The 95787-nt window shown below is 68.4% G+C and carries 92 protein-coding genes and 4 pseudogenes; 45 read left to right on the top strand and 51 right to left on the bottom strand.

The window, feature by feature from the left end; genetic code table 11:
* On the bottom strand, nucleotides 1-178 hold a 178-nt coding region (locus GVY64_RS30750), incomplete at its 3' end, for a Clp protease N-terminal domain-containing protein (RefSeq protein WP_159846037.1).
* Nucleotides 179-481: 303 nt separating this feature from the next.
* On the opposite strand from GVY64_RS30750, the gene GVY64_RS30755 reads away from it, so the two are divergent.
* Nucleotides 482-1201, top strand: a complete 720-nt coding sequence (locus GVY64_RS30755) for an alpha/beta hydrolase (RefSeq protein WP_159849185.1) — start codon at nucleotides 482-484, stop codon at nucleotides 1199-1201.
* 165 nt (nucleotides 1202-1366) lie between these two features.
* The gene (locus GVY64_RS30760) at nucleotides 1367-1987 is read left to right on the top strand and encodes a hypothetical protein (protein WP_159849187.1); all 621 of its coding nucleotides are present in this window, start codon (nucleotides 1367-1369) and stop codon (nucleotides 1985-1987) included.
* A 116-nt stretch (nucleotides 1988-2103) separates the two neighbouring features.
* Here the strand turns inward: GVY64_RS30760 and GVY64_RS38935 are convergent, their stop codons facing one another.
* The 8 genes and pseudogenes from GVY64_RS38935 to GVY64_RS30795 form a co-directional block, all read right to left on the bottom strand.
* Nucleotides 2104-2493, bottom strand: a complete 390-nt coding sequence (locus GVY64_RS38935; RefSeq protein ID WP_328821032.1) for a recombinase family protein — start codon at nucleotides 2491-2493, stop codon at nucleotides 2104-2106.
* A gap of 208 nt (nucleotides 2494-2701) precedes the next feature.
* The gene (locus GVY64_RS30770) at nucleotides 2702-3181 is read right to left on the bottom strand and encodes a MarR family winged helix-turn-helix transcriptional regulator (protein ID WP_159849189.1); all 480 of its coding nucleotides are present in this window, start codon (nucleotides 3179-3181) and stop codon (nucleotides 2702-2704) included.
* Complete coding sequence (locus GVY64_RS30775; protein WP_159849191.1) at nucleotides 3181-3918, bottom strand: alpha/beta fold hydrolase; 738 nt, start codon at nucleotides 3916-3918, stop codon at nucleotides 3181-3183. Before GVY64_RS30775 ends, GVY64_RS30770 begins: the two co-directional genes overlap by 1 nt.
* 79 nt (nucleotides 3919-3997) lie before the next feature.
* Nucleotides 3998-4489 carry a transposase gene (locus GVY64_RS38155; protein WP_236567396.1) on the bottom strand — a complete coding sequence of 164 codons (492 nt, stop codon included), beginning with the start codon at nucleotides 4487-4489 and terminating at the stop codon, nucleotides 3998-4000.
* Nucleotides 4478-4856, bottom strand: a pseudogene (locus GVY64_RS39235) (Tn3 family transposase); the annotation flags it as partial. The gene GVY64_RS38155 and the pseudogene GVY64_RS39235, both read right to left, overlap by 12 nt.
* 150 nt (nucleotides 4857-5006) lie before the next feature.
* On the bottom strand, nucleotides 5007-5633 hold the full coding sequence (locus GVY64_RS30785; protein WP_159849193.1) for a DUF2267 domain-containing protein: 627 nt from the start codon (nucleotides 5631-5633) through the stop codon (nucleotides 5007-5009).
* A gap of 66 nt (nucleotides 5634-5699) precedes the next feature.
* Entirely contained in the window at nucleotides 5700-6299 is a 600-nt protein-coding gene (locus GVY64_RS30790) for a flavodoxin domain-containing protein (RefSeq protein WP_159849195.1), read from the bottom strand.
* Between the two features lie 430 nt (nucleotides 6300-6729).
* Nucleotides 6730-7308 carry a CBS domain-containing protein gene (locus GVY64_RS30795; protein WP_159849197.1) on the bottom strand — a complete coding sequence of 193 codons (579 nt, stop codon included), beginning with the start codon at nucleotides 7306-7308 and terminating at the stop codon, nucleotides 6730-6732.
* A 257-nt stretch (nucleotides 7309-7565) separates the two neighbouring features.
* On the opposite strand from GVY64_RS30795, the gene GVY64_RS30800 reads away from it, so the two are divergent.
* Together GVY64_RS30800 and GVY64_RS30805 are read left to right on the top strand one after the other, a co-directional pair.
* Nucleotides 7566-8324: a hypothetical protein gene (locus tag GVY64_RS30800; RefSeq protein ID WP_159849199.1), complete on the top strand. Its 759-nt coding sequence runs from the start codon at nucleotides 7566-7568 to the stop codon at nucleotides 8322-8324.
* A complete protein-coding gene (locus GVY64_RS30805) occupies nucleotides 8324-8599 on the top strand; it encodes a hypothetical protein (RefSeq protein ID WP_159849201.1) in 276 nt (91 codons plus the stop codon). Before GVY64_RS30800 ends, GVY64_RS30805 begins: the two co-directional genes overlap by 1 nt.
* A 139-nt stretch (nucleotides 8600-8738) precedes the next feature.
* On the opposite strand, the gene GVY64_RS30810 is transcribed toward GVY64_RS30805, so the two are convergent.
* Nucleotides 8739-10142, bottom strand: a complete 1404-nt coding sequence (locus tag GVY64_RS30810) for a wax ester/triacylglycerol synthase domain-containing protein (RefSeq protein ID WP_159849203.1) — start codon at nucleotides 10140-10142, stop codon at nucleotides 8739-8741.
* 53 nt (nucleotides 10143-10195) lie between these two features.
* On the bottom strand, nucleotides 10196-10453 hold the full coding sequence (locus tag GVY64_RS30815; RefSeq protein WP_442939653.1) for an SHOCT domain-containing protein: 258 nt from the start codon (nucleotides 10451-10453) through the stop codon (nucleotides 10196-10198).
* 418 nt (nucleotides 10454-10871) lie between these two features.
* Between GVY64_RS30815 and GVY64_RS30820 the strand changes: the two genes are divergently transcribed.
* From GVY64_RS30820 to GVY64_RS30845, 6 genes are all read left to right on the top strand, one after another.
* Entirely contained in the window at nucleotides 10872-11021 is a 150-nt protein-coding gene (locus tag GVY64_RS30820) for a hypothetical protein (protein ID WP_159849207.1), read from the top strand.
* A gap of 98 nt (nucleotides 11022-11119) precedes the next feature.
* Nucleotides 11120-13747, top strand: coding sequence for a cation-translocating P-type ATPase (locus tag GVY64_RS30825; RefSeq protein ID WP_159849209.1), 2628 nt, complete (start codon nucleotides 11120-11122; stop codon nucleotides 13745-13747).
* Between the two features lie 134 nt (nucleotides 13748-13881).
* Nucleotides 13882-14331 carry an Hsp20/alpha crystallin family protein gene (locus GVY64_RS30830; protein WP_159849211.1) on the top strand — a complete coding sequence of 150 codons (450 nt, stop codon included), beginning with the start codon at nucleotides 13882-13884 and terminating at the stop codon, nucleotides 14329-14331.
* Between the two features lie 363 nt (nucleotides 14332-14694).
* Nucleotides 14695-16146 carry a GNAT family N-acetyltransferase gene (locus GVY64_RS30835; RefSeq protein ID WP_159849213.1) on the top strand — a complete coding sequence of 484 codons (1452 nt, stop codon included), beginning with the start codon at nucleotides 14695-14697 and terminating at the stop codon, nucleotides 16144-16146.
* Nucleotides 16147-16267: 121 nt separating this feature from the next.
* Nucleotides 16268-18106, top strand: a complete 1839-nt coding sequence (locus GVY64_RS30840; protein WP_159849215.1) for an AMP-dependent synthetase/ligase — start codon at nucleotides 16268-16270, stop codon at nucleotides 18104-18106.
* A 448-nt stretch (nucleotides 18107-18554) separates the two neighbouring features.
* Nucleotides 18555-22682, top strand: a complete 4128-nt coding sequence (locus tag GVY64_RS30845) for a cation-translocating P-type ATPase (protein WP_159849217.1) — start codon at nucleotides 18555-18557, stop codon at nucleotides 22680-22682.
* A gap of 9 nt (nucleotides 22683-22691) precedes the next feature.
* Here the strand turns inward: GVY64_RS30845 and GVY64_RS30850 are convergent, their stop codons facing one another.
* Nucleotides 22692-23648, bottom strand: a complete 957-nt coding sequence (locus GVY64_RS30850; protein ID WP_236567390.1) for a magnesium transporter — start codon at nucleotides 23646-23648, stop codon at nucleotides 22692-22694.
* Between the two features lie 488 nt (nucleotides 23649-24136).
* Between GVY64_RS30850 and GVY64_RS30855 the strand changes: the two genes are divergently transcribed.
* Nucleotides 24137-24469, top strand: coding sequence for a hypothetical protein (locus GVY64_RS30855; RefSeq protein ID WP_159849219.1), 333 nt, complete (start codon nucleotides 24137-24139; stop codon nucleotides 24467-24469).
* A gap of 43 nt (nucleotides 24470-24512) precedes the next feature.
* On the opposite strand, the gene GVY64_RS30860 is transcribed toward GVY64_RS30855, so the two are convergent.
* A complete protein-coding gene (locus GVY64_RS30860; protein WP_159849221.1) occupies nucleotides 24513-25901 on the bottom strand; it encodes a wax ester/triacylglycerol synthase family O-acyltransferase in 1389 nt (462 codons plus the stop codon).
* Nucleotides 25898-26605, bottom strand: a complete 708-nt coding sequence (locus GVY64_RS30865) for a hypothetical protein (protein ID WP_236567391.1) — start codon at nucleotides 26603-26605, stop codon at nucleotides 25898-25900. Before GVY64_RS30865 ends, GVY64_RS30860 begins: the two co-directional genes overlap by 4 nt.
* Nucleotides 26606-26904: 299 nt before the next feature.
* Between GVY64_RS30865 and GVY64_RS38165 the strand changes: the two genes are divergently transcribed.
* Entirely contained in the window at nucleotides 26905-27195 is a 291-nt protein-coding gene (locus GVY64_RS38165; protein WP_236567392.1) for a hypothetical protein, read from the top strand.
* Nucleotides 27196-27529: 334 nt separating this feature from the next.
* On the opposite strand, the gene GVY64_RS30875 is transcribed toward GVY64_RS38165, so the two are convergent.
* The 6 genes from GVY64_RS30875 to GVY64_RS30895 form a co-directional block, all read right to left on the bottom strand.
* Nucleotides 27530-27757, bottom strand: a complete 228-nt coding sequence (locus GVY64_RS30875; protein ID WP_159849223.1) for a hypothetical protein — start codon at nucleotides 27755-27757, stop codon at nucleotides 27530-27532.
* A 286-nt stretch (nucleotides 27758-28043) separates the two neighbouring features.
* Entirely contained in the window at nucleotides 28044-28730 is a 687-nt protein-coding gene (locus GVY64_RS30880; RefSeq protein ID WP_201298231.1) for a hypothetical protein, read from the bottom strand.
* Nucleotides 28731-28898: 168 nt separating this feature from the next.
* Nucleotides 28899-29234: a sporulation protein gene (locus GVY64_RS30885; RefSeq protein WP_159849225.1), complete on the bottom strand. Its 336-nt coding sequence runs from the start codon at nucleotides 29232-29234 to the stop codon at nucleotides 28899-28901.
* Nucleotides 29235-29497: 263 nt separating this feature from the next.
* On the bottom strand, nucleotides 29498-29731 hold the full coding sequence (locus GVY64_RS37420) for a hypothetical protein (RefSeq protein ID WP_201298232.1): 234 nt from the start codon (nucleotides 29729-29731) through the stop codon (nucleotides 29498-29500).
* Nucleotides 29732-29807: 76 nt separating this feature from the next.
* A complete protein-coding gene (locus tag GVY64_RS37425) occupies nucleotides 29808-29969 on the bottom strand; it encodes a hypothetical protein (protein ID WP_201298233.1) in 162 nt (53 codons plus the stop codon).
* 192 nt (nucleotides 29970-30161) lie between these two features.
* Nucleotides 30162-30902, bottom strand: a complete 741-nt coding sequence (locus tag GVY64_RS30895) for a universal stress protein (protein ID WP_159849227.1) — start codon at nucleotides 30900-30902, stop codon at nucleotides 30162-30164.
* A 10-nt stretch (nucleotides 30903-30912) separates the two neighbouring features.
* On the opposite strand from GVY64_RS30895, the pseudogene GVY64_RS30900 reads away from it, so the two are divergent.
* Nucleotides 30913-31542 (top strand): annotated as a pseudogene (locus GVY64_RS30900) (alpha/beta hydrolase); the annotation flags it as partial.
* A gap of 43 nt (nucleotides 31543-31585) precedes the next feature.
* A complete protein-coding gene (locus GVY64_RS30905; protein ID WP_159849229.1) occupies nucleotides 31586-32416 on the top strand; it encodes an aminoglycoside adenylyltransferase domain-containing protein in 831 nt (276 codons plus the stop codon).
* Nucleotides 32417-32560: 144 nt separating this feature from the next.
* Here the strand turns inward: GVY64_RS30905 and GVY64_RS30910 are convergent, their stop codons facing one another.
* Complete coding sequence (locus GVY64_RS30910) at nucleotides 32561-34297, bottom strand: DUF3556 domain-containing protein (RefSeq protein ID WP_159849231.1); 1737 nt, start codon at nucleotides 34295-34297, stop codon at nucleotides 32561-32563.
* 136 nt (nucleotides 34298-34433) lie between these two features.
* Between GVY64_RS30910 and GVY64_RS30915 the strand changes: the two genes are divergently transcribed.
* The 7 genes from GVY64_RS30915 to GVY64_RS30945 all read left to right on the top strand — a co-directional run bounded on the left by GVY64_RS30915 (nucleotide 34434) and on the right by GVY64_RS30945 (nucleotide 40745).
* Entirely contained in the window at nucleotides 34434-35132 is a 699-nt protein-coding gene (locus GVY64_RS30915) for an NUDIX hydrolase (protein WP_159849233.1), read from the top strand.
* 124 nt (nucleotides 35133-35256) lie between these two features.
* Complete coding sequence (locus GVY64_RS30920; RefSeq protein WP_201298234.1) at nucleotides 35257-35841, top strand: biotin transporter BioY; 585 nt, start codon at nucleotides 35257-35259, stop codon at nucleotides 35839-35841.
* Nucleotides 35834-36955 (top strand): class I adenylate-forming enzyme family protein, encoded by a 1122-nt coding sequence (locus tag GVY64_RS30925; RefSeq protein WP_159849235.1) that lies wholly within the window; start codon nucleotides 35834-35836, stop codon nucleotides 36953-36955. Before GVY64_RS30920 ends, GVY64_RS30925 begins: the two co-directional genes overlap by 8 nt.
* On the top strand, nucleotides 36952-38079 hold the full coding sequence (locus GVY64_RS30930; protein WP_159849237.1) for a thiolase family protein: 1128 nt from the start codon (nucleotides 36952-36954) through the stop codon (nucleotides 38077-38079). Before GVY64_RS30925 ends, GVY64_RS30930 begins: the two co-directional genes overlap by 4 nt.
* Complete coding sequence (locus tag GVY64_RS30935; RefSeq protein ID WP_159849239.1) at nucleotides 38076-38756, top strand: energy-coupling factor ABC transporter ATP-binding protein; 681 nt, start codon at nucleotides 38076-38078, stop codon at nucleotides 38754-38756. Before GVY64_RS30930 ends, GVY64_RS30935 begins: the two co-directional genes overlap by 4 nt.
* On the top strand, nucleotides 38753-39355 hold the full coding sequence (locus GVY64_RS30940; protein ID WP_159849241.1) for an energy-coupling factor transporter transmembrane component T family protein: 603 nt from the start codon (nucleotides 38753-38755) through the stop codon (nucleotides 39353-39355). The genes GVY64_RS30935 and GVY64_RS30940 overlap by 4 nt, the downstream gene beginning before the upstream one ends.
* Nucleotides 39348-40745 (top strand): AMP-binding protein, encoded by a 1398-nt coding sequence (locus tag GVY64_RS30945; RefSeq protein ID WP_159849243.1) that lies wholly within the window; start codon nucleotides 39348-39350, stop codon nucleotides 40743-40745. The genes GVY64_RS30940 and GVY64_RS30945 overlap by 8 nt, the downstream gene beginning before the upstream one ends.
* Before the next feature lie 77 nt (nucleotides 40746-40822).
* Here the strand turns inward: GVY64_RS30945 and GVY64_RS30950 are convergent, their stop codons facing one another.
* From GVY64_RS30950 to GVY64_RS30960, 3 genes are all read right to left on the bottom strand, one after another.
* Nucleotides 40823-42187 (bottom strand): DUF5933 domain-containing protein, encoded by a 1365-nt coding sequence (locus GVY64_RS30950; RefSeq protein WP_442939654.1) that lies wholly within the window; start codon nucleotides 42185-42187, stop codon nucleotides 40823-40825.
* Between the two features lie 267 nt (nucleotides 42188-42454).
* Nucleotides 42455-43825: an amidase gene (locus tag GVY64_RS30955; RefSeq protein ID WP_159849245.1), complete on the bottom strand. Its 1371-nt coding sequence runs from the start codon at nucleotides 43823-43825 to the stop codon at nucleotides 42455-42457.
* Between the two features lie 192 nt (nucleotides 43826-44017).
* Nucleotides 44018-45238 carry a PucR family transcriptional regulator gene (locus tag GVY64_RS30960; protein ID WP_159849247.1) on the bottom strand — a complete coding sequence of 407 codons (1221 nt, stop codon included), beginning with the start codon at nucleotides 45236-45238 and terminating at the stop codon, nucleotides 44018-44020.
* Nucleotides 45239-45621: 383 nt separating this feature from the next.
* On the opposite strand from GVY64_RS30960, the gene GVY64_RS30965 reads away from it, so the two are divergent.
* The gene (locus GVY64_RS30965) at nucleotides 45622-46098 is read left to right on the top strand and encodes an HAD-IIIC family phosphatase (protein ID WP_159849249.1); all 477 of its coding nucleotides are present in this window, start codon (nucleotides 45622-45624) and stop codon (nucleotides 46096-46098) included.
* 160 nt (nucleotides 46099-46258) lie between these two features.
* A complete protein-coding gene (locus tag GVY64_RS30970) occupies nucleotides 46259-47224 on the top strand; it encodes an AraC family transcriptional regulator (RefSeq protein ID WP_159849251.1) in 966 nt (321 codons plus the stop codon).
* Between the two features lie 15 nt (nucleotides 47225-47239).
* Here the strand turns inward: GVY64_RS30970 and GVY64_RS30975 are convergent, their stop codons facing one another.
* The gene (locus GVY64_RS30975; RefSeq protein WP_159849253.1) at nucleotides 47240-48118 is read right to left on the bottom strand and encodes a sigma-70 family RNA polymerase sigma factor; all 879 of its coding nucleotides are present in this window, start codon (nucleotides 48116-48118) and stop codon (nucleotides 47240-47242) included.
* 105 nt (nucleotides 48119-48223) lie between these two features.
* On the opposite strand from GVY64_RS30975, the gene GVY64_RS30980 reads away from it, so the two are divergent.
* The gene (locus tag GVY64_RS30980) at nucleotides 48224-48571 is read left to right on the top strand and encodes a DoxX family protein (RefSeq protein WP_159849255.1); all 348 of its coding nucleotides are present in this window, start codon (nucleotides 48224-48226) and stop codon (nucleotides 48569-48571) included.
* A gap of 349 nt (nucleotides 48572-48920) precedes the next feature.
* Here the strand turns inward: GVY64_RS30980 and GVY64_RS30985 are convergent, their stop codons facing one another.
* The 7 genes from GVY64_RS30985 to GVY64_RS31015 all read right to left on the bottom strand — a co-directional run bounded on the left by GVY64_RS30985 (nucleotide 48921) and on the right by GVY64_RS31015 (nucleotide 56237).
* On the bottom strand, nucleotides 48921-50507 hold the full coding sequence (locus tag GVY64_RS30985; protein WP_159849257.1) for a GMC family oxidoreductase: 1587 nt from the start codon (nucleotides 50505-50507) through the stop codon (nucleotides 48921-48923).
* Between the two features lie 105 nt (nucleotides 50508-50612).
* Entirely contained in the window at nucleotides 50613-51191 is a 579-nt protein-coding gene (locus tag GVY64_RS30990; RefSeq protein ID WP_159849259.1) for a TetR/AcrR family transcriptional regulator, read from the bottom strand.
* Nucleotides 51192-51224: 33 nt separating this feature from the next.
* Nucleotides 51225-52694 carry an FAD-dependent oxidoreductase gene (locus GVY64_RS30995; RefSeq protein WP_159849261.1) on the bottom strand — a complete coding sequence of 490 codons (1470 nt, stop codon included), beginning with the start codon at nucleotides 52692-52694 and terminating at the stop codon, nucleotides 51225-51227.
* A 14-nt stretch (nucleotides 52695-52708) separates the two neighbouring features.
* Nucleotides 52709-53113 carry a carboxymuconolactone decarboxylase family protein gene (locus GVY64_RS31000; protein WP_159849263.1) on the bottom strand — a complete coding sequence of 135 codons (405 nt, stop codon included), beginning with the start codon at nucleotides 53111-53113 and terminating at the stop codon, nucleotides 52709-52711.
* Nucleotides 53110-53988 carry an NAD(P)-dependent oxidoreductase gene (locus GVY64_RS31005; RefSeq protein ID WP_159849265.1) on the bottom strand — a complete coding sequence of 293 codons (879 nt, stop codon included), beginning with the start codon at nucleotides 53986-53988 and terminating at the stop codon, nucleotides 53110-53112. The genes GVY64_RS31000 and GVY64_RS31005 overlap by 4 nt, the downstream gene beginning before the upstream one ends.
* On the bottom strand, nucleotides 53985-54737 hold the full coding sequence (locus tag GVY64_RS31010; RefSeq protein ID WP_159849267.1) for an SDR family oxidoreductase: 753 nt from the start codon (nucleotides 54735-54737) through the stop codon (nucleotides 53985-53987). The genes GVY64_RS31005 and GVY64_RS31010 overlap by 4 nt, the downstream gene beginning before the upstream one ends.
* A gap of 33 nt (nucleotides 54738-54770) precedes the next feature.
* The gene (locus GVY64_RS31015; RefSeq protein WP_159849269.1) at nucleotides 54771-56237 is read right to left on the bottom strand and encodes an aldehyde dehydrogenase; all 1467 of its coding nucleotides are present in this window, start codon (nucleotides 56235-56237) and stop codon (nucleotides 54771-54773) included.
* Between the two features lie 325 nt (nucleotides 56238-56562).
* Here GVY64_RS31015 and GVY64_RS31020 point away from each other — a divergent pair, with 325 nt between their 5' ends.
* The 4 genes from GVY64_RS31020 (at nucleotide 56563) to GVY64_RS31035 (ending at nucleotide 59887) form a co-directional block, all read left to right on the top strand.
* On the top strand, nucleotides 56563-57369 hold the full coding sequence (locus tag GVY64_RS31020; protein ID WP_159849270.1) for an SDR family oxidoreductase: 807 nt from the start codon (nucleotides 56563-56565) through the stop codon (nucleotides 57367-57369).
* A gap of 9 nt (nucleotides 57370-57378) precedes the next feature.
* Nucleotides 57379-57576, top strand: coding sequence for a ferredoxin (locus GVY64_RS31025; RefSeq protein WP_159849272.1), 198 nt, complete (start codon nucleotides 57379-57381; stop codon nucleotides 57574-57576).
* Between the two features lie 135 nt (nucleotides 57577-57711).
* Nucleotides 57712-59304, top strand: coding sequence for a succinic semialdehyde dehydrogenase (locus GVY64_RS31030; RefSeq protein WP_159849274.1), 1593 nt, complete (start codon nucleotides 57712-57714; stop codon nucleotides 59302-59304).
* Between the two features lie 97 nt (nucleotides 59305-59401).
* The gene (locus GVY64_RS31035; RefSeq protein WP_159849276.1) at nucleotides 59402-59887 is read left to right on the top strand and encodes a glutathione peroxidase; all 486 of its coding nucleotides are present in this window, start codon (nucleotides 59402-59404) and stop codon (nucleotides 59885-59887) included.
* A gap of 168 nt (nucleotides 59888-60055) precedes the next feature.
* Here GVY64_RS31035 and GVY64_RS31040 read toward each other — a convergent pair whose 3' ends face one another.
* The 3 genes from GVY64_RS31040 to GVY64_RS31050 form a co-directional block, all read right to left on the bottom strand.
* Nucleotides 60056-61429 carry an NtaA/DmoA family FMN-dependent monooxygenase gene (locus GVY64_RS31040; RefSeq protein ID WP_201298235.1) on the bottom strand — a complete coding sequence of 458 codons (1374 nt, stop codon included), beginning with the start codon at nucleotides 61427-61429 and terminating at the stop codon, nucleotides 60056-60058.
* A gap of 10 nt (nucleotides 61430-61439) precedes the next feature.
* Nucleotides 61440-62486: an LLM class flavin-dependent oxidoreductase gene (locus tag GVY64_RS31045; RefSeq protein ID WP_159849278.1), complete on the bottom strand. Its 1047-nt coding sequence runs from the start codon at nucleotides 62484-62486 to the stop codon at nucleotides 61440-61442.
* Nucleotides 62487-62654: 168 nt separating this feature from the next.
* On the bottom strand, nucleotides 62655-64106 hold the full coding sequence (locus GVY64_RS31050) for an MFS transporter (protein ID WP_159849280.1): 1452 nt from the start codon (nucleotides 64104-64106) through the stop codon (nucleotides 62655-62657).
* Nucleotides 64107-64330: 224 nt separating this feature from the next.
* Between GVY64_RS31050 and car the strand changes: the two genes are divergently transcribed.
* A complete protein-coding gene (gene car, locus GVY64_RS31055; RefSeq protein ID WP_159849282.1) occupies nucleotides 64331-67834 on the top strand; it encodes a carboxylic acid reductase in 3504 nt (1167 codons plus the stop codon).
* Nucleotides 67835-67837: 3 nt separating this feature from the next.
* Here the strand turns inward: car and GVY64_RS31060 are convergent, their stop codons facing one another.
* Both GVY64_RS31060 and GVY64_RS31065 read right to left on the bottom strand, forming a co-directional pair.
* The gene (locus GVY64_RS31060) at nucleotides 67838-69502 is read right to left on the bottom strand and encodes a sulfatase-like hydrolase/transferase (protein WP_159849284.1); all 1665 of its coding nucleotides are present in this window, start codon (nucleotides 69500-69502) and stop codon (nucleotides 67838-67840) included.
* A gap of 165 nt (nucleotides 69503-69667) precedes the next feature.
* A complete protein-coding gene (locus GVY64_RS31065) occupies nucleotides 69668-70354 on the bottom strand; it encodes a TetR/AcrR family transcriptional regulator (protein WP_159849286.1) in 687 nt (228 codons plus the stop codon).
* 148 nt (nucleotides 70355-70502) lie between these two features.
* Here GVY64_RS31065 and GVY64_RS31070 point away from each other — a divergent pair, with 148 nt between their 5' ends.
* Nucleotides 70503-71447: an NAD-dependent epimerase/dehydratase family protein gene (locus GVY64_RS31070; protein WP_159849288.1), complete on the top strand. Its 945-nt coding sequence runs from the start codon at nucleotides 70503-70505 to the stop codon at nucleotides 71445-71447.
* A gap of 247 nt (nucleotides 71448-71694) precedes the next feature.
* On the opposite strand, the gene GVY64_RS31075 is transcribed toward GVY64_RS31070, so the two are convergent.
* The 4 genes from GVY64_RS31075 to qcrB all read right to left on the bottom strand — a co-directional run bounded on the left by GVY64_RS31075 (nucleotide 71695) and on the right by qcrB (nucleotide 75746).
* Nucleotides 71695-72009, bottom strand: coding sequence for a hypothetical protein (locus GVY64_RS31075; RefSeq protein WP_159849290.1), 315 nt, complete (start codon nucleotides 72007-72009; stop codon nucleotides 71695-71697).
* A gap of 317 nt (nucleotides 72010-72326) precedes the next feature.
* Nucleotides 72327-72617 (bottom strand): hypothetical protein, encoded by a 291-nt coding sequence (locus GVY64_RS31080; protein WP_159849292.1) that lies wholly within the window; start codon nucleotides 72615-72617, stop codon nucleotides 72327-72329.
* Between the two features lie 287 nt (nucleotides 72618-72904).
* Nucleotides 72905-73669: a potassium channel family protein gene (locus GVY64_RS31085; protein WP_159849294.1), complete on the bottom strand. Its 765-nt coding sequence runs from the start codon at nucleotides 73667-73669 to the stop codon at nucleotides 72905-72907.
* A 460-nt stretch (nucleotides 73670-74129) separates the two neighbouring features.
* On the bottom strand, nucleotides 74130-75746 hold the full coding sequence (gene qcrB / locus GVY64_RS31090) for a cytochrome bc1 complex cytochrome b subunit (RefSeq protein ID WP_159849296.1): 1617 nt from the start codon (nucleotides 75744-75746) through the stop codon (nucleotides 74130-74132).
* A gap of 281 nt (nucleotides 75747-76027) precedes the next feature.
* Between qcrB and GVY64_RS31095 the strand changes: the two genes are divergently transcribed.
* The gene (locus GVY64_RS31095) at nucleotides 76028-77224 is read left to right on the top strand and encodes a L,D-transpeptidase (protein WP_159849298.1); all 1197 of its coding nucleotides are present in this window, start codon (nucleotides 76028-76030) and stop codon (nucleotides 77222-77224) included.
* On the opposite strand, the gene sigJ is transcribed toward GVY64_RS31095, so the two are convergent.
* Entirely contained in the window at nucleotides 77201-78097 is an 897-nt protein-coding gene (sigJ, locus tag GVY64_RS31100; protein WP_159849300.1) for an RNA polymerase sigma factor SigJ, read from the bottom strand. The two genes, GVY64_RS31095 and sigJ, sit on opposite strands and share 24 nt — an antisense overlap.
* Before the next feature lie 134 nt (nucleotides 78098-78231).
* Here sigJ and GVY64_RS31105 point away from each other — a divergent pair, with 134 nt between their 5' ends.
* The 5 genes from GVY64_RS31105 (at nucleotide 78232) to GVY64_RS31125 (ending at nucleotide 81568) form a co-directional block, all read left to right on the top strand.
* Nucleotides 78232-78816 (top strand): NADPH-dependent FMN reductase, encoded by a 585-nt coding sequence (locus GVY64_RS31105; RefSeq protein WP_159849302.1) that lies wholly within the window; start codon nucleotides 78232-78234, stop codon nucleotides 78814-78816.
* A gap of 10 nt (nucleotides 78817-78826) precedes the next feature.
* Nucleotides 78827-79294, top strand: a complete 468-nt coding sequence (locus tag GVY64_RS31110) for a YybH family protein (protein ID WP_159849304.1) — start codon at nucleotides 78827-78829, stop codon at nucleotides 79292-79294.
* Nucleotides 79295-79471: 177 nt separating this feature from the next.
* Nucleotides 79472-79909 carry a Zn-ribbon domain-containing OB-fold protein gene (locus GVY64_RS31115; RefSeq protein ID WP_159849306.1) on the top strand — a complete coding sequence of 146 codons (438 nt, stop codon included), beginning with the start codon at nucleotides 79472-79474 and terminating at the stop codon, nucleotides 79907-79909.
* Between the two features lie 251 nt (nucleotides 79910-80160).
* Nucleotides 80161-81084: a phosphotransferase family protein gene (locus tag GVY64_RS31120; RefSeq protein ID WP_159849308.1), complete on the top strand. Its 924-nt coding sequence runs from the start codon at nucleotides 80161-80163 to the stop codon at nucleotides 81082-81084.
* A 94-nt stretch (nucleotides 81085-81178) separates the two neighbouring features.
* Nucleotides 81179-81568 carry a nitroreductase family deazaflavin-dependent oxidoreductase gene (locus GVY64_RS31125; RefSeq protein WP_159849310.1) on the top strand — a complete coding sequence of 130 codons (390 nt, stop codon included), beginning with the start codon at nucleotides 81179-81181 and terminating at the stop codon, nucleotides 81566-81568.
* 248 nt (nucleotides 81569-81816) lie between these two features.
* On the opposite strand, the gene GVY64_RS31130 is transcribed toward GVY64_RS31125, so the two are convergent.
* A complete protein-coding gene (locus GVY64_RS31130) occupies nucleotides 81817-82305 on the bottom strand; it encodes a hypothetical protein (protein ID WP_159849312.1) in 489 nt (162 codons plus the stop codon).
* Between the two features lie 157 nt (nucleotides 82306-82462).
* On the opposite strand from GVY64_RS31130, the gene GVY64_RS31135 reads away from it, so the two are divergent.
* The 4 genes from GVY64_RS31135 to GVY64_RS31150 all read left to right on the top strand — a co-directional run bounded on the left by GVY64_RS31135 (nucleotide 82463) and on the right by GVY64_RS31150 (nucleotide 85372).
* Nucleotides 82463-82654 carry a hypothetical protein gene (locus GVY64_RS31135; protein ID WP_159849314.1) on the top strand — a complete coding sequence of 64 codons (192 nt, stop codon included), beginning with the start codon at nucleotides 82463-82465 and terminating at the stop codon, nucleotides 82652-82654.
* A gap of 274 nt (nucleotides 82655-82928) precedes the next feature.
* Nucleotides 82929-83843, top strand: a complete 915-nt coding sequence (locus GVY64_RS31140; protein WP_159849316.1) for a D-alanyl-D-alanine carboxypeptidase family protein — start codon at nucleotides 82929-82931, stop codon at nucleotides 83841-83843.
* Between the two features lie 380 nt (nucleotides 83844-84223).
* Entirely contained in the window at nucleotides 84224-84451 is a 228-nt protein-coding gene (locus tag GVY64_RS31145) for a hypothetical protein (RefSeq protein WP_159849318.1), read from the top strand.
* Between the two features lie 105 nt (nucleotides 84452-84556).
* Nucleotides 84557-85372 carry an NAD(P)H-binding protein gene (locus GVY64_RS31150; protein ID WP_159849320.1) on the top strand — a complete coding sequence of 272 codons (816 nt, stop codon included), beginning with the start codon at nucleotides 84557-84559 and terminating at the stop codon, nucleotides 85370-85372.
* Nucleotides 85373-85484: 112 nt separating this feature from the next.
* On the opposite strand, the gene GVY64_RS31155 is transcribed toward GVY64_RS31150, so the two are convergent.
* Complete coding sequence (locus tag GVY64_RS31155; protein ID WP_159849322.1) at nucleotides 85485-86294, bottom strand: hypothetical protein; 810 nt, start codon at nucleotides 86292-86294, stop codon at nucleotides 85485-85487.
* Nucleotides 86295-86468: 174 nt separating this feature from the next.
* On the opposite strand from GVY64_RS31155, the gene GVY64_RS31160 reads away from it, so the two are divergent.
* Entirely contained in the window at nucleotides 86469-88142 is a 1674-nt protein-coding gene (locus GVY64_RS31160) for an alpha-L-fucosidase (RefSeq protein WP_159849324.1), read from the top strand.
* Nucleotides 88143-88190: 48 nt separating this feature from the next.
* Entirely contained in the window at nucleotides 88191-88790 is a 600-nt protein-coding gene (locus tag GVY64_RS31165; RefSeq protein WP_159849326.1) for a TetR/AcrR family transcriptional regulator, read from the top strand.
* A gap of 59 nt (nucleotides 88791-88849) precedes the next feature.
* Here GVY64_RS31165 and GVY64_RS31170 read toward each other — a convergent pair whose 3' ends face one another.
* Nucleotides 88850-89524, bottom strand: a complete 675-nt coding sequence (locus GVY64_RS31170; RefSeq protein ID WP_159849345.1) for a PAS and ANTAR domain-containing protein — start codon at nucleotides 89522-89524, stop codon at nucleotides 88850-88852.
* Nucleotides 89525-89744: 220 nt separating this feature from the next.
* Here GVY64_RS31170 and GVY64_RS31175 point away from each other — a divergent pair, with 220 nt between their 5' ends.
* Nucleotides 89745-90440 (top strand): type 1 glutamine amidotransferase domain-containing protein, encoded by a 696-nt coding sequence (locus GVY64_RS31175; protein WP_159849328.1) that lies wholly within the window; start codon nucleotides 89745-89747, stop codon nucleotides 90438-90440.
* 96 nt (nucleotides 90441-90536) lie between these two features.
* On the opposite strand, the gene GVY64_RS31180 is transcribed toward GVY64_RS31175, so the two are convergent.
* From GVY64_RS31180 to GVY64_RS38940, 3 genes are all read right to left on the bottom strand, one after another.
* Nucleotides 90537-91598 carry a glycerophosphodiester phosphodiesterase family protein gene (locus GVY64_RS31180; protein WP_236567395.1) on the bottom strand — a complete coding sequence of 354 codons (1062 nt, stop codon included), beginning with the start codon at nucleotides 91596-91598 and terminating at the stop codon, nucleotides 90537-90539.
* Between the two features lie 92 nt (nucleotides 91599-91690).
* Nucleotides 91691-92119 (bottom strand): hypothetical protein, encoded by a 429-nt coding sequence (locus GVY64_RS31185; protein WP_328821034.1) that lies wholly within the window; start codon nucleotides 92117-92119, stop codon nucleotides 91691-91693.
* Nucleotides 92120-92160: 41 nt separating this feature from the next.
* Complete coding sequence (locus GVY64_RS38940; protein ID WP_328821036.1) at nucleotides 92161-92310, bottom strand: hypothetical protein; 150 nt, start codon at nucleotides 92308-92310, stop codon at nucleotides 92161-92163.
* A gap of 187 nt (nucleotides 92311-92497) precedes the next feature.
* On the opposite strand from GVY64_RS38940, the gene GVY64_RS38945 reads away from it, so the two are divergent.
* The gene (locus tag GVY64_RS38945; protein WP_328821037.1) at nucleotides 92498-92674 is read left to right on the top strand and encodes a hypothetical protein; all 177 of its coding nucleotides are present in this window, start codon (nucleotides 92498-92500) and stop codon (nucleotides 92672-92674) included.
* Here GVY64_RS38945 and GVY64_RS38950 read toward each other — a convergent pair.
* The 3 genes and pseudogenes from GVY64_RS38950 to GVY64_RS31200 form a co-directional block, all read right to left on the bottom strand.
* A pseudogene (locus GVY64_RS38950) lies at nucleotides 92608-92778 on the bottom strand (hypothetical protein); the annotation flags it as partial. The gene GVY64_RS38945 and the pseudogene GVY64_RS38950 sit on opposite strands and share 67 nt — an antisense overlap.
* Nucleotides 92775-93245 (bottom strand): MarR family winged helix-turn-helix transcriptional regulator, encoded by a 471-nt coding sequence (locus GVY64_RS31195; RefSeq protein ID WP_159849332.1) that lies wholly within the window; start codon nucleotides 93243-93245, stop codon nucleotides 92775-92777. The pseudogene GVY64_RS38950 and the gene GVY64_RS31195, both read right to left, overlap by 4 nt.
* Before the next feature lie 497 nt (nucleotides 93246-93742).
* Nucleotides 93743-93964, bottom strand: a pseudogene (locus GVY64_RS31200) (recombinase family protein); the annotation flags it as partial.
* Nucleotides 93965-94270: 306 nt separating this feature from the next.
* On the opposite strand from GVY64_RS31200, the gene GVY64_RS31205 reads away from it, so the two are divergent.
* Nucleotides 94271-95227 (top strand): alpha/beta fold hydrolase, encoded by a 957-nt coding sequence (locus tag GVY64_RS31205; RefSeq protein WP_159849334.1) that lies wholly within the window; start codon nucleotides 94271-94273, stop codon nucleotides 95225-95227.
* Nucleotides 95228-95787: the final 560 nt, after the last annotated feature.

A 95787-nucleotide genomic window follows, 5' to 3' on the forward strand; every position in this document is an offset into this window, starting at 1 on the left:
CGGTCGCCGGATCCGTTCCGACGGCCTTCAGCAAGGGCGCGGCGATGCCGTCGGTCTGGTCCAGCAACGCCACCAGCAAGTGCGCCGGACGAATCTCCGGGTTGCCCGCGGCGGAGGCCGCCTGCAGAGCGGCAGTCAGCGCCGCCTGGGTCTTGGTGGTGGGATTGAACGAGTCCATGCCCCCATTACTATTCCCGGAACGGGATGGTCGAAAAGAGCATTCGGTCGAGGAAACCGGCGACCAACGCCACTGACGGCGCACCCGTGCCGGGCGAAAACCGGATCGGGAGTGAGTAAGCTGCCGGCTGAAGTGTTCTCGCCAGGCAGGGCCGCCATGATGGAACGTCACGATTCGTCGCCCATGCGGGCCGACAGAGATGGAAGGCGGGTCCGTACCCGCGATCTGACACTTCGAGGCAAGCAGGGGGAGATACCCGTCCGAGACTATTTCCCGCAACACCCGCGTGCGGGTGCCGCAGCCGTGCTGTGGCTGCACGGCGGCGGCTTCGTGTGGGGAAACTTGGATCAGGTCGAATCCCACCTCGTCGCACTGCGATTGGCGGAATCCGGGCGCAGGGTGCGGACGGTCGACTACCGGCTCGCGCCCCGCCTGCCCTGGAGCCGCTCCTCCACGGTCAACCACTATCCCGCCGGGCTGGACGACGTGGTCGACGCGGGGCGCGCGCTGGCGTCCGAATGTGGCGCGATCGTGGTCGGCGGCGCAAGCGCGGGCGCCTGCCTCGCCGTCACGGCCGCGCAGCGGCTTCCCGGTGTGGCCGGACTGCTGCTGTGCTACGGCATCTTTCACGCCGAGCTGCCGCCGCTGCCGGAGTCGGTGCGCGTGGCCGTGCGCGGGCTGGCCGGATACCGGAAGTTGTCCCCGCCCGCCGTCCACCGGATGAACCTCGATTACGTCGGCAACGAGGACCTGTTGACCAGCGGCGCGTTCCCCGGCGGCCGCGACCTGAGCGGCTTGCCGCCCGCTCTGATGCTCGACGCCGACCATGACACTATTCGCGCCTCGGGAGATCGCTTCGCCGCCGAACTCGCCGCCGCCGGTGTCCCGGTGTCGTACACGGTTGTACCGCATTCCTGGCACGGATATCTCAATCGCGCTCAGCTCAACGGATTCCGACTCGCGCTCGACGCGATGACAACGTGGCTGGCCGCGCGGGACTCGGGCGGGCAATGGCCACGCTAGCTCGGCCGATTCAGGCTCGCGCGGAGTCGAACGGCGGCGACGTCAGGTGACCTTGTTCTCTGGCCTGGTCCGCATACGCCTGATGGACTCGATAAGCGCGGACACACACGGCAGAGAAGGTGCGATGACGGCTGATTCGCAAGCGCCGGACGGAACCGGAGCACCATGAACCCGGCGCTGTACTACCTGGCATTCATCGCGGTGATTTTCGCGGTGAACCTCATGCCCGCATTCGGTCCGCCCGGCGCGCTGGTTGTGGCGCTCCTCGGGTTGAACTGGCACCTGGAGCCGGTCGCCGTGGTCATCCTCGGCGCCTTCTCCTCCGGAGCCGGTCGCTACCTGCTGGCAGTCGCCACAAACCGCATCCGCGACCACCTCGGCGACCGCCGCAAGGCCTCTCTCGAGGCCGCCACCCGGTACGTCACCAGCCACACCGCGTGTTCCCTCACCGGACTCGCCGTATTCGTGGTGTCACCGTTGCCGTCCGCGCAGATGTTCGAAGCGGCCGGCCTGATGGGCGTGCGATTGCTCCCGATAACCCTCGCGCACATCGCGGGCAGACTCGTCAGCTATTCGTTCTATGTCGCGGCGACCACCGTCGCAGAGCAAGAACTCAGCGACACATTCCTCGATGCGCTCACTTCACCTTTCGGAATAGCAATTCAGGTCGCGCTTCTCGCCGCCGTCGTCCTGTTCGCCCGAGTCGACTGGCTCGAGTATCTGCCGAAGGCGGTAGAACGCGGTCGGGAACCGCGAATCGAGGAGGCGGCTGAACCGCACCGATGAAGTTTCCCGAAGCAGCATCCGCGGCGGGCGTGCGCGCCGGGGTTCGACTCGCGGCCCGGCCGCCGGTTCCACAATCCAGCGACGCCCGGGCCGCTGTGGCGTTGCCCGGAATCGCGCTAGCGATCACGGTCGCGGAACGTTGTGGGCCACAGTCGGTCCACGTAATTTCGCCGCAGCCGCAGCCGCAGCCGCAGCCGCAGCCGCAGCCGCAGCCGCAGCCGCAGCCGCAGCCGCAGCACGGTACGGGATAGCACCTCAGAGATCGCCCTCGGGAGCCGTGAAGGGGTAGGCCCTGGTAGGGGCGGCGAATTCAGGGGTGACTGCGGCGGTGACCAGCGCGTGCAGCAGGCCGGCCGCTCGATGAGGTGCTCGAGGGAGCGTCCGAGCCGGTCGAGCTTGGTGACCACCAGTTGATCTTTGGGCCGGTTGGCAACCAGCACGGCTTTGCTCAGCTCCGGCCGGGAGGCCAGTTTGCCGGAGGCTTTGCGATGAAGATCTGTTCGCACCCGGCCGCAGCGAGCGCGTCGTGCTGGGCTTGGGGTGCTGGTCGCAGGTGGAGACCCGCCCGTAGCCGATTCGCATGGCGCGCAGTGTATTCCGAACCCCCGACAGGTTGACGTTGGCGCGTGCACGGCAACCGTTACAGATCCGGCCTGCGGATACTTGCTGCGGCCGAGAGTGTCTCGTGAACGATCGTTTACGATACTCGCTGGTTTACGTGTCGGGGTGAGCTTTCGGTGAGGTTGTGGCCCGGCGGGCCAGGGCTTGGCCGGCGGGGGTGCTACCGACAAATGACCATAGGAACCCCGTGATCTGGTCTGTGTCGTATCGGTCGCTGGCGTGGTCGATGCTCTCGTACAGGTGTTCTTCGATCTCGGTGATCAGCGCCGCCAAGCGGGCGCCTTCGACGGTAAGTGACAGTTCGATGTGGCGGCGGTCGTATTCGGAGGGTTGCCGTCGGACGATGCCGGCGGTGGCAAGCCGGTCGACCAAGCGGCTGGGACTGTTCCCGCTTTCGCAGACCAGCAGATCACCGAGACCGTTGAGGGTCAGCGGCTGCCGCTCGTGTAGGACCCGGACGACCTCGGCTTGGGAAGGGGTCAGGCCGAGCGGTCGCAACGCCTGACCCAGCATCCGGTTGCCCTCTCGTTGAGCGGCCAGGATCAGGTAACGCAGTTCCTCGGCCCTGCGCATCAGATCGTCTCCTTCGCGCCGATCGCATCCATCAGAAAGTCTCCGACCGCACGGGCATAGGTGTGCGGGTGCGAGAAGCGGAACATGTGGCCGGTGCGGTCCAAGACGATCTCCCGGGCATCGGGGATACCTTCGCGCAGTACCGTGGCGGCATCTTCGCCAATCAGCACATCATGGGAGGGCGTGAGAATCAGCGTGGGCACCGTGATGTCGCGCAACCGGCCGGTGTAGTCGGCATTCAACGCCGCGACCACACGAGCGCCGAACGACGCGGCCGGGGTGTTGTCCAGAAAGAGCCGACGGCTATCGGCTTCCGACCACGGCACCTGGCCTTCTCCGTCATGTGGGGAGGCCAGGCGGTGGGCATGGGCGCGAAGCACCGCCTGACGGTAGATTCCGCCACGCATCTTCCCCATCAACCGCATGGCGGCCCGCCAGGGCGCCGATGAGATCGGATTTGCGGCGAAACCACCCGACAGCACCAGCGCCCGCAGGCCGGCAGGGCGCCGGACCGCGACCGCCAGTGCGATGTTGGCGCCGAAAGAGTCACCGACCAGTACGTAGTCCTTGAGATCGGCGACCTGCTCGGCCACTGCATCGGCATAGCGCTCGATATCGTCCACACCCTCCGGCAGCCGCATGGTCCGCAAGGGGTGGCCGGCCAACGGGGTGAGTTGCTCGAGATCCCAGGGTGCGCCGGAGAAGCAGGGGATGAAAACCAGGGTTGGAGTGCTCATGCCATTAGATTACACGACATATATGTCGTGTAATCTAATGGCATCTGTGATATGCGCCACTGGATGACGGATGTGGAAGTCATGTCCCGGCATCGGGCCACAAAATACGAGGCCGCGGTCGCAGGATCTCGAGGTCAGAAGAGCGCGTCGCGGACCTCAGCGGGCGGTAGCCGGTCGGGCCGAGCTGGGCAAGCTCGGCGTCGATATCGACCTCGATCGCACCGGAGAAGTTGATGTTCTCGCTGTGCGCGGGCGAGATGTGGGCCAGCACATCGGCGTAGATGCGGCGGCCGTGACGGCGCATCTGATCCACCGCCAGCCCGTAATACTCTGTGGTCCAGACAATTACCGCGTTCGTGGCCAAGGTCGAACACCAGGCTGGTTCGGTCTGGGCTTCGAGGTGACGGGCCCGGAGGGCGCCTTCCTGGGTGTAGATGAGGCCGCGTTCGAGGGCGTAGATGGATTCGCCCTTGTTGAGCTGGCGCGAGATCTTGCGCCGGTAGTCGGTGCGCGGCGCCGGCCGGTACAAGGTGATCTTGCCCAGGTCCCGGATGCGTGGGGACAGCTGCATCCCGAGCAAATCGAACAGCGCGAAATTCACCAGAGTGACCCCATGCGTGTCGGTCGCGTGCTCAGTGATCGGCACATCCGTTGCGTTGCACAAGATTTCACCAGAACGTAATGGGCTTCGCGGCGGGTGGTGACGATCACCTTGATGCCGTAGGTTGTGCTGGTCGGTGACGTGGGTATAGGTCGACAGGCCCTTCTTCTGCGATGAAGTGATTCACCGCGCGAGCAGTGGTGGACTTGCCGCGCGTGGGGAGCCGCTGTCCGTCCGAGGACGACAAGGTGCCGGTGCCGAACACCGTGGTCAGCGGCAGTCTCTGGTGGTAGCCGGTGATTGCCAGGTTCGCGGCGCGCAGGGTCTCCTCCCTCACATACCATTCCGAGGTCCAGGCCAGGATGTCGTCGATGGTCGATGTTGCTGTGTGGGCCGTGTCGAGGCCCTTGTGCGCGTCGTCGCCGCTGGTTCGAGCCGACTGGTGGTGACAGTGAGGGTGGTATGAACCGCGCTGTGTTTCGGATGGTCACGAGACACCTTTGCGATGACTGGGCCGATCAGCGGTGGGTGGCCTCGAATCGGTCAATCCTTGGGCGACGAGGATCCGTTGTGCCTGCTGGGCGGCGGATACCCGCGCCGCCTTGTGCGATTGACCGCCGGCCTGCTTCTCCAACCCTCGGACGAGCACCCCGACAGCGTCGGACAGTGCGCGCAGCCGGTTGTCGATTTCGTCGATGCGAGATGGCTCCGGCTGGGTGATGAGGTCCGCTTCCAACGTGCCTGCGAGTTCGCTGCCGAGCAGGATGCGCCGCAGATCCTCCGGCAGCAGCGCGAAGACGTGGTCGAGCTGTCCCGCGGAGACAAGCCGGCGAGCGTGTCGGTGACCGCACCGGCGAGCGCTGCCGCCTCGTCCCGCGAAACACCCGCCTCCTGGGCGAACTGGGCGAGGAATGAGGGCACGTCGTGCGGTGACCGGGACGTCGGCGGGAACCCAGCCCTCATAGAAGATGCCACGCAGCAGTTCGGGCAATTGAGCGCTCAGGTGGGCCGCCTCGTTGATACCGATGCGGTCACGGACCGTGTGCAGCCAGGCGCGCAGCGCACGGGTGTGCGAATGCCCGGTCCTCGGTGGCGAGTCCGTCAGCAATGGCACGCAGCCACTCGTGTGGTGTGAACCGCTGGTGCCAGGGGATCGCGGTGATAGCTCATGGGTGAGCCGTCACGGGTGGATCGTCGTGGAGCGGGGCTGCGGCAGCCGCAGACTCTGGGCGATGGTGTCCGTCCACGCGCGGATCGCCGCCCAGTCACGCAAGTCCCCGTAGTGGCCGCCGCCCATAAGCCGGTAGAGGATACGGGCGCGCAGGGAGATGCCCGTGCGTTCGTAACGTCCTGCGAACGCGCGGTAGTCGTGTGCCGCGATGGAATCGCGCAGGGTAGCGATCTTCTTCGGTACGATCCGGCCGGCGAGGCGGCCGATCGGCCCGCGCAGGGCGGGGCCGAGTCCCACACTGAAGAGCCAGACGTCGCGGCGGGAGAGCTCGTCACGGTGGTTGCGTACGTAGTCCGTGGCAGCGGGCAGAAAGTCCATATTGTGCACGGCGCTGCCCAGTACGAGTGTGTCGAAACGGGACAAGTCGGGGGCATGGTCGATATCGGCGAGTTCGACTGTCGCGTCGCGGCCCGCCAGTTCGTCGCTGATGAACTCGGCGATGTCGCGGGTCGAACCCTGTTCGGTCGCGTAGACGATCGCGATGCGGGGCTTTTCTGGTTCATGTCGAGAAGCCTCCTCGAACGCTTCGCGCTCGGTGGGAGGCCTCATGCCCGGGCCGACGGACCATGGTCACCGTCTGTTCCGCGGTAGGACGTGTCGTGGGGCAGGTTTGCGCTGCACAGGACGAAGCTTCCGACATGGGGGCACCGACCGTCCTCGCCAGGAGACGACGGAGGTCACTATTGGGGATGGCCGCTGCTTCTTCGGCGGCAACGCGATCGTCGGCGGCGGGCTGCCGTTGGCGGGTCGGGCTCGCTCTGGCGGACGGCCTACGGGACCGCTCGGTGGAGACGGTGCCTGTTCGGTGACGGTGCAGCAGGCAGCAGGCAGCTGGCAGCTGGCCGAAGGCTGTCCGCAACCCCGGCGCCGGGCAAGGCGAAGGTGGGCAGCGCCGGTCGAGTCGGTCGGCCACCTCGCGGCGATGATGAGCGGAGGCTGGGGCCGCGCCTTCCGGAGGATCTGGCCGTAGCGCGGCCGTTCAGCGGTCGGGCGCGATCCTCGCGTCGTCTATCACCTCGACGTCGTGTACACCGTCGACGGTGTCGGCGAGGGCGGCGATAACGTGTTGTTCGCTCGGGTCGGCGAAGATGCCGCGAATGGTGACCGCTCCCTCGGCCACGTCGATGGACCACTGCCGACGGCTGCCGGCGTATTCGTCCAGTAGCACTCGGATCTTCGCCTCGAGGGTGGCGTCGTCACTGATCAGAGCGCGCAGCAGGTCGCGACGGGACACGATCCCGACGAGCAGGCCGGCCTCGACGACCGGCATCGACCGCAGATGTCCGGCGAGCAGGCGGGAAGCGATCGTCGAGGTATCGGTGCCGGGCGTGATCACCTCGGCCGGGACCGACATCACCGCTTCGACGGTGGCGCTCGCCATGCTGGGACCGACTCCCAGCGCGTCGGATTCGGAGAGCATGCCGATCACCCGGCCCTGCTCGTCGACGACCGGCAGCGCGGCGAAACCATGTGCGGTCAGCAGCGCGGTCGCCTCGCGCAGCGGTGTCTCCGGCCGCACCGTCACCACGGGCCTGCTGAGTACGTCGCGTGCGTACATCGGTATCACCTCACGGATGCGAGGATGTTGGACGGCGAACCGGACTTTCCCGAGGACATGTGCCCAGCCTGACGGGGTGCGCGCGGATCCGGGAGAGGCGTCCTACCTTCGGCACGCGGGACCAACGTCCTCTTCCAGGGTCTTGCGGAGATCACGGAACGGCCGCCGGATGGTGACTTTCGCTTCTGTGGGAGCGCGCGTGCGGCGCAAAGAATCGAGGTAGGGAATTCAAAAGCCGGTGCGCCGGGGAGGTATTTGTGACGACCACCAGGTACGAGAGACCAGGACTGGGCGCATCGGCGCTGTTGACGGCATTGCGGCTGCCGGTCGGGTTACAGCAGACGATCGGCGAGTTGCGGTACCGAGGGCGAGCATCCGGGCGGCATATCGCCCTGCCGGTGTCGTATGTGCGGGTGGGCGACAGCGTAGTCGTCCGAGTGGCGAACGCCGCCACGAAGACATGGTGGCGGAACTTCCGGTCACCGCATCCGGCGTCGATCCGGATCAACGGTGTCTGGTTGACAGGTATAGGACACGTTGTGGCGCCGGGATCGCTGGAACACGAAAAGGCGGACGCGGTGTACCAGAACGCGCATCCACGGCACCGGATCGACGTGGATGATCCGTACGTGGTGATCGATGTAGGTGCGGAGAAGACGACGCCGTCGCGCCGGGAGCTGAGTCGTCGCTGGCTCGTCGCGGTCACCGCTGGTGAAACTCTCGGCTTCGCCGCACCGGCTGCGGCGGGTGCGCTGACCGTCGACTCGGCGCCTGGGGTGATCGCGGCCGCACTGCTGATCGCGGCCGCGATCGAAGGCGGCGTGCTCGCCATTTTCCAGAGTCGCGTACTGCGCTGGTGGTTGCACGAATTCTCAACCCGCGACTGGGCATGGCCACGGTGGCCGGTGCGCTCGCCGCGTGGACCGTGGGGCTGGTGCCGGTACTCTACGGAGAGCGATTGGGCAATTGGCCGGCCGCTGTCCAGGTGCCGGCGGTCGCCGCGGGGGCGCTTGTGATGGTGTTCGCGATCGGCGTCGCGCAGTGGTATGTGTTACGGCGCTGGTCGGATCGTGCAGTGCTGTGGATCTGGGGCAACGCGGTCGGCTGGATCGCGGGGCTGGCCGCCTTCACCACGGTCACGACCCCGTTGTGGCGGGCAGGGCAGTCGACGACGGTCACGGCCGTGATCGGAGCACTGGGAGGCGTTGTGATGGCCGCGGTAGTGGCGGTGACGACCGGGACGTTCCTCGTGCGCATCCTTGTGCCCGGGCATCCACGGGCTTCCGTGTGACCGCGGCGGCGGCACTCACCTCGGCGGAGACGGCGGGGCCGCCAGACCTCGAACCAGATCGCTCCGGTCCGCACTCCTGTCACACTGGTCAGAACGGCCAGGTGGAAGAGTGCGACCGCCGCGGTCCGTGCACAACCGATCACACGGGTGTCGAGCGAGGTGCTTCGGCGGGGAGGTCGGCGCCGTCCTCTGCTGCGCCCTCGGCGCCGAGACGAAGCACGGTGGTGAAACCGGCGGCGAGGCAGTCGGTCAAGATCGCGATGTCGGGGATCGCGGCGGTATCGGCGTTGATCGCGACGTAGCAGGTTCCGGCATGCGAGGTCAGGGTGACGTTGACGGCCGTGCCGATGGTGGGACCGAAGGCGTACATCCGGTCGATCCGCGCCCCGGCGATATAGAGCGGCACCGGGGAACCCGGGACGTTGGACGCGAGGAAGTCGATATGTTTGAGCATCTCGGTGAGCAGTCCGGCAGGCAGCCGGTTGAACGCCGCGGCGACGGCGCCGGACAGCGGTATCGCCGGCTCGCGCCGCCAACCGGCGACCGCGGCGTCCACGGCGCGCATCAAGTCCGCGGTGTCCGGGATGTCGGCCGGCAACGCGAAACGAGCGAGAGTGATCCGATTGCCGCCGAGCGGATCATCGGCTGTGCGAAGGCTGATCGGCATGGTCACCCGCAGCTGGTCGACTCTCGCCCCGTGCCGATCGTGATACATACGTAGCCCGATGACCAACGCGGTCAGGAACGCATCGTTCATGGTGCAGCCGACCACCCGCGCGGCACGGCGTAGCTGCTCGACGGGAGCGTCCAGTACTGCCAGCCGGCGACGGAGGCTGCGCTCGGTCATCACCGGCGACAGCGTCGCGGTGACGGGCTGGGCCAAGCGAATCAACGAGGTCGCCAGCGCGGCACCATCGCGCGCCGCCCGGGCGGGATGAGTGACAGCCCGCCACGCGGTCCGCGGCGTGACCCGCACACCGCCGCGAAGAAGATCCGAGCCGACCGACCAGTTCCACGCCAGGATGTCGCGGAACGCGCCGTCACGGTCCTGCGGCGGCTCGGGCGGATGGCCGCGATCGGTGCCCGTCCGATCGAAATCGAGCAGCGCTGTGGCGATCTGAATACCACCGATGCCATCGGTGAGGCTGTGATGCACCGTCATCACCAGCGCGCATCCCGCGCCGTCCAAGCCGCTGAGCAACGTCGAGCGCCAGAGTGGCCGGGCCGGGTCGAACGCGGTCATCGCTTCGGTTCGGGCGAACTCGAGCACCGCGGAGAGGTCCGCCGGTGCCGGCAACGCGGAACGGCGCAGGTGCCAGGACAGGTCGAAATCCGAATCGAGTACCCACCGCGGCGGGGCGAGACCGAACGGCACGGTGGCCAGCCGATGCCGCAACCTCGGCACGATGCGGGTGCCGCGATCGATCGTGTCCACCAAACGTTCCCAGTTCGGATCGGTGTCGAGAATCAGGACCGAGACGATTGTCGACCGTAGCGCCGGATCACGTTCCATGTTCCAGGAGAACAGGTCCGATTGGGACATGTGGGATTCGCGAGTGGCCATCGCCTGCTGCCTTCGAACCATGCCGGTACGCCTCAGGTGGATGTGGCGCTGTTGAGGGTTTTCAATCGCCGGGTGTATTCCTCGTCGTCGATCTCGCCACGGGCGTAACGGTCGGCGAGCACCTGCTGCGGAGTGGGGCCATATGGCACCGTGCGCTGCCCCTGCGAGGGGGCCGCGGTGTAGCGGACCAGTGCCACGATGCCGACGATGACCAGGACCCAGAAGATCACCATGCTGATGGCCATCAGGCCATATCCCCATCCGGTCATTCCGTTGCCGTACCAGAACATCACCGCAGTCTCTCCTTCACTTCGGGTGTTCGGTTCTTTCACTGTGCGCGCCGTACACCGATCGGGATACGGCCGAACAGCACTATTCGGGCGGGACGAGAGTCATCTGTCACCAGTCGTGGCCGAGAACGCGACCCGGTCGAGCCGGACATGCCGGCGGCTATCAGCCCGAGGTCATCCGGGTACGCCAGAATATGGGTCTCGCGTCGGCTGGGCGGAAATGCGAAGAGGGCGCCATGGGCGCCGGATTCGACGCTGCCGAGACGCTGTCTCACGCCAGACGCCGAAGGGGCAAAGGTCCTGGTGTTCTCCTGCTTTTGCCCCGCGCGACGGCACGCGGGGTGGGGCAGACTCGGATCGGAGGACCGCCACACGCGCTGGTGGTCGACGCTGTCGCGGCACGAAGGATGTAACAGGTATGGCTGCCGGTGAAGTGATCGCGGTCGTAGTCGTCGGCATTGTGGTCGCCGCGGCGTTGTGTGTGGTCGCGCTCCTGATCGCGGTCTGGTGGACGCGCCGCCATCCCGATCACCGTCACCGGAAGACCCATCGCAGGATCGGTGCGTAGATGATCACCCAGTGGGTGTGCTCATGAGCGAGCGAGCGAACGACAGGCACGGCCGCGATCGCGGTCTTGTCGGAGCCGCGCGCCGGCAAGGCACGGGCATGAGCGCCGTCGACCTGGTTACCGGACGGCACGGCCTGACCGCCGCCGAAGTGGCCCGCCGACAGGAGCTGGAGGGTCTCAATGCGCTGCCCGTGCGGCGCGCGACTCCGGCTTGGCGGCGGTTCGCGGGTGAGATGGTGCATTTCTTCGCCCTGCTGTTCTGGGTGGCCGGCGCGCTGGCATTCGTAGCCGGGATGCCGCAGCTGGGCATCGCGGTGTTCGTCGTGGTGGTGCTGAACGGGCTTTTCGCATTTGTGCAAGAGCAGCGGGCCGAGCATGCCGCCGAGCGGTTGCGCAACCTGCTGCCTCGCAAAGTGACCGTGGTGCGCGACGCGGCCGTCGTTCAGGTGCCCGCCGATCAGCTCGTCACCGACGACGTGGTCTTGCTCGCCGAGGGCGACCGCGTCTCGGCGGACCTGCGCCTGGATCGGGCACATGCGCTGGCAGTGGACACCTCGGCGCTCACCGGTGAAAGCGTGCCTGAACATCCCGGCACGGGCGATGGGGTGTACGCGGGCTGTTTCATCGTCGAAGGCGAAGCCCAGGCAATTGTGGTGGCGATCGGGGAGCGGACCCGGCTGGCCGGTATCGCGAAACTCACCCAGGCGCAGCGACCGGCGCTCACGCCACTGCGGCGGGAACTAGATCGGATCTCGCGGATCATCGCCGCCGTCGCGATCGTCGTGGGTGTCGTCTTCTTCTCGCTGGCGCTGCTGGTCGGTACCCCCGCCTCCGACGGGTTCCTGTTCGCCGTCGGCGTCACCGTGGCCGTCGTGCCCTGCGGGCTGCTGCCGACCGTCACGCTGTCGTTGGCCATGGGAGCGCAGCGGATGGCCGAACGACATGCGCTGGTTCGTCATCTCGAGGCGGTGGAGACGCTCGGCTCCACCACGCTGATCTGCACCGACAAGACCGGAACCCTCACCCAGAACGAGATGTCGGTGGTCGAGGTCTGGATGCCGGGCGGGGCGGCGACGATCTCCGGAGACGGCTACGAACCGACCGGCGAGGTGACCTGCACGCCGACGGACGGGCTGGCTTCGCTGCGGGAGCTGGCTCGGGCCGCCCGCCGCTGCTCCTCGGGGCGAGCGGCGCACCGAGATGGGGAGTGGGTCGCGCAGGGCGATCCGATGGAGGCGGCATTGGACGTCCTCGCCCGTCGAGCCGGTATCGACGAGGACGCCGGTACGCGTCCCGAACGCGCCCGATTCCCGTTCGACGCGCGGCGACGACGAATGTCGGTCGTCGTCGACGACCGCGTACTCGTCAAAGGCGCACCTGATGCGATCTTCTCCCGCTGCATGCCGCAACCGCGGGCGACCGACGCGCTGCACCGGCTGGCCGGGCGCGGGTTGCGGGTGATCGCGGTGGCTGCCCGGCAGCTAACCGGCCCCCTGCCCACGACGGCGGACGAGGCGGAAGCCGAACTGACTCTGCTGGGGCTGGTCGCATTGGAGGATCCGCCGCGCCGGGGAGCGGCCGCCGCGCTGGCCGCATGCCGCCGCGCCGGCATCCAGGTCGTCATGATCACCGGCGACCATCCGGAGACTGCCCGCGCGATCGCCCGTGAGGTTGGTCTGGGCGGCCTTGGAACCCCGGTGTACACCGGTCACGAGCTGCCCAGTGCACCAGCGGAGTTGGGGGAGTTGCTGGACCGGGACGCTGCCGTCGTCGCACGGGTGACACCGGAGGACAAACTCCGCATCGCGCGAGCCCTGCAGGCGCGCGGTCACGTCGTCGCGATGACCGGTGACGGCGTCAACGACGCACCCGCGCTACGCGAAGCCGCCATCGGCGTCGCCATGGGCAAGTCCGGAACCGATGTGGCGCGTGAGGCGTCGGATCTGGTGTTGCTCGACGACGACTTCGGCACCATCGTGGCCGCCGTCGAACAGGGAAGAGCCACGTTCGCCAACATCCGCCGGTTCCTCACCTACCATCTCACCGACAACGTCGCCGAACTGGCTCCGTTCGTGGCCTGGGCATTGTCCGGTGGCACATTCCCGCTCGCCATCGGTGTGCTGCAGGTGCTGGCCCTCGACATCGGCACCGATGTGCTGCCCGCACTGGCGCTCGGCGCCGAACCGCCGGCACCGCACGTGCTCGAACGGCCGCCGGCGCGCGGCCATCTGCTCGACCGCAAGCTGTTCGCCCGGGCGTTCGGCGTCCTGGGCCCGGTGGAGGCGGCGATCGGTCTGGCGGTGTTCGTCGTCTCGTTCCTGGCCGCCGGCTGGCGACCAGGCGAATCCTTCCCTACCGGGCCCGTGTTGGCGGCGAGCTCCGGCGCTGCCTTCACCGAGATCGTCTTCGGGCAGGTGGCGAACGCTTTCGCCTGCCGCAGCACGATCCGGCCGGTGTGGCGGATACCGCTGAGCACCAATCGGCTGCTGCTGTCGGCCGTCGTCGCCGAGATCAGCATGCTCGCCGCATTCCTGTACATACCACCGCTCGCCCACCTGCTCGACCAGTCCGGCCCGACCGGAACCGGCGCGCTGGTCGCACTGTCCGCTATACCCGCAGTTGTGGCGGCCGACGCTCTACAGAAGCACTTCTCGCGCCGACCCCGCGGCCGCATGAGCTACTCTTTACCCGGTAAGGCGACGAAGTTGCCTGATCCCGCCACATGATCTCATCTCTTCGAAGCGAGATTCCTGTTCAGGGACCGGAGTCCTCGGAGGAAGGACCGTAGGCCCTACTGCTCGGTGCGGGCGCCGCGTGGAATCGAAGAGTCATCAACCACTCTCTTGGCTGGAGTCGCGCTATGAGCATCCTTTCCTCTCGCCATGCATTGCTACCGACCTGGCCCGCACTGCCCGATTGGTCCGATCTGATGGCCAGGTTGGAGTCAAGGCCCCCCTGGACCTCGCTCGAGGGCCACATGATTCGAGTCGAGGAGAATCTCGAGAAGGGCCGGTACACGTTGCGGGCCGAGCTGCCCGGGGTGGACCCGGCCAAAGACGTCGACATCAGCGTCCGGGAAGGACAGTTGACGATCAAGGCCGAACGCACGGAACGGAAGGAAGAAGGCACCCGCTCGGAATTTCACTACGGCAGTTTCTATCGGTCGATTCCGCTACCGGTCGGTGCGAAGGAAGACGACATCGACGCGTCCTACACCGACGGGATCTTGACGGTGACCGTGCCGGTGTCCGAGTCGGAGACCCCGGAGAAGCACATCGAAATCAAGAAGACCGGGAACGGACACAGCTGACCGCTGCGGAACCCGGGATGGCCTAGGCACACCGGCCGGCCGACACAGCGCATGCCGACCGCTGCTGCGGGTCAGCGTCAGTCGAGGCCTGCGGAGGGTCTGCCGACCATAGCCGGGATAAAGTGCCCAACGCCGCCCCCGCCATCGCCGCCTTGGCCGGCGTTGGGCACCTACGCTGCTGTCTCACGCCCTCGGCGGGGTCGGCGATGCATCGCCGACCGACGGGGCACACGGCCATCGGGAACTCGTTCAGTCCCGCCCGGATCACGTCGATGTGATGCGCGCGGACGGTCTTACTCGGCGGCCGGCGGCCAGTCGGCGGATTCGCGGAAGATGGTCAGCTCTCACGACGGGAGTAACCGCATGACCACACACGGGCATCGCCCGATCGTGGTGACCGTCGACCGACCGCCGATCGGGCGCGACGCCGCCCTGTGGTCCGCCCGCCTCGCCGAACGGCTGCACTGCACCCTGCGGGTCGTCTACATCGCCACCGCCACTCCTGACGTCTCGGCTGACATCCCAGCGACCGGACCCGAAGCGGCGGCTGGGACGGAACCTGGCGCGACAGCCGTTGTCGACGACACGGTCGCGGTCCTGCGCCGCGATCACCCCGACCTCGAGATCAGTGGTGAGTTGATCCACGGACCGGCTGCGCAGGCGTTGGCCACAGTTGGAGAGGACGCCCGGATGATAGTCCTCGGTCATCCCGACGTGGCGAAGCTCGACGTGCCGACGGCCGTAACGATGGTTACCGATCACGCCACTTGCCCGGTAACCGTCTGGCGGGGAGAGCGCGGCCAACTTCCAGACCAGCGCCCCGTGCTTCTCGCCGTGGACGACGACGGCGCCGACGCCGCGCTCGCCGCGTTCGGCTACGCCCATCTGTTCGGTGCATCGGTCATCGCCGTCAACGTCCAACCGGAGCAACACGAAACGGCCGCTCCGGTCCCTTCGACGAACCGGCACGCTCTCGACGCCCACCTGGCCGTGGCACGCGACGCCTTCCCCGACATCACCGTGTCCACCCTTGCCGACATCCCATATCGGTTGTTGAGCGAACGCACGACGGGTGCGCAACTGGTGGTCACCGGAACCGATGGTCGCGCGTCTCTTGCGGAAGTACCCGGTCTCGGTTCGTACTTGTTCCACCGCAGCCGGTGCCCCGTCATGATCTGTCCGCCGCGAATGGCCCCGGTGGGCCTCGGCGCGGATACGATCGCACCCACCGCCGGTACCGTACCGGCACCGTCTGCCCCGCTGATCTCCGGGATTACCGTCCGCGCATTGACGCCCGACGACCGGGACGCGGTCGCGTCGCTGCACGAGCAGATGTCGGCGCGCGATGCCTACCTGCGGTTCTTCACTGCCGCTCCGAAGCACATGGACGAGTTCGCGGAACAACTGTGCCGACACGACTCCACCCACCTCGCGCTCGGCGCTTTCGAAGGTGACGACCTGGTCGGAGTCGCCAATTACGTCGTCACCGACACCACCGCTGGACACATCACTGCGGAGATGGCACTGGCGGTCAACGCGCATGACCAGAAACACGGCATCGGCACATTGCTCGTACGGCGACTGGGCACGGCCGCCTACTTGCAGGGAGTGGCACATCTGACCGCCGAAATACTCGCGGAGAACACCCTCATGCTCGCGATCATCACCGAACAGGGGTGGAATGACGCGCTCCGATACGAGGGCGCCACCGTGCACTTCGATCTCGAACTCGAGGCCCACGAACACGAAGATCCGGAGACGCCTGTACTCCCACGTAAGGGAAATGCAGGCCAAGCATTCCGAAAAGGTCGATAGAGGACGTAGCGCCGCTCTCGCCGTCCGGACCGATTCCAGAATCATGCCGGGCTTTCTGGTACGCATGTTTTTCTCGTCCGAGCGCCTCATCGATCGGCCGAAGACTCCGTAGAATGAAGTGATGACGTTCCTCCGGGAATCCGAGGAACTTCCCGATCTCAGCAAGATCGAGCACCGGGCATCCTCGGTTGCCCAGATGCTTGTCGACCGCATCACCGCGACTCCGGACGCGGAGGCATTCCGATTCCCTGACAGCGAGCGCTGGGCCAGCGTGTCCTGGAAGCAGTTCGGTGACCGCGTCGACATCCTCGCCGCAGGGCTGATCGCATTGGGAATCCAAGCCGAGGACCGGGTCGCCCTCGTGTCGTCCACGCGGTACGAATGGGTGCTCGCCGACTTCGCCGTGATGTGCGCCGGTGCGGCCACCACCACCGTGTACCCCACCACCAACGCCCCCGGCGTCGCGTTCATCGTCGCCAACTCGGGCAGCCGTGTCGTCGTCGCCGAGGATCAGGCCCAAGTGGACAAACTGATCGAGCACCGCGCCGAGTTGCCCGACGTACGACAGGTGGTGATCTTCGACGGCGAGGGCGACGGAAACTGGGTGATCACTCTCTACGACCTCGAAGAGCGCGGACGCGCACTGCTCGCCGAATCGCCCGACGCGGTGGCCGACCGCATCCGCGGCATCCGGCCCGAGCACCTGGGCAGCATCATGTACACCTCTGGGACGACCGGCACCCCGAAGGGGGTAAGGCTGCCGCATTCGGCATGGACCTACAGCGCCGCAGCAATCGACGCGCTGCATGTTCTGGGCCCCGACGATCTGAACTTCTTGTGGCTGCCGCTGTCCCACGCGTTCGGCAAAGTGATGCTCGCGCTGTCACCGCTGATCGGCTATCCCACGGCGATCGACGGCCGGGTGGAGAAGATAGTGGACAACCTCACGATCCTGCACCCCACCATCGTGGCGGCCGCCCCGCGCATCTTCGAGAAGGCGCATGCCCGTATCGAGGGCATAGTGGCCGAAGAAGGCGGGATCAAGAAGAAGCTCTTCGACTGGGCCGTCGGCGTCGGCTTGAAAGTCTCGCGCGCGAGACAGGCCGGCAAGGAACCGTCGTCGCTGATTTCACTGCAGCACAAAGTCGCCGACAAGCTGGTGCTTTCCAAGGTCCGTGCACGCTTCGGTGGTCGGCTACGGTACTTCGTTTCGGCAGCGGCCCCCTTGGATCGCGATGTCGCGCAATGGTTCGACGCGATCGGCATCATCGTGCTCGAAGGTTACGGCCTGACCGAGACCGCGGCCGCCTCGTTCATCAACCGCCCGGAGGCATACCGGTTCGGAACGGTGGGCAAGCCGTTCCCCGGCACGGAGGTGAAGATCGCCGAGGACGGCGAGATTCTGCTCAGAAGCCCGGGTGTGATGAGCGGCTATCATGACCGCCCCGACGCCACCACCGAGACTTTCGACGCGTACGGCTGGTTCCGCACCGGCGACATCGGCGAGATCGACGCAGACGGCTTCCTGCATATCACCGACCGCAAGAAGGACTTGTTCAAGACCTCGCAGGGCAAGTACGTCGCGCCCTCCGCGATTGCCGCCACATTCAAGGGATTATGCCCGTACGCGGCGGAATTCATCGTCTACGGAGAGACCCGGCCCTATTGCGTCGCGCTGGTCGGCCTGGACGCCCAGAGCATCACCGAATGGGCCGGCAAGCACGGCCTGGCGGACAAACCGCTCGCCGACATCGCGCGGGACGAGAAGACCCACGACATGATCGCCGGCTACGTCGACCATCTGAACACCCAACTCAATCGCTGGGAACAGATCAAGAAATTCGACATCATCGATCACGAACTGTCTGTCGAGGCAGGCGATCTCACACCGAGCATGAAACTGCGCCGCAAGATAGTCATCGACAATCTAGCCGCCGGCATCGACGCCCTCTATCGCTGAAGTCGATCGCTGACCGTCACTTCGAATGTCGACCGCGCGGGGCGCGGTCGACATATAGCGACGTCTTCGATAGATCCGTCGGCACATCCTCCAGTTGCCCTGAGCGCGACACCGGATCAGCGCCGCCTTACTGCGCGATGGCCCCGACACTCTCACGCAAGACAAAGGTCACCGCCGGTCGGCCCGTTGTGCCCTATCCCGCTCGGTTACTCGCCGGGTTCGCTGAGCGTTACCGAGTCCTGCAACTTCGAGGGAGGGTGACTGTGTGTGAACGGTCGTTGAGTGCGGCGCGTTCCCGCGAGATGCGCTGCTCGATTGCCACCCCGGCACTCGGCAGCCGCTACCGGCCGAACAGATGGCTCCGACCGGCCGACCGCCAGCGGAATCCATGATGTTGGGCGGCTATCTCGAGAGATTGCTGCGTGTCCCGGTACTCACGGTGAATGGGTTGCGGATCCCGACGGCCGCGGCCTGTGCACTGCGCGCCCCGGCATCCGCTGCGAACGCGTTGCACACCGTGCTGTCGGAAGCCGTGGGTCACGCCCGCGTCGTATGGTCCGGCGACGACCGCGTACATGTCGCGGTGCACGGACCGGCGCCGGAACGGCTCGAGGCGTTCGCTGCGGACCTGACCGGGCGGGTCGGGCGCCTACCAGGGGTGGGCTGGGCACGTCTCGATGCCGGGTGCGGATCTCTCGTGGTTGCCAGGAGGTCTTCAGAGGCGTTCGACTCGGCCGCCATCGTCGCCGCGGTGGAGGAAGCGGAGACCGCCGCCGATGTCTCAGGGCCCTTCACCGCGGCTGTGGCCACACATCCCACCGATCGGACCGCAGCGGCGTGGTACACCGTCGCGGCGGTCGCCGACGTGGCCGCGGTCGGCGTCGCCGCCCTCGGCGCACTGCTGCGCCTGCCCGGGCGCTCGACGCCGATCGAACTCGCGCCCGTCATCGCGTTCGTGCAGAACCAGGAGCGGCTGCGCGCCCCGCTGGAGCGGCGATTCGGGGTGACCGAAGTGGAGCTGGCCCTGGGCATCGCGGCCGCCACCGCCGGTGCCCTGGAGCGACAGCTACTCGGTCCGGTCGTCGACCTCGTCCACCGGGTGCTGCTGCTGCGGCAGGAGCGTTCCCGCGCGCAGACCTTCGCGCAGCTGGAGCCGGTGCTGTACGCGACCGCCCCGCCGACCCAGCCGCTACCGAAGCACCGCGCGCCACGGCCGATCCCGCTGCCCCCGGGCCCGATCGAACGCTATGACGAGGGCGACTTGATGGCGACCATAGCGGCAGCAATGACCACCATCCCGCTTTCTCATCAGGCGCAGGGTGCCATCGACGTGGTCAGCGCGGGGGTTGCCAAGGCCGCCCGACTCGGGCGCGAGGCATTCGCCGCCGGAGTGACGGAGTACCTGGGTCGCTGCGACGTGCTCGTGGTGCGTCCGGAACCGCTGCGAATACTCGACCATGTCGACCGTCTGGTGATCGACATGGACCTGCTCGGTGACACGCCGCCGCCGAAGCCGGTGACCGGCCACGACATCGAGATCGTCCGGTACGAGCCCAAATCCGGACCCGAGGAAGATCCAACGGATCTCACCGAAGTCGTCGCGCGGCTGCAACGCGAAGGCCACGTCGTCGCGGTCGTCGCGGGCGCCGACAAGGCCGCGCTCGCCGCCGCGGACTGCGGCGTCGCGGTCGCGCCCTACCCGGAGCATCCGGTGCCATGGCATGCCGACCTCATCGCCGTCGACGGGCCCGCCGGCGTCGCGGCCGTGCTCGACGCCTGCCGGCTCGCCCGGGACATCAGCCGGCACAGCGTACTGCTGGCGCTGGCCGGGTCGGCGGCGAGCGCGCTCGTCCTGCTCGGCGTCCCGGTGCCGCGGCGGCATCGGCGGGCATGGCCCGTCTCGCTAGGTGTCGACGCGGCGGCTCTTGTCGCTCTGGCACACGGGCGCCTGAGCGCGTTGCGGCTGGTCCCGCCGGCCCCGAAAGCGCAGGCGGAGGACGACTGGCATCGTGTCCCGCCCGCCGAGGTGCTCGCTCGTTTGGGGAGCAGCCCGGAAGGGTTGACCGCCGCCGAAGCGGGTGCCCGCCGCCCGCCGCCGGGTGCCGTACCGAGCGCGCCCCGGCAGTTGTTGGTTCATGTCGTCAACGAGCTGCGCAACCCGCTCACGCCGGTGCTCGCGGCGGGCGCCGCACTTTCGGTGGCGGTCGGGTCCATGCTCGACGCGGCCATGGTGGGCGCCGTCGTCTTCGCCGACGCCGGAATCGGCGCTCTGCAACAGCTGGGGGCCGACCGGGCCGTTGCCGCGCTCGACCGGGTAGCCGCCCAGCGGGTCCGGGTCCGCCGCGACGGGTCCGAGCGTGGCGTCCTCGCCGACGAACTGGTCGTCGGCGACATCATTCGGCTCGGTCCTGGCGAAGGGGTGCCCGCCGACTGCCGCGTGCTCGAGGCCGAGGGCCTGGAGATCGATGAATCCGCGCTGACCGGCGAGTCACTGCCGGTGGCCAAGGTTCCCGCGCCGGTCGAAGCGGAGGCGCTGGCCGACCAGTCGTGCATGTTGTTCGCCGGCACCGCCGTCGCGACGGGGCGAGCCAGCGCGGTCGTGGTAGCGGTCGGGGCGGACACCGCCGCCGGACGGGCTGCCCGCGGCGTCACCTCACCGCACACCGGGGTGGAGATCCGCCTCGAGGCGTTGGCGGCGCGCGCCACACCGGTCGCACTCGGGGCGGGGGTCGTCACCATGCTCGCCAATCTCGCCCGGGGCGCCCCACTGGCCGAGACGCTGGCCGCCGGGGTGAGTCTCACGGTGGCGGCCGTCCCCGAGGGCCTGCCGATCCTCGCCACCGCCGCCCAGCTGGCCGGGGCAAGGCGGCTGGCCGAGCGGGGTGTGCTGGTCCGCCACAAGCGAGCGGTGGAGGCCCTCGGCCGGGTCGATGTGTTGTGTGTGGACAAGACCGGCACCCTTACTCATGGAATTCTGCGCGTCACCGCCGTGCACGACGGACAGCTAGGTGCCGCTGCCGGTCAGCTCCCCGGCAGGCACCGGCGGATCCTCGCCACCGCCTATGCTGTGGCGGCGACCACCCTGCCGCGACGACGTCGCCCGGGCAGCACCGATGACGCCATCGTCACCGCCGCGACGGCTGCGGGGCTCCCGGAGCCCCCGGCCGCACTGGCCGAGCTGACCTACGAGTCGGGCCGGGCTTACCACGCGGTCGTCGTCCCGGACGAGGACGGTGTACGACTGAGCGTCATCGGGGCTCCCGAGACGATCCTGAGCCGCTGCGCCCACCACGAACACCCCACCGCAGGCCACGTCGAGGTGGACAGTGATCGCCGCAGCCAGCTCTACGGACTGGTCGAGGAACTGGCGGGAGACGGCGGCCGAGTGCTCGCCGTCGCCACCCGCCGGCACGGCGCGCCATCGGTGGCCGAGCTGTCCGAAGACGACGTCATGGGACTCACCCTGGCCGGGTTCTTGGTCCTCTCCGACCCGCCACGCGGCCACGCCGCGGACGCTCTGAATCGAATCACCCGCGCGGGTGTGCGGCCCGTGCTGATCAGCGGCGACCATCCTGCGACGGCCCGCTGGCTGGCCACCGAGGTCGGGCTGCCGTCCACGTCCGACGACAGCACCGGTGTCGTCACCGGCCCAGAGCTCGACCGCCTCGATGACGACGCGCTCGACGCACTGCTGCCCGGGGTGTCCGTCTGTGCCCGGGTCACGCCGGCCCACAAAGTCCGGCTGGTGGCTGCCTACCGCAGGGCTGGGCACTGTGTCGCCATGACCGGTGATGGTGTGAACGACGCGGCCGCGATCCGGCTCGCCGACGTCGGTATCGCCCTCGGCAGCGGCCGCAGTACCGAAGCAGCCCGCCACGCCGCCGACGTGGTGCTCGTCGCGGACCACATCGGCAGCATCGTCGACGCGCTCATCGAGGGCCGTGCCCTATGGGTGGCGGTCCGCGATGCGGTCGCCAACCTGCTCGGTCACAACTACGGCGAGATCGCGGTGATCGGCGGCGTGAGTCTGCTGACCGGCAGGACCCCGCTCACCGCCCGCCAGCTGCTGCTGTGCAACTTGTTCACCGACACGATCCCGGCGCTGGCCATCGCCATGCGCCCGGTGCCCCACCTCGATCCGGAGCATCTGCTCGCGGAGGGCCCGGACCGCTCGATCGGCCCACTGCTCACCGAACGGATCACCGTGAACGGCGTCGCCACCGGTCTGGCAGGCGCGGGCGGCTACCTGGCTGCCCGCCTCACCGGTACCGCCGAGCGAGCTCGCACGGTCACCCTGCTGAGCATCGTCGGCGCGCAGTTGGGCGAGACCGCGGTGCTGCGACCGACCGACCCGGTCGTCGTCGGCGCGGCCGCCGTATCAGCGGCAGCGCTGCTCGGCATCGTCGAGACTCCAGGACTGAGTCAGTTGTTCGGATGCCGACCGGTAGGCCCCGTCGGCCTGCTCATCGCCGGCACCGCTGCTACGGCGGGCGCCGTCGGCACACTGCTGTTCGCGCCTGCGGTAGCGCGCCACCGCGACGAAGAGCATCCTCCTCGCGCAAGCGCCTCCGGGTGACGTCCGCCATCAGGTCACGACGAGTGCGGTCACTCCTAGGTATATGAGGATCGAAAGGAGGTCTTGGACCACGGTTGCCAATGGTCCGGAGCCGAAGGCCGGATCGATCTTCAGTTTCGCCATCGTCCACGGCAGACCCATCGCCACGACCGCGGCGACCGAGCACGCGGCCAGTAGGGAGATCGCCACCGCCAGCGACACGTCCGGTGCACCCCAGAACATCAACGTGAGCGGGTAGGAGACGACGGCGATCAGCAGCCCGATGAGCAGGCCGGTGACGGACTCACGGTGGACGATGCCACGGATGCCGACACCGACCGCAAGGCCGCGGATCACCAGCGCCTCGGTCTGGGTGCCGACCGCGTCGGCCAGATAGACCACGCCGGGGACGAAGAAGGCGACAAGGACCTCGCGCTCCAGTTCGGCGTGAAAGATATCCATGACTCCCGCGGCAAGCATCGCGCCGACGAGCCCCACCAGCAGCCACGGCAAGCGGTGCCACAGTCGGCGGGCGATCGGTTCGACGGTCGCGGTCCGGGCGCCGGTCGCGGATTTCAGATATCCGGAGAGCCGGGCGACATCCTCGTCGTGTTCCTGCAACAGCACCGTCAACAGCCGCCGCGGTGGAATAAGACCGAGCCATCGGCCATCGGCATCGACGACCGCGAGCCCCGGTTCCTCATGCCGCAACGCCTCCCACACCGCCGCCTCCTGGTCCTTGTGCCCGGCGATCGTCGGCGGATCGGGGTCCATCACGGCACCGACGGCCGTCCCGGTGGGTGCCGCGAGCAGATTCTCGATCGTGATCAGACCGGCCAGCCGAGTACCGTCACACACCGCTATCACGGCCGCGCTGGCAAATCGGCCACCGCGCATACGGGTTAGGACATCGTCGGCCATTTCCCCGGGATCGGCGATCGGCACGTCACGGGTGGCATGAGCCGCCGCCGTTTCGAACAGCTCCACGCTTCGCACAGTCGGTTCCACGGCCGGAAAGTAGTCCGATCCGCCGGGAAGCGCCAGTGTTCCGAACAGGCCGCGCGCCGTTCGGTCGCGCGTGCCGAACCGTCTGTGACTCGCCGGCGGATTCAGCGGGGTGCGCCGGTTCGCTGCCGAACAGCCATCTCGCCGGTATCCGTGCCGAGGGAGCATCCGAAGCGGCAGCGCCTTACATGCTGCCCTCATCGCGAGGCCGGACCGGCTGAGCGCGGAACAGCGCGAAGCGCTCGAGAAGTGAGTTGCCAATAAGTTGCCGGGAACTGGCGCGGACAGGACGTGAGGAACCGGAACGATCCGTCCCGAGGACCTGCCGCCGATCCCCCGGGGCACGAGATCCCGCTCGGCGACGCGATCGCCGATCTGGTGTTCGCGGTGGCCGTGTCGGATCGCTGTGCTTCTTCCCGGCGCTGGCGCCGTCCTTCCTCGCCGAGACCGCCGCCGGTCTGGATCCCGGCGTGGCCGAGCGGCTGTTGCCCATGGTGGTCGTCGTCGCTGTGCTGTGGGTGATCGTCGCTATCGCACAACTTCTCGCGCGTGCCTGGACGGTGCCGGTCGCCGCGCTGTCGATCGCCGCCGATCTGCTCGCCGTCGCCACGGCCGCCGCGGTCCTGGTCCACCGGCCCTACTTCACGGCGGAGTTCGTCTCCGGCCTGGAGGAAGGCAATGACGGTGATCTGGGCAGGGCTGTCGAGATCGGCCTCGGGATCAGCGCCATCGCGGTGATGCTCGTCTGTGCCGCCGGAATCGTCACCACCGCACGCAGATACCTCGCCCATCGCCGGGAATGAGCCCGAGGCGCGACAGTTATCGGGGGATCAGGAGGACCGGCGGTTACCCCTCGGCGCCCTCGAGCATCCGCCGCACAGCGGTCGGGATCGTCTGGGCGAGGAGGGCGATGTCGGGCGCGCCGTCGTAATCGCCGGTGATGCCGAAGCTCAGCGTGCCGTGATAGCTGAGCATGGCGATGCCGATGCGCAGGCGCATCGCGATCGGGGCGAACGGGAACACCTCGAGCACATCGGCGCCGAACATGCGTTGTGTCCGTGTCGGTCCCGGCACATTGGTGACCAACGCGGCGATACCGTGCTGCGGGTAGCGCAGTGCCGTTCGCACCGCCCACGCCACCGGCGCGAACGGCACGAGCCCGGCGAGGGTGACGAGCGTCTGGCCGGCACCGGACTCTCCACCGTGCTTGAGCTTGCCCATCTGCTCGCACACCACATTCAACTGGTCCACCGGATCGTCGAGATCGACCGGCAGGACCGGCAACATCAGCGAGACGCGGTTGTCCAACCGTCCGGAGGCCCGCGCCGACCGCGTGGAGACAGGAGTGAGCACCCGCACCGTGTCCGGCCCGGGTTGCTCGCCGCGCGCCAGGAGGACGGCGCGTAACGCCGTGGTGACCGCCGCGAGCGCGACATCGTTGATAGTGCCGCCGAATACCTCGCGTACGCGGTTGATCTCGTCGAGCCGGACGCGGGCGACCGTGTAGCGGCGTTGCCGGCCGATCGGGCCGTTCAGCGAGGAGCCTCGGCGCGGGTCGAGCACGTTCCAGATCAACGGCGCCATGCCGCGCGCCGTGCGGACCAGCGCGCGGGGAGCCCGCACCAGCAGCGCGGGGGCCCGCAACGGCAACTCGAGTCCGCCGCGTAGCAGACGCTGCCAGTCCGCCGCCGCGCCTTCGCCTTCGCCTTCGCTGGAGAGCATGTCGTCGGCGCCCTGCTCGCCAGGCGTGGCGTCGGCGTCCTCGGTGGTTGGGTCACAGAGGCGGCGCAGCAGGGAGATCCCGGAGACGCCGTCGACCATGCTGTGGTGGGCGGACAGGATCACCGCCCATCGGTCGCCCTGGAGCTGCTCGACGATGGTGAGGTGCCACAGCGGGTGATCGCGGTCCAGCCGACGTTCCAGCGTCGCGCCCACCAGCTCCCACAAGGCCGCTTCGTCCCGCGGTCGGGGCAGCGCCGCCCACATGAGGTGGTGCCCCAAATCGAAATCGTCATCGATCACCCAGGTCGGCGCGGTGACATCCCAGGGGCCGCGCCGCACCTTCTGCCGCATCCGGGTTTTAGACTCGATGCGGTCCGCGAGCCGGCGCACCAATTCCGCGCGATCGCCCGGTTCGCCCGCGAGGATCGCCACCGCGCCGATGCCGGCGCTCACGTGCTGGTCGGTGTCCTCGAGTTCGAGGAACCCCGCGTCGAGGCGGCCGAGTTCGCTCATCGCAGGCCCATCTCCAGTAGCCGGACGAGGAAGAGACCGGAAACCGCGGCCATAGCGGCCGCCATGAGCAGTCCGCCGACCAAGCCGATCAGCGCAATCAGCGTGGCCGACTGCCCTGGCTGCCAGAGTGGACTGGTGAACGCGGTGAAGACGGTCAACCCGGCCAGCCAGGCGGCGGCGGTCGCCGCGATCCAGCGCGCCGCGCCCCGCACGTGCGCGCGGAGGACAACCCACTGCGCGACGCCGATGGACAGCAGAATCACCGAACCCCCTGCCACGAACGTGGCCACATGCGCCGGTCGTGGCCATCCCGACAGTCCTTCGGTGACGACGAACAAGGCGCCCACCGACCATGCGACGACCGCGCCGAGGACCGTCGCGGCAATCCAGCGACGGCTCGGCAGTCCCGGCAGCACCGCTCGCATCGCGCGCGCCTGGAACCACCCCAGCGTCGCGCCCTCCACCGCGCCCGCCACGAGCAGCGCGCCCGCCGCGGGGACTCCGGCGCGATCGGCGACGAGCGCGCCCACCACGGCGGGCGCCGAGAAGCCGAGTAGTTCGCCAACGGTCACCAAGCCGAACCACCTGCGCCACTGCCAGTCCCTCGACACGCCTGGCACGAGGTCGCCCGCCGCCGTGTCTCCTGGCGAGGGGTGATGATCGTGGCGGGTCGTTCGATCCCCGGCATCGGTGCTGTGCGTCATGTCTTCGATCATCCGCCCACGCGCGGTCGGGCGTACAGGTTCCAAAGCCCCTCTCCCGACGGTCCTTCGACCGGACCCGAGCGGGCGGGGCCGGGGTTCCTTCACCGACCTCACGCGTCTGGGAGTTTGCCGCGCGCCGTGGACCCGGCGCACTCAGGAGGCACCGGCCCGGTGACCGACAAGGAGTGCGTGAATGCGTGTGCGGATCGTCTACGAATCGATGTTCGGCAACACCGCGCAGGTGGGCAGCGGCCATTGCCCAGGGGTTCGGCGACCGGGCCGAGGTCGAGGTGCTGAACGTGGCGGCCGCGGCCGAACTGCCCGGCTCCCCGGTCGATGTCCTAGTCGTCGGCGGGCCCACCCACGCGTTCGGGCTCAGTCGTCCGCCCACCCGTCTCGACGCGGCCCGACAGACCGAGAAACCGGTCGAGACCGAGCGCGGCATCCGTGAGTGGCTCGAGGCCGCTTCGGCAGCTCCCGGCAGGGCCCGGGCCGCGGCATTCGGGACCAAGGTGGGCACTCCGCCGTGGCTGCCCGGCTCCGCGGCGCGCGGTACCGGCAAACGACTGCGCGCGTTGGGTTACAGCTGATCGATGACCCCGCGGACTTTCTCGTCCACGTAACTCCCGGGCCCCTGCTGGAAGGCGAGGTCGGCCGGGCTCGAACCTGGCGTGAACGTCTCGCCGAGGCCGCGACGGCGCGCTCCACGCAGCCCTGAGCCGCTACGGCCGTGCCGCGTCACTCGGTAGCTCCGCATGGGAACGACCAGCCACGTTCGAAGGATTCGCGAATGCGGCCGCCCGCGTCACGCGGGTCGCCGCCATACTGAGTTCGGCCCGCACCGCCGCGCGACTGTTCGAGTGCCCTCGTCGCCGCAGACCCGCCGGAACCGGAGCGGTCCGGAACCAGCCGCGCGGCTCGGGCTCACGGTACGCCGACACCTCCGAGCAGAGTGCGGACCGCGCGATCGGCGATGACGTGCGTCGACTCGCCGCCCGCTTGCGCGGCTTCGGCGGCCACGTAGATGTGCGCGTTGAACACTCCCTCGATCCACGCGGCGGGTAGCGCCGGGTCCAGGTCTCCTTCGGCTTGGGCCGCGGCGATGAGTGTGCCTAAGGATCGGTCGCCGACCTCGACGAAGGAGCGCAGCATCAGGAGCAGGTGGAATTCGGCGGAAGCGACAGCCTCGCATCGCGTACGCGAGTGCAGTGGTACAACCTGGCGACGGGAGCTTCCGGCAGTGTGGAGGTCCCGGATCGGTACACCGCGCGGCAGCCGTGTGATTGCACGCCCGCACCCGTGCCGGCGGTGACGGGGCCAGGCCAGGTCGTCGCGATCGTGACCGCGGGTGGACCGCTGGCGCCGGTCACCGTGTCCCCCGGGATTCGGCATGTCAGCGGCGGTGGTGAGTGGTTGCGCCGTTAAGACTCCTTCGGAGTCACCGGGCCGGGTCGGAGGCGACTGAAGGACCGGTCGGAGCGTTCTCGTCGGCGCGGACGCGGACGCGTAGGTTGGCGAACTGGCGGGCCTGCATGATCAGATGAGCGGGCTCGCCGATCAGGAAGTCGGCGACCGCCATCAAGGGGCGAGGAGCATCCCGTCCGATGGTGCGCACCACCAGCCGAGTGCGTCGGCCGGGGAGTTCGGTGAGATGGAAGCCCCACACGCCTTGCGTGAACATGCGGGGCAGCGGTCCGCGCGGGTCGAAGGGGCGGCCACTGGGCAGTGTGAGATCGCTGCGCAGCACCAAGGTCGTCGGGCGGTCGGCGATCGCCACCGTGAAGTAGGTGCGCCCGTCGCGCGTCGCATTGACCCGGTCGCCTTCGCGCAGTTCCTGCCATTGCGGCACGATCCGCGTCGAACTCGGCCGACCGCCGTTGTCCAGACGGTCCCAGCTGTACCAGCCGGCGCGGTCTGCGCCCATCTGGACCAGCCAGCGCCACACCTCCTCCGGCGGCGCCTCGAGCGTCGTAGCCATGGTCGAGCAGCCCGTGGGCGCAGGCACCAGCATGTCACCGGGATACTCAGCCGCGGCTTCTGCCGGGGTGGCGCCCCAGCGCAGGATGCGATGCCGCAGCGCCAGTGCGGCGCCGGATGTCGCCAGCAAAGGGATGGTCCATCGCATAGTGTGCCTCCCGTCAGGTCTTACTTCTGGATGCAGCTCGCGGTCCAGGCGCCGCTCGACCAGCGCCGATGGTCCCGAGAACGCGGCAGGACCGGTATGCGCCGGCAGGCCCGAACGGTCGAGCGGCAGCCGGACCGGCCGACCGTTACGACGGCGGCGTCCGAGTGCTCATCGGGCGGTCCGCTCGGCGATTCGCGCACCGACGAGCAGCGCGGTTACGGCGACGACGCCGACGACGGTGATCAGGCGATTCACGTCGATCGCCGGTTGCCAGCGCACTCGGCCATCCCGCAGCACGTAGACGCCCACCGGCTTGGCGCCGAGGCCGAAGCCGACGCCCGATCCTTCCTGTCCGCCTTCGTCGGTGCCTCCACCGCCGCCTCCACCGCCAGAAACGGCGGCGGCCGCGATCAGCACGGCACCATCTCGTTCGACCGGTTCGGCGTACACACGGTGCACCGTCATGGCATCCTTCGCCGACGCGAGAATCTCATCGACCTTCATTGTGCTTCCTCCTGGGACGGTCCGGGTGATTGTCGTAGTCCGATCCGCTCCAGTGTCCGACATAGGCCGAATCGCACAGGAGAGTCGATCGGCCCTCGGCGGGGGGAGTAATGGCAACAAGTTCGACGGGAGAAAGGGCTGCCTGGCCGCGTGGGAACGCGCACCGCCCGGTGGTGGCCGAGGGGAAACGAATCGTGCCGCGCCATTGCCTCGCACCATGTCGTGCGCTACGGCGGTTCCTGTCCGAGTTGAATCCGATGCGATCAGCGACCGCGCGGAGATCTGGCCGTGGCTGGTGCAGTGTAGTCCGAGGCGATCCGCTCGGCGAGCGGAGCGTCCGGGCCGACCGGAATGTGCGGGCGGGCTCCTGGAGCCACACGCACGTACCGGCGCAGAATCGCCGCCCGCTGTCCGGAGTCGACCTCCTTCAACCGAACCTCCTCACTGTCGCCGTGACGCAGCAGGGCGTGGCCCTCGGCGGCGGCCACGTTGCGCACCCAGTTCGCGTTCTTCCCAGCAGCGAAACCACATAGCGTGGGCCGCCGAACTCTGTGAGCACCACCGGGAACCAGATCACAGGCTTGCTGCGCCCCCGCCGACACCCAGTGCCGACACCAAGCGCGGCGCGATCCCCGCGGCGAAAACCCAAGCTGAGAGACGATTTTGAATCTGAGCGAACAGGTTCGGGCTTTCCTTGCGGTAGAACCAGCGCGAGTAATTGTCGTATGCCCGCATGGTGCACTCCTCGGAGACGGGCTCAGTCCTGAGCCGGTCGATTTCACTGACTTCTCCGGTCGCGGGGTGGGGCATCGCGCCCGAGTTGCCTGCTCTCGTCCACACGAGAATGACGAAAAACCCCTGCGGAGAGCGGACAAGCGGTCGAGACGAGGTGAACTCGGCGCCCCGCACGTCACCCGCGCAGGGACCTCATGCCGCAGGACGTTCGTGGTCTCGCACGACGATCATCGGACACTGCGCCGAATGCAGCAGCTTGTCGGTGGTCGAGCCGAGCAGCATGCTGGCGAACCCGCCGCGGCCGTGGCTGCCGACAACCAGCAGCTGCGCCTGCTCCGATTCGTCGAGCAGCGCGCGAGCCGGGCGGTCGACCTTGACAACGCGCCGGACCGGCACATCCGGGTACCGCTCCTGATAGCCTGCTAGCTGTTCGGCCAGCAACACCTGCTCGGACTCCAACATCGCATCCCAGTCGGCCATGGGTATATCGAGTCCGGTGACATCGCTCCAGGTGTGCACCGCGGTGAGGCCGACCTTGCGCAGCGAGGCTTCTTCGAAGGCGAGTTCGATGGCGGGGACACTGTTGTCGGTGCCATCGACACCGACGACGACTGGCTTGTCGGTCCATTCTGGAGTGATGCCGGAGAAGTCGTGGATGACCGCGACCGGGCAATGGGCATGCCGGGTCACCGCGGTGCTCACCGAGCCGAGCATCCCGCGCTGGAACGCGCCGAGACCCCGGCTGCCGACCACCAGCATCTCCACCCGGCGCGAACGGTCGATCAGCATGGGTATGAGGGAATCGAAGGACACCTCTGTGGTGAGCGCGAGTTCCTCACCGGGCACGGCCTCACGCGCGATCCGGCCGGCTTCGGTGAGGATCCGTTCGCCATCGCGACGCATCCACTCCACGTCCGTGTCGCTCAGTGTCATCCCGGGACCTGATCCGAAACTCGGGGTGTACAAGTGGAAGACGTTCCTCACCGAGGAGTTGCCGCCGGTGATCGATGCGGAGTTCGCCACCACGGGGGTGAACGCGATCGCGGGCCTGTCCACCTCGGGCACCTCGGTGCTGCAACTGCCGATCGCCAAACCGGGTCTGTATCAGGCGGTCGCGGCCTACAGTGGGTGCGCGCAGGTCAGTGACCCGCTCGGCCGCGAGTTCGTGAAACTCGCCGTCGAGAGCTGGGGCGGCGGTGACACCGAGAACATGTACGGCCCACCCGAGGACCCGATGTGGGCCGCCAACGACCCGTACCTGCACGCCGACCAACTCCGCGGCATCCGCCTGTTCCTGTCCACCGGAACCGGCGTCCCGGGCATGTACGACGTCTACAACGGCGCTTACACCCAGCCGGGGCCGCGCGGCTACCTCAACCAGCTGGTGCTCGGCGGTGTCATCGAGGCCGCGGTGAACTGGTGCACCCACAACATGCGGGACCGCTTGAACGCGCTCGGCATCCCCGCTACGTACGACTTCCAGCCCACCGGCACCCATTCGTGGGGCTATTGGCAAGAGGCGCTGAAGAATTCATGGCCGGTGCTGGCCGACGGTTTGGGGCTGCCGCACTGAGTCCCGCGGCTGGTCGGCGGGCCGTTGGCGGATACTGGCTCGCATGGCCCACGCCCTGGTCGACTTCCGATCCCTTCCGGTCGAGTTGCGTCCGTACCTGGACGGTCTCGTGCGGCGCGCCCGCTCGGTCTGCGAACCTCATCTGATCAGTGTCTTCGCCGTGGGGTCGATCGCGCTCGACGACTACCGGCACGGGCGCAGCGACGTCGACGTGGTGATGGTCGCCGACCCGCGACTCCCGGCGCGGGCATTGCGTGAACTGGCCGAGGCGCTCGCGCACCCTGCCCTGGCCTGCCCTGCGGCCGGGCTGGAACTGGTGGTGTACGGGGCGGATTTCGCCGCCGATCCGTGCGGCGCGGCCGGTTATCTCATGGACCTCAACACCGGTCCGATGTTGCCGAACCGGGTCAGCTTCGATCCGTCGGAGTCCTCGGCTTTCTGGTACGTCATCGATCGTTCCATCGCTCACCAGGCTGGGCGCCTCCTGCACGGCAAGCCCGTGCGGGAGGTCATGGCAGCCCCGTCGCCGCGCGACGTGTACGCCGCGCTGCGGGCTTCGGTCCGGGAGCACGCCGGGGGAGAGGGGCATCTCGGCGACAACCGAGTCCTGAACGGCTGCCGGACGGCATCGTTCTGCCGGACGAGCCGCTGGCTGGCCAAACGCCGGGCAGCACAACTGATCGCGGCCCAAGAGACAGGTTTCCGCCCCCTCATCGAAGCAGCGCTGCACAGCTTCCAGCAACCCCGCTCGGCAGCACTGCACCTGCCCAGCGCGGACGTCCGCGCTTTCCTCTCCTGGGTGGAGGACTGTGTCGTCGAAGCGGCGAACCGCTCGGCAGCCGGTGATCGCTGGGGGGACGCGGGCTCCCTCTGAGGAAGACCGCGGATCCTCCGCACTCTCGAGCGGACTCGACCAGGGTTCGGGGACACGCAGCCGGAAACATGTTGTTACTTGGATATGCGCATCAACGCATTGAATCACCGCAAGCCATATGCCCCCCACGAGAGCCTGACGGCGCTACTCTCGCTCGTCGAGGCTGTACTGCACCCGTACCGGGACGTCGTCGGCCCAGGGCTGGCGGGTCACCATGTCGGCGACGCGTACTTCTCCGCGTTCGAACTCGCCGGTGGCGGCGTCGACGAGGCGGTATTGCTGGGTCTGCTTGTGGATCGGCTGGGCGTCGAGGAGCACGACGCGAACCTCATCGGGTTCGAAGTGGCAGCGCCGGTGCATGGCGGCGATGAGTTGTTCGTTGTGCAGATGGCCGTCGCCGAAGTTCCAGCCGATGGCCGTGCTGCAGATGCGTTCGCCGTCGGTGATGGTGTACTCGTCTTCGCGACCGGGCGGCATGGCGCGGTGGACGAGCGTGAACAGCGCGCGGCCGTGGGTGTTCATGGCCCGGAAGGCGTATCCGAGATACTGCGGGATCTGCGCGCGATCCTTGCCGTAGAACCGCTCCAGCTGCGCCTGCGGCATGCTCGCAATGGCGACGATGTGTTTGCCGATCTTCTCCGCGGCCGAAGGCTTGACGCACCACATCGTGGTGTCCCAGTTTCCTGCGTAGTAGCGCATACCGGGCAGGAAGGAGATCTTGCGCGGGAAGAGGTTTCCGGCGATCACGATGCCCGCCACCGCGACGAACAGCACCGCCACCGGCACCGGGCTGCCCGCGCTGCCGAGACCGAGGTCGGCGTGGGCGACGAACAACGTGGCGATCCCGAAGATCATGAAGACGTTCCACTCCAAGGGCACGCCCATGGGTATGGCGGTCAGGATCGCCAGATGGAAGCACACCATCACGAGCGCCGCGATCACCGTCGGCCACCCACCGTGGGAGAAGAACAGCACCGGCGGAACGCACAGCTCGACGGCGGTGCCGCCGTGGGCGAAGACGCGGGACAACCGCCCCGGCCGCAGATCGTCGGGGAAGCGTTCGAAGAACGCGCGCTTGAGTGGTTTCGGCCGGAACACCGGACTGTTGGACATCATCGTGGCGACCACGAACGGGAAGTGTTTGTTGAGTTTCGAGGTGGCCGCGCCCATCCAGATGACGACGAAGACGACCTTCGCGGCGACGATCGAATCGGCTCCCGGGAGCAGGAAGGCGACCGTGAGGGTGGCGTAGACCTCGCCCCGGGCGGCGAGGAAGATCACCTTGTCGCGCAGGCCGAGTACCGCCAGCAGGCCGAGAATCGTGGCGATCTGCCAGTACGGCAGCAATCCCACGCTGGTACCCAGTTCGGGGATGGGGCCGGTGCCGTCGGACAGCACGGCGACCGTCGTCACCGCCAGCAGCGCCGCGTACAAGGCGACGTCCACCGGTGTGCGGTTGTCGCCCTCGGTGAACGGTACCCGGCGGGGCCATGGTGGCAGCCGAATGGTGTTGGGACGCAGCCAATACAGGATCGAGCCGAAAGGCGGGAAATACCGATTGTTCAACGGGCCGAATCCGCAGCCCAAGCCCACCACTTCGAACAACAATGTGTACAGCACGATCTTCTGGAAGACGATCGGCTCCGACCACCAGGCTCCGACGTCGGTGAATCCGTCGATGCCCGCGGTGGTCAGCACGACGAGCCAGCCGCCGAGCACATAGAGGCAGATCTTTCCGACGTAGAACAGGTGCAGCGCCACGGGCGTCCCGAAGCCCACTTCCGCCCAGTGCCGGGCCATGGGCCGGATGCGTTCGGCGCGTGTGCCTTTGCTCCATTCGGTCAGGTCGACCATCGGCAGGTCGGGCTCGAGAAACCCCATCAAGCACGCTCCGATCGAGAACGCCGGGGGCACGGTCCGAGCCCCGAGGTTCCCGATACGGTGACAGGTACCGCGGTCGCTGTCAACGACTTCCTCCGGCGCACGTCGGCGGCGACGGTCGGGCAAGATCGAAGCCATGGAGCCGACCCCGCGAGTGCCACTGCCCACGAACATCGACGAGTTCCGTGTGCTCGCGCACTCCCGCCTGGCCGGATTCCCGCGCGTCGAAGTGGCCGACGCGCCCGGTACGCGTCGAGCCGCGGTCGTGCTGTGCGTGGTGGAGCAGCCGGATGGGCCGCTGTCGGTGATCGTGATCAAGCGGGCCTACCGGGGTCGCAACGCCGGTCAGTGGGGACTGCCCGGCGGCCGCCTGGACGAAGGCGAGACCGCCGAACAAGCCGCGTTGCGTGAACTGCACGAAGAATTGGGCCTGCTCGCGCGGCCCGAAGAGCTGCTCGGCGCGCTCGACGACTTCCCCGCGGCATCCGGTTTCGCGATCACGCCGCTGGTCCTGGCGCTCACCGACGCCACGCGGCTGCGGCCGAACCCGGACGAGGTCCATTCCGTGCACTTCGTCGACCTCGCCCGGCTCGCCGCCGAGGACACCCCGCACTGGGTCCGGCCCGAGGACGCGGTGCGGCAGGCGGAGCTGCGCGACGACGTGGCGCCTGCCGATGCGGCAGGCCTGTTGCAGATGCGGCTGGGCCCGAAGATGACCATTCACGCTCCGACCGGCGCGCTGCTGTGGCAATTCCGGGAAGTCGTTCTGCTCGGCACGAGCCCCGCCGCCGCTCGCGTCGCGCACTTCACCCAACCGGATTGGACCCATCGCTAGGCCGCTGGGGCCGTCCCGCTCTCCCGCCTGTCGTGCGGGAGGTTCACCGAGCGGGCCGTCGCGCGCGGCGCCGCACTCGGCCTGCTACCTTGAACGTCGTTCAAGTTCTATGCGGAGGGTTGTCGTGGAAGGTGTCGAGAACTCTCGGGAGCCGAGGGTCGCTGTTTCGGCGCGGGACATGGCGCAGATCGCCGTTTTCGCGGCGCTGATCGCGGCGCTGGGTTTGCCCGGCGCCATCACCGTCGGATTCAGCGGGGTGCCGATCACCGTGCAGACCCTCGGTGTCATCCTGGCCGGTGCGGTGCTCGGAGCACGCAAGGGCACGGCGGCGGTGCTGGTCTTCCTGGCGCTGACGATGATCGGCCTGCCGCTGCTGTCTGGCGGCCGTACCGGCCTGACGGCGCTGGCGGGTCCCAGTGCCGGATACCTGATCGGCTGGGTTCCCGCGGCGCTGTTCATCGGACTGTGCACCGCTCGCATCCTGCCGAAATACCCGATCGCGCTCGGCTTGCTGATCAACGCCGTCGGTGGCCTGCTGATCATCTACTTCTTCGGCACCGTGGGCCTGCTGCTGCGCACCGATCTGGGAGCCGGGGCCGCCGTCACCACCAACTGGGCGTTCGTTCCCGGCGACCTGCTCAAAGTCGTCGTCGCGAGCGTGGTGGCCAAGGGAGTGCACCGCGCATACCCCGGTCTGATCCGTGCCTAGTCCCGAACTCGGCGGCGCGGGCGACGCGCCTGCCCTCGACGTCGGCGGCAGGCGCTACACCTACCGCGACCTCGACCGCGCGATCGAGCGGTGCATCGACCGTGATCCGGACGCGGTCGTGTACGACGCGTCGGACCTCCCGGTCGCGGACGCGCTGATCCGCGTCTGCGCCGCGGCCCGGCGCGGCATCCCGGTCCGCGTCGAGGATCCCGCCGCTCGTCCGCACCGCCCAGGTATCCCGCCCGGGGCGTTTCTACTGGTGGCGACCTCGGGCTCGACCGGTCGTCCCCGGCCGCTCGCGCGGACGGCCGCCTCCTGGTACGACAGCTTTCCCGCCTTCACCGCGATCACCGGCGTCGCACCGGCCGACCGCGTGCTGATCACCGGGCCGCTGTACGCGACCATGCACCTGTTCGGCGCGCTGCACGCGCTGTGGCGCGGCGCGTGTGTCACCGACGACCCGGCGCGGGCCACCGTCGTGCACGCGGTGCCCGCGGTACTGCGCGAGGTGGTGCGCACCTGCCCGCGCCTGCGCACCGCGATCGTCGCGGGCATCGCGCTCGACGACGGTGCGCTGGCGGCGGCCGCGGGCATCGACGTCGTCGAGTACTACGGGTCCTCGGAGGTCTCGCTCGTGGCGGCGCGCCGCGTACCCCAGCCGATGCGGCTGATCGACGGGGTCGAGGCCGAAGTGCGCGACGGACTGCTCTTCGTCCGGTCGCCCTACCGTGTTCTGGGCGCACCCGACTGGTTCGGCGTCGGCGATCTCGCGGAACTCGGTGCGGACCGCGAGTTGACCGTGCTCGGCAGGGGTGACTGCGCGATCAACGTCGGCGGCACCGTGGTGGTCGCCGAGGATGTGGAACGCGTGTTGGCATCGCTCGACGGCATCGTCGCGGTGGCCGTCATCGGCTCGCCGCATGCCGTCTTGGGTCAAACCGTCACGGCCGCCGTGCAATTGGAGCACGGCGCCGGACTCGCCGAGATCCGGTCGCGAGCACGTCGGGTGCTGGCCAAGGAGGCGATGCCACGCCGCTGGGTGCCACTGCCCGCCCTGCCCAGGACCGCGGCCGGAAAGGTGGCCAGGGGGCGGCTGAAAGACTTGCTGACATGAGTCCCGTTCCCGTTCTGGTAGCGCCGTATCGCACGCCGATCGGCAACGCGGGCCACGGATTCGCGAACCTGACCACCACCGACTTGGCCGCTCCCGTGCTGCGCGCGGTGCTGACGTCGCTGCGCGGCGCCGGCATCGACGCCGAGGTGGACGACGTGGTGCTCGGCAACTGCCTCGGACCCGGCGGAGATCCCGCACGGGTCGCCGCGTTGCGGGCGGGACTGGGTGTGCACGTTCCGGGCGTCACCGTGGATCGGCAGTGCGGGTCGGGCCTCGACGCGGTGATGCAGGCGGCGTTGCGCGTGCGCAGCGGCGCGGACGACCTCGTCCTCGCCGGAGGGGTCGAATCGGCGAGCACCGCCCCGTGGCGGTTCTGGCCGCCCGTGGGAGACGCCGACCCCGTGCGCTACACCCGCGCTCCTTTCGCGCCGCCGGGATTTCCCGATCCGGACATGGGGGTGGCAGCCGACGATCTCGCGCGAGCGCGCGGGATCAGCCGGGAGCGGCAGGACGCCTACGCGGCCCGCTCGCACACCCGCGCCGCGGCCGCGGACTTCGCCGCGGAGATCGTGCCGATCGGCGACGTGCACCGGGACGAACGCATCCGTCCGGGCATGACCGCGACCCGGCTCGCGCGTCTGCGCCCGAGCTTCGGCGCCGACGGCACGGCAACCGCCGGCAATTCCTGCGGCATCTCCGACGGAGCCGCGGCTATGGCGGTCACCACCGAGGCGTGCGCCGCCGGGCTGCCCGCGCTGCGGATTCTCGGCTGCGCGGTCGCCGGTTCCGACCCGGCGTATCCCGGCCTCGGTCCCGTGCCCGCGATCCGTAAACTGCTGCGCCGCACCGGCGTCGGCGTAGCCGACCTCGGCGTCGTCGAGATCACCGAGGCGTTCGCGTCGGTGGTGCTGGCGGTGGCGGACGAACTGGGTCTCGACGAATCCACGATCTGCCCGCAGGGCGGCGCCATCGCGATGGGTCATCCCTGGGGCGCTTCGGGAGCGATCCTGCTGGTGCGGCTGGCGAGCCAGATGCTCCGTGCGGACGGCCCGGCGCTCGGGCTCGCGGCCTGCGCCATCGGCGGCGGACAGGGTATCGCCGTACTCGTGGAGCGCGTGTCGTGAGTGAGATCGTCTTCGAGTCGGTGAGCCACCGCTTCGGTGAGCGAGAAGTGTTGCGCGACATCAGCCTGCGGATCACCGAACGCCGCGTCGGCATCATCGGGTCCAACGGTTCCGGCAAATCGACGTTGGCGCGCATGATCAACGGCTTGCTGGCGCCGAGTTCCGGGACGGTCACGGTCGACGGCGTGGACGCCTCCCGCAAGGGCGCGCTGGTACGGCGGAAGGTGGGGTTCGTCTTCACCGATCCCGATACGCAGATCGTGATGCCGACGGTCGCCGAGGATCTCGCGTTCTCCCTGCGGCGCAGCGGGTTGAAAAAACCGGAGATCGCGGCGCGCGTCGGGGAGATCCTGGAACGCTTCGGGCTCGCCGGCCATGCCGAACACCCCTCGCATCTGTTGTCCGGCGGCCAGAAACAGTTGCTCGCCCTCGGCGCGGTCCTGATCCGGCGGCCGGAGGTGATCGTCGCCGACGAGCCGACCACACTGCTGGACCTGCGCAACGCCAGGATCGTCGCGGGCGCGCTGGACGCCGTCGACCAGCAGGTGATCGTCGTGACGCACCAGCTGTCGCTGCTGGAGAGCTTCGAGCGCGTCATCGTGATCGATGACGGCGCGGTGGCGTTCGACGGAACGCCCGGCGACGCCGTCGCGGCCTACCGAGCGGCGGTCGAATGATCGGGCTCTACCGTCCGGGCGATTCCCCGCTGCACCGGCTGCCCGCCGGGGTGAAGCTGGTGCTGCTGCTGGTGTCGATCGTGGCCGCCACGGTGTTCGTGCGGACTCCGCCGCAGGTGGCGGGCGCCGCCGGTGCGGTGGCGGGGCTGTTCGCGGTGGCCGGGATCCCGTGGCGAGTCGCGCTGGCGCAACTGCGCCCGCTGGTGTGGATGCTGTTGCTGATCGGCGTGTTCCAGGTGCTGTTGACGTCGCCCGCGCGGGCCGCGGTGGTGTGCGGCGTGCTGGTGATCTCGGTGGCGCTCGCGGCGCTGTTCACCCTCACCACGCGGGTGAGCGACATGCTGGACGCGGTGACCCGATGGCTGCGGCCTCTGCGCGGGATGGGTGTCGACCCCGAGCGGGTCGGATTGCTGCTGGCGCTGGCCATCCGATGTGTCCCCTTGCTGGCCGGGATCGTGCACGACGTCGCCGAGGCGCGGCGCGCTCGCGGCCTGCAGTGGTCGATGACGGCACTGGTCACGCCGGTGCTGGTGCGGGCGCTGCGGACCGCCGACGCGATGGGCGACGCCCTCGCCGCGCGGGGAGTGGACGATGCCTGAACTGCTCGCCGCGCGGATCGCCCGGCAGGCCGTGGCGAATCCGGCCGCGACCGCGGTGATCTCGGGACGCGAACGAGTCGGCTACGAGCGGTTCTGGTCGAAGGTCCTCCGCGTCGCCGCCGGGCTCGACGGCATGCGGCGGGTGGCCGTACTCCCCACCTCCGATGTCGAATCGCTGGTCGCGGTGACGGCGGCGATGCACGCCGGAGTGAGTGTCGTGCTGCTGCATCGCCATCTGCTGCCCGCCCAGCTGAGCCGGGTGCTCGCGCTGGCCGAGCCCGTAGCCGTCGTGGCCGCGCCGCACCAGCATCGGCGGTTGCGGCGCCTGGGATTCGAGGCGACCGTGCGGACCGCCGCGACACTGGAATCCGCTGGCTCGGTGCGGCCGGTGGATCCGGGCGCCGAGCTGCTGGTCGGGATCACCTCCGGCACCACCGGCGAGCCGAAGCTCTTCGTGCGCGATCACCGGTCGTGGGCCGCCACGCTGGATCGCTCCGACCGCACCTTCGACATCGGCGCCGGTGATCGGGTGTCGGTACCCGGCGTGCTGGACCACACGCATTTCCTGTACGGCGCGTTGCACGCCCTGACCCGGGGCGCGACCGTCGACCTGCGGCCGGTGGCCGATGCACTGAACGACGGAGCGACGCAGCTGTATTCGGTGCCGACGATCGCGTGGGACGTGGTGCGTGCGGGGATCGGCCCGGTCGGCAGCGTCCGGGAAGTGCTGTCCTCGGCGGCCCGGTGGCCGCGCACGGGGCGGCGAGCGTTGCAGGAGGTGCTGCCCAACGCCTCGCTCGTGCACTTCTACGGTGCGTCCGAGTTGAGCTTCGTGTCCTTCGACCGCGGGCTCGGCAGCGCCGACGAGAAGGCGGCGGGCGAACTCTTCGACGGTGTCGATGCCGACGTGCGCGACGGACTGGTGTTCGTGCGCAGTGACATGCTGTTCGACGGCTACCTCACCGCCGACGGTGTGGTCGGCGGGCCGGTCGACGGCTGGATGACCGTCGGCGACCGCGGCGAGGTGACCGGCAGGCGTCTCCGGTTGCTCGGCCGGGAGAGCGAGATGTTGATCCGGGCGGGTCTCAACGTGGAGCCGGCCGCGGTCGAAGCGGCGCTCACGGCGATACCGGGTGTCGCCGAGGCCGCCTGCATCGGCGTGCCCGACGCGCGGATGGGAGAGGCGCCCGCGGCGGCGATCGTGGTAGAGGCGAGCGCGCCGGGTGCTGAGGAGATCTGGCGGCGGCTGCGCGCGAGTCTGCCGAGCCCGAGTATGCCGGTGCAGGTTTCGATCGTGGACAGCCTGCCGCGCACGCCGCGGGGCAAGCTCGATCGGTCGGCGCTGGCCGCGACACTGGCGGCGCAGCGCCGTGGCGGGGCCGGGCGCTGACCACAAGAGGCCAGTGGTCGTCGGCGGATGCCTGCGGCGCACGCGGGATTCGTCGCGGCGCGCCGGCCGATTCGGTGCTATGGCATCGTGCGCAGGGAACTGTTATGCCCGCTGTCGTCATTGTGGTCCCCCGGCACGGAGCGGGTCAGCGGCTCCGGCTGGACGTCGTCACCTTCTCGCTGGACCGCCGAGTCTGCCCTCGCCGCTGTGGGCTGCACCGAGGACGAGCCGAACCACGTGGCGTAGAACGCGATAGCCAGCGCACCGAGAGCTCCGAGGATCACGATGCCGAACGGGAGGGGGTGCGCGGCCATCTGCAGGGCGAAGAACCGAATGCACAGCAGGACCCCGGTGCAGACGGCGACGCCCATGGCCACGAGGCGGACGCGCCCGCGATCCCAGCCGCGGTGCGGATCGCGCAGCGCGGATTCGACCGTCAGGCACAACGCCGCGCCCACGACCAGGTCGACGCCGTAATGGGCGCCGAGGCCGAGCGTCGCGACAAGGGTGCACACCAGCCAGAACGCGCCGCCCCAGCGCAGCCACAGCGGGCCGCGCCGCGAGTGGATGAACAGCGACAGCGCCCAGGCGGTGTGCAGGGAAGGCATGCAGTTGCGCGGGGTGATGCCGTCGAAGCGCAGCGCCTCGATGGAGGGGGGCACCGCAGGAACGACATTCGGCCAGACGTCGACGATCTCGAAGCCCAGTCCCTGCGGTCCGTACGCGAGCACCGGCCCCACCACCGGGAAGACCACGTACCAGATCGGCCCGACCACGCCGAGCGTGAGGAACGTTCGCACCAGGTAGTGCCGTGGCCACGCCCCGGTCGTCACGCCGCGCAACTGCCAGGCCGCGACGAGGACGGCCGCGAGCGGGAGTTCGAAGTAGACCCAGCGCACCACGCCCGACGCCACCGGTCCCGCCGCGTCCAGTGCCTGCCCGGCCAGCCATGACGGATTGCCGAGCACGTGATCGGCGACTTGCACGTACGGATCGAGCACCATCGGGCGCGCCCACGCGGTGATGTCCAACCAGATCTCGCTGATCTTCGTCGCGCAGATCAGCAGCGCGCCGAAGGCGATGGTGCGCAACGCCGTTCGGCGGCGCTGCCCGTCCCACCGCACGAACGCCAGCACCGCCAGTGCGGTGAGCACGATGGTCGGACCGTTGCCCACAGTGAACGGCCGTCCTTCGGCCGCCCTGACCACCACGAACAGCAGGTCGATGGCGATCGCCGCGGCGACGGCGCCGACGCGGGCGCGCACCGTGATCCCGACCAAGGCCAGCAGGAATCCGGCCCACGGTGTGGTCGCCGACTTCGGCGAACCGGCATAGTCCCGAAACAGGCTGGTCAGCGGACCCAGCGCCCCGATGTGCGCGGCCATGAGCTCGCCGCCGACCAGCGCGAGCACGATGGCCGCGACGCCGCACCACACGATCACCGGCCGGAACCGACGCTCCCGAAGCTCTTCGATACCCACTTGCTCGCCCGGTGGGGTCGAGCTTCCTCGCACGTCGTTCACAAGCACCGAGACATCGTAAACACGACATTAACGGCGCATGTACGGGGAGATGGCCGAGCGAGCGGTGCCGCGGCGGATGACACGGAACATGCCACCGGTTGAGCCGAACTCGCTCGAGGCCGATACGTTCTCGTGGGTCGGTGCGCGCGCCGCGCCCGTTCGCCGCCCGCCCGGTGTAGCGGTCTGTTACCGCAGTGCCGCGTCGTCGAGGGGAGCGTGCCGTCGCCAGGGACGGATCCGCTCCAGTTGCGCGGCGACCGCCAGCAGCGTGGTCTCACCGCCGGGCGCCGCGGCGAGTTGTACGCCGATGGGCAGGCCGGTGTCGGACTGCCCGGCGGGAACGGAGATCGCCGGATAGCGGACGGTGTTGAACGGCGGGGTGAACGGGATGAAGCGCGGCACGTCGAGCAGGGTCCGCAGAAATCCTTGCCCGGCAAAGGCTCCGACCTGCACCGGCGGTGTGGCCAGCGTGGGTGTGAGCAGTAGATCATGCTCGGTGAACCAGGCGGCGAATCGCTCGGCCTGCCGTGCCGGGGGAGCATCCGGCACCCGGCGCACCCTGGTGATCACCCGTCCGGCCCTGGCCACTTTGCGGGTCAGCGGTTCCAGCAGGTCCGTGCTCAGATTCGTGGTGTCCTCGGCGACGCCGGCGAAGTAGCGCGCCAGGAAGCCGAGCGCGTCCTGCGGCCGCCACGGCGGCGGCGCCTCGGTGACGGTATGGCCCGCTTCGCGCAGCGCCTCGGCCGCGGCCTGCATCGCCGAACGCACCTGAGGGTCGACGGCCGCGCCGAGCACCGGTGGCCGGGTGGTCATGCCGATCCGCAGCGGCCGCTCGGGTGTGGCCGGGGCGCGGTAACGTTCGTCGGCCGCTAGCACAGCGAGGAGCAGGGCCGCGTCGGACACCGTGGTCGCCAGCGGGCCGAAGGTGGAGATGCCCAGCCAATTCGAGCCGAGCTCGGCCGGGCGTGGCAGCACGCCGTCACCCGGTTTCAGGCCGACGAGCCCGCAGCAGGACGACGGGATGCGGATCGACCCGCCGCCGTCGGAACCGATTGCCAGCGCGGCCATTCCGGCGGCCACCGCGGCGGCGCCACCACCGGTGGATCCGCCGGGTGTGTGCGCGAGGTGCCACGGATTGCGGGTGACGCCGTGCGCGGCGCTCTCGGTGACCGGCCATTGGCACAGCTCCGGCACATTCGTCTTGCCGATCAGCAGCGCGCCCGCGGCGCGCAACCGGCCGACCAGCTCGCTGTCGGAGTCGGCGGCGGTCTGCCGCGCCGCGCGCGATCCGTTGCCGGTCACGCAACCGGCGAGGTCGAGATTGTCCTTCACCGCCACCGGAACTCCGGCCAGCGGGAGGTCGCGAAGATCGCCGCGGGTGGCCAGCGCACGAGCTTCGTGACGGACCTGCTCGTGCCGCACGATGCGGAAGGCGTTGATCCGTGCGTCGAGGGCCGCGATGCGGGCCAGGTGCTCATCGGCCACTTCGAGCGGGGACACCGTCCGGCTCCGGACTCCCGCCGCGATCTCGGCCGCAGGCGCGCCCGCCCATGTCATCGCTGTCTCCTCGGTACCTCAGGTCGCGACGACCGACGCTGCACGCTGACCGGCCTTCGGGACTCGCCGCTCACGGTAATCGTCGGCGTGGTCGGCCACAATGACCAGCCGCCGTTCCCGGGCATGGGAACGAGCGGCACGCGGTCCCGCCGCGCTGTCGGCGGAGGGGACGGGGACCTGCTCGACGAGCGGTCAGGTCGTGCGATACGTGCGGGCCACCAGCGCCGAGCGCAGATACCACAAGCCCGACGGCTGGGACGGGTCGAATCCGGTGAGCTGTCCGATCCGCTTGAGCCGGTAGTCCACGGTATTGGTGTGCACGTGCAGCACGCGTGCCGTGCGCTGCCGGTTGAGGTTGTTGGCGATGTGCCGTTGCAGTGTCTCCAGCAGTTCGGGGTGCGCGTCCAGTGGGTCCAGCAGCGAGCCGAGATACTCGCGGCCCGGCCCCGGTCTGGTGAGTTGGTATTCCAGCGCCAGCTCGTCGAAGCGGTAGAGCCCGGCCACGGCCTGCAATCGCTGCACCATGTCGAGCAGTTCGTGGGCTTGGTCGGCGGCGGTGGGGATCTTCTCGGGCGTCGCCTCGACCATGGTCGCGGTGACGCCCACCTGCGCGGCATGCGACAGCTGGGTGACCAGCATGTCCAGCTGCTCGTTGTCCAGGTGGCCGGACGGGATGAGGACCGTGCCGCCGTCCACGCTCAGCAGCGACAGCGCGGCCTCGCCGCAGCGCGTGGCGAGCTCGGCCTGGACCCGGCGCAGTTTCCGGCGGGCGACGACCTTGCCGTCCACCATCGGGTTGCGTTCCTCGCGATGCGGCGGAATCGCCACGGCCAGAACAACATACGAGGACGCGATGGCGATGCCGCATTCGCGGGCCATGGTGGAGGTGCTGTGGCCGCCCAATAGCGCGGAGGTCAGCGTGTGCACGGCGGTGTGGTGCTCGCTGACCACCGCGCGCAACTCCCGGACGTAGGCCATCGAGACCGCCGAGTTGATCATGTCGAGCATCTCGACGACCATCTTTGCGCCGTCGACGAGGTCGTCGTAGTCCTTCATCGTCGCGTCGGACACCACCAGTTCGAGGCCCATCTTGAAGCCTTCGTGGATCGAGTGGTGGATGGTGTCGATCGGCACCCCCTCGCGCGCCCATCCCGCGGCGGCGTCGCCGAGCCGTTGGAGTTTCTCCGGGAGGTCCTTTCCGTCGAGCATGCTCACCGCCAGTTCCAGGCAGACCCGGGTGATGGTGGTGACGTCTCCGGCGATCGCGTCACCCGGTAGGGTGCCGCAGGGGATGACGTTCTCGACGAAGTGCCCGACCATCTGACGCGATAGTCCGCGAACGTCCTTCAGCGGGGACGACATCGGCTTCCCCGACAGGCTCAGGCTCTGCCGGGCCGAACTGTCGACGGACATTGGCGACTCCCTTCCGCCCACGATTGCTGTGCAGCGCATTCACACTAATCGGTCGATCTCTTTCGCGGACCCGATCGACGGGTTCTGTGAGAGCAGGTGAGAGCGGTCGAGACGCGCTTGTGAGCGCTCACAGCAGCTGGACATGTGACCGGTTTCTGGGCGGTCGGCACACCGCGAGGTCGGAGTCACCGGCCTGGCGTTCCGGGGCCGGTTCGTTGTTGCCGCGAGGCGCGGGCGACATGCCGGTAGGATCACCCGCGCCGGCCATGGCCATGTAACCAGGGTCTTGTCCGGCACGTGTCGTGTCCCGGATGGTGTGCAGTGCCCGTCCGCCGCGCACGCCACGGCGGAAGGCAGTGATGGCGCGACGATAGGGGCAGGCGATGGCACCGGCTCTGAGATGTCTTGTCTGGGAATTGGACAACACCTTGTGGGACGGCGCCGTGTGCGACGCGACCGTCGGCGCGTTGCGGCCGGCCGCGCTTCGGACTCTGCGCGTGCTCAGCGAGCGAGGGATCTGGCATGCCGTGGCGAGCCGCGGCGAGCGTGAGTGGACGCTGGACAAGTTGTACCGGCACGGCGTCTACGAGATGTTCTCGGCCGTCGAGATCGGTTGGGGCCCGAAGTCTTCGGCGATCGTGCGGATCGCGCGCACGCTCGGCCTCGGCATCGACACGATCGGATTCATCGACGACGAGCCGGTGGAGCGCGCCGAGGTGGCCCGAGCGCTGCCCAACGTGCGCTGCTACGCCGCCCGCAATGCCGACGTCCTTCCGGTGCTCCCCGATTTCCGTCCCGTGTTGCGCACCGGGCCCGCCCCCACGCCGCCGCTCGGCTTCGCCCGGGTGCCCGCGCGCTGATCTTCCGGCGAGTACTCGACCTGCGTCGTGCCAGCGGAATCCGGCGTCGGTGCTGGGCCCATGGCCCAGGCTTCCCAACGGCGCGAGTATTCCGCCGGAGCCGTATCGTCTTGGTGGACAATACGGTGTCGATGAAATCGGGCGGCGATAGGTTGTCACCATGCAGTGCTACGGCGTGACCGCCAACGATGCGGATTCGTGGACCGCGATCGCCAACAGCTTCGTTCCGATGGACTACCGCTACGGCGATCCCGAACGCTGGTATTCGGGCCTGACGGTGCAGGAATCGGCCTCCTATCGGTTGTTGCGCTGGGAACAGCGCGGTACGAGCACCTCCTACCGCACCCGGACGAACATCCGCCGTGGTCCGTGCGACGACTTCTATTGGGTGGTGGTCCCCGAGCGGGGCGTGTACTCGGTGCGCTATCGCGGCGAGGAGACGCGAGCGCAACCCCATCAGGCGGCGGTGACCGCCCTCGACGACCTGTGCCAGATCCATATCCCGCTGTTGTCGGCCTACGCGATCCAGCTGCCCCGGGCCGAACTCGACCATCGCGCCGGACCGCTCGCCGAGCGCGGCATGACGATCGATCTGAATTCCGGACTCGGCCGGATCACTCAGGCCATGATCCGCAGCACGCACGCCGAGCAATCGAATCTGTCGGATCGCGAGTTCAACGCCGTCTGCGACCGGATCGCCGAGTTGCTGAGCCTGATGTCGCTGGGCGACACCGAACCGCAGCGTACCCACCACGCCCACGTCGTCGCGCAGATCCGGCAGTTCGTGCGAGCCAACGTCGGCCGGGGCGACGTGCGGCTGCCCGCGGTGGCGCACGCGCTGGGCTGGTCGCCTCGGCAGCTGCGCTCGGTCCTGCAACAAGCCGGCACCACCTTCCGCGACGTGCGCCGGGAGGAGGCGTTGCGCGCCGCGCGCGCTCTGCTCGAGGATCCGGCCCGGGAGGACGATCCCATCCGCGAGCTGGCGGTCCGCGCCGGATTCACCCCGGCCTGGTTCTCCGCGGCGTTCAAGGCGCGCTTCGGCGAGACGCCGCGAGAATTCCGGCGGCGCAGATCGGCGGAGCGCGCGGAGCCGGGCGAGACGCGGGAGCCGGTGCCGTCGCCCTGAGCGGGCGCCGCGAAACTACCCGGGCAGCAGTGCGATCCGGAGATCGAGCAGCCGGGACGGGTCGGCGATCACGCGGTATCCCGCCACCCGGTCGTCGCGCACCGTGACGGTGAGCGCCAGGCGCAGTCTGCCGTGCGGGGCGACCACGATGCCCGGTCGACCGTCCACCAGCGCGAGCGCCGCCACCTGCGCCCGCCGCCGCAACAGCACGGTTTCCCCGGCCACCGAGGCCGCGCCGCGCACTGTCGTGGCCACTCCGGCGGGAAGCGCGGCCGCGTCGGCCGTGCGGACCACGCCGGGTGCGAGGACTGCCAGGAGCCCCTGGAGGTCGCCGCTACGCGCCGCGCCGAGAAAGGCGTCCACGACATCCCGCTGCGCGGTGAGTGCCGGTGCGGCCGCGGCATCGACACCACGCACACGGTGGCGGGCGCGGCTGGCCAGTTTTTTGGTGGTCGGCGTCGTGCGACCGACGATCGGCCCGATCTCGTCGAACGGCACCGCGAACAGGTCGTGCAGCACGAACGCCACCCGCTCGTCGGGGCCGAGCCGGTCCAGCACCACCAGCAGCGCCCGGCCGACCGACTCGATGAGTACCGCCTCCTGCTCCGGTTCGTTCTCCTCGCCCCCGTCGTCGAGCCGGGGCGGGTGGCCGAGCGGTTCCTCGCGCCGCGCCGACCTGGCGCGCAGTATGTCCAGGCAGATACGGGACACGACGGTGGTGAGCCAGCCCGGCAGGTTGCGTACGTCTTCGGCATCGTGGCGGGCCAGCCGCAGCCAGGTCTCCTGCACCGCGTCGTCGGCCTCGCTCGGTGAGCCGAGCATGCGGTAGGCGACCGCGTGCAGGTGGGCGCGCTGCGCCTCGAATTCGCGCACCAAGCCGTCTTCGCTGGGCATCGGTCACCTTTCCGCTCCGGGGTCCGTCATCGGGATGACGGATTCGACAGCTCACAGGTGACCGGCGTCCGGACCGGGTGCGGCCACCGACGAAAGGGTATTGCCATGGACATCGCCTACGTCGTCACGACGGTGCTGGCGGCCGCGGCCGCTTTCCTCGCGGCGGGCATCGACGTGGTCCGCGCCGAGTGGATGCGGACGAATATGCGCGCCTACGGGGTTCCGGAGTCGTGGCTGACGCCGTTGGCCGTCGTCAAGGCGCTCGGCGGGGCGGGGCTGCTCGCCGGTCTGGCGTTTCCGCCGATCGGTGTGGCGGCGGGGATCGGGTTGGTGCTCTACTTCGTCGGCGCGGTGCTCACCGTGGTCCGGGCACGGTTCTATACGCACATCGGTTACCCGCTGCCCTATCTTCTGCTGGCCGCCGCCTCACTCGGGTTGTTCGTCACGTCGTGAACGCGCATCGGCAGGCGCGATGAGCGTTGCCGTCGCACACCGGCGCGGGACAGTCTCGCCATCGCGCGGGTGCAGGCGTAGCCGGTGGCCGGTGCCGGTGTCAGAACAGTTCGTCAGCCCGTATCGGCACGTGATCTCGCGTGGCGGATGAGCGGACGTCGCCACGCGCCGTCCTGCCGCGCAGCATTCGAGGCACCTGTCGGACGCGGCGGTCCACCGCCGCAGGGCCGGCCGATGACGTCGAAGCGCGCGGCCCGGCCCGGGACGGGGTTTCCGTGGGCAGTCCGAGCCCGCTGTGCCGAGATTCCTCCGGTGCGTCGCGTGCCGAACGGGAAGGAATGGACCGCCCTTACCCGGCAAGGATGAACTTGGCCGCCTGCTCGCCGATGAACACCGCCGGTGCGTGCGTGTGCCCGCGGATGATGAGCGGCATCACCGAGGCGTCGGCCACTCGAAGTCCCTGCACGCCACGCACTTCCAGCCGCGGCGTGACGACGCTGGCGGCGTCGGTGCCCATGCGGCAGGTGCCGACCGGATGGTAGAGCGTGTGCGCATAGGAGTTGAGCGTCAGTTCGAGCACGGCTTCGGGTTCCGCGGGCGCCTGCGGCGGATAGATCAGCGGGCCGAGCACCGCCTTCATCGAGGGTTCCGCGGCGATGGCGGCGCACACGCGCAGCCCGGCCATGATGGCGGCGCGGTCGGCGCCCGCGCTGTCGGACAGGTAGCGCGGATCGATCACGGGTTTGGCGGACGGGTCGGCGCCGGACAGGGCGATCCGTCCCCGGCTCTGCGGACGCAGCAGCACTGTCGCCAGGATCACGCCGTGTTCGGTCGGGTCCTGCAGTCCTTCGTAGTAGAACGGCGCGGGCGCGAAGACCAGTTCCAGATCGGGGAACTCCAGATCGGCCCGGCTGCGGATGAACCCGTACGCCTCGCCGACATTCGAGGTGAGCATGCCGCGATGGCGGATCAGGTACGCCAGCAGCTGGCGCGGCTTCTCGGCGCCGAACAACGAATCGCCCGCGACGCTGTAGCCGAGCCCGGCGACCAGGTGGTCCTGCAGATTCGCGCCCACCTCCGGCGCGTGGTGGCGCACCTGGATGCCGTGGCGGGTCAGGTCGTCCCGGTCGCCGATGCCGGAGAGCATCAGCAGTTGCGGGCTGTTGATCGCGCCGCCGCACAACACGACCTCGCGCCGCGCGGTGACCGTGTGGGTGGCGCCGCCCCGGCGGTACTCCACGCCGACGGCGCGCGTGCCGTCGAACAGCACCCGGGTGGCCAGCGCGTCGCTGCGCACCGTGAGGTTCGGCCTGCGCAGGGCGGGCCGCAGGTAGGCGTCCGCGGTGCTCCAGCGGCGGCCGCCGCGCTGGGTGACCATGGTCTCGCTGAACCCGTCGGGCTGCGGACGGTTCGGCGGCTCGACCTGGTAGCCCGCCTCCTGGACCGCGGCCAGGTAGGCGGCGGTGAGGCCGCGCGGGCTGCGCTGGCGGGAGACGTGCAGCGGACCTTCGGTGCCCTCGTCGGGATACTGGGCGTTCTCCACACGTTCGATGCGCCGGAACTGCTCGACGGCCGCGGCGAAGCCCCACTCCGCACCCGCCAGCAGCGCCCACTCGTCGTAATCCGCGCGGAATCCGCGCACCCACATCATGGCGTTCATCGAGGACGAGCCGCCGAACATCTTGCCGCGCGGCCAGTAGATCTCGCGGTTCTTCAGTTCCGGCTGCGGCTGCGTGAGGTAGTCCCAATCCACCTCGGAGCGGAACAGTTTCGCGAAGCCGGCGGGAATGTGCGCGAACTTGTTCTTGTCCGGCGGGCCCGCTTCCAGCAACGCCACCGTGGTGCCCGGATCGGCGCTGAGCCGATTGGCCACCACCGCGCCCGCCGATCCCGAACCGACGACGACGTAGTCCGCGGAAAGCTCACCAGGTTGCACTTTTCCCACTCCGATCTGCACCGACTACGGCAAAGATACGAGCAAGCATGCGCCGTGCGGTCCGGTTTCGGGTAACCGGCCCGAAGTCGTCCGGCGTTGTCCGCGCTACCGCAGAATCAGCAGCGCCGAGGCCTCGATGCGGTCGGCGATCTCGGAGTACGACCCGTAGCCCATGCCCGCGCGCACCAGTGCGCCCGCGTAGAGCAATTCCAGCGACTCGACCACGTCCGGGTCCGGATCCGGACCGAGCGCGCGGATGATGCGCTTGCGAATCTCGGCGCCGATGCGTCCGCGCAGATGCTCCACGTCGGGGTCGCGGCCGAGCAACGCGCTGGTGACCGCGCCGGAGAGTTCCTGCTCGTCGGCCACCAGCATCGCGATGTTGCGCAGTTCGGCGACCACCCGGACGGTCGGATCCGGGTCCTCGCTGACCGGTGACGGCGATGCGACCAGCCGCCGCCAGAAGATCTCGGCGACCAGATGCTCCTTCGACGAGAAATAGGTGTACGCCGTGGCTGTCCCGACGCCCGCCGCCGCGGCGACCATCCGGATGGTCATACCGGCGAACCCTTCCCGCGCGAGCACTTCCACCGCCGCGCGGGTCAGCTTGTCGACGGTGTCGGCCTGCTTGCCGGAGAGCCTGCGGCGGGTCGCTTCGAGAATGACGGAATCGGGTTCGGACATGTGTCTGGATCCTACTATGCGGACTGGAACGGTTCAGTTCTTGGCCGCCGCGATGCCGGCCCGGCGCCCGTAGAAACTGCCGTCGCCCAGCGACGCGCCGCTGACGTACCCGCCCGCGCACAGGCCCGAGGTGCACCGGCCCGCCGCGAACAGTCCCGGGATCGGCTCCCCGGAGACGTGCAGCACCCGGGAGTCCAGGTCGGTGCGCAGTCCGCCCAAGGTGAAACCGGCTGTGAAGCCGCGCATGTCGAACGCCGCCACCGGTCCGCGCAGCGGCCGCACCCATTCCGGCTTCTTGCCCAGCAACGGGTCCTCGCCGTTGGCGGCGTGCAGGTTGTAGCACTCCACGGTGGCCTGCAACGCCTGGCCGGGCAGGCCCATCTCGGCTTCCAGTTCGGCGATGGTCTCCGCCGCCCAGGTGGGAGGCTGACGGAAGAACGGCGTCGAGGTCTCGGTCGTGAGCGCCTCCTCGTAGGACGCCTCGTCGATCACCAGGTACGCCTGATTGTCCTGCTGGATCAGCGTCGCCTGCCCGATCCGGCCGGGGTAGGTGTCCTCGGTGACGTAGCGCTGGCCGCGCCCGTTGACCAGGATGCCGCGGGCCAGCAGTTGCGGGTCCCCGAAGAAGGCCACCTCGGTCGCGTCCATGTGCGCCAGTTCCGCGCCGAGCGCCTGGGCCAGCCGGATGCCGATGCCGTCGTGTTCCTCGATCGCCGCGGCGGGCCTGCCGATCAGCCGCGGTGCGTAGCCTTCGATCATCTCCTTGTGATAGGCGAAGCTGCCGGTGGCCAGCACGACGCCGCGTTCGGCGCGGATGGCGACCGGCTTGCCGTAGCGGCGGGCGAGCACGCCGACCACTCGATCGTCGTCGTCGACGATCAGCTGCGCGATCCGCATGTCGTATTCCGCGCGCACGCCCAGCGCTTGCGCGGTGTCGGCCAGCGGCTTCATCAGCATGTAGCCGCCGCCCTTCTCGCCGGTGCGCTTGTCGGCCATCTGCGGGACATGGCCGCGCGGAGCGGGTTTCGCGATCGCGTTGAACGGCGCGGCGTTCTCGCCGCCGGAGTACATCAGTCCTTCGTCGTGCGGCGGCTCCCACCCCGGCTCGCCCCAGAACGCCTCGCGGAACGGCACGCCGCAGGACACCAGCCAGGTGAAGTGCTCGACGCTGCCGCGGCAGTAGTCGGCGATCTTCGCCTTGTCCACGCCGGGGCCGAGCGCGGCGAGCAGGAAGGTCTCCATGTTCTCGGGCGTGTCCTCGAAGCCGAGGGCCTGCTGCAGCGGTGTGCCGCCGCCCAGGTAGATGAAGCCGCCCGCCAGGGCGGCGGCGCCGCCCCAGCCGCCGGTGCGCTCCAGGACCAGCACGTCCGCACCGGCGCGGGCGGCCTCGATGGCGGCGCACACCCCGGCGATGCCGTATCCGGCGACGACGACGTCGGCCCGGTGATCCCAGGTCTCTACCCGGCTCGCGCGCAAGGGACGAATGGTGGTGGCGTCGGACATGGTCAACGAATCCTTCACTGCTCGGCGGACGCGGATTGCGCGCGGGCGGCCTTCTTCTGCTGTGCCACGATCGTGCCCACCAGGATGTCGAGTTTGGTGCCGTTCGGCCAACCCACGTAGTGACATAAGAACACCGCGATCTCGTGCAACTGGTCTTCGGTGAGTTCGCCGTTGCGCAGCGCGGCCCCGATCTGGATGCCCGCGGTGTCGATCGCGCCTTGTGCCGTCAGTGCGCCGAGCAGCAGCAGCCTGCGGTCGCGGACGGTGAGCCCGGGCCGCGACCAGATGTCGGCGAAGAGGTGGTCGGCGGTGACGGCGAAGTGGGCGCCCGGGTATTCCTGGAACTCCGTGCCGTACACCTCGGCCATTTTGGCCAGACCGCGCTGTCGCACGGTGTCACCGGATCCATTGTCGCTCATGCTGATTGCCTTTCCGATGCGATGGTGCCGGTCCCGACGCCGAGTCCGGGACCGAGCCGTTCGAGGGCCGATTCGGCCAGCGGCAGCGCGGTGCCGAGCCGTTCACCCAGCTCCAGGGCGAGGCTCAGGTCCTTCTCGCCGAGGTCGCGCACGTGCCGCAGGATCGGCAGCCAGAAGTCGCCGTCCTGGATCGGGGCGGTGGTGTCGCGCAGCATGATGGCGCCCGGCCCACCGGTGACCGCGTCGGAGTGCCGCACCACCTTGCCGAGGGCGGTGAGGTCGAGACCGGCCGCCTCGGCCAGCCGTTGCGCCTCGGTGGCCGCGGTGAAAGAGACGAAGTGCAGCAGGTTGCGCGCCAATTTCATGCGCGTGCCCGCGCCGACCGGCCCGGCGTGCACGATCAGATCGGCGAAGCGGCCGAACGGTTCGCGCACTTGCTCGAACGCCACCGCGCTGCCGCCGACCATGACCGCCAGCGCGCCGCGGGTCGCGCCGGGCGCGCCGCCGCTGATCGGCGCGTCCACCAGCTCGACGCCGTGCTCGCCGCAGACCGCCGCGAGTTCTTCGGCGGTGCGGTCGCTGATCGTGGAGTGCACGGCGACCACGGTGCCCGGCGCGGCGGTCCGCAACACGCCTTCCGGGCCCGTGATCACGTCGCGGACCTGGGCGTCGTTCACCACGGTGATCGAGATGATCGCCGCCTGCCCGGCGAGTTCGGCGGCGGAGGCGACCGCTTCGGCGCCGGCGGCGAGGAACGGCTCGACCGCTTCCGGCCGCATGTCGCACACCGCGAGCCCGCCCGGCCAGTCCAGCAAACGCTTGGCCATCGGCGCGCCCATGTTGCCGAGGCCGAGGAATCCGATGCGAGCGCTCATGACCGCACGATCTGTCCGCCGTCGACGTTGAAGATCTGCCCGGTGACCCAGCTCGCCTCGTCCGACAGCAGGTACAGGCAGGCGCCGACCAGGTCCTGCGGCGTGCCCATTCGCTTGAGCGGCAGGCGCTTGACGATGTCGTCGACGATCACCTCCGGGGTGACGGCCTTGGTGGCGTCGGTGTCGATCGGCCCCGGCGCGATCGCGTTGACGCGGATGTTCGACCCGCCGAGTTCGAAGGCCAATTGCTGGGTCAGCCCGTTGACGCCTACTTTCGCCAGGCCGTAGAAGCTGGAATACAGCCATGCCGCGGTGGAGGACTGGTTGACGATCGATCCGCTGCCCCGCTTGGACATGTGCGGCCAGACGGCGCGGGTCATGATCAGAGCGCCGTCCATGTTCACGCTCATGAACTTCTTGTAGTAGTCCCACGGCACGGTCAACAGCAGGTTCAGCTTCATCTCGCCGTAGATGGCGGCATTGTTCACCAAGTGGTCGATGGCGCCGAACTCGGCGACGGTGAGATCGGCCAGCGCGGTCGCGGAATCGGGATCGGCCACGTCGACCTGTCCGAACACGGCCGTGCCGCCGTCGGCGACGATCTTCTCGACCACCGCCGCCCCGCCCTCGGCGTTCTTGTCGGCGACGACGACGTTCGCGCCTTCGGCGGCCAGCGCCTGCGCGTAGGCGGCGCCGATGCCCTGGGCGGCGCCGGTGACGATGGCGGATCTTCCCGTGAAACGGGCCATGGAGTTCAGCTCCTCTGTGTTGTCCCGCGGCGGTCAGGCCGCGGTGGCGATGACTTTGGTCTCGAGGTACTCCTCGAAACCGGCGATGCCCATCTCGCGGCCGAGGCCGGATTGCTTGTATCCGCCGAACGGAACGTCGGCGGAGTACCAGATGCCGCCGTTCACGCTCAGCGTTCCGGTGCGCACGCCTTCGGTGACGCGCCGGATGCGTTCGGGCTCGGTACCCCACACCGAACCGGAGAGGCCGTAGGGGGAGTCGTTGGCGATGCGGACCGCGTCCTCGTCGCCGTCGTGCGGAATGATCACCAGGACCGGGCCGAAGATCTCCTCGCGGGCGACGGTCGAGCTGTTGGGGACGTCCGCGATCAACGTCGGTTCGACGAAGAATCCGCGCTCGCGCTCCGGTCGCCCACCGCCGACGACGATGCGACCGCCCTCGGCGCGCGCGATGTCGATGTAGCGTTCCACTCTGGCGCGCTGGCGTTCGGAGATCAGCGGTCCGCAGACGGTGCGCGGGTCGGCCGGGTCGCCCGGCCGGATCCCGCCGAGCGTGGCCGCCGCCGCTTGGACCGCCCGGTCGTAGGCGGCGCGGGGAACCAGCAGCCGGGTGGACAGCGCGCATCCCTGCCCGGCGTGCACGCACACCGAGAACGCCGCCACCGAGCAGGCCGCCGCGATGTCGGCGTCGTCGAGCACGATGAAGGCCGACTTGCCGCCCAGTTCGAGGAACGCCTTTTTCAGCGTCGTGGCGGCGCCGGTCATGACCGCGCGGCCGGTGGCCGTGGACCCGGTGAAACTGATCATGTCGACGCGCGGATCCGCGGTGAGCCGGGCGCCGAGCGCGTGGTCCGCGGAGGTCACGATGTTCACCACGCCCGCCGGGATATCGGTCTCCTCGGCGATGACGGCCCCGACCGCCGCCGCGCACCAGGGCGTGTCGGGGGCGGGTTTGAGCACGACAGTGTTCCCCGCGGCCAGCGCGGGTCCCAGCTTCGCGAAGTTGATCTGGTGCGGGAAATTCCACGGCGTGATCGCCCCGACCACGCCGATCGGTTCCCGGCGCAGGGTTCGGCGGGTCTTGATGCCCATCGGCTCGGCGACGCCCAGATCCGTTTCCCAGTCGTAGGTTTCGGCGAGTCCGGCCGCGTAGGCGAGGTCGGCGACCGGGCCTTCCAGCTGCGGGCCGCCGGTGAGCATCCGCGGTGCGCCGACCTCGGCGATCGTGATCTCGCGCAGGTCCTCGACGTGGGATTGCAGCGCGGTGCGCAGCTGCTCTAGGCAGCGGGCGCGGAAACCGTGATCGCGCGACCAATCCGTCTCGTCGAACGCGGTGCGCGCGGCCTCGATGGCGGCGTCGAGATCGGCCGCGTTCGCGTCCGCGGCGAGGCCGAGGACCTCCTCGGTCGCGGGATTCACCGTCGCGAAGACACCGTCGGCGCCCTCGACCAGCTTGCCGCCGATCAGCAGGCGGGACCCGTCGGCGGGCAGAAGGCTGCTCATGGATTACTCCGATACTGTCTGGACACGTGTACGGAATATAGTCCGGGGCGGTGATCGGTGGCAATAACAGGTTCTAACTCTGCCATTCTCGCCGATGTTGCCGCTCGAGGTGGCGTGACCGCTCGGATGCCTGGGGCGTGACGGCGGCGATGCGGGCAAATGAGTGCTGGTCGCACGATTGTCGAGGCGCAGTGGCGGTGGTAGTGTCCAGACACATGTCCAGCTATCTGTCTTCACGTCGATGTCCCCGCCGTGGCATTCGGTGGAACGCGTTCTCGGTTTCGCCTGGTTTCGCCCGCCCGACCATCATCGTGGAGACCCGATAATGCCCAGATTCGCACCCCACCCGGAGCGCAGGCCCGCGCTCGTCTCCGGCGCCTCCTCCGGGATCGGCGCGGCTACCGCCGTGGCCTTGGCCGAACTCGGCCACCCGGTCGCGCTCGGCGCGCGCCGGGTCGAACAGTGCGCCGAGCTGGCGGACAAGATCCGCGCCGATGGCGGCGAGGCGTTCGCGCACCGTCTGGACGTCACCGAGCCGGATTCGGTCGAGGAATTCGTGCGCGCAGCCGAAGAGGCGCTCGGCCCCACCGAGATCCTCGTCTCCAGCGCGGGCGACATCGAGTTCGGGCAGGCGCACGCCATGGATCCGGAACGGTTCGTGCGCCAGGTGCAGGTCCACCTCGTGGGCGCGCAGCGCCTCGTGCACCGCGTGCTGCCCGGCATGCTGCGCAGGCAACGTGGCGACATCGTGCTGATCAGCTCGGATTGCGCGCCGGAACCGCGGCCGCGCACCGGCGCCTACAGCGCCGCCAAGGCGGGACTGGAAGCGATGGCCGCGCAGATGCGCATGGAACTCGAGGGCAGCGGCGTCCGCCTGTCGCTGGTCCGGCCCGGCCCGACCCTGACCGGTATGGGCATGAACTCCACGCCCGAGATCGTCGGCCCGGTCCTGGAGGACTGGAAGTCCTGGGGATTCGCCAGGCACCCGTACATGCTGCGGGCGAGCGATCTGGCCGCGGCGGTGGTGGCGGTGGTGGCCACGCCGCGGGGTTCGCACCTGGTGCTGGTCGAAGTGCAACCCGAGGCGCCGATCCGTCCCCTCGTGGACGACGCGGGAACCAACGAACAGTAAGGAGCGACGATGCGAGTGCTGGCCGATCTGGAGCTGTGTCAAGGCCATGCCGTATGCCAGGACGAGGCGCCCGAAGCGTTCCGCGTCCCCAAGCGCGGCAAAGTGGAGATCCTCGACGCCGTAGCCGACCCCGCCGCGCAGGCCGAGGTCCAGCGCGCCGTGCGTTACTGCCCGACCCGGGCGTTGTCCGTCGTCGCCGACGAGTGACCGGAAATCCGCACCGGCGGCACGGTAGGCAGGGCGGACCGGGGCGAATACGATGAATCCGAAACCGGAACGTGTTCTAATTCAGTCGCACGGCCCGGCACCTGCGGGGATGCCCGACGTCATGGAGAAGATCCGATGAGCACAGCACACACCGAGAAGGCGGCCGGCACGCTGCCCGCCAGGATCACCGCAGAGCTGATCACCCGGCTGACCGGTTCGGTCGCCGCCGACGGCAGCGCGGCGCCGTTCGAGATGATCGAGGTCTACACCGGCGCTCCGGTCGGTGCGCTTCCGCAGTCGACCCCGCAGGACGTGCTGGCCGCGTGCGCCGCCGCCCGGACGGCGCAGGCCGAGTGGGCCGCGCTGCCGTTGCGGCAACGGCTGCGGGTGTTCGAGCGGCTGCACGAGCTGATCCTCGGCGAAGTGGAGACCATCGCCGATCTCATCCAGATCGGGTGCGGCAAAACCCGCCGGATGGCCGTCGAGGAATCCTGCGACGTGCCCATGGTGATCAGCCACTACCTCAAGACCGCGCGCCGGGTGCTGCGGCCGAAACGGCGGGGCGGGCCGATGCCGCTGCTGACCACGTCGACCGAACAGCACCGCCCCAAAGGGCTCGTCGCCGTGATCGCCCCGTGGAACTTCCCCTTCGCCATCGCCCTGTCCGACGCCATGCCCGCGCTGATGGCGGGCAACGGCGTCGTGCTGAAGCCCGACAACAAGACCGCGCTGTGCGTGCTGTTCGGCGTCGAGTTGCTGCACCGGGCCGGATTGCCCCGCGGGCTGGTCCAGGTGGTGTGCGGTGCGGGACCCGATATCGGCCCGACCGTGATCGACAACGTCGATTACGTCATGTTCACCGGCTCGACCGCCACCGGCCGGATCGTCGGCGAGCAGGCAGGCCGCAACCTCATCGGGTGCAGCCTCGAACTGGGCGGCAAGAATCCGATGATCGTGCTCGCCGACGCGAACCTGGACGAGGTGATTCCCGGCGCGGTGTTCGCGGCGTTCGCCAACTCGGGGCAGGCGTGCATGCACATCGAACGGATCTATGTGCACCGCTCCATCCACGACGAGTTCCTGCGCCGGTTGGTCGCCGCGGCGGCGGAGTTGAACGGAAAGATCGGCGGCACCTACGATTACGTGCCCGAATTCGGGTCCCTCGTCTCCCCGCAACAGCTGGAGCGGGTCGCCGCCCATGTCGAGGACGCGCGGTCCAAGGGAGCCACCGTGCACGTGGGCGGGCAGGCGCGCCCCGATGTCGGTCCGGCGTTCTACGAGGCCACCGTGCTCACCGGCGTGACTGCGGAGATGACCCATGCGACGCTGGAGACCTTCGGCCCGGTCGTCACCGTGTACCCGTTCGACGACGAGCAGGAGGCGGTGCGCCTGGCCAACGCCACCGACTACGGCTTGAACGCCAGCGTGTGGACCCGCGACCTGGCGCACGGCGAGCGCATCGCCGCACAGTTGCAGGCGGGCAACATCAACGTCAACGACGGTTTCGTCGCGACATACGCCGCCAAGGGCACGCCCTCCGGCGGCGTGAAGCAGTCCGGTGTCGGCACCCGGCACGGCGACCAGGGCCTGCTGAAGTACACCGACACGGTGAACGTCGGCGTGCTCAAGAAGCAGGTACTCGCCGCACGCGCGGGCCAGCCCTACGACAAGCAGCTGAAGATGACCTTGACGTCGCTGCGGCTGATGCGCCGCACCAGGTTGCGCTGAGCACGGGGTCCCACCCTCGACCGACGACGGTCACCGCCCGGGCCGATCCGGTAGCGTGGCCGCCGGGGTGGATCCACGGAATCGAGAACGGATACCTATGAGCCTTCGAGAAGTTCCGCTGCGCACGCTGTCCGGCGAGCCGACGACATTGGGTGACCTCGTCGGCGACCGCGCCGTCCTGCTGGTCAACGTGGCCTCGAAATGCGGACTGACGCCGCAGTACTCCGGGCTGGTCGAATTGCACGAGTCCTTCGGCCCGCGCGGTTTCAGCGTGGTCGGCGTGCCGTGCAACCAGTTCATGGGCCAGGAACCGGGCACCGCCGAGGAAATCCAGCAATTCTGTGCCACCACCTACGGCGTGGATTTCCCCTTGCTGGAGAAGACCGACGTCAACGGCGACCAGCGCCACGCCCTCTACCAGCACCTGGTGGAAACCCCCGACGCCGAAGGCAGCGCGGGCGACATCCAATGGAACTTCGAGAAGTTCCTCATCGACCGCGACGGCAAGGTCGCGGGCCGCTTCCGCCCACGCACCACCCCCGACGCGCCGGAATTGGTCGCCGCCATCGAATCCGTCCTCTGAGGTAGTCACGAACGAACAGCCGGGGCCGCCGTCCGCTCGAGACGGCGGCTTTGTTCAGCGGCGAGTGCCGGCAACGAACCTCGTCATTTGATCGCCAAGTGGTTGAGTGGCACATCGCTGCGGCGAATTGCGAGTAAGCCTCTCGATGGTGTGCCACTCGCGGGATCGTCAGGAGCGGCGGGTGAGGGGCTCGCGGAGTTCGAGGTGCTCGCGCAGGGTGGCGCCGGTGTACTCGGTGCGGTAGACGCCGCGTTCCTGGAGTTCGGGGACGAGCCAGTCCACGATCTCGTCGAGGCCGGTCGGGACCAGGTACGGGGAGATGTTGAAACCGTCGCTCGCGCCGTGGCGGACCCAGCGGGCCAGTTCGTCGGCGACCCGTGCGGGGGTGCCGGCGAAGCCGGAGCGTTCGGTGGAAGCGATCACCACTTCCCGGAGGGAGAGATTCTCCGCCTCGGCCCTGGCGCGCCAGTCGCGGGCGATGGCTGCCGGGTCTTGGCCGGCGCGCGGTGCGCCACGGGTTTCCGAGATCGGGCGGGGCTGCGGGTCGTCCGCGGGCAGGGGGCCGTCCGGGTCGAGCCCGGACAGGTCCCGGCCCCAGATCTGCCCGGCCAGCGACAGCGCGGTCTGGCCGGTGTACTGGCCGTTCTTCACCCAGCGCACCTTCTCCTCGACCTCGGATTCCTTCTCCGCGAGGATGATCTGCGTGCCGGGCAGGATCCGGATGTCGTCCTCCGGGCGGCCCGCGGCGCGCAGACGTGCGCGGATGTCGGTCGCGAAGGCGAGCGCGTCGTCGAAATGCGTCCCGTGCCGGGAGAAGATGACATCGGCGTGCGCCGCGGCGAAGTCGCGACCTGCCGGTGAATCGCCCGCCTGGAAGATCACCGGATGCCCTTGCGCGCTGCGCGGCAGCGTGGGGCTGATGCGGACGTCGAAGTGCGGACCGGTGCGCACGACCGGGTGGATCGCCTCGGCGCTCGCCCACGCCGGGCTCTGCTGCGACGTCGCGATCGCACCGTCGTCCCAGGCATCCCAGATCGCCCGCACCGTCGCGACGAACTCCGCGGCGCGCTCGTACCGCAACGCATGGTCGAGGAATCCGCCGCGACGGAAATTCGCTCCGGTCCAGGCGTTGTCGGTGGTGACCGCGTTCCAGCCCGCGCGACCGCCGGACAGCACATCCAGGCTGCCCAGTTTGCGCGCCAGGTCCGCGGGCTCGTTGTAGGTGGTGTTCTGGGTCGCGACCAGGCCGATGTGCCGGGTGATGCCCGCCAGTGCGGCGAGCTGGGTGATGGCGTCGGGGCGACCGGCGATGTCCAGTTCCAGGATCGCGCCGTCCTGCTCGCGCAGCCGCAGGCCCTCGCCGAGGAAGAACGCGTCGAACAGCCCGCGCTCGGCGGTCAGCGCCACCCTGCGGAAGGTCTCGAAGTCGATCTGCGAGCCGCCGGCCGGGTCGGACCAGATCGTGGTGTGGTTCACGCCCTGGAAGAAGACGCCGAAGTGGACCTGGGCGTCGGGACGCGGGAAGTCGGTCACGGAAACCATCTCCTGACGATCAGTGCGTGGTCGCGTAGCGGTTGGCGGGACGGGGCAAGCCGAGGTTTGCGCGCAGGGTCGAACCGGGAACCGGGCGGTGCGCGACCCCGATGCGCAACAAGGCGGGCACGACCTCGCGCGCGAGCACTGGCAGGTCCTCATCGATCACGGCCAAGTGCAGCCGCACTCCGTCCAGGTGGGTGCTGAGTTCGGTCAGCAGAGCGGTCAGTTCCCGCGCCGAACCGGAGAACGGGAGTCGGCCGGAGGAGTCGGCGGCGGCGCCGAATCGCTGCGCGGCAGGGACACCGGAGACGTCCAAGGTGACCTCGACCTCGGCGAAGACCAGCGCATCACCCGTCGCGCGCACCGCGGTCCCGGCCTCGACCGCCGCCGCGACGGAATCGGCGGCGACGAACCGGACGTCGACCTCCCCTTCCGCGCCGAACACCACCGGTTGGCCCTGGGGCGGTCGCGGCACGATGGCCGGTCCCTTCACCGCGAAGGTCTCGCCCTCGAAGTCGATGTAGTGCAGTTTGGTGCGGTCCAGGAAACGGCCGCTGGGGTAATCGCGGATGACCGCGTCGTCCTCCCAGGAATCCCAGAGGCGACGAGCCACCTCGATCGAATCCCGTTGCTCACGACCCAGTTCGGCGTCTCCAGCGATCGGTGTACGCCCCCAGGCGGCGGCGGCTCGCGCGTCGTCGACCCGCTCGGCGATCCAGCCGGCCCGCCCGCGCGAGGCGTAGTCCAGCGACGCCACCTGCGACGCCGTGTGGAACGGTTCGGCGTAGGTGGTGGCGACGGTGGGCACCAGCCCGATCGTGCTGGTGGTGGCCGCCACGAACGACGCCCGGGTCACCGCGTCGATGCGGCCGGGTATCTCGTGTCCCGGCAGGATCGAGTCGGCGAAAGTGGCCAGGGTGAATCCGGCGTTCTCGGCGGCGGCCACCCGCCTGCGCACGGTGTCGCCGGTGAGCAGGCGGTCTGGCGCGTGCGCCGCCCGCCGCCACGCCTCGGGACGGAATCCCTCCCCGTCGAGCTCCACGCCGAGCGCGAAAATACCCATCCCGCACCTTCTTCATTCCGCGAACCATGCGCGACGAGCGGTGGCCCGAGCCTGGCACGATCCGGCTCGGGCCACCGGTGGCGCACCCTTGGCGAGCATGCGCGGCGGGGTGGCGATACGCGATGGTTTGCGTCGCGATGATCCGAAGGTTGTCGAATGGCAGGCGAACTATCGCGCGGCGCGAGCCGCGAAGGCCGCGGCCACGAGAACCGTGACACCCTCGGCGATCGCAGTGCCGCCGAGGGCGTGCGCCGCGCTGGTCACCGTGCTGCCCGCCAGTCCCAGAAACAGCGACCCGAAGGTGGCGATCCCGACCACGATGCCGAGTTGCACGTTGGTCACCAGGATGCCGCTGGCGTCGGCCGCCAGGGTCATCGGGACCTTGGCCAGCGTGCGGGTCATGAGCGGACTGAAGGCAATGCCGTTGCCCGCGCCGCACAGACCGAGCAGTGTCAGGGCGAGCGGCCCGATCTCGGCGCCGTCGCGCAGCAGTGCGCCGAGGGCGACCATGCTCACCGCACCGAGCACGAGCCCGAGCGGGATCATCGTCGCGTGGCACCGAGCCGGGACGCGCTCCCAGTTCAGGCTGGCGACGGCGAAGGCCACCCCGAGCGGAACGAACAGCAGGCCCGCGTGCAACGCGCTGTAGCCCAGCGTGCTCTGCAGATGGATCGCCATGACGAACATCCAGCCGCCGAAGGTCGCCATGATCACGAACAGCGCGACCGCGGCGGGGACCAGGCCGGGCGCGGTGAGCACCGGCCGCGCGAAGAGGGGTTCGCCGCCACGGGAAGCGACGATCCGTTCGATCGCCACGAACGATGCGAAGCCGAGCACGCTGAAGGCCAACGCGACCCACGACCACAACGGCCAATCCAGCTCCCGTCCGAGCACCAGCGGCAGCACCAGCAGCAACACCGACGCGGTGAGGGTGGCCAGTCCCGGCAGGTCGAGCTTGCGCTCGAGGCGCTGGGTCGAGGACGGCAGGATGCGCGGCGCGGTGATGAGCAGCGCGAGCCCGATCGGCACGTTCACCAGGAACACCCCGCGCCAGCCGCTGCCGAACAGATCGGCGTTGACGATCAGGCCGCCCAGCACCTGCCCGGCGACCATGCCGCCGGAGATGATCGCCGAGTAGACGCTCAGGGCCCGCGCGCGGGCGTCGCCGGTGAACGTGCGCTGGATCAGCGTCATGATCTGCGGCACCATCGCCGCCGCGCCGACGCCTTGGGCGAATCGGAAGACGATCAGCGCGGTCTCGTTCCAGGCCAGACCGCAGGCCAGCGAGGCCACGGTGAACAGCGCCAGCCCGGCGACGAACGCGCGCCGCTGGGTGAATCGGTCACCGAGCCGTGCGCCGGTGACCAGCAGGACGGCATAGGCGATGACGTACCCGGCGACGATCAGCTGCAGGGCCGCACCGCTGGTGTGCAGCGAACCCCGGATGGAGGGGATCGCGACGTTGACGATGGAGGAGTCGAGCACCGCCATGAACTGGCCGGTGAGGATGACGATGAGGACGGCGAGTGAACGCCGCGCTCCCAGCGCGGCGGGCGGAGCGGCCGGGGCGGCGGCGGGCGTCGGTGCCGCCGCCGGACCCGGCGATATGGTCTGTGTCATGCACCGAGAATGCGGTGCGCCGGGCACCGGTAACAGGAGCCCGATGACACTGGTACCGGCAGCACCAGGCTGAGCGTGTCCCGCAAGGGAATTCCGGAACCTTTGGGACATTTCCGGCATTGTGTCCAGTGTCACAGACGCATGCGGCGGCTATCACCTGACCGAAGTGCTTAGGCGAGCTAACGTGTTTGGGGAAGCGCGTTCCCGGGCCAAAGGAGGTCGTCGTGGCATCTGAGACACGCAGGGAGCGGCTCCTGGGCCGCATCACCCGGCTGTACGCCGAATACGACGACATCCGCAACGCCACACCGCGTGCGGAGGTCACCGAGAAGGTTCGCGAATCCGGCGCGGGGCTCGCGGAGATCATCGAGACGGTCATGGTCGGTTACGCCGACCGGCCCGCCCTCGGCCGGCGCGCGACGGAACTGCGCACCGGCGAGACCGGCCGCACGACGCCGGCGCTGCTGCCCGAATTCGACACCATCACCTACGGCGAGCTGTGGGAGCGCGTACGCGCGGTGGCCGCGGCGTGGCACGGTGACGCGCGCGATCCGCTCCGAGCAGGCGACTTCGTGGCCATCCTCGGCTTCACCAGTAGCGACTACACCACACTCGATCTGGCGTGCATCCACTTGGGCCTGGTCGCGGTTCCACTGCAAGCCGGCGCGCCCGTCGCTCAGCTGACCGCGATCGTCGGGGAGACCGCGCCCCGCGTGCTCGCCGCCACCCCGGACCTGCTCGACGCCGCGGTGGCCTGTGCGTTGGCGGAGTCCGGACCGCGACGGCTGGTCGTCTTCGACTACCACCCGGGAGACGACGACCAGCGCGCGGCGTTCGAGGCGGCCCGCGCCCGGCTGGCCGATGCGAGCAGCCCGGTGCTCATCGAAACCTTCGACGAGGTGCTCGCGCGCGGCAGGTCGCTGCCGCAGGCGCCGCTGTTCGCCGCCGAGCCGGGCGAGGACCCGCTGGCGCTGCTGATCTACACCTCGGGGAGCACCGGGACACCCAAAGGGGCGATGTACACCCAGCGGCTGGTCGCCCGGAGTTGGGTGAACCGGCCCGACGTCGCCGCGATCAATCTCAACTACATGCCGATGAGCCACGTGGCCGGTCGCGGATCGCTGACCGGCGTGCTGGCCCGCGGCGGCACCGCGTACTTCGCGGCCGAGAGCGACATGTCGACGCTCTTCGACGACATCGCGCTCGCGCGACCGACCGAGCTGTTTCTCGTTCCGCGCGTGTGCGACATGATCTTCCAGCGTTTCCGGAGCGAGATGGATCGGCGCTGCGCACCGGGCGTCGACCGGGCCGCATTGGAAACGGAGGTGAAAACTCAACTGCGCGAGCACTTCTTGGGCGGGCGCCTGGTCATGGCGATCTGCGGAAGCGCTCCGGTGTCGGCGGAGATGAAATCCTTCGTCGAGTCGGTGCTCGACCTGGAGCTGCACGACGGCTACGGGTCCACCGAGGCGGGTGGCGTCGTCGTCATCGACGGATGGGTGCAGCGTCCTCCGGTGGTCGAGTACAAGCTCGCCGACGTCCCCGAGCTGGGTTACTTCCGCACCGACAAACCGCATCCGCGCGGCGAGCTGCTGTTGAAGAGCGCCACCGTGATCTCGGGCTACTACAAGCGGCCCGAGCTCACGGCCGAGATCTTCGACTCCGAAGGCTTCTACCGGACCGGCGACATCGTCGCCGAGCTCGCGCCGGACCGCCTGGTCTACGTCGATCGCCGCAACAACGTGCTGAAACTGTCCCAGGGCGAATTCGTCGCGATCTCTCATCTGGAGGCGGTCTACGCGACCAGCCCGCTGATCCGGCAGATCTTCGTGTACGGCAGCAGTGAACGCGCCTACCTCCTCGCCGTGATCGTGCCGACCGAGGACGTGCTCGGCTGGAGTGACACCGAGAAGATGAAGACGGCGTTGAGCGAATCGCTGCGACAGCTCGCCAAGGACGCCGAACTGCAGTCCTACGAGATTCCCCGGGATTTCCTGATCGAGCCCGAGCCGTTCACCGCCGCCGGCGGATTGCTCTCGGGCATCGGGAAATTGCTGCGCCCCAAGCTGAAAGAGCGCTACGAGCCGCGTTTGCTGGAGCTGTACGCCGAGCTGGCCGCAGGACAGGCGAACGAGCTGCTCGACCTGCGCCACACCGCGCTCGATCGGCCCGTGCTGGAGACGGTGGGCCGCGCGGCGAAAGCGGTCCTGGGCTGCGCGGAGGCCGACCTGCGCCCGGACGCGCACTTCACCGATCTCGGCGGCGACTCGCTCTCGGCGCTGTCGCTGTCGAACCTGCTGCACGAGATCTTCGAGGTCGAGGTCCCGGTGTCGGTGGTGATCAGCCCGGCGAACAGCCTGCGCGAGGTGGCGGACTACATCGCGGCCGAGCGCGCTTCCGGCGGCCGGGGCGCCGCATACGCCGCGGTGCACGGCGACAGCCCGCAGGTCCGCGCCGCCGACCTGACGCTGGACAAGTTCCTCGACGCCCGCACGCTCGCCGAGGCGCCGGCTCTGCCGCGCCCGTCCACGACCACGCGCACCGTGCTGCTCACCGGCGCGAACGGCTACCTCGGGCGCTTCCTGTGCCTGGAGTGGCTGCGGCGCATGCACGACAGCGGGGGCACCCTCGTCTGCCTGGTCCGCGGCTCGGACGCGGAGGCGGCGCGCCGGCGCCTCGACAGCGCCTTCGACTCCGGAGATCCCGCGCTGATCCGCGCTTTCCGAACTCTGGCCGCCGAGCATCTCGAGGTGATCCCCGGGGACATCGGAGAGCCGAACCTGGGCCTGGACGACGGGACGTGGCAGCGGCTGGCCGAACGCGTCGATGTGATCGTGCATCCCGCCGCACTGGTCAACCATGTGCTGCCCTACCGGCAACTGTTCGGCCCCAACGTGGTCGGCACCGCCGAGCTGATCCGTCTCGCGCTCACCACGCGGCTCAAGCCGTTCACGTATCTGTCCACGGTCGCCGTGGCCGCGCAGATCGATCCGGCCGTCTTCGCCGAGGACGGCGATATTCGCCGGATCAGCCCGGTGCGCGCCGTGGACGACAGCTACGCCAACGGCTACGGCAACAGCAAATGGGCGGGTGAAGTGCTGCTACGCGAGGCCAACGACCTGTGTGGGCTGCCGGTCGCGGTGTTCCGGTCGGACATGATCCTCGCCGACCGCCGCTACGCCGGTCAGCTCAACGTGCCGGACATCTTCACCCGGCTCCTGCTGAGCCTGATCGTCACGGGTATCGCGCCGTTCTCCTTCTACCGCACCGACGCGGGCGGCGACCGCCCGCGGGCCCACTACGACGGCCTGCCCGTCGATTTCACCGCCGAGGCGATCACCGTATTGGGCGCCTCGGCGGCGACCGGTTTCCGGAGTTTCGATGTGCTCAACCCGCACGACGACGGCCGCTCGCTCGACGAGTTCGTCGACTGGCTCATCGCCGCCGGCCATCGGATCGAGCGGATCGCCGACTACGACGAGTGGGTCACCCGGTTCGAGACCGCCCTGCGGGCGCTTCCGGAACGGCAGCGCCAAGCATCCGTCCTGCCGTTGCTGCACGCCTATCGGCGCCCGGCCCCGGCCGTGCGCGGCTCGGCCCTGCCCGCGGAGAAATTCCGCTCAGCCGTCCGATCCGCGAAAATCGGTGCCGAACACGACATTCCGCAGATTTCTCCGGAACTCATCGAGAAATACGCCACGGACCTGAAGCTGCGCGGCCTGGTGTAGGAGCTAGGACGGTCGCGGCACGGCATCCAGCAGTGCGTTGGCGATGCGTTCGGCTTGGACCAGAATGTTCGTCTGCGCGGAGATGTAGTCGCCGATGCCTTGTTCCTGGGCGGCCTGCAGATACGGCGGCAGCGGCTGTTGGATTTCGGTGCGGATGACGTTGTCCAGCAGCGCCTCCATCTCGCCTCGCAGCGGATTCCCGGTCGCGGCCTGGTTGTCGAGTTCGAGCCGGCCGCCGTCGGTGCTGTAGTCGTAGAGTTCGAATTCCTGTTGTTGCGCCGGATCGATCTGGATCCGGCCGTGCACCCAATGGGAATACGACGCGAACTTCGCGTCGGCGGTGCGCACCATGGCGACATGCCCGGGCGCGTCCTGGTTGAACAGGATCGCGGCTTCTTCGATCGAAGCCTCGTCGGTGGTGTGGGCGACCCACGGCCTGCCGGTGGCTCCCGGGTTGCGGCAGAGCGCGGCGATGTCCAGACGTCCGCTGAGATGTTCGTACCGTCCGTCGCCGCGCCATGCGTCGCCGCCGGTGCCGATGGTGAGCAGCAGCGGAGTGAAGTCGACGCTGGAGGTGAGCTGATCCCTCGTGCTCGTCCCGTCCACCGGGCTCAGGTAGCCGCGCGGATCGTGGACGTAGAGCGGAACGCGCAGCGCCTCGTCATAGGCCGCGCCGCCTTTACCGTGCAGGCCGTGCGAACCGGCGTAGTCGCCGTGGTCGGAGGTGAAGACGACGACGGTGTTGGCGGCGACGTCGGGACGCGACTGCAAGGTGTCGAGCACCCGGCCGATCTGGATGTCGACCTGCTGCTGCGCCCACAGATAGAGGTTGCGCATCTCGATCCAGGCCTGCAAGGCCTCCGGTGTCCCGTAGGGCGCCGCGCCGAACGCCACCGCCGACACCTCCACCAACGCCATTTGCAAGCGCGGCTTGCGCGAGAGTTGGTCGAGGGATTCGAAGTTGGGCGGCAGCTCGTTCATCCACCGCGGGATGTCGGCGTTGAACTGGTCGCGCCGCGTCCAGCGCGGCCACCACTGGATGTCGTGCGGGTTGACCAGCGACACCGTCGTACACCAGGGCGCGTTGCCGGAATCGTTGTGGAACCAATCGGCGAATTGATCGACGATCTTCGGATCCGCTTGCAAGCCCTGCCCCGGCGCCCCGTTCGGGGAGGGATAGGTGCCACCGTGGAAACCGTAGGCTTCGAGCGCTCCGGGCGTGCGATCGGGATAACTGCCGAGATGCCACTTGCCCCAGTACGTGGTGTCGTAGCCGTGGTCGCGCAGTATGGAGCCCCACGTGGGGAACAGGGGTGACAATGTCGACTCCGACACGACCATGACCCCGGTCTGCTGCGCGTAGAGACCGGTCAGCAGGCAGCCGCGTGCGGGCGTGCAATCGTTGGCCGCCGTGTAGTGATTCTCGAACGACACACTGCCGCGGCGGATGCGGGCGATGTTCGGCAGAACGGCGTCCAGCGTCTGCTGATCCGGGAACCACACGGGGGTGCGCATCTCGTCCACGATGATCACGAGGATGTTCGGCTTGTCCGGATCGGTGTCCGCTCGCGCCCGGCCCGGAGCGGACCCGGTGGACACGGCGGCCGCGGCTGTCGCGGAGGTGGCCGCGCTGGTCAGAAATCCCCGGCGAGTGAACGAACTCGGCAATGTTCCTCCACGAATGAGTGATGTTCGTCGGACGAGTGGAACGCGAGATTCTCGGTGCTGTCACCGTAGCGCCGCCGGGCGTGCGGTAGCCGTACTCCGGTGCGGACACGCCGCCGTGCCGTCGTCGCGCGGGAGCCGGCCGGGCGGTGACGGCCGGAAGTCCGATTACGGCAGGCCGACCAGGTCGGCCATGACGTTCATATGGTGGTCGAAGTAGTCGGCGCGGGCATCGATGAGGCCGTGCAAGCGGCCGAAGACTTCGAAGTTGATCAGGCCGAACAATTGAGTCCAGCCCACGAAGACCCGGTCGAGCACGTCTTCGGGTAGATCGGCGGCTTGCTGCTCGATGAGCAGGCGTAGGTCGGCGTGGACGGTCGCGGGAAGCGGCGTCGAAATCGGCAAGGGGGTCAGTTGCTTCGCACCTGCCTGCGCGATGGCGGCCAGCCGGAGGACCACGGCCGCGGCCGGGGCGATCGTGTCCTCCGGTGCGGCGTAGCCGGGCACCGGACTGCCGTAGAGCAATCCGTATTCGGCCGGGTGGGACAGCGCCCATTCCCGGACGGACGAGCACACCGCCATCCATCGGCCGCGCAGATCGGCGGCGGGCGGTTTCGCGTCGGCGGCTTCGGCCTCGGCGGCGAGCGCCCGATACGCCTCCATGATCAGCGCGGTCAGCAGGTCGTCCCGGCTCGGGAAGTACCGGTAGAGCGCGGACGCGACGATGCCCATATCGCGGGCGACCCCGCGCAGGGACAGATTCGCGCCGTCCACCGCCAACCGTTTGCGCGCCACCGCCTTGATCTCCTCGATCATCTCGGAGCGGACGCGGGCACGCAGTGACTGGGCGGACATGGCTCCCAGTCTAGGAACAGTCGACAGATAAGAGAACGAAGGCACGATTTGTGAACAGTGTTCTTGACTCGGATAGGTGTTCTGGGCTACGCTCGAGTTCTCGAAGAGAGCACTGTTCTCTGAATCGCGCCAGACAGGTTGGATTGCCATGTCCCTGCACGTCGTCATAGGAGCCGGTCCGGTTGGAACGGCTACCGCCGAACTGCTCGCTACCCGAGGTATCCGGGTGCGCTCGATCACCCGAAGCGGATCCGGCCCGGACCATCCGCTGATCGAGCGCGTCGCCGCCGACGCCGCCGACGCCGAGGCACTGATTTCGCATTGTGCTGGCGCGGATGTCGTCTACCAGTGCGCCCAACCTGCCTATCACCGGTGGGTGACCGACTTTCCACCGCTGGCCGCCGCCGTGTTGCGGGCGGCCGAAGTAACCGGCGCCGTGCTGGTGAGCGTCGGAAACCTCTACGGCTACGGACGGGTCGACGGCCCGATCGGCGAGCGTCATCCCTTGCGCCCCAACAGCGGGAAGGGCCGGGTTCGGGCGCAGATATGGGCTGAGGCGCTGGCCGCGCACGAGGCGGGCCGCGTGCGCGTCGCCGAAGTACGCGGATCGGACTACCTCGGTGCGGGGGCGCAATCGGCCTTCACCATGGTGGCGCTGCCCGCCGTGCTCTCGGGTCGCCGAGTGTGGTTCCCGGCGGATCCGGACGCCGCACACAGCTGGACCGATGTCGGTGACACCGCCCGGACCCTGGTCGCGGTCGCCCACGACGAGAGCGCTTGGGGGCGAGCGTGGCACACGCCGACCGCGGCCCCCATGTCCATCCGCGAACTGGCCGGGCTGGCCGCAACGGTGGCGGGCGCGCCGCCCGTGCGGGTGAGCCGGATGCCCACCGCGGTGCTATGGGCCGCCGGGCTTCTCGAGCCCAACGCCCGCGAGATGCGGGAGTTGCGCTACCAGTTCGATCGCCCGTTCGTCATCGACTCGTCCGCCGCGAACGCGGCCTTCGGCATCGACCCGACACCCACCGTGGAGTCCTTGCGCGCCACGATCACCGCCGTTCGTGCCGATGAAGAACCCACATTGATCCGGTGAATCCGGCGGATCCGCTCGACAGCGGAGCCTTGGACGCCTGGCCGTCGAGTCGGAGAAAACTTGCGGGAGCAGCTGGTGCATTCCGATGGCCGCGACGCTGATCGGTGCGGGCGCAGGGACGGTGCGTGCCGCCGCTCCGGTCGTATCGGCCAGCGGTTCCGGCATGGTGGTCGACGACCAGGGCAATGCACGCCCACCACGATGGGATGCGATGACGCGGGACGCGGCTGGTCGGGTTCCCCGCGGTTCATTGCGTCGTCGCTGCGGGTCGGAAGGGATACTCCGCGCCCAACTCTCCGGCGAAGTGGCGCACGGCATGTTCCCGCATGCGGCGGCCGTACACCGGGTCCGCGGCCAGATCCGTATAGGTCTCGAATCGGCGCCCTGAGGGGAACGCCGCTCGCGCCACTACGTCCTGCGGCATCGGCCGGGGCTCCGCTTCCACCCATGGGGTGTGGCCGACCCACGCGGCGGGCTCGACCATCGACCGGCCCGGGTCCCGCCGCACGGACCCGATGACCCGCCTGGTCGAGGCGGCCCCGTGCTGCGCCTGTTCTGTCATGGCGCGCAAGCTGACACGCCGCACCGACAGCGATGAATCCGCGGCGACGGCGCGACAGCCCCGTGCCGTCCGGCGGGTCGCCGGACGGCACGGGGCTGGTATTCCAGGAAGCCGCACACGCCGGAGCGTGGCGTGCTATCTCTGTGCAGAGAAACGGAATCATCCGGGTTCATCACTGTCGTGGCTACCGCGCCACGGAGAATGAATAGTTGAATCCGGCAATTTCACTGCAATAGCGGGCGCACGCTGCTGTACAGCGGCGCAGAAGATATCCGGCCCGAGCGGATCGGGCGAAGCGGTGATCTCTCGCGACCGGATCAGGCGGCGGGCTGGGGCTGGTTCAGGTCCCGGACGCCGGTGATCGCATCGATGATGTTGACGATGGCGGAGGTGCCGCCGTCGAGGGCCGAGCTACCGGAGTCCAGCATGGCGGAACCGGAGGACGAGCCGGCCGAACCTGTGGACGAGCCGCCGTCGGCCGAGCCCGAGGCCAAGCCGGCGGAGCCGGTGGCGGGGGAGTGGGCGGCGGAGGCCACCGCGACCGGGCCGAAGAACAGGGCGGCGGCGGAGATGGTGCCTGCGGCGGCAAGGGCCTTGCGAGAGAACATATGCGGAGCTTCCTTTCACGGATGGATAACGACGTCATCACGACGTGCACCAGCAACGTTAGGAAAAAGAAATCAGCAAAGCCACTTCTCTCTTTGTGTGAATAATCACCGTTAATAATGAGCTAACAAAATATTGTAGGCAAGTAACACAATTTGATCTTCGCTTGGGAGTTGATTTCCGGACGATCCTCGCGATCCGGGCATGGCGCCCCGGTGCGACGCCGTGCCGACCACCGCCGCGGGGTCGGGCCGCGGCCCTTGTGGAACGGCGCTCGGTGATCCGCTGATCATTCGGCCGGGACGGTATCAGCCCCGATCGCAGTGGAGCGTAGAGCGGCCACTTCGGCGCGTAACGCTTTGATCTCCGCGACGAGTTCGGTGAGCTCGCGGTCGGTGTTCTCCACATTCGTCTCGACGCTTTTCAACTGATCCATCACCCAGCTGGTGGTGGTGCCGATCGCGAAACTGATCAGGCCGATGCCCAAGGTCATCAGAATCAACGAGATCAACCGGCCTTCGGTCGTCACCGGATACACATCGCCGTAGCCGACGGTGGTCACCGAGACCATCGACCACCACAGTGCGTCACCGAAATTGTGAATCTTGCTGTCGGACGCGCCGTATTCGGCGTCGAAGAAAGCCAGACTGCACAGCAGCAGAAGCAGCAGTGAACTCGCCCCGACGAACACCGCGAGCCTCGCGCGGGTCGTCGTGTTCCGGTTCAAGGTGCCGATCACGAGCATGGCAGCCCGCAACAGCCGCAGTGGCCGAAGCGGCGGCAACAGCACGATCAACAAGTCGACCGGGTGGGTGCGCAGGAATCGCGAACGGTTGCCGGACAGCGCCAACCGCACCGCGAAATCCAGCGCGAATGCTGCCCAGATCACCACGTCGACCCGGGTGAGCCAAGCGTCGAGACGAGGTGAGGCCCCGGTATCGAGAACCTGCCAGGCGTAGACGCCGAGGAACGCGACGGCCAGCATCATCAAGGGAATGCCGGTCGTCCGCTCCCACGACTCTCTGCGGGTGACATCAGAATGTGTCTCGTCCATCGAATCACCTGTGTCGCTCGGCTGCGGCATCGGCGACACCGCAGGTCCGGCCGCGGAGCCTCCCGAAAGAAACCGGCCGTTCTCCGGCTGATTCTCACACGAAACCCAGGTCACCGTGCCGACCCGGTCGGCATTCCGGTGCCGAGCCGGGCGGTCGGCAACGTTGTAGCCACCGATGGCTGTATTCGATGTGGCCGAGCGGGGACTGCCTACTGTCCGGCTCGGGGATCGGGTCGGCTCGTGTGGGCACAGATCACCTCGTAGGCCCGAACGGCGTCCTCGGGGAAGACCAGGACGAGCAGGCGATGGCGTCGACCGCGCCGGTGAGCCCTTCCCACGGTCGAACGGATCCCGTTCGAACGCAGCGTGTCTCTGACTACGTGGCCCGCGTAATCGCTGGCAACGGTGGCTGCGGGCACCAGCAGGCCGTAGTCCTCGGCGTGCCTGAGGCGGCGCTGTCTCATCGGTCGTGTCGTTCGCCGTCGCGGCGCTGCTGGTATTCCCGGAGAACGGCCAGCTGCCTGCGCTCTTCGAAGTGCGCGGTCGTCACGAGGTGCTCCGCTTCGGGCGCCGGATCCGGGCGCAGGAACGAGCCGGGGCCGGGCTTGCCCGCCGCCCCCAGTTTGTTCATCCTCTTCGGTACCGGGGCGCCTTGATACTCGAGCGGAACCGGGTGGCCGTGGTCGTCGACCGGGCCCAAGGGCTGGTGCATCTCGATGTACTCCCCGTGCGGTAGGCGTTTGACGACGCCGGTCTCGATGCCGTGGGCGAGTACCGCGCGGTCGCTGCGCTGCAGGCCGAGGCACATCCGGTAGGTCAGGAAGTAGGCCGTCGGCGGGCCCAGCAGCACCGCGATGCGGAAGAACCAGGTCGTCGCGTTGAGCGAGATGTGGAAGTTCAACGCGATGATGTCGTTGACACACGCCAGCGTCAGCACCACGTAGAAAGTGAGGGCCATGGCGCCGATCGCGGTACGCACCGGCACGTCGCGCGGCCGCTGCAGCAGATTGTGGTGCGCGGTGTCCCTCGACAGCCGCTTCTCGATCCACGGGTACACGATCAGCACCAAGAGCACCGATCCCATCGCCAGCGCGACCCAGAAGGCCGCAGGCACGGTGTAGTTGCCGATGTACAGCTCCCAGGGCGGCATCAGCCGGGCCATGCCGTCGGTCCACATCAAGTAGAAGTCCGGCTGCGAACCCGCCGATACCTGCGACGGGTTGTACGGACCCAGGTTCCAGACCGGGTTGATCTGGAACACCCCGCCCATGAACGCCACTGTGGCGAGGGTGAACATGAAGAAGGCGCCCTGGTCGAGGGAGAACACCGGCACGATCCGCGTGCCGACGACGTTGTTCTCGGTACGGGCCGGTCCGGGGAACTGGGTGTGCTTCTGGTACCAGACGATTCCGATGTGCGCGACCACCAACGCCGCCATGATCGCCGGGAACAGCAGCACGTGAGTGACGTAAAGACGGGGAATGATGATGTCGCCGGGGAAATCGCCCCCGAAGATCAGCCAGTGCAGCCAGGTGCCCGCCACGGGAACGGACATCGTGATACCCGAGAAGGCCGCGCGCAGACCGGTACCCGACAGCAGATCGTCAGGCAGCGAATATCCGAAGAAGCCTTCGAACAGCGCGAGGATCAAGAGCAGCGAGCCGATTACCCAGGTGATCTCGCGCGGGCGGCGGAACGCGCCGGTGAAGAATATCCGGCACATATGCACGATCATCGACGCCACGAAGAGCAACGCGGTCCAATGGTGTACCTGCCGTACGAACAATCCGCCGCGGACCTCGAAACTGAGATGCAGGGTCGACTCATAGGCCCGGGACATGGTCACCCCGCGCAGGGGCTGGTACGCGCCGTCATAGACGACCTCGGTCATCGACGGGTCGAAGAACAACGTCAGATACACCCCGGACAGCAGCAGAATGATGAAGCTGTACAGCGCGATCTCCCCGAGCAGGAACGACCAATGGGTCGGGAAGACCTTGTTGATCGAGCGCTTGACGAAGGCGGAAGCGCGGTAACGCTGATCCACCGCATCTGCTCCCCGTAGCACGGTGCTCATGACTGGCAAGACCTCCCGGTCGTCGACGACGGCTGCCCATATGACAGTTCGGGCCGCCGATTTCTGACAGAGAGTGATGGACATCACAATCAACCCGTCGCGCCATGACACCTTGCGGGTCCTCGGACGACCGCTTCACCGGAGTCCGGATCGATCGAGGAACGGTATCGGTTGTGCGGCGGATCGGTGGAGATGCCGGTCGTCGGTGTCCCGGGGGGCTTGTGGCTGCCGCATGCTGACGGACGGAGGTCGGCCCAGCACCCGGAGAAGGGAGATGGACGGTGGCATTGGGACGTCGTCGGCTGCTGATCGGCTTCGCCGGTGCGGGTGGTCTCGCCCTGGCCGGATGGGGGTGGTCGCGAGAAGTCGCGCCCCCACCCGAACCCGCCACGATCCGCTTCGATCCCCCACCCGGCGCTTACGATGTCGACGCGCGCAGCCCCGGCACGATCACCGTCACCGACGGGACGCTACGGTCGGTCGAATGGATCGATGAGGCGGGCAGATCGCTGCCGGGCGCATCGGCGCCCGATCAGCGAACCTGGACCAGCACCGAACCGCTCGGCTACGGACACACCTACACCGCCAAGGCCGTGGCTCACGGCGACACCGGCGACGTCACAGCGACGACGACCTGCACCACGGTGCGACCGCGACAGCTCGTCGACGTCTCCCTACGCTCCGCCAATCTGGTCGAGCTGGCCGAAAACGAGACCTATGGAGTGGGTTTCGTGCTCGTCGCCCATTTCGACGAACCCGTCGATCGGGCAGCCGTGCAACTCCACCTGAAGATCACCACCCAGCCTGCCGTCACCGGTGCCTGGTACTGGCTCGACGATCAGAACGCGCACTGGCGGCCGGAGCACTATCACGCCCCCGGAACCAGGATCACGATCGAGGCCGAACTGTTCGGCCGCGCGCTCGGCGAGGGCCGCTACGGCGCACGTGACCGCCGGGTTTCGGTGGACATCGGGCCCGCGCACGTCGCGATCGCCGACGACGATTCCAAACACATCGAGGTCTTCGACAACGGAAACCTGGTGCGCACCATGCCGACCTCGATGGGCATGGGCGGCACCGCGGTCGTCGGCGGCAGAGTCATGTCGTTCTGGACTCGCCCTGGCATCTACACCGTGCTGGACCGGAAAGACCCGGTGATCATGGACTCCGCCAGCTACGGCCTGCCCACCAACTCCGCGCTCGGTTACCGCACGAGCATCAACCATGCGGTCCGCATCAGCCACGACGGGATCTTCGTACACGCCTTGGCCGCGAGCATGTGGGCTCAAGGCAACACGAACGTCTCACACGGCTGCCTGAACCTCTCACCGAACGACGCCGCGTGGTTCTACGACTTCGTCGTCCCCGGCGACGTAGTCGAGGTCCGCAACACCGGTGGCGAGCCCCTGGATATCTGGCAGAACGGCGATTGGAGCATCCCGTGGGACGACTGGCTATCCGGTGGCGCCCACCCATAGCCGCAGTTTCTCCGGATTCCGAATCGCCCAGATTCGAGTGATCCGGCCGTCGGCGATGTCGAAGGCGTAGACCGAGACGATGGTGCCGTCGAGTTGTGCTACCAGGCCGGGCTGGCCGTTCACCGTGCGCTCCAGCAGGGTGACCGCGGGGCCGCGCGCGGCGATTTCCATCCAGGCGCGGGCGATCCGCTCGCCGCCGTCGATCGGTTCGAGGAAGGCCGGTGCCAGGCCGCCGCTGTCGGCCGTCGCGGTCGCCCGTGGGTCGAGCAGGCCGATCAGCGCCTCGATGTCTTTCGTCTCCCAGGCCCGCTTGAAGTCCCTGACCACCTCGGCGCGCTGGGCTGCGGACGGACCCTGTGAGGTACGGATGCGGCGGCGGGCGGAGGAGGCGAGCTGACGGCAGGCCGCGGGGGTACGCCCGACGACCTCGGCGACCTCGGCGAAGGAGTAGCGGAACACGTCGTGCAGGACGAACGCCACCCGCTCGGCGGGCGTCATGGAATCCAGCACGACGAGAAAGGCCATGCTGATCGACTCGTCGAGAGTGACCCGGTCCGCGGGATCGACCGGAGCGGGACCATCGAGCCATTCGGACCGGCCTGGTACCGGCTCGGGAATCCATTCGCCCACGTACTTTTCCCGTCTGGCGCGCGCCGAGCCGAGCAGATCGAGGCAGATCCGGCCGGCGACCGTCGTCAACCACGCGCCGGGCGCCGCCACCTCCCGCCGCTGCCGTTCGGATAGCGCGTACCAGCGCGCATAGGTCTCCTGCACCACATCCTCGGCCTCGGCCAGGGATCCCAGCAGCCGGTAGGCGAGGTTGATCAGCTGACGACGTTCGCTGATCACCGCGGGCAGGTGCGGGTCGGTCATGCTCGGCTCCTTCGGTCGGCGGGCGCTCACGTGAACCGACGAATCAGCGAGCCGATGTGTGAGGCGACCTGACATTCCGGACGGCTGTGTCGTCGGTAGGTCGTGACACTGTCAGCAAAGCAGGAGTGGCGAAAATGATCAGAATCGGCATCATCCTCGGCAGCACCCGGCCCAACCGCAAAGGCCCGCAAGTCGCGCAGTGGGTTCTGGACGCGGCATCGCAGCGCGGCGACGCCGAGTTCGAACTGGTCGATCTGCGCGACCACCCGCTACCACATCTGGACGAGCCCGTGCCGCCGATGTTCGGTCCGTCGGACCATGACCACACCCGCGCCTGGGCCGAGCGGATCGCCCCCTTCGACGGCTTCGTGATGGTGACCCCGGAATACAACGGCGGCGTTCCCGGGGTGCTGAAGAACGCCATCGACCACCTGTTCGCGGAATGGACCGACAAGGCGGTCGGCTTCGTTTCCTACGGCGTGAGCGGCGGTGCCCGCGCCGTAGTGCAGCTGCGGACGGTCTGCGGCACGCTGGGCATGGCCGACGTGGGCTATCAGGTCGCGATCTCGGTGCTCACCGATTTCGAGAACCACACGACCTTCACACCGCGCGACCACCATGTGGCCGCCCTGCACAAGACGCTCGATCAGCTCCTCGCCTGGAGCACTGCGCTCGCGCCGCTGCGGGCCGGCGCCGAAACCACTCTCGTCGATTCCTGAGGAGCCGACCATGACCGAAACAGACGACTTCCAGTCACCCGCCGACCGCGTCGAGGCGGACGAAGCCGAGCTCCGCCGGCTGATCGGCAAGGTGATAGAAGCACTACGAGCGAAGGATCTCGAGACCCTGAAGCAGTTCTACACAGCCGACGTCGTGTCCTTCGATGTCGAGCCGCCGCTCCAGCATGTGGGGATAGCGGCGAAGCTGGAGAACTGGGCGAGAGTGTTCTTGTTCTTCGAGAGCGTGACCTATGAGGTTCGCGACCTCACCTTCACCGTGGGCGGTGACGTGGCATTCGGGCACGCCTTCGCTCGTCTGAGCGGCACGCTGCAAAACGGAGCGGCAACGTCCGGCATGTGGGTCCGGGTCACCTACGGCATGCGGAGGATCGATGGCACCTGGTTGATCGCCCACGATCAGGTCTCGGTGCCGCTCGATATCCCGAGCGGCAAAGGCGTGGTCGATATCGAGCCCTGAGGGCTCGCCCAGATGGATTCCCCGTGGCCAGTGCGAAAAATTCCACCCGCGCGCTGGGTGTCGCGGCGGGCGCCCGGAAAAAATAGGTATGTCGTAGGTAATTCGACCGTCGCCGCGACGCGCCGACCGGACCACCCTGGAGGGAAACCTACCGGCACCCTTTCGCGGAGGATCGCAATGTACGCACACGATACGAAGGACGCCGCGACCGTCGTCGGCGACGACATCGCCGAGCGCGCGAACGACACGTTGATGATTCGCCGCTGCGCGAGATGCGACAAGCTGCTCGCGCCGATCACGGCCGGGTGCTCGTCGTGCGGATCCGACGACCTCGTGCGCGTACCGTCGTCCGGCGGCGGTTCCATCGTGTCGTGGCGGGTAGTGGATCGGGCCCCGTCCGACCGGCACGGCGAACTGGTGCCGTTGACGATCGCCATCGTCGAACTCGACGAGGGCCCGTGGGTCTACACCTCCATCGAAGGGGACATCCCCCCGATCCAGGGAGAGACGGTGCGCGTCCACTTCCAGCCGCATCCCCGGGAAGCCAGGTTCCCGGTGTTCACCGTCTGCGCCGATCCGCGCGAGACCGAACACCGGTGTTCGTCTTCCCGGTGAGGACGGATGCCGGCGTGTCCCGTCGGCGCGGTCCCCGGCGACAGGCCCCCGCCGGCCGTTCGCACCGAGCCGAGGCGGTTGCTCGCCGGCCACGCTCGCGGCGACCACCTACTCGGGAGTGACTGCCGTTTCGTCACCTTCGGATGCCCGCCGTGACAGCTGCGCGACGCGCATTCGGCAGGCGCGCTGGTTGGGGATTGCGGAACATCCGGGCCGGGGGAGGGCTGATTCGAGGGCCCTAGAGTCGTGGCATGGGAATTCGCGACGGCGATCGTGCCGTAGACGTCCGGGACGTTGTGGCCGCGCAACTGCCCGACTATCGGATCGACTCGGTAGCGCTGCTCGGGGAGGGGGAGGACAACGTTGCGTATGAGATCAATGGTGAGTTGATCGTGCGCTTCAACAAGGAACCCGATCGCGAAAGCCGAGCCGCGCGGGTGATCGAGGAAGCCGGTCTGCTGGCCGCGGTTGCCGATATCTCACCGCTGCCGGTTCCCGAGCCGTGTTTCGAGGTTGGCGAGCAGGGTTGCCTGGCGTATTTCAAACTCCCCGGCCGCCCGCTGATCGACCTGCCCGCCGTGCGGCGATCGGCACATGTGAGGTCGATCGCCGCTGTGCTCGGTCGATTCCTCGCCGCTCTGCATGCCGTTCCGGTCGACCGGATGGCCGACTTGGTGGACACCGACGACCAGCCCGAAGCAGTGTGGCTGGACGAGGCCGCGCAGACCTACGAGACGATCGCCGACATGGTGCCCCGGGCGCATCGTTCGGCCGTGGAGGAATTCCTCGGCGCGAAGCCCGTGATGGACCGCTGTGACCTGGTGTTCTCCCACAACGATCTGGGCATCGAACACGTTCTGGTGGAAGCGGTTTCGGGAACGATTACCGGCGTCATCGATTGGAGCGACGCCGCGATTGTCGATCCCTCCTATGACTTCGGCCTCATCTACCGCGACCTCGGCCCTGTCGCTCTGGACATGGCATTGGACAGTTACCGGACCCGTGCGCACGACTTGCGGGCGATCCGGGCGCGTGCTGCTTTCTATGCCAGGTGCAGCGTGCTGGAGGATATGGCCTACGGGCTCGAGCACGGGCTGCGGAGGTATCTCGACAACAGCCTCGCGGCACTGACGTGGCTGTATCCGATTCCAGCCCACTGGCAGGCGGTAAATTGACGGCGTGAACGGTGGTGGAGAACCTGAGCCGGGGCAGTTCCGTCCTGAGCGGCGATACCGGCCGGGTCGCTGGCGTCGTCTCGAGAACGTCGTCATGACGGCGCTTACCCGCGGCGGTTTGGTGCCGCATTCATATGTGTTGACTACCAAGGGGCGCCGAACCGGCCTGGCTCGGCGCAACCCGGTCACTGTGGTGGAGTACGACGGGCGGATGTGGCTGGTGGCCCCGTACGGGGCAGTGCCTTGGGTGCACAACGCCCGTACCGCCGGGCGAGTGATGCTCACCCGCCGCCGAGCGACCCGCGCCTACACGATCCGCGAGGCGTCGGCGCAGGAGGCCGGGCCGGTGCTCCAGCGCTATGTGCAGATCGCCTCTGCCACTCGGCGCTACTTCCAGGCCGACCGAAACGATCCGGTCGAGCGGTTCGTCGCGGAAGCCGGGCACCATCCGGTGTTCGAGCTCATCTCGGCCGCGGCGGGGTAGCTCTCCTGCTGGAGGGTCGCTACCGCAGGCAGCGGCGAGCCTACGTTCGTGAGATCAGGTCAGGACAACGGCGTGCCCCGCTCGACGCCGCTGTCGAATCACCTCGAAGCCGACCCGAAGGCGCTACGGTCCGAAGTGGGTGCACGGTGCCCACCCCCTGCGGGTGCCCACCCACCCGGGGGGTGGGCGCCCTCCACCCCCCGGGGCCCCAAAAGGGGCTCATGTGGGCTCGGCCTGCACCGATTCGGTCAGGCCGGCACCCCCGCGCAGTCCCACGCTTCCACCGGGTCGCGGGAATACCAATGCCCGGTCCATTCCCGCCCGGCCTCGAGGGCTGCGTAGAACTCCTCGTCATCGGGCAATTCCGGACCATGGGCGTAGACAACACCGGGACGGTCCCCGTGGAAGCGGCGCGCCCGCTCCACCGCGCGCGCGGAACGCTCGGCGAGATAGGCGCGCTGAGTGATCAGCCATTCCTCGCTCGTGCGAACTCCTGGGCCGCCGTAGTCCAGCGGGTAGTGCGACTGGTATTCCAATCGCGCCAACTGCTCACCCGCGTGCTCATACAGCCACACGATCCACCCCGGAACCTCCGGCTGCGCGGCCAGCGCACGAACAGCGAATCCTGCGCGCGCAGTCTGGCTTTCCGGATCACGCCGCGACGCGGCGGCGACACGAGCGACCGCCGCGAAGTCGATGCTGCTCCGCTCCCGATCTTTCCGATGCCTACCACCCATAGCCGATAACTCTAGAGCTCGGCGGCGGTCGGCGACCAGGATTTGCTCCAAGTTGGCCCGCGACCGGCCGTCGCGGTCCGTCTGCCTACCAGCGCCTACGTGAGAAACGAAGCCGAGGCGCGAAGTTCGTCGATCGGACGCACCCGGCGTCCCGCTGTTGCGCAATGCATCGGCGGCGGACATCGCATCGGAGCGGGGCGTCCAGAACGGCCAACCCGTCTGTGGCGAGGCCGCCGGTCCAGCCGCCCCGCAGCGCGATCCGTTCGCGTTCCTCGGCGACGCTCGGTTGGTCGGCTTGTGGACGTTGTTCGGCCTGGTGCCCACGGTGATTCAGACATTCTTCCACTGACGACGGGCCCGAGACGGTGTGAACTCCGGTAGCCGGGCTGCGCGAATTTCTTCCGGTGGAGGAGGATTTGCGGCGCAGCATGCCGGTGAGCCGGGAACATCACCCGGCCCGGGTGCTGCGAACTTCTCGTGACGCCGAGGGGAGTGGTCCCACGTGACAAGCCTCGGTCGCGGGAACACTGGATTTGCCGCTTGCATGCTGTTGCTGGAGCTTCACCCGAATCCGGGCGGGGGAAATCCCGCTGATCGGCGGCGGAGCACGGCAGAATGCGGCTATGCGTACATTTGCCCGGTTGTTGCAGTGTGTCGTATTCGGGGCGCTGATCGTGGTGGCCGGTCACGGCGTCGTGGCCGCTCCCGCCGCAGGAGAGGTCCATGTTCGGTTGCCTTGGCCGACTCCTGAACCGGACGGAGTGCAGGCGTCGGGAGCCATCTTGGCGGACGGGATCACGGGCACGGTGCTGTGGTCCCGGCAGCCGCACACCTCGGTCCCGATAGCCAGTATCACGAAGGTGATGACGGCACTGGTCGTGATCGACACCGGCGACCTCGACCGAGTCATCACCGTGCCGCGTGAAGCCATCGCCTATTGCACCGAGCACGACGGGAGCAACGCAGGCCTGGTCCCCGGCGAGGTGCTCACCGCACGACAACTCCTGTACGCGCTGCTGCTGCCGTCCGGCTGCGACGCCGCCTACACCCTCGCGGAGGCCTACGGGCCCGGCCAGGACGGCTTCATCGCCGAGATGAACAACACCGCGATTCACATGGGCCTGGCAGGAACACATTTCACCGATCCGAGCGGACTGCCCATCCCCACCGACCACTCCACCTACTCCACGCCGGCGGATCTGGTGGCTCTCGGCATGCGCGTGATGAGCCTGCCGGTGTTCCGAGAGATCGTCGGCGCGCAGAGCTATCACCTGCCCGCCGGCCCGGGCAACCGCGCTCACCTCTGGCGGACCACGAACTCGCTGCTGCACGACTATCCCGGCACGATCGGCATCAAAACCGGATGGACCGGCGCGGCGGGAACGTGTCTGCTGTTCGAGACGGTCAGAGCGGGAATACCGCTGATCGGTGTGGTTCTGCACAGCTCGGCCGACAGCGACGTCGCCGCGAAGGACGACGCCGAGCGCATGCTGAACTGGGCCTACCACCCGATCCTGAGCGTGCTGCCGATCGGTTAGCGCCGGATGCGGGAGAACGGCTCCATCCCGGCACAGACCGAGACGACACGGTGACCGCGTCCGCCATCCGGACCTGATGCGCCGTAATATCGCCCATCGAGCGATCGCTCGGACGCAACCTCACACCGCACTATCGCGACGATGGTCGCTCATACGCCATCCCTGTCGTCGCGACCGATGGATCGACCGGGCGGGCACGCCGCGGCTTGCCCTCTGCCCTCGTGTCGGCCACCTGCCCAGACCCGGACCAGCTCTCTCGGCGTGCCACCGCCTGAACTGGGTATCACGTCTGCGCAGCGGACATCGCACAGGCGAGCGTTCGGATATGGCGGTACGCCACTGCGGCACGGCAGCGGCCTGGACGATGGGAGGAGAGCGGCATGGCGGCGCGACACCGTACCTACCTCGTTCGTCTCGACCCGTACCTACGCGACGAAAGTGCGACACCGAAGGGTGTTCGAGGCGCGTTCTTCGACTGGCTGCAGACCGTCGACGCCGAGCCCGTCGAGCTCTGCGGCGCCGATCGCGTCGTCATCTTGTGCTCGCCGGAAGCCGCCGACCGCATCCGAGACCTCGAGTACGTCCTGGATGTCGAACAACGCGACTAGACGCCTGTGCCGAAACGTCGCCCGGGCGGCGCCGGCGGCCCGGCTCCTGGGCGCCCCAGGGTGGCAGGATGAGTGGTTCAGCGATCCACACCGGAGAGGGTGCAGATGACCATCCTGGTAACCGGGGCCACCGCAAACATCGGCCGCAAGGTTGTCGACCACCTGCTCGCATTGGGGGCCACCGATATTCGCGCGCTCACCAATAATCCGCGGAAGGCCGCGCTTCCGGCCGCGGTGCAGGTGGCCGAGGGTTACTTGCGGCGACCGGACACCTTGCCCGCCGCGCTTTCAGGGGTAGAGCGGATGTACCTGGCGCCGACACCCGACAGCGTCACCGAGGTGCTCGCGCTGGCCCGCGCGGCGGGTGTCCGGCACGTCGTAGACCTGTCCGGTGAACCGGAGAGTTGGTGGGGCAGCGTCTGCACGGCTGTCGAGGACAGCGGCCTGGCCTGGACTCATTTATGGCCCGGCGATTTCATGGAGAACACCTTGATCTGGTCGCGCCAGATCCGCGAGACCGGTGCGGTGCTGGAGCCTCGGCCCGACGCCGCGAGCGCACCGATCGCCATGGACGACATCGCCGCTGTCGCCGCCACCACCCTGCTGAGCGACGCTCATCTCGGCCGGGCCTACCCACTGGCGGGACCGGAGATCCTCACCCGCACCGATCTCGTCCGGTACCTCGCCGATGCACTCGGCCGCGACATCGCCTTCCGGCAATCCACGCGCGAGGACACTATCGCTGCTCTGACCCCCACCATGGGCGACACCGCAACGTGGTACGTCGACAATGTCCTCACCAGTTTCGACGTGCCTCCTACGGCCGTGCCTGTCACCAGCGTCCAAGACGTCACCGGCCGGCCCGCGACGACCTTCGCCCGGTGGGCCGTCGACAATGCCGCGCGTTTCGCTGCCGACTGACCCCACGCTCGCCGGCTGGGCGTTCGCCGACCGCCCAGCTGACGGCACCATGAGAATCCGCCCGAAACACGCGCATCCCGCAACCGAAGCGCCTGCCTGTGCCGCCGGGCCTTCAGCCTGTCGGAACCGATCGCGCGATGAGTATGCCGACGCCGCCGGGAGCGAGCAGGCCCAACAGGAGGCTTCCTGCGACGACCACCACATTGGGTCCTTCATTGGAGTCGACTCCCATCAAGGAGATGACTCCGGTGAATACGAGGCAGATGATTCCGTAGACAATCGTCGCGTAGGTGGCTATCGGCAGATTCTGCGGAAGCGCCAGCGGCACACCTGCCGAGCCTGTCAAGCGAACGGTCCGCCGAACGGCCACGGTCATGCTGGCCGCCATGATCGCCAAGCCGAACACAGGCGTGACGATGCCCCAGGTGAGCGGGCGATCACCGTAGGCGGATTCCAAGTAGTCGAGCGAAGTGGCGATAAGCAGCAGCATTGCCCCGCCGATCATCATGGAGACGACGAGCCCTCCCAATCGGTATAGCGCGCGATCGGGTCCGTGTCCCGCTTGGGCTTCGACATGACCTGCCAGCATCCACGCGACCGCGGCGGACAAAGCCATCGCCCCGACACCCAAAGAACCTGCGGCAGGCATCATCTGGCTCCAGATGAGAGAGCACTGGGCTGCCAGATTCTCGATCGCGGGCTTATTGCCCGCGATGATGCTGTACTCGTAGCTGTCCAGGGCGAGTACGAAAAATGTCGCTGTGACCAGAGCGATGGTCTGGTTGTTGTCTCGGTTCGTTCGCCCGAACAAGAAAACGATTCCGGTGAAGAGGAATCCGGCCAACACACCGGCGAGCTGTGAGTGGGTCGCGGCAGATTCGATAATGCTCCAGCCGTGTGTGGTGCAGTGCTCATCGGTCACCAACGAATAGTCGCAGGACTCACCGGCTTCCGACGGTTTTCTCTCCGAAGATCGGTCGAGGAAGACGAAATTCGATCGATCGGACTACCGCCGCTCGGGCAGACCCGCGCCGGCGGTGCACTGGCCTGACGTGTTATGACGGTGGTTCTTCGTCGAGTTCGCGAGCGAGCCCCCATGCTTTCGTACAGCGGTGGCGCCCGGCCCGGCATCGAGCGCGAAGTCGTCGGAGTAGTGCTGTGGCGCAGGCACATCGGGGGTCGCCCCGAACAGTCGGCAAGGGCGGTGAACATCGCCTCGACGAGGCTGGGCGCGAACTCGAGGCAGCGGCTGACCGATCGGTCAGCTACCCTTGCCCTGCACGCACATGAGAAGAGGGGCAGGATGAAGCAGCTCGCGGGTGGAGGGAACGATCCTTCGCTGGGATCACCGACGCGCCCGGGATCGACGTGGTTCGCGGAGGCCAAGTTCGGGATATTCGTCCACTGGGGATTGTTCTCGGTGCCCGGGTTCGCGCCGAGGGGCCGTTATACCGATGTGCTGCGCGACGATTACGGGCACGCCATGACCAGGAATCCCTATGCCGAGCAATACCTGAACGCGATGAAGGATCCCGGTTCGCCCACCGCCGCGTTCCACCGGCGGCACTTCGGCGATCTGCCGTACGACGGTTTCAAGGCGATGTTCGAGCAGGGGCTGGAGGATTGGCGCCCGGACGCGTGGGCGGACACGTTCCAGCAGGCAGGCGCCCGGTACGTGGTGATGGTGACCAAGCACCACGACGGGTTCGCGTTGTGGCCGACCGGTGTGCGCAACCCGCACAAAGCCGGATGGTGCACCGAGCGCGACCTGGTCGGCGAACTCGCGGACGCGGTGCGCGGGCGTGGGATGAGATTCGGCGTCTATTATTCCGGCGGGATCGATTGGACCTTCCAGCCGAAGATGATGAAGACCCTCGGGGACTACATCTACTCCCCGCGCGGTCGCGATTATCCCGCCTACGCCGACGCCCAGATGCGTGAACTCGTGACCCGCTATAAGCCGGACATCTTGTGGAACGACATCTCGTGGCCTACCGGGCGGGAACAGTTGCTCTCGTTGTTCGCCGACTATTACGACGTGGTGCCGGACGGGGTCGTCAACGACCGCTGGCAGATCGACTCGTGGGCCAGGAAAGTGATGCGCTGGAAACCGGCCAGGGCCGGTTTCGATCTGCTGATGAAGCAGTTGCTCACCGCGCGCCCGGACCTCCTCCACAACGCGGCGCCACAGGCGGTTCCGCACGCGGATTTCACCACTCGCGAGTACGCCCGATTCGACACGATCCAGTCGGTCGAATGGGAGGCGACCCGGGGCATCGGCAACTCGTTCGGTTTCAACCGCGACGAGACCGACGCCGACTACGCGTCATTCGAAGACGACCTCTTTCCGGCTTTCGCCGACACGGTCGCCAAGAACGGCAACCTGCTGCTCGATGTCGGCCCGAGCGGTGGCGCGGGCGTCATTCCGGCAGCGCAACTCGATCGGCTCGCAGCGTTCGGTGACTGGCTCCGGGTCAACGGCCGGGCGATCTACGGCACCACCCCCTGGAACGAAGCGGAGGGCGAGACGGCCGAGGGGCTGCCTGTCCGGCTGACGTGCGACAGCGCCGCCGTCCATGTCCTGGTGATCGGCTATCCGAATGGGCGTGCGGTCACCCTGAAGGCACTGTCGCTTCCGGGATCCACCGGTACCTTGTCGGCCGATGGCAGCCCGGTGACGGTCCGAAGGCGTGGTAGCGACACCGTCCTCGAGTTCACCCGTGACCTGACCGGCATCTACTCCCCAGCGGTGGCCATTTCGCGGTCGTGAATGCGTTGCGGGACCGCACTGATCTCAGTGGAGACGAAGGAGAATAGCGTGAGTGCCGAGACTGCGGAATCGGCCGCCGACGTGCGTCGCGGGCAGCTTATCGATAGTGCGATCGCCCTGATCGCCGAGGTAGGACATGCTCGTACCTCACTGTCGCGGATCGCCGAGAAGGCGGGCGTCTCGAAAGCCGCGGTGCTGTACCACTTCAAGAGCAAAGAGGAACTGCTCGACCAGGTGCTCGACCGCGTGCTCGGCGGCCTGGTCGAGCATGTGGAGGCGGCGGTGCGCGCCGCGGGCACGCCCGCCGACGCGGTCGGCGCGTACATCCGGGCGATACTCGGCCATCTGAGCGCCCACCCGTCGCATATCCGAGCGCTCACCGAGGCCATCGCGATCGGCGAAGCCGCCGGGCGTAGCACGATCCGCGCGGACTCCTCCCGCTGGCGAGTACTGGCGGACCTGTTGGCCGCAGGGCAGGCGGATGGCCGGTTCCGCGCGTTCGACGTCGAGACGACCGCGGTGGTGATCAGCGGCGCGATCGACGGTCTGGTCGGGCGATGGCTGACCGAACCCGAGTTCGCTCTGCGGGCGGCGGCCGAAGAACTGGAAGTATTCGTTTACCGCGCGATTTCTGTCGCCGGTGGATAAACGCGGGGGAGGCGGCGGGCCGGCATGATTCGTTCGGCCGGACCGGTCGCACCCTTCGGTTAATCCATGACGGGTTCCGAGGGCCTCACCCGCTCGTGGAGGGTCAGCAGGAGATGATCGAAACGGGTGCGTTGCTGCACCAGCGCGCCGCCCATCGCGACGACGTCGGCGATGAGCTGCTCGGCCAGCGTCCGGATCTTGATATTGGTCTCCTGCGAGCGCCAGCGCAGCACCCGGAACGCCTGATCGGCATTGACGCCGTAGACGAACATCACCACCCCCTTGGCCTGTTCGATCACCGCGCGGGCGTCGATCACGTCGGGTAGCAGGTCGTCGAGGGCTTCCTGCCGGTTGTCCTCGAGTGTCGCGGTGACATCGATGAGATAGCCGGCGGAGCCGACCACCGCGCCGTCCTCGTCGAACAGTTGCTCGCCGATGACGATCACGTCGTGCGTCTCGCCCTCGGTGTCGATGATCCGGTGGCGGGTGCAGAACGGCGTAGCGGTCTCGACGGCGTCGGCGAGCGCCTCGGCGACGCGCCCACGGTCGTCGGGGTGCAAGTGACTTTGCATGAGTTCGGCGGACGGCTCCACCTGGCCCGGTGCGTACCCATAGATCGCGGCGGCGTCGTCGGACCATTCCCAACGCTGGTCGGCGAATCGGAAGCGAAAGCTGCCGATATCGGGGCAACCTCCCAGCATCTCGCGTGCAGTCTCCTGCTCGCGTTGTCCCATTTCAGTCACCGGTCCAGTATGGCGCGCGTACAAGCGCAGGTCAGGAGGAGGATGGCGTTATGTGGCCGGCACCTCGCCGACCGGTGTGGCACCCGGACGGTCGCAGGGAGGCAGAAGTGAAACAGGAATATTCGCGAACCCGAGGTCAGCGGGGTGCGGCGCGCCGGAACTCGATGACCGAACCCGGCCGGCGGGTTCCGGACGACGGAGGCAACAGACGATGTCGAAGATCCTTTTCGTGATGACCGGAGCGGACCATTGGACTCTGGCCGACGGGACCGAACACCCCACCGGCTTCTGGGCGGAGGAGTTCGTGGTGCCTTTCGAGAGACTGAAGGGCGCGGGCTACGAGATTGTGGTGGCCACGCCCGGTGGCGTCGTGCCGAACGTGGACAAGAGCAGCCTCGCGCCCGAGGTCAACGACGGCCAGGACACCGCCGACCACCGGGCTCGGGTGATCGGCACGAGTGCCGAGTTGAACAATCCGGTCGATCTGGCGAAGGTCGACGTCGCCGACTACGCGGCGGTGTTCTACCCCGGCGGCCATGGGCCGATGGAGGATCTGGCGGTAGACGCCGATTCCGGTCGGCTGCTCGCCACCGTCCTGGCCTCGGGCAAGCCGTTGGCCGTGGTGTGCCACGGGCCCGCGGCTCTGCTCGCCGCGCGAGGGGCCGACGGGGCGAGCGTCTTCGCGGGCTATGCCCTCACCGGGTTCACCAACGCCGAAGAGACCCAGGCGGGCTTCGCGGACAAGGCGAAATGGCTGCTACAGGATCGGCTCGTCGAGCTCGGGGCCGACTTCCGCGAGGCCGCACCGTGGACCTCGAACGTAGTGGTGGATCGCACCCTGATCACCGGCCAGAACCCCGCGTCCTCCGCGCGGGTGGCCGATGAATTGCTGAAAAGCCTCGCTTGACCTCGGAGCCTGGGGCCCGTGTGGCCACGGGCGCGCTGGGAAAGGCCGGCCGCGGCGCGTGTGCCGCGGCCGAGCGCACTTCTCCGGCTGCCCGCTCTAAGGGTGGTGATATGCCGGTGGCAGGCGGTAACCGCGGTCGGACAGCAGGGCACGCAACACGTCAGGTCGATTGGTGATCAGGCCGTCCACCCCGATATCGAGCAGCGCGGTCATGGTCGGACGGTCGTCGACGGTCCACGGCACCACCCGCATGCCGCGGCGGTGCGCGGCGCGGACGAGTTCTTTCGTGGTGAACGGCTGATAGTCCGGGTCGGTGACCGCGGCGTTCTGCGGCGTGCCGTGTACCGGCGAAACCGCCGCGGCGCCGATGGCCGCCGCGGCCGCGACGTATTTCTCCTGCAGCGATCCCGGAAAGTCGTCGAGGTCCATCCCGCCCAGCCACGGGGATCCGCCGATTTCTCCGGCTCGCAACTTCGGCGGGCCGTCGGTCAACGCGACGACCGGCAGGTCGGGCGCTGCTTCCCGCAACAGCCGCAGGGTGGCGAAATCGAAACTCTGGATGGTGACCTGTGGCGCGATGCCCGCCCGGCGGATCTCCGCCACCACGACGTCGACGAACTGCTCGCGCGGCGCGGTCTGCTCCGGGGCCGGGGCCTCGACCTTGGTCTCGATGTTCAGCATCACTTGATCGGCGTGATACGCGCGCACCAGTTCGACGACCTCCGACAGCAGCGGCATCCGAGCTCCCGGCGCGCTGCGCTGCCCGGGTTGGTCGGTGGACGGCACCGAACCGCAATCGATCGTCCGCACCTGAGCCAGAGTCAGATCGCGAATGAACGTCTTTCCCGGGACATAGGGGAATTTCGGGTCGCCGGGCACGACAGGGGCGGTGTCCACGCACTTCGCCGGACTCGGATCGCGGTCGTGGGTGACCACCGCGTACCCGTCCGCAGTGATCTGCACGTCCAGCTCCAGGGTGCTCACCCCGAGTTCCAGCGCGTTCGCGAAGGCGGGCAGCGTGTTCTCCGCGACCAGCCCCAGCCCGCCGCGATGGGCTTCGAGATCGAACGCGGCGGGACCATCGGCCGCCGCCGGCGGCGCGCCGGCCGCCAGACCACCGGCTGCCAGCATCCCCGCCACCGCGCCCGTCACGCACATCCGCCGCATCGTGTCATCTTGCCGCCGGGCGGTCACGCTCGGGTGAAGAAGCGGTGAACGGCGCATCGGGATGCGACCGAGCGTGCCGCGCTTCAGTGGTCGACCGCGACGGTGACGGCGAGAACGAGACCGGTCGCGGCCTCGGCCAGCCGGTCGCGGGAGACGTCGAGCCGTCCGTCGACCCAATCGAGATACAGCGCGACGAGCGCGCCGCTGAGCGCCGTGCCGGCGAGGGTGATCGATGCGTCGTCGGCCGGTAGCAGGGCGGTGGTCTCGGGCCCGAGCGCCACGGCGAGGGTGCGCGTCATCGCCGAGGCGCGACGGGCGCTGTGCTCGCGCAGAGTGTCGTCGGCGAGCGGCTCGCGCAACAAGACCCGAGCGCGGCGCGGGTCGGCCTCGAAGTAGTCGGCGCAGACTTCCAGCGCGGTGCGCACGGCCGTAGGGAGATCGGCAGCGCCGGGGAGTTCGTCGAGCCGTGCGCGGAGCCCGTCTTCGACCCGGTCGTAGACGGCGGTGAGCAATTCCTCTCGGCTGTCGAAGCTTTCGTAGAAATAACGGGGGCTCAGTTGACCTGACGCGTCACCGCGCGCATGGTGACCGCGGCCGATCCGCCGGTGCCGAGTAGGTCGAAGGCGACGTCGAGCAGTTGCTCACGACGGTCGCCGGACCGATCCTGCGGCGTCTGGCCACGCCACAGCTTGGGAGTGCTCACCGGTCGATCCTCGCATCGGCATGTCGTCCCGCAGCGTGCAACGCCACCCGGCGACAGCGATCGTCGGCCCAGGTCATCCGGCCGACCAACCGGCGTCGACGGGCACGACGGCGTCGTTGACGAACGAGGCGGCGCAGGAAGCGAGGAACACCGCGACCGCAGCCATCTGTTCGGGCGTGGCGAGGCGTTGCTGGTCGAGTTCGATGATCGGTCGCAGCCGGGCGACGCCCGCGGGGTCGAAGTCGGGGCCATGCCGGTCATCGTGGGGCCGGGCAGGATGGCGTTGCAGCGGATGCCGTCGGCGGCGTGTGCCCAGGTGATGTTGCGGGTGATGCCGATGACGCCGTGCTCGGACGCGGTGTAGGCGATTGCGGCCGCGCCGCCGCGGATAGCATGCGTCATGGCGCGGCCGATGCCCGAGCCCGCGCCGGTGACGACGGTGACCGGCTGCTCGCTGATGTCGGTCATGGACAGTCCTTTCCTTCAGTGGGGATGGACGGCCGTTGCGCCACCGCGGGTCGATGCTCGTCGAGCAGCAGCGTGGCGAGTTCCTCGAGTAATGCCGCGGCACGCCGCGCGGCGGTGGGGTCGCCGATGGCATCGGCGAGAGTGGGATCGATGGACCACCTGCGACGGTCGACACCCTGGGTGAGCTGCTCACCGGGGTGGACCAAGGTGCGGCGACGGTCGGCGGGATCGGTGTCGGTGACGAGCAGGCGCCGCTCGGTAAGCCCGGCCACGATCGTGGAGACGTGACTCTGGACGAACCCCGTGCGCTCACACAATTGGCGGATCGAGCAGCCCGGATGCTCGGCCACCTCGCCCAGGATCGCCATTTCTCCCGGGGAGGGAAGGCGGTCGCCGGGCGCGATGTTCGCCTGACACGCCAGCTCGCTCAGCCGCCGAGCGAGGCGATAGAGCTGTCTGCCGTTCACAGGTCTCACCCTACCGAAAAGATCTGTGACAGATGCATCTGGAGACGATGAATCCGTACGGAGGGTTTTCCGCAGCCATGGCGTGGCCGCCTCCGGCGACCCGCGCGCAGTGGCAATATGTTACTGGTGATTACTCTCATTGCTCCATAATCCGTGACATGAAACCCTTGTGTCTGCTGTGGTCGGCCGTTCGGTGGGTTGTGACTGTGCCACGTTGCCTGTGGGGTCTTAATTCGCCATTGTGACGCAGATTCACGGCTGTCCGAGCTGGTGATGGCGCGGTGACCAAGTGCTGTCGGCGAGGCCGGAAGCGGTGGAACGGGGAGCATAACGTCTGTTATGTTAATACTCATTCTGATGTGGTGAGCGCTCGCGGTCTCCGTGATCAGTGCTCGGGCTCAATGAGGAGTGGCGCAGATATGGACGAACTCAGCCTGCGTGGGGCATGGAAGACGATCGCCGCCGCATGTCTGGCCGCGGCGGTGACCACCGGTGCCCACCAACCGCCGAAGGTCGTCGAGGTTGCGAGCCAGGCGGTCCATGGAGTGCACGATCACCCTGTCACCGTCACGCACGAACCCGATCAGCTCCTCCAGCCACGGGCGGGCGGTGTCCTTCCCGGAGGCGGTGTCGATGAAGGTGCGTTCGACGGCGATCCCGTCGAGCTGACGCACGGTGTTCTGGTCGACCGTACTCACCCTGATATACCCCACACGCATAGCAGATCCCTCCGAGACTCGATATGTCGAGTTGAAGTCCAAGACTCAGGCGGACATACCCCCAGGCATAGAAGAATGGACCCCATTCTGACGCTTTTCGGCCCGGTCGCACGCGTGGTGTTGGGGTCGGGGTGGACCCCAGATGCACACGAGTGCGACTCATCTGAACGCCGATCGGCAACCGTGAATAGGGGATCGCATAACCGTAAATAGGTATATGCCCCATGTCGGCCCGGTACCGATTCGATGAGGATAGTTGTCGCGCAGCGAGCAGAACACCTCCCCGCCAACGAACCGGAGCCGCTCATGTCGATCCGCACCACCATCTCCACCGTGGCGCAACGGCGTGTCACGGTCTCGACCCGAGACGGCGTCGCTCTCGCGGTTCGCGAGTACGGTCCGCGCGATGCCGACCGCACCGTCGTCCTCCTGCACGGCCATTGCCTGCGCAGCGAGTCCTGGACCTACGTCCGAGATGCGCTGCTGCGCCGATACCCCGACGCCCGGGTGGTCTGCTACGACCACCGCGGACACGGCGACTCCGCCGCGGCGTCCCGCAAGACCTATAACCTCGCCCAGCTCGGCCGCGACCTGCAGGACGTTCTCGACGCGGTCGCCCCCACCGGACCGGTCGTCCTCGTCGGCCACTCGATGGGCGGCATGACCGTGCTGACCTACGCCGCACGGCACCCGCACGAGATCGGCACTCGTATCGTAGGCGTCGCGCTCCTGGCGACCGCCGCGAGCGGGCTCGCCGACGCGGGCCTCGGCCGGCTTTTGCGCAACCCGGTCGTTTTCGCGTTCCAGGCGGCCGTCCGCCGCGCCCCGGGCCTGATGCACCACACGAAACCTGTGGCCTGCAAACTCTTGGCCCCCCTCATCCGCGCCGCCGAGTTCGGCAATCGCAAGGTCAGCCCGCGCGTGCTGGCGCTGGCCAACGCGATGCGCAACGAGACTCCGATCGTCACGATGGCGAGTTTCCTGAGCGAATTCATGGTCTACGACCGGACCGACGCGCTCGCGGTCCTCTCGCAAATCCCCACGCTGGTGCTGTGCGGCACCGGCGACCTGATGACGCCGCCGTCGCACTCGGTCGCGATGGCCGCGGCCGTCGAGTACTCCGACCTCGTGATGGTCGAGGGCGCCGGGCACTCGGTGATTCTCGAGCAGCCCGACCAGGTGGCCGACGCCATCGCTCGCCTGATGACCCGAGCAGGCGATTCCGGCCAGGTCGTGGCCGCTCATCTCACCCTCGTCGCCTAACCTAATGGGAATCGCGCTGCGCATGAGGCCGGTGAGGCCGTCCACGTGCGCGTCCAGCGACGCGATGGCGGCGGCATGGTCCCGGCCAGCCACGACCACGATCTGGGGTGGGTGAGGTCCTCTCATTCGCGCACTCGCCCATGGTGTTTCGGCCCCGTTCGGGCTGTTTCTCGCGCTTGCTCACCGCTCTACAGCACCACACCACCCGACCCCCGAGCCCGCCACTGGCGGACAGGATGGATCGGAAGAGTCGTCGTACAGAGGGGTGCCAGGATTCCCTGCCCTGAGACTTGGTACGTCCATCGGCCTGCGAGACGGCGACCGGCACTGGCTCGCATGTACCTGCTCCCGCCGGGGTCCTACGAGCGCGCCTTGGCGGGCGGCCTGCTGGCTGTCTAGGCTCACGGATCTTGCTGCCCGATCGCCTGGAGTCTTCTCGATGACGACGTCCCCGTCCTCCGCACACAGTCGCGCACCGCACGGTTCGCCGATCGACACCGACGGCCCGCGAATTCCCTTGTATTCCATAGAGTTCGCGGCGGACCCGCACAGTGCTTATC

This window comes from Nocardia sp. CY41 (assembly GCF_009829325.1).
Lineage (GTDB): Bacteria > Actinomycetota > Actinomycetes > Mycobacteriales > Mycobacteriaceae > Nocardia.

What these genes read in the sequence shown, in the direction of transcription:
- GVY64_RS30910 (WP_159849231.1), bottom strand. Translation starts at nt 34,297, where the DNA reads ATGGGGTTTCTCGAGCCCGACCTGCCGATGGTCGACCTGACCGAATGG.
- GVY64_RS30915 (WP_159849233.1), top strand. Translation starts at nt 34,434, where the DNA reads ATGGAGCCGACCCCGCGAGTGCCACTGCCCACGAACATCGACGAGTTC.
- GVY64_RS30975 (WP_159849253.1), bottom strand. Translation starts at nt 48,118, where the DNA reads ATGCCCAGCGAAGACGGCTTGGTGCGCGAATTCGAGGCGCAGCGCGCC.
- qcrB (WP_159849296.1), bottom strand. Translation starts at nt 75,746, where the DNA reads ATGAGCACCGTGCTACGGGGAGCAGATGCGGTGGATCAGCGTTACCGC.
- GVY64_RS31110 (WP_159849304.1), top strand. Translation starts at nt 78,827, where the DNA reads ATGACCGAAACAGACGACTTCCAGTCACCCGCCGACCGCGTCGAGGCG.
- GVY64_RS31150 (WP_159849320.1), top strand. Translation starts at nt 84,557, where the DNA reads ATGACCATCCTGGTAACCGGGGCCACCGCAAACATCGGCCGCAAGGTT.
- GVY64_RS31040 (WP_201298235.1), bottom strand. Translation starts at nt 61,429, where the DNA reads ATGGTTTCCGTGACCGACTTCCCGCGTCCCGACGCCCAGGTCCACTTC.
- GVY64_RS31015 (WP_159849269.1), bottom strand. Translation starts at nt 56,237, where the DNA reads ATGAGCAGCCTTCTGCCCGCCGACGGGTCCCGCCTGCTGATCGGCGGC.
- GVY64_RS30990 (WP_159849259.1), bottom strand. Translation starts at nt 51,191, where the DNA reads ATGTCCGAACCCGATTCCGTCATTCTCGAAGCGACCCGCCGCAGGCTC.
- GVY64_RS37425 (WP_201298233.1), bottom strand. Translation starts at nt 29,969, where the DNA reads ATGCGGGCATACGACAATTACTCGCGCTGGTTCTACCGCAAGGAAAGC.
- GVY64_RS30885 (WP_159849225.1), bottom strand. Translation starts at nt 29,234, where the DNA reads ATGAAGGTCGATGAGATTCTCGCGTCGGCGAAGGATGCCATGACGGTG.
- GVY64_RS30980 (WP_159849255.1), top strand. Translation starts at nt 48,224, where the DNA reads ATGGACATCGCCTACGTCGTCACGACGGTGCTGGCGGCCGCGGCCGCT.
- GVY64_RS30795 (WP_159849197.1), bottom strand. Translation starts at nt 7,308, where the DNA reads ATGTACGCACGCGACGTACTCAGCAGGCCCGTGGTGACGGTGCGGCCG.
- GVY64_RS31115 (WP_159849306.1), top strand. Translation starts at nt 79,472, where the DNA reads ATGTACGCACACGATACGAAGGACGCCGCGACCGTCGTCGGCGACGAC.
- GVY64_RS30830 (WP_159849211.1), top strand. Translation starts at nt 13,882, where the DNA reads ATGAGCATCCTTTCCTCTCGCCATGCATTGCTACCGACCTGGCCCGCA.
- GVY64_RS31070 (WP_159849288.1), top strand. Translation starts at nt 70,503, where the DNA reads ATGTCCCTGCACGTCGTCATAGGAGCCGGTCCGGTTGGAACGGCTACC.
- GVY64_RS31010 (WP_159849267.1), bottom strand. Translation starts at nt 54,737, where the DNA reads ATGGCCCGTTTCACGGGAAGATCCGCCATCGTCACCGGCGCCGCCCAG.
- GVY64_RS31205 (WP_159849334.1), top strand. Translation starts at nt 94,271, where the DNA reads ATGTCGATCCGCACCACCATCTCCACCGTGGCGCAACGGCGTGTCACG.
- GVY64_RS30770 (WP_159849189.1), bottom strand. Translation starts at nt 3,181, where the DNA reads ATGCGCAGGGCCGAGGAACTGCGTTACCTGATCCTGGCCGCTCAACGA.
- GVY64_RS30865 (WP_236567391.1), bottom strand. Translation starts at nt 26,605, where the DNA reads ATGACGCACAGCACCGATGCCGGGGATCGAACGACCCGCCACGATCAT.
- GVY64_RS31180 (WP_236567395.1), bottom strand. Translation starts at nt 91,598, where the DNA reads ATGTGCGTGACGGGCGCGGTGGCGGGGATGCTGGCAGCCGGTGGTCTG.
- GVY64_RS30945 (WP_159849243.1), top strand. Translation starts at nt 39,348, where the DNA reads ATGCCTGAACTGCTCGCCGCGCGGATCGCCCGGCAGGCCGTGGCGAAT.
- GVY64_RS31080 (WP_159849292.1), bottom strand. Translation starts at nt 72,617, where the DNA reads ATGTTCTCTCGCAAGGCCCTTGCCGCCGCAGGCACCATCTCCGCCGCC.
- GVY64_RS30875 (WP_159849223.1), bottom strand. Translation starts at nt 27,757, where the DNA reads ATGCTGCGCTCCTTCGTCGAGGTCGGCGACCGATCCTTAGGCACACTC.
- GVY64_RS31020 (WP_159849270.1), top strand. Translation starts at nt 56,563, where the DNA reads ATGCCCAGATTCGCACCCCACCCGGAGCGCAGGCCCGCGCTCGTCTCC.
- GVY64_RS31170 (WP_159849345.1), bottom strand. Translation starts at nt 89,524, where the DNA reads ATGGGACAACGCGAGCAGGAGACTGCACGCGAGATGCTGGGAGGTTGC.
- GVY64_RS31085 (WP_159849294.1), bottom strand. Translation starts at nt 73,669, where the DNA reads ATGGACGAGACACATTCTGATGTCACCCGCAGAGAGTCGTGGGAGCGG.
- GVY64_RS30790 (WP_159849195.1), bottom strand. Translation starts at nt 6,299, where the DNA reads ATGAGGCCTCCCACCGAGCGCGAAGCGTTCGAGGAGGCTTCTCGACAT.
- GVY64_RS31050 (WP_159849280.1), bottom strand. Translation starts at nt 64,106, where the DNA reads ATGACACAGACCATATCGCCGGGTCCGGCGGCGGCACCGACGCCCGCC.
- GVY64_RS30810 (WP_159849203.1), bottom strand. Translation starts at nt 10,142, where the DNA reads ATGTCCCAATCGGACCTGTTCTCCTGGAACATGGAACGTGATCCGGCG.
- GVY64_RS30805 (WP_159849201.1), top strand. Translation starts at nt 8,324, where the DNA reads ATGGTGTTCGCGATCGGCGTCGCGCAGTGGTATGTGTTACGGCGCTGG.
- GVY64_RS31175 (WP_159849328.1), top strand. Translation starts at nt 89,745, where the DNA reads ATGTCGAAGATCCTTTTCGTGATGACCGGAGCGGACCATTGGACTCTG.
- GVY64_RS31125 (WP_159849310.1), top strand. Translation starts at nt 81,179, where the DNA reads ATGACGGCGCTTACCCGCGGCGGTTTGGTGCCGCATTCATATGTGTTG.
- GVY64_RS38155 (WP_236567396.1), bottom strand. Translation starts at nt 4,489, where the DNA reads ATGCAGCTGTCCCCACGCATCCGGGACCTGGGCAAGATCACCTTGTAC.
- GVY64_RS31120 (WP_159849308.1), top strand. Translation starts at nt 80,161, where the DNA reads ATGGGAATTCGCGACGGCGATCGTGCCGTAGACGTCCGGGACGTTGTG.
- GVY64_RS30760 (WP_159849187.1), top strand. Translation starts at nt 1,367, where the DNA reads ATGAACCCGGCGCTGTACTACCTGGCATTCATCGCGGTGATTTTCGCG.
- GVY64_RS30940 (WP_159849241.1), top strand. Translation starts at nt 38,753, where the DNA reads ATGATCGGGCTCTACCGTCCGGGCGATTCCCCGCTGCACCGGCTGCCC.
- GVY64_RS30930 (WP_159849237.1), top strand. Translation starts at nt 36,952, where the DNA reads ATGAGTCCCGTTCCCGTTCTGGTAGCGCCGTATCGCACGCCGATCGGC.
- GVY64_RS31035 (WP_159849276.1), top strand. Translation starts at nt 59,402, where the DNA reads ATGAGCCTTCGAGAAGTTCCGCTGCGCACGCTGTCCGGCGAGCCGACG.
- GVY64_RS30960 (WP_159849247.1), bottom strand. Translation starts at nt 45,238, where the DNA reads ATGTCCGTCGACAGTTCGGCCCGGCAGAGCCTGAGCCTGTCGGGGAAG.
- GVY64_RS30965 (WP_159849249.1), top strand. Translation starts at nt 45,622, where the DNA reads ATGGCACCGGCTCTGAGATGTCTTGTCTGGGAATTGGACAACACCTTG.
- GVY64_RS30970 (WP_159849251.1), top strand. Translation starts at nt 46,259, where the DNA reads ATGCAGTGCTACGGCGTGACCGCCAACGATGCGGATTCGTGGACCGCG.
- GVY64_RS31075 (WP_159849290.1), bottom strand. Translation starts at nt 72,009, where the DNA reads ATGACAGAACAGGCGCAGCACGGGGCCGCCTCGACCAGGCGGGTCATC.
- GVY64_RS30895 (WP_159849227.1), bottom strand. Translation starts at nt 30,902, where the DNA reads ATGACACTGAGCGACACGGACGTGGAGTGGATGCGTCGCGATGGCGAA.
- GVY64_RS31145 (WP_159849318.1), top strand. Translation starts at nt 84,224, where the DNA reads ATGGCGGCGCGACACCGTACCTACCTCGTTCGTCTCGACCCGTACCTA.
- GVY64_RS31065 (WP_159849286.1), bottom strand. Translation starts at nt 70,354, where the DNA reads ATGTCCGCCCAGTCACTGCGTGCCCGCGTCCGCTCCGAGATGATCGAG.
- GVY64_RS30880 (WP_201298231.1), bottom strand. Translation starts at nt 28,730, where the DNA reads ATGCGATGGACCATCCCTTTGCTGGCGACATCCGGCGCCGCACTGGCG.
- GVY64_RS31045 (WP_159849278.1), bottom strand. Translation starts at nt 62,486, where the DNA reads ATGGGTATTTTCGCGCTCGGCGTGGAGCTCGACGGGGAGGGATTCCGT.
- GVY64_RS30840 (WP_159849215.1), top strand. Translation starts at nt 16,268, where the DNA reads ATGACGTTCCTCCGGGAATCCGAGGAACTTCCCGATCTCAGCAAGATC.
- GVY64_RS31130 (WP_159849312.1), bottom strand. Translation starts at nt 82,305, where the DNA reads ATGGGTGGTAGGCATCGGAAAGATCGGGAGCGGAGCAGCATCGACTTC.
- GVY64_RS31005 (WP_159849265.1), bottom strand. Translation starts at nt 53,988, where the DNA reads ATGAGCGCTCGCATCGGATTCCTCGGCCTCGGCAACATGGGCGCGCCG.
- sigJ (WP_159849300.1), bottom strand. Translation starts at nt 78,097, where the DNA reads ATGACCGACCCGCACCTGCCCGCGGTGATCAGCGAACGTCGTCAGCTG.
- GVY64_RS30955 (WP_159849245.1), bottom strand. Translation starts at nt 43,825, where the DNA reads ATGACATGGGCGGGCGCGCCTGCGGCCGAGATCGCGGCGGGAGTCCGG.
- GVY64_RS31030 (WP_159849274.1), top strand. Translation starts at nt 57,712, where the DNA reads ATGAGCACAGCACACACCGAGAAGGCGGCCGGCACGCTGCCCGCCAGG.
- GVY64_RS31025 (WP_159849272.1), top strand. Translation starts at nt 57,379, where the DNA reads ATGCGAGTGCTGGCCGATCTGGAGCTGTGTCAAGGCCATGCCGTATGC.
- GVY64_RS30825 (WP_159849209.1), top strand. Translation starts at nt 11,120, where the DNA reads ATGAGCGCCGTCGACCTGGTTACCGGACGGCACGGCCTGACCGCCGCC.
- GVY64_RS31160 (WP_159849324.1), top strand. Translation starts at nt 86,469, where the DNA reads ATGCTTTCGTACAGCGGTGGCGCCCGGCCCGGCATCGAGCGCGAAGTC.
- GVY64_RS30835 (WP_159849213.1), top strand. Translation starts at nt 14,695, where the DNA reads ATGACCACACACGGGCATCGCCCGATCGTGGTGACCGTCGACCGACCG.
- GVY64_RS30905 (WP_159849229.1), top strand. Translation starts at nt 31,586, where the DNA reads ATGGCCCACGCCCTGGTCGACTTCCGATCCCTTCCGGTCGAGTTGCGT.
- GVY64_RS31000 (WP_159849263.1), bottom strand. Translation starts at nt 53,113, where the DNA reads ATGAGCGACAATGGATCCGGTGACACCGTGCGACAGCGCGGTCTGGCC.
- GVY64_RS31140 (WP_159849316.1), top strand. Translation starts at nt 82,929, where the DNA reads ATGCGTACATTTGCCCGGTTGTTGCAGTGTGTCGTATTCGGGGCGCTG.
- GVY64_RS30995 (WP_159849261.1), bottom strand. Translation starts at nt 52,694, where the DNA reads ATGTCCGACGCCACCACCATTCGTCCCTTGCGCGCGAGCCGGGTAGAG.
- GVY64_RS30775 (WP_159849191.1), bottom strand. Translation starts at nt 3,918, where the DNA reads ATGAGCACTCCAACCCTGGTTTTCATCCCCTGCTTCTCCGGCGCACCC.
- GVY64_RS30820 (WP_159849207.1), top strand. Translation starts at nt 10,872, where the DNA reads ATGGCTGCCGGTGAAGTGATCGCGGTCGTAGTCGTCGGCATTGTGGTC.
- GVY64_RS30815 (WP_442939653.1), bottom strand. Translation starts at nt 10,453, where the DNA reads ATGTTCTGGTACGGCAACGGAATGACCGGATGGGGATATGGCCTGATG.
- GVY64_RS31105 (WP_159849302.1), top strand. Translation starts at nt 78,232, where the DNA reads ATGATCAGAATCGGCATCATCCTCGGCAGCACCCGGCCCAACCGCAAA.
- GVY64_RS30860 (WP_159849221.1), bottom strand. Translation starts at nt 25,901, where the DNA reads ATGAGCGAACTCGGCCGCCTCGACGCGGGGTTCCTCGAACTCGAGGAC.